Below are 115,343 nucleotides of genomic sequence, written 5' to 3'. Positions count from 1 at the left end.
GGCCTGGCCGACAAGGGCATCGCGGTCAAGGTGGTCACCGGCGACAACGAGCTCGTCGCCGCCCGGGTCTGCGCCGACGTGGGCCTCACCGTCGGCCACGTGGTCAGCGGCACCGAGATCGACACCCTCGACGACGCGGAGCTGCGCGCGCTGGCCGCCCGTACGACCGTCTTCGCCAAGGTCAACCCGGTCCAGAAGGCCCGGATCGTGCGGGCCCTGCAGGCCGACGGCCACACGGTCGGCTTCCTCGGGGACGGCATCAACGACGCGGCGGCCCTGCGCGACGCGGACGTCGGCATCTCCGTGGACACCGCCGTGGACATCGCCAAGGAATCGGCCGACATCATCCTGCTGGAGAAGGACTTGACCGTCCTGGAGCAGGGCGTGATCCAGGGCCGGACCACCTTCGGCAACACGATCAAGTACATCAAGATGACGGCCAGTTCCAACTTCGGCAACGTCTTCTCCGTACTGGTCGCGAGCGCCTTCATCCCGTTCCAGCCGATGCTGGCGATCATGCTGCTGGTCCAGAACCTGGTCTACGACATCGCCCAGCTGGCCACGCCCTGGGACCGGATGGACGAGGAGTACCTGCGCAAGCCCCGCAACTGGGACGCCAAGGGCATCGGCCGCTTCATGCTCTGCATCGGCCCGATCAGCTCGATCTTCGACATCGCGATGTTCGTCATCATGTGGAACGTCTTCGCGGCCAACAGCGAGGCGAGCCAGGCGCTGTTCCAGTCCGGCTGGTTCATCGAGGGCCTGCTCTCGCAGACCCTGATCGTCCACATGATCCGTACCCGCAAGATCCCCTTCATCCAGTCCCGCGCCTCCTGGCCGGTGATGGTGATGACCGTCCTCGCGGTGCTGACCGGGCTCTACCTGCCCTTCTCGCCGCTGGCCGAATCGCTGGGCTTCGTGGCCCTGCCGGCGAGCTACTTCCCGTGGCTGATCGGCGTACTGCTGGCGTACTGCACGCTCACGCAGCTGCTCAAGACCGTGTACATCAAGAAGTTCGGCACCTGGCTCTAGGAGCCGAGCACAGAAGAAGGGAGAGGGCCGATGATGCTCACCGAATGGGAGATGGCCGGGCACCTGGCCGCGGCGCTCGGATTCGGGGCGGCCATCGGCCTGGAACGGCAGTGGCGGGCCCGGATGGCGGGTCTGCGGACCAACGCCCTGGTGGCGGGCGGGGCTGCGCTCTTCGTGCTGCTCTCGCAGTACGGATTCATGAGCGAGGTCTCGGAGGTCCAGTACGACGGCTCGCGGGTCGCCGCCCAGATCGTCTCGGGGATCGGCTTCCTCGGCGCCGGCGTGATCATGCGCGACGGGCTCAGCGTCCGGGGCCTGAACACGGCCGCCACCCTGTGGTGTTCGGCGGCGGTGGGCTGCCTCGCCGGGACCGGGATGTTCGTCCTGGCGGCCTTCGGCACGGCGGGCGTGGTGGGGGCCAATCTCCTGCTGCGCCCGCTGGGCCGGCGCCTCGACCGCGACCCGAGCGGCGGGGCCGAGGTCGCCACCGACTTCCACTTCGAGGCGGTGTGCCTGGAGGCGGAGGAGGCCCACATCCGCCACCGGCTGGTCGACGCGCTCGGCCGGCCGGGCTACCAGCTGCGCTCGATCCGCAGCCAGGACGGCCCGGAGGCCGGCCTGGTGACGGTGTCCGCGCTGCTGACCGCAGAGGGCGAGGGGGGCCGGATGCTCGAGGAAGCAGTCAGCAACCTCTCTCTCGACCCCTCCGTCTCGGCGGTCAGCTGGTCGGTCGTGCCCGACCCGTCGGCCTCGGCCTGAGGCTACTTGAGCGTGGCCGAGGTCAGGCCGGCCTGGATCTGCCGCTGGAAGGACAGGTAGACCACCAGCATCGGGATCATCGCGATGGTCACACCGGCGAACAGCACCGGCAGGTCCGTCTCGTAGCCCATCTGGTACTGCAACTGGATCAGGCCCTGGGTGAGCATGTAGCGCTCGGGGTCCGATCCGGTCTGCGGCTGCATCAGCACGGACGGCAGGATGTACTGGTTCCACTGCCCCAGGACATTGAATATTCCGACGCTGATCAGGCCGGGCTTGGCCATCGGCATCATCACCTGGAAGAAGATCCGGGTGTGCGAGGCCCCGTCGATCACCGCTGCCTCGTGCACGGCCGTCGGCAGTGTCCGGAAGAAGGAGTGCATGAAGAAGACGGTGAACGGCATCGAGTACGCCACGTAGACCAGGATCAGACCTTGGTACGTGTTGAGCATGTCCAGCCGCTTCACCATGAAGAACAGCGGGACGAGCGCCAGGAAGACCGGGAACATGGCCCCGCTGACGAAGAAGTAGTAGATCGGACGGTTGCCCCGGAAGGGGTAACGGGCCAGGACGTACGCGGCCATCGAGCCGAGCAGCATCGTCAGCGGAACCGAGAACACCATCACGATCAGCGTGTTGGCGAAGTAGCTCCCGATCCCCTTGTTCCAGGCGCGGGGGAAGGCGTCGAAGTGCCAGTTGGCCGGCCAGCTCAGGGCCGATTCGCCGATCTGCACGTCGGTCTTGAACGAACCGAGCACCAGCCAGATGAGCGGCAGGATGATCAATATCCCCCACACGGCGAGGAAGCCGTGCGAGAAGACGTTGAGGACCATCCCGTCGGAACCGCTCTTCTTGCGGCCGCGGGGCTGCCCGGAGGCGGCGGAGCGCTTCTCGGCGGCCGCCTCGCCCGGTGCTTTGATCACAGTGGTCATCGTGGTCTCCCGCTAGAACTCGACGTGCTCGCGGCGAGTGGCCCGCAGCGTGATGGCGGAGAGGATCAGGGTGAGGATGAGCATGACGACCCCCATGGCGCAGGCGTAACCGGCCTTGCCGAAGTAGAGGAAGTTACGCATCAGCACCGTCGCCATGACCTCACTGTGGTGGTCCGGTCCGCCGCCGAACTGCCCCGAGGTCATGGTCGACACGAGGACGAACATGTCCATCGCGGCGATGCCCAGATAGACCGCGGAAGTCTGCACAGAATCCCACAGCAGGGGCAGCGTGACCTTGAAGAAGGTCTGGGCGCGCTTCGCGCCGTCGAGCAGCGCGGCCTCGTAGATGTCCTTGGGGACCGACTGCATGGCGGCCGAGAAGAGGACGAGGTAGAAGCCGACCCCGTGCCAGACGACTACGAGCAGCAGGCACCAGAGGACGAGATTGGGCTGGTTGAGCCACTCGATGGGGTGAGCCGGGTCGACCAGGCCCAGTTTGCTGAGGAATCCATTCAGCAGCCCTCCCTCGTCACTGCGGTACACGGCCCCGAAGAGCACCGCCAGGATCGCGAGGGAGAGGACCTGCGGGAAGAAGTAGATCACCTTGTAGAGGGCGGAACCCGCCACCCCCTGGACCCCGCCGGCTCCGCTGCGCCCACCGGCGTTCAGCATGAAGGCGAAGAACAGGGAGATCAGAATGGTGACCGTGGGGACGAACACCAGGAGCAGCAGGTTGTGCAGCAGTGCGCCGCGGAAGACCTCGTCCTTCAGCAGGGCCGAGTAGTTGTCCAGCCCGACGAAGTCGAAAGTCGGTGACTGACCCGTCCAGTTGGTGAAGGAATAGCCGAACGTCTGAATGTACGGCCAGATGACAAAGGTCAGGTACAACGCGAGGGGCAGGATGAGGAAGCCGGCGATGAAGCCGCCCCGCCCCTTGCTGTTTGCTACGTGGCTCATGGTGTCCGTCCCTGGTGGTTCCGGGTGACCGGTGGACGCGGGTGTCAGCTGCGCTTGTTGTTCTTGGCGTTCGGGTCCTTGGTGGCCTTGTCTACCGCAGCCTGGGCCCGCTTGATCCATTCCTTGGGCTGGATGCGCTTGGCCATCAGCTCATTGGACGCGTTCTCGATCTCCGTGCCCATCTCGCTGTACCAGTCCGCGTAGCGGTAGTTGAAGGTATTGTCCCCGGCCGCCTTGAGCGCGGCGACGGCCGACTGGGTACCCGGGCGCAGCTTGACCGACGGGTCCACGCCGTCCTTGAGGACCGTGAGGGAGTTGGCCTGCTGGGCGAAGAGGGTCGACCACTCGCGCGACAGCATCGAGCGGAGGAACTCCAGGCCGCCGGCCTTGTTCGCGGCCTTCTCCGGGACGATGAAGGGCTCGCCGGCGCCGGCGCGGATGGCCTCGAAGGGCAGCTTGCTCCCGGGCAGCACCGGCATCGGCAGGAACTGCATGTCGAAGTCTTCCGGGGTCTGCTTGAGCTGCTCGTTCTCCAGCCAGGAGCCCGAGGTGATGAAGGCGGCCTTGTACTGGTTCCACTGGGTCTGGGACTCGGTGTGCGTCAGGCCGTTGGTGCCCGGCATCAGCAGGTCCTTCTCGACGATGTCGTAGATCGCCTCGACGGCCTCCAGCGCCACCGGGTTGTCCGCGAAGGCGTTCGGCTCCAGGTTGTCGATCGCCTTCATGGCATCCAGGCCGCCCTTCTTGGCGATCAGGTCCATGATGGCGACGTTGATGTAGTACGGGTACTTGCCCTGGTGGGCCAGGCCGCCGATGCCGGCTTCCTTGGCCTTCTTGCAGATCTCCACGAACTCGGGCCAGGTCTTCGGCGGGGTCCAGCCCTTCTCCTTGAAGAGCTTGCCCGAGTACCACAGGCCCCAGACGGTGTAGACGTACTGCAGGGCGACGAACTTGCCGCCGATCATGCCGCCTTCGATGGCCGCGGGAATCAGGGTGTCGCGGACCTTCTTGCTCGGGTCGTCGAGCGAGGGCGCGTCGAGCACCGCGGTGAGGTCCGCGGCCTGGCCGCCCTTGACGAGCACGTCCAGCTTGATCTGCTGGGCGCCCGAGTCGTCGACGACGTCCGGCGGGTTGCCGCCGTTGAAGCGCGGCTGCAGCTTGGAGGTGATCTCCTGGGTGGAGAGGTGGGAGGAAGTGGTGCCCCACTTCTTGTCGAACGCCGCCTCCCAGGCCTTGGCGTAGTCGTCGCCGTAACCGCCCTTGAAGACGACCACGTCGAGCTTGCTGCCCTTGGCGACGCCGAACGGGTTCTCCTTGGTGACCGCGACCTTGGACTCGTTGCCCTTGGTGGTCGCGTCGTCGGAGCCCGAAGCGCAGGCGGACAGGAAGCTCATCGTCGGTACGGCGATCAGTCCGAGTGCCGCGGAGCGCTTGATCAGGTCCCGGCGGCCGAGGCCCTCACCGTTGCTGTTCTCGCCGTGGGCGGAGGTGGATCCCATGCTCAAGTCCTCGCCTTCGTCAGGAGTGTGAAGGAGGAAGGAAAGTACGGCTGTTGCCGCGCATGCGGACATAACCGCAGGTCCCCGCCATCCCCCCGTCCGGAGCCGCTCGTTTCGCGGCGACCCGGACGGGCACAGGTATAGTCCACTTCCGCTCCTGTGAGCAAGATCATGTACCGGTATGCGCCCCGGCTTTTCCGAGTTGAGACCTCACCGTCACCTGACCAGCACCGTCGGAGCCGCCCGCAAAAACGGAAGGGCCGTACCCCCTTAACGGAGGTACGGCCCTTTGGTGCCGGTATGTGCTCAGCCGCAGATGTGCTTAGCCGCGGATGAGGTTGCGGAGCACGTACTGCATGATGCCGCCGTTGCGGTAGTAGTCCGCCTCACCCGGGGTGTCGATGCGGACGACCGCGTCGAACTCCACACCCGTCCCGGTGGTGACCTTGACCGTGCGCGGGGTGGTGCCGTTGTTCAGCTCCTCGACACCGGTGAAGGAGAAGGTCTCTTCACCCGTGAGGCCCAGGGAGGCCGCCGTGACGCCCTCGGGGTACTGGAGCGGGAGAACACCCATGCCGATCAGGTTCGAGCGGTGGATGCGCTCGTAGGACTCCGCGATGACGGCCTTGACACCGAGCAGCGCGGTGCCCTTGGCCGCCCAGTCGCGGGACGAGCCCGAGCCGTACTCCTTGCCCGCCAGGATGACCAGCGGGATGCCGGCGGCCTGGTAGTTCTGCGAGGCGTCGTAGATGAAGGAGACCGGCGCGCCCTCGACGGTGAAGTCGCGGGTGAAGCCGCCCTCGGTGCCGGCCGCGATCTGGTTGCGGAGGCGAATGTTGGCGAAGGTACCGCGGATCATGACCTCGTGGTTGCCGCGGCGGGAACCGTACGAGTTGAAGTCGCGGCGCTCGACGCCGTGCTCCGTGAGGTACTTGCCGGCCGGGGTGTCGGCCTTGATCGCACCGGCCGGGGAGATGTGGTCGGTGGTGACCGAGTCGCCCAGCTTCGCCAGCACACGGGCGCCGGCGATGTCGGAGACCGGGGTGGTCTCCATCGTCATGCCCTCGAAGTAGGGGGGCTTGCGCACGTAGGTGGACTGCGGGTCCCACTCGAAGGTGTTGCCCGTCGGGATCTCCAGCGCCTGCCACTGGGCGTCGCCCGCGAAGACGTCCTGGTAGGACTTGCTGAACATGTCCTCGCCGATGGCGTTCGCCACGACGTCGTTGACCTCGGCCTCGGAGGGCCAGATGTCCACGAGGAAGACCGGCTTGCCCTCGAGGTCCGTGCCCAGGGCGTCCTTGGTGATGTCCACCTTCATGGAGCCCGCGATGGCGTACGCGACGACCAGCGGCGGGGAGGCCAGGTAGTTCATCTTGACGTCGGGGTTGATGCGGCCCTCGAAGTTGCGGTTGCCCGAGAGGACCGAGGTGACCGCGAGGTCGTGCTCGTTGATCGCCTTCGAGATCTCCTCGTCCAGCGGACCGGAGTTGCCGATGCAGGTGGTGCAGCCGTACCCGACGAGGTTGAAGCCCATCTTGTCCAGGTACGGGGTCAGACCGGCCTTGTCGAAGTAGTCGGTGACGACCTTCGAGCCCGGGGCCAGCGTGGTCTTGACCCACGGCTTGCGGGTCAGGCCCTTCTCGGTGGCCTTCTTCGCCACGAGCGCCGCGGCGACCATGACGTAGGGGTTCGAGGTGTTGGTGCACGAGGTGATCGCGGCGACGGTGACGGCGCCGTGGTCGATCTCGAAGGAGGTGCCGTCGGCCAGGGTGACCAGGGTCGGGCGGCTCGGCACACCGTTGGTGGAGGCCGGGGCGTCGGAGGCCGGGAAGGACTCCTTGCCCGCCTCGTCGTCGTCCTCGACGTAGTTGCGCACGTCCAGGGCGAACTGCTGCGAGGCGTTGGCGAGGACGATGCGGTCCTGCGGGCGCTTCGGGCCGGCGATGGAGGGGACGACCGTGGAGAGGTCGAGCTCCAGCTTCTCGGAGAAGTCCGGCTCGGCGGCCGGGTCCAGCCACAGGCCCTGGGCCTTGGCGTAGGCCTCGACGAGCGCGACCTGCTGGGCGTCGCGGCCGGTCAGGCGCAGGTACTTCAGCGTCTCGTCGTCGATCGGGAAGATCGCGGCGGTGGAGCCGAACTCCGGCGACATGTTGCCGATGGTGGCGCGGTTGGCCAGCGAGGTGGCGGCGACGCCCTGGCCGTAGAACTCGACGAACTTGCCGACGACGCCGTGCTTGCGGAGCATCTCGGTGATGGTCAGCACGAGGTCGGTGGCGGTGGTGCCGGCCGGCAGCTCGCCGGTCAGCTTGAAGCCGACGACGCGCGGGATCAGCATGGAGACCGGCTGGCCGAGCATCGCGGCCTCGGCCTCGATGCCGCCGACGCCCCAGCCCAGCACGCCCAGGCCGTTGACCATGGTGGTGTGCGAGTCGGTGCCGACGAGGGTGTCGGGGTACGCCTGGCCGTTACGGACCATGACCGTGCGGGCCAGGTGCTCGATGTTGACCTGGTGGACGATGCCGGTGCCCGGGGGGACGACCTTGAAGTCGTCGAAGGCGGTCTGGCCCCAGCGCAGGAACTGGTAGCGCTCCTTGTTGCGGCCGTACTCCAGCTCGACGTTCTGCGCGAAGGCTTCCTTCGTGCCGAACTTGTCGGCGATGACCGAGTGGTCGATGACCATCTCGGCGGGCGAGAGCGGGTTGATCTTCGCCGGGTCGCCGCCGAGGGCCTTCACGGCCTCGCGCATGGTGGCGAGGTCCACGACGCAGGGGACGCCGGTGAAGTCCTGCATGATCACGCGGGCCGGCGTGAACTGGATTTCCTCGCTGGGCTGGGCCTGCGAGTCCCAGTTTCCGAGCGACCGGATGTGGTCGGCGGTGATGTTCGCGCCGTCCTCGGTACGGAGCAGGTTCTCCAGCAGGACCTTCAGGCTGTAGGGAAGGCGGGCAGAGCCCTCTACCTTGTCCAGCTTGAAGATCTCGTACGACTCGTCGCCCACCTGCAGCGTGCTGCGGGCGTCGAAGCTGTTCGCCGACACGACAGTCTCCTTCATGCATGAATTCGCGCGTATTACCGCAATCCTGCCGCGCGGCACTCCGGCCGATCCGCTAAGGTGAGGCTAAGTTAGGTAACCCTTACCAGCGGGGCGGCTGCGGTACGTCCTGGGCAGATATCTCGATGTCGAGATAACTCTAGTACATGTGCGGGGGCTGGGACGAGGCACGCACCCGCAGCCCCGCCGGTACCGTCAGCTGGCCGGGCGATTCCACATGTCCGGATTCGACGAGCTTGACCAGCACTGACACGGCCGTGGCGGCGATCCGGTCCGGATCGAAGGTGACGGTGGTCACGGCGGGTTCGTTCTCGGCGTAGGCCGGATCCTCGCTCGCGCACACCAGCAGCAGGCCGTCCACCCCGGATCCGGCGCTCCCCGCCCGCCCCGGTATCGGGATGCCGTGGCGGGCGGCCGCGGCCAGCACCTGGCGGCCCCCCGGGTCGTATACGCAGTAGACGGCGTCGGGCCGGTCCGATCCCGCGAAGGCGGGGTCGAAGGCGTGCCCGGCCGCGTCGTTCGGGTCGAAGGGGACCACGAGCGGAGCCCGGCCGTGCGAGGCGCACCAGTGTTCATAGGCTGAGGTGACGGCCTCGGTGTAGAACTCCCGGCCGTACCCCGAGTGCAGGGCGATCCGCCGGGCGCCGGATCCCGCCAGGTGGTCCAGTACCTCGCGGGTGGTGGCGGCGTGGTCGTTGTCCACCCACACGTCCCCCGGCCGGGGATCGGGAGGCCGCCCGTCGAAGACCACCGGCAGGCCGCGCGCCCGCAGCGCGCGCAGCACCGGGTCGTCGGCCGGGGTGTCGAGCAGCAGCATCCCGTCCACCGCGAGCTGGTGCCACAGCGGCTCGGCGCCCCGGTCGGCGGGCAGGGTGGTCAGGGCGTAGCCGTGGGCGTGGGCGGCCGAGGTGGCGGCGGTGAGCAGCCGGGAGAAGTAGGCGATCCGCGCGAAGTCCCAGGCGAAGCCCGCGTACGTGGTCACCGCGACGCCGAGGCTGCGGTTGTGCGGGCCGCGCCGGGCGCCGTAGCCGAGGGCGCCGGCCACCTCGCGGACCCGGCGGCGGGTGGACTCGCCGAGCCGGCCGGTGCCGTTGAGCGCGTGCGAGACCGTCGCGGTGGACACCTCGGCGGCGCGCGCGATGTCGGCGAGGGTCGGACCGGGTACGGGGGCGGGCGCGGGCATCGGGGTGGGCACGGGGCCGGGGAAGAGGCCGGGGGCGGGGGTGGGCACGGCGCCATCGTACGGATTTCGTCGGTGGAACCGGGTTCTGGTTAAGCCCTTAATCAAACAGCGTCCTGGCCACACCAACGTTTGGAGTGGGCATGCAGTCTTCTTCCTCCCCCCTGTCCCGCCGGGGGCTCCTCGCCGCCGGGGCTGCCGCAGGGGCCGCCGGCGCCGCGGGCCTGCTGGGCGCGGCCCCCGCCTCCGCCGCCCCTTCCGCCGGGCGGGGTTCGGCCGCCCTGGTGGTCCACAACGCCTCGGTGTACACCGGGACCGGCGGCCGGGCGCCCGTACGGGCCGTCGCGGTCGGGCGGGACGGGAAGATCCTGGCCACCGGGACCGACGCGGCCCTGCGCCGGTACATCGGCCGGGACACCGAGGTGGTCGACGCCCGCGGCAACACCGTGATGAGCGGCATCCACGACGGGCACGTGCACCCGCTCGGCGCGGGCGAGCGCTCGCTCTCCCCCTCCCTGGAGAGCGCGGAAACCACCCTGGCCGACCTCCAAGCGATCTTGACCGGCTTCCTCGCCGACACGGGCGGCGCGGCCGCCGAGCCGGACCGCTGGCTGGTGGTGGAGGACTGGAACCCGGTCGGACTGCTGCCCTCGGGCACCCTTCCGCACCACGACATGCTGGACGCCCTGCCGACCCGGCGGCCGATCGCCCTGGTCGGCGGCGACGGGCACAACCTGTGGGCCAACCAGCGGGCCCTGGACATCGCCGGGATCACGGCGGCCACCCCCGACCCGGTCGGCGGCCAGGTGGTCAAGGGCGCCGACGGCAGGCCCACGGGTGTCCTCAAGGACGACGCGCAGGGCCTGGTGAAGCGCCACGTGCCGGAGCCCACCCGGGCCGAACTGGTCGCGGCCTGCGCCAAGGTGCTGGAGCTGGCGGCCGCGTCCGGGGTGACGACGATGATGGACGCCCTGGTCGGGCGGCACGAGCTGGAGCTGTACCAGGCCCTCTCGGCGGCGGGCAGGCTGCCGCAGCGGATCGTGCCGGCGATCCGGCTGGACGCGGAGCAGGCCAAGGACCCGGCCGCCTCGCTGGCCTACGCGCGGGGGCTGCGGCGGGAGTTCGAGGGGGTCGGGGGGCTCCGGTTCGGGATGATCAAGGTGTTCCTCGACGGGGTCATCGAGTACCCGGCGCAGACGGCCGCGCTGCTGGAGCCGTACCTCGACGGGAACGGCAGGCCGACCGGGAACCGGGGCGAGCTCTACACCTCGGCGGCCGACTACGGCCGGCTCAGCGCCGCCTTCAACCGGGCGGGCTGGCAGATGCACGCCCACGGGCTCGGGGACCGGGCGGTACGGACCGCCCTGGACGGGTACGCGTACGCCCGGCGGGTGACGGGCAGCAGGGACGCCCGCAACGCGGTGGCCCACCTGCAGATCGTGGACCCGGCGGACCTACGGCGCTTCGCGCAGCTGGGTGTCGCGGCGTGCATGCAGCTCCAGTGGGCGAGCGAGGACACCTGGACGATGGAGGCGCTGCTCCCCTACATCGGGCCCGAGCGGCACCGGTGGATGTACCCGGCGCGCAGCCTGGAGAAGGCGGGGGCGCGGCTGACGGGCGGCTCCGACTGGCCCGTGGACGCCCTTCAGGTGTGGAACCAGCTGCGGACGGCGATCGACCGGCAGGGCGCCTTCGGGTCGGGCGCGCTGCACCCGGAGCAGGAGGCGCTGAGCCGGGACACCACGTTGCGGATGCACACGTCGGGAACGGCGTGGCAACTGCGCCAGGAGGAGCTGACGGGCACGGTGGAGGCCGGGAAGGCGGCGGACCTGGTGGTGCTGGACCGGGACGTGACGCGCTGCCCGGTGGCCGACATCAGCGACACGGGGGTCCGGCTGACCCTGGTCGGGGGCCGCGTGGTGCACGACGCGGATTCGGCGTCGGGGCGGGCCGCTTCGGCACGGGTGGCGGGCGCCGCTTCGGGCCCGCGCCCGGCCGCGTACGCGTCGGTGCACGCCGGTGGCAGGCACCACGCCTGCGGGCACTGAGGGGTTGAGGGTCGGCGTTGAGGGGTTGAGGCGCCCGGGGCTCGGGATTCGGGGCTCGGGGCTCGGGGCTCGGGCGCCTCAACCCGCGAGGCCGTGGCGGGCGATCCAGGCCGTGACGGCCGCGGCGATCTCCTCGGGCCGGTCCTCCGGGCAGAGGTGGGCGGCGGCGCCGCAGTACTCGGTCTCCAGCGCCGAGACGTTCCGCGCGCACCACTCGACCTCCCCGGAGCCGATCATCAGGGTGGGCGAGCCGTCGAAGGTGAGGAGCAGCTTGGGGACTTCGGGGCTGGCGGACAGCCAGGCGTCGTACTCCTTTACCCGGCTGACGACGTCGGCGGGTTCACCGTCGAGCGGCATGGAGCGGGCCCACTGGAGCATGGGCCGACGGGTTTCGGGCGTCGGGTAGGGGGCGGCGTAGACGGCGTGGTCCGCCTCGGCGAGCGGGCCGGACAGGATCGTCCTGGAGATCCCGTCCTCGATGAAGAGGTTGTGGTCGAGGACCATCTCCTCTCCGGTGCCCGGCGTGCGCAGGGCCTCGAAGCGGGAGCGGGCGGCGGGCGGGAACTCCTCCCAGCTCATCGGCCGCAGGATCGTCTCCATGAAGGCGATGCCGCGGACCCCCTCCGGATGCCGGGCCGCCCGGTCGAAGGCGAGCGCCCCGCCCCAGTCCTGGCCGACGAGGGCGACCTCGTCCAGTCCCATGGCTTCGAACCAGGCGTCGAGGTAGCGGGCGTGGTCGGCGAAGCGGTAGTCGCCGCCCGGCTTGCCGGAGCGGCCCATGCCGATGAGGTCGGGGGCGAGGACGCGGACCCCGGTCCCGGCTCCGGCTCCGGCCGCGCCGCCGATCCGGGGCAGCACCCCGCGCCACAGGTGGGAGGAGGTGGGGTTGCCGTGCAGGAAGACGATGGCGGCGCCCTCGGCCCCCGCGCCCAGTTCCTCGTAGTGCATCGTCGAGTCGAGTACGTCGATCGTGGGCATGGAAGGCCCCTCTCATTTCGTTGGCGTGACAAACGTTAGTGCCACAAACGTTAGCGGCACGAATGAATTTAGATCGTTAGTGTCACCAACGCAAGAGGTAGGATCCCGGCATGACCACGGAAGAGGAGCAGGCCGCCGCCGCCGTCCCGGCACGGCTCCGGGAACTGCCCAGCCGACTGCTCGCACAGGCCTCGGCGCACGCCCAGCGGTTCGTCATCGAGGGACTGAACGGGGCGGATGCCCGCAAATGGCACTACGCGGCCCTGGTCGCCCTGGACGAGTTCGGACCCGCCAGCCAGGCCACCCTGAGCGGCCGCACCGGCATCCACCGCAGCGACCTGGTCGCCGTCATCAACGAACTCGCGGAACGCGAACTGGTCGAGCGGACCCCCGACCCCGCCGACCGGCGGCGCAACGTCATCACCCTCACACCGCTCGGCCGGCGCCGGCTGCGCAAGCTGGAACAGCTGCTCGCCGCGGCCCAGGAAGAGTTGCTGTCCCCTTTGTCCGCACCCGAGCGCGAGCAGCTCACCCGACTGCTCGGCCGGATCGTCGACCACCACGCGCACTCCGGCCCAGGCATGGGAGCTGACGCCGGGTAACACCCGCCTGGCACCCGCCTGACACCCGTCTGCCGCACCCAGCGCGAGCGTCATCTCATATCTGAGATACGGTGCAGCCATGGGAGACGACTACCTCGTACGCATCGGCAAGCTCATCCGTGACGCCCGGCAGCACCGGGGCTGGACACAGAGTCAACTCGCCGACGCGCTCGGAACCAGCCAGAGCGCCGTGAACCGGATCGAGCGCGGCAACCAGAACATCAGCCTCGAAATGATCGCGCGCATCGGGGAAGCCCTCGACAGCGAAATCGTCTCGCTCGGCTACGCCGGCCCGATGCACCTGCGCGTGGTCGGCGGCCGCCGCCTGTCCGGCGCGATCGACGTCAAGACGAGCAAGAACGCGTGCGTGGCCCTGCTGTGCGCCTCGCTGCTCAACAAGGGCCGTACGGTGCTGCGCCGCGTCGCCCGCATCGAGGAGGTCTACCGCCTCCTGGAGGTCCTGAACTCCATCGGCGTCCGCACCCGCTGGATCAACGACGGCGTCGACCTGGAACTCGTACCGCCGGCCCGCCTCGACATGGACGCCATGGACGCGGACGCGGCCCGCCGCACCCGCAGCATCATCATGTTCCTCGGTCCCCTCCTCCACCGGATGGACCACTTCAAGCTGCCGTACGCGGGCGGCTGCGACCTCGGCACCCGCACCATCGAGCCGCACATGATCGCCCTGCGCCGCTTCGGCCTGGACATCACCGCGACCGAGGGCATCTACCACGCCCAGGTCGAGGCCGGGATCTCCCCGGACCGCCCGATCGTGCTGACCGAGCGCGGGGACACCGTCACCGAGAACGCGCTGCTGGCCGCCGCCCGGCACGACGGCACCACGGTCATCCGCAACGCCTCGTCCAACTACATGGTCCAGGACCTGTGCTTCTTCCTGGAGGCCCTCGGCGTCCGGGTGGACGGTGTCGGCACCACGACCCTGACGGTCCACGGCGTCCCGAACATCGATGTGGACGTCGACTACTCCCCCTCCGAGGACCCGGTCGAGGCGATGAGCCTGCTGGCCGCGGCGGTCGTCACGGAATCCGAACTCACCATCCGCCGGGTCCCGATCGAGTTCATGGAGATCGAGCTCGCGGTCCTGGAGGAGATGGGCCTCGACCACGACCGCTCGGCGGAGTACACGGCGGACAACGGCCGCACCCGCCTGGTCGACCTCACGGTCCGCCCCTCAAAACTCGAAGCCCCGATCGACAAGATCCACCCGATGCCCTTCCCCGGGCTGAACATCGACAACGTCCCGTTCTTCGCGGCCATCGCGGCCGTGGCCCAGGGCCAGACCCTGATCCACGACTGGGTGTACGACAACCGCGCCATCTACCTCACGGACCTCAACCGCCTCGGCGGCCGCCTCCAGCTCCTGGACCCCCACCGCGTCCTGGTCGAGGGCCCGACCCGCTGGCGCGCGGCAGAAATGATGTGCCCCCCGGCCCTGCGCCCGGCGGTCGTCGTCCTCCTGGCGATGATGGCCGCCGAGGGCACCTCGGTCCTGCGCAACGTCTACGTCATCAACCGCGGCTACGAGGAACTGGCGGAACGCCTCAACTCGGTCGGCGCCCAGATCGAAATCTTCCGCGACATCTAGGGGTTCGCCGGGCACCCGGCTGGAGGGCCTTCCCCCGACGGGTCAGTCGGGGGGAGGCGGACGCAGAGGGACCCACCTCGTCATCGAGTCCCAGGCCTCCAGAGCATCTGTCAGGACTTCCACGCCGGCCGGGGAATCAGGTCCGACGGTGCTCGCCACGATGAGCAGCATTCCTCCGTGCTGCTGCACCAGTGCGATGAACTCCTCGATCGCAGGAGCGGCCCAGACCTGGCCGAGCGTTGCCACCGCGACCTCACCGGGACCGGTGAATGCCCCCGCAAGCCCGTCGGACGACCTGGGCGGCAATCCGGACCACAGCGGCTGGAGGTCGAGCGCTTCAGCGAAGGCCGAGCGGGGCCCGTAGGCGGACGTGGCCGTCCAGCGGTCCCCGCTCTGGACCAACTGCGCCACCTCGAGAGAGGGGTTGACCACCAGAGTGGGAACGAGCAGGTCGTTCCCATCCCCCGCGGGCACCCCGGCGGCGAAGGCCCTCCAGTTGACACCCGCTTCTTTGGCCACATTGATCAGGGCCGAATCGTTCCAGTGCGGATACCGGCACAGTCCGAAGTGGAAGAGCCGTGCGTCGGCCCAGCCGTAGTGCTCGTCCACGTGGAGTGCCGGAACACCGTCGCCCAGCGGGTATCCGCAGTCCTGGCAGTCTCCGGCCCAGAGCAACTGCATGAGGGAACGGGCTTCCTCCTGCCCGAGTCTGTCCAGGCAGTCCTGGCTGAAGGCCAGGTGCGGGAGTCCGGCCGAGCCGTCCTCGGCCTCCAGGACCACCCAGGCCGAGGGGTGGCCGTGCTCCCGTGCGCGGCTCCACCACTCCGCCCCCAACCGGACGTCGCCGAAGAAGTACGAAGTCACGCCGGCCATCAGGCAGCCGATGGGGTCGCCCAGATTCCCCTGCCTGACCGCCGCATCGTAGGCACGCGAGACATAGGCGTTCGCCGTCTCGTGGTCTTCTCTGCGCAGCAGGACGCCGGCGTACGAGAGCGCGGCGAGCGGGATCTCGCCGTCCGCGGCAACCCTCAGGGCCTCGACGGCTTCGTCCGACTGCCACTGCGACCTCAGCCAGTCCGAGTAGTGCAGTGCGCTCCCGGGATCGCCGGCCTCGGTACCGCGCTTCCAGAGCGCTATCGCCTCGTCCTGGTTGCCCAGCTTCTCGTGGACCAGGCCGAGGGCGCCGATCGACTCCCTCTCCCCGCCCTCGATGGCACGCTCGTACCACTCCCGTGCCGCTTCCAGATCCCCCCTCGCGAAGGACAGGGCACCCATGTTGTGAGCCCCGTTGGGGTCGCCCAGGCAGAAGACGCGTTCGAAGCAGCGGCCGGCACCGTCATAGTCCTTCTCCGCGGCCAGCAGCGCCCCCAGGTTGACCAGGCCGTCGGGATCGTCCGCCTCCGCGAGGGGGCGGAGCACCTCCTTGGCCACGTCCGGCCGGCCCGCCACCTTGGCGACGGTCGACACCAGCACACGGCGCGTGTCGTCCACGATGCGCAGGGCCTCGTCCCACACCTGTACCGGGAGCTCGCTCGGACGGGACCGGCGCGCGGCGTCGGACACGAGGTAGTCGAACGGCTTCCACGTTCCTCCCCGGCCCGGGACCAGGGGGCTGGTCACGCCCAGCACGATCCTGGACGCCCAGTCCCAGGCTTCCGCCATGCCTTCCGGCCGCAGGGCCGGGCCGCCCGCCTGGTCGAGGAAGTGCGCGTGGAGGCGTTCCAGGGACTCCGGCGCCAGCGCAGTGTCCACACCTGTCCGGGCGAGGGCGACGGCGGCTGCGACGAGAGCGGCACCCCGGGGGTTGCCTTTCACCCGGGAAGCGGCCTTCCACCGCTTGAGGACCTGCGGTCCCGCCGCGAGGTACTCCGCCACCCCGTGCGCCCTGTCGGCGTTCAGTGCCGCAACGATGCGCGGATCCTCGCGCGACGACGCGGCCCGCCGCTCGTCGTCGGTCCAGATCCGGTCCAGGGTGATGTGATGCGCCGCGCGGATCACTCTGCCCGGCGAGGACGGCAGGCGCGGCCCGGTGCCCCGCGAGAGCGAAGGGCCGTCCTCCTCATCCGTGTAGTGCTCGTGGAACTCGGTGCGCAGCGTGGCGAGCACTACCGTGCCGCGGCGGACGAGCCGGTCGAGCAAGGACGGCGTCAGCCCGTCGGAACGCAGGTAGTTGTGCAGGTCGTCGAGCCATACGACCTTCTCGTGATCGCTTCCGGAGGAAGAGTGCAGGAAGGACAGGTCGACGTCGGGGTCCGGCTTGCAGACCGACCGGTCCCGGAAATTGCGGACCATGCCTTCGAACAGGGCCCTCGACTTGCCCGCGGCCGAATCCCCTGTCAGCAGCAGCATGCCGCCCGTTTCCGCCAGCGCTTCGAGCCGGGCGTCCACCTGCGCATCGAAGCAGCGCGGCACGTACTGCACGACGTCCGGGTGGCCGGCGGCGTCCGGCGCGCGATGAACCCCGAAGGAGACCGGGTGGGCGTCGGCGACAGGGAGCCAGTCGCCTTCGCAGGAAGCGGAGGCCTCGTGCACCACCTGCGGCGCAGGCCTGCCGATCTCCACCACCTCGGGCCGCAGCCCAACAGCTGCCTCCACCGCCCGCTGGAAGCCGGCATCGGCCACCACGACGGAGATGGGAACGGCTTCCACCCGTGCGTGAGCCCACTGCCCCGGGTCTCCGCAGACCACGCCGATCAGATACTCGCCGGCGAAGAGCGCGGCGCCCGACATCCCCTGCCACGGCGATGTGCCGGGGGTGCCGGCCGCGGGCGGCGGGGCGTGGGAACTGTCCAGGACGTAGCGGCCGCGCAGGACGGACGAACCCGGCTTCAGGGTGCCCACGATCTGCTCGGTGTCCGGCCGGGATCCGTCCCGGAGCGAGATCCGCGGGTAGCCCACCGCTTCGCAGTTCTCCCAGGCGGCCAGGCCGGTTGTCCGGCCCCACAGGACGTCGGACATCCGGCACGTCGTGGCGTCCCCGACCAGGTCTTCGTCCGCTTCGAGCAGGGCCGCGTCGCACGACTCGTCGTAGCGGCGCCACACGAGGCGGCAGCTGCGGGTCCCCGTCCCTCCGGGGACGGCGACGCGAGCAGCCCCGCCCTCCGCTTCGAACAGGTGCGCCGAGGTGAGCACCAGGCGGGAGTCCAGTAGGAAGCCGCTGCCCTGCCGCGCTCCCTGGACGATGGCGATGCGTTCGATGGACCGGGCGCTCATCCGCCGCGCAGTCCGGAGGGGTGTTCGAAGTCACCCAGGTCGACTTCGGCCTGATGTCCGATCTCGATCGGCCCGCCGTTGACCGAGTCCTTCGGCTTCAGCTTCACGGACACCTTGTGGACGGCGTTCTGCGCCACCCCCACCTGGGCGTTGCCGGAGACCACCCAGGCCTTGAACCCCGCCTTGGCCGTCGCGTCGCGCCGCAGCTCGACCGAGAAGTCCAGAGTGATCTCGTCGACCTCGAACCTGATCCGCTGGCCGTCCGCGGCGTGCACCGAGGCCATCAGCTGATCCCGCAAGCCCTGTACGGCCTCCGTGAGTTCCACGTTCTCCAACGGATCGCGCACGTCTCCGACTCCCCCGCTCGGTCCACCGTCAACCGCTACCACTATCACACTGCCCCTGGCACGAAACAGCGATCCGGACAGTGCCTCCGGACACGGCTGGACGCTGTGCGGCCACGCAGCACCCGGCCGGCGCCCACCCGCCAGGTCTGCCGGGCGGTGCGCAGCATGTACGAGAAGGCCACCTCTCGATGCGGCACGGGGCTGCTCGTAGTGTTGGCGCATGAACATTTGCGTCTTCCTCTCGGCCGCCGACCTCGACGAGCGCTACACCGGGCCGGCCCGGGAGTTCGCCGAGCTCCTCGGGAAGGGCGGTCACACGCTGGTGTGGGGCGGCTCCGAGAGCGGCTTGATGAAGGTCGTCGCGGACGGCGTGCAGGCGGCGGGGGGACGGCTCGTGGGCGTATCGGTCGACTTCCTGGCGGCCAGCGCCCGCAAGGACGCCGACGAAATGGTGATCGCCCGTGACCTCGCCGAACGCAAGGCGCTGCTGCTGGCCAAGGCCGACGCGGTCGCGATCCTGGTCGGCGGGACCGGGACGCTGGACGAGGCCACCGAGATCCTGGAGCTCAAGAAGCACGGAAAGACCACGAAGCCGGTGGTGCTCCTCAACACGGCCGGGTTCTACGACGGACTGAAGACGCAGTTCCGGCGGATGGAGGAGGAGGGGTTCCTGCCCGTACCCCTGGCCGACCTGGTCTTCTTCGCCGAGGACGCCGAGACGGCGCTCGCCCATCTCGTGGAGAGTGTGGGCGCGTAGCCGTCGCCCGGTCCCGCGGCCGTCCGCTGGAAGATCCCGTAACTCCGGCGTGTTGTGCGGGACATGAGGATCAGTGAAGCCGCGAAGGCCAGTGGTGTCAGTGCCCGGACGCTGCGGTACTACGAGGAGGAGGGGCTGGTCGTCCCCGAACGGGGCGCCAACGGCTACCGGGACTACTGCCGCGCCGCCATCGACCGGGTCCGCGTCATCCGCTTCCTGGTGGAATCGGGGCTGCCCATGCGGTTGATCAAGGAAGTGCTGCCCTACATCACCCCGAAGACCAGCCCGCGCGGGATATGCCCGCAGTTCCTGGCGGAGGTGGAGGAGTACCGCGACCGGCTCGTGGAGCGGATCGCGGGTCTCGCCACCCAACAGGCTTCACTGGACGCCTTCCTGGGCGCCGCTCGGGCCGGTCGGTGATGCACCCGCTCCGCGAGACGGGGGTTGACCTTCCCGCAGGCGGGAACCTTTTACGGTCCTGCCCATGAACACGCTCTCGGCGAGTGCCTCGCCCACGCCCCTACCCACGCAGAGCGCCGCCCCGCGCCCGTAGGAGCGGACGGGGCGGACTACGGCGTTCCGTCCGGCCGCTTCTGCGAGGCGGTGGGTCAGCCCGGGTAGTTGGTGCGCCAGGGCTCGTAGTGCGGGTTGTCCTGGCACTCGTCCATGATCTCGACCTTCTTCACCGTGTCGACCCGGCAGACGGCCACGATGAACGAGCGGTCGATGCCGCCCGGGAAGGCGACTTCGACCTGGCGGGCGTACTTGTGGGTGTCGCCGATGGTCTGGTTGACGTCCACCCCGCCGGGGGCGTCGATGTAGTAATTCCAGCCGCTCTTCCAGGACTTGTACAGGTCGTGGTCATAGGTCGTGGAGACGTACGGGGAGGGCTGGTTGACCAGGACGTAACTCTCGATGTCGTACTGGCCGTTGCGGACGTCCCTGGGGAGGAAGCCCTCCTCGAAGACCACCTCCGGCGGGCGGCCGTCCGAGCGGTAGAGCTGCTTGCAGTTGATCCGCCAGGACGGGGACGGGGTGATCCGCTCGATCTCCACACTGGCGTCGGCGGCGGCGAAGAGGTGGTTCTGGACCCGGGGGCAGGAGTTCGCGGGCGCCGCCGCGTGGACGGAGGCGGAGGCGGAAACCGGCGGCAGCAAGGCTGCCGCGAGGACGGTCGCGAGGACGACGACACGGCGGCGCAGAGCGGAAAGGGGAGCGGAAGCGGGGGTGGAAGTGGGCGTGGGGGAAGTGGGCAAGGGTGCGGGAGTGATCATGGGCTCACCCTGGCGGCCTCGCGCCGCCCGCAGGGGGATCCTCACCCGAAGGTGAGCGTGTCGGCCGCCATGGCCCGACTCCCTTGAGTGCGGGTCGAGTTGGAGGCGGAACGATCCTTCGCCGGAGCGCGATCACCCGCGTGACTAAGCTGTGGCGGCTGCATGCCGTTGATCTGGGGGGTCATTCATGTTTCATCGTCGGGGCGTCGCCATAGCGGGCGCTGTGGGGGCCGTCGCACTGCTCGTCGCCGGATGCCAGGGCTCGGGCGCCTCGAAGGGTTCCGACAAGCCGGGTGCGGCCGCGCCCACTGCGAGCTCTGCCCCCGAGGCCGCCATGCCCGCGCTCGTCGGCAAGACCCACACAGAGGCCGAGATCCTCGTCAAGCAGGTGATCACCAAGGCGGCCGAGGTCCGCAGCGCGTACGCCGACGTCCCGCTGGCCTCCTACCACCCGCAGTGGGCGGTCTGCTTCCAGACTCCGGCGGCGGGCACTCCCGTGACGGCCACCACCTCCGTCGAGATCTCCCTCGCCGCGCCCGGAATCCCGTGCCCGGAGCAGGCGGGCGCCACCCTGCACCCGACGAAGGCCCCGAGCCGCCCGTCGACCCCGACCCCGGGTGTCCCGAAGCCGAAGTCCAGCCCGACTCCGGCTCCAGGCCCCAAGGACGTCACCTACAAGAACTGCGACGAGGCCAAGGCCGCCGGCGCCGCCCCCATCCGGCGCGGCCAGCCCGGCTACGGCAAGCACCTCGACCGGGACAACGACGGCATCGCCTGCGACAAGTAGGAAAGCCGGGGGCGGGCGGGCAACCGGGGGCGGCGGGCCGGAGAGCCGGCCGCGGGGTTGCGCGCGACGGCGGTATTCGGCCGGATGCCGCGGCACCCCTCCCCCGGGGCCGCGCCCGCCGGGACAATCGGCCCGTCGGCACAGTTCTGAGGGCGGAGCCATGGCAGCAACGGAAGCAGCACGGACAGGCGCGGAAACCGCCAAGGAGATCCCCCGGCTCGCGGGCGCACCACTGCTCGGGTCCCTCGCCGACCTCAGGGCGGATTCGCTCGGTACGTATCTGCGCGCGCACCACGAGCACGGCGACGTCGTCCGGATCACGGCCGGTCCGCCGGGACTGCGCGCCGAGCTGACCTGCGTGTTCTCGGCGGAGGGGGTCCAGCAGGTGCTGGCCTCGCAGGCGGCCAACTTCCGCAAGGACAACGCCGTCTACCAAGAGGTCCGGGACGCCCTCGGCAACGGCTTGCTGACCAGCCAGGACGAGGACTACCTGCGCCAACGGCGGCTGGTCCAGCCGCTGTTCACCAAGCGCCGGGTGGACGGGTACGCCGAGGCCGTCGCCTCGGAGACCGCGTCGACCCTCAGCTCCTGGGAGCGGTCCACGGACGGCATCGTCGACGTCTCGGACGAGATGATGGTGCTCGCGCTGCGCGCGGTGGCCCGGATCCTCTTCGGCGCCGACGTGGAAGCCACCGTCGACGTCGTGGACCGGTGCTTTCCGGTCATCACGGAGTACGTGCTGCGCCGCGGCTACTCCCCCGTGAACGTCCCCCGCACCTGGCCCACTCCGGGCAACAAGCGGGCGGCGGCCGCGCTGGAGGAGCTGTACGGGGTCTGCGACAAGATCGTCGCCGAGCGCCGGGGAGGTCCCGCCGCCGATGCCCGCGCCACCGGCGCCGAGGGCAAGGGCGAGGCCGAGGACCTGCTGTCGCTGCTCGCGGCCGCCACCAGCACGCAGGACGCCGAGTTCGACGCCACCGAACTGCGCGAACAGGTACTGATCTTCCTGCTCGCGGGACACGAGACGACCGCCACCTCGCTCTCCTTCTCCCTCCATCTGCTGGCCCGCCACCCCGAGTTGCAGGACCGGGCCCGTGCCGAGATCGCCGAGGTCCTGGGCGACCGTACGCCCGGGGCCGCCGACCTCGACCGCCTCCCGTACCTCACCCAGGTGCTCAAGGAGGCCATGCGGCTCTACCCGGCCGCCCCGGTCATCGGCCGCCGCTCGGTCGCGGCGGCCGAGGTGGACGGCCACACCATCCCGGCGGGCGCGGACGTGATCCTGGCTCCGTGGGTGACCCACCGCCACCCCCGGTACTGGCCGGACCCGGAGCGCTTCGACCCCGACCGGTTCACCCCGGAGGCGGAGGCGGAAAGGCCCCGCTACGCCTGGTTCCCCTTCGGCGGGGGCCCGCGCGCCTGCATCGGTCAGCACTTCTCGATGCTGGAGTCGGTGATCGCGCTGGCGATGATCCTGCGGGAGTACGAGTTCGAGGCCGTGGACACCGAGATCGCGGTCTCCGCCGGGATCACCCTGAACACCCTGGGCCCGGCGCGCTGCCGGATCCGGCGCGTGGGCGCCTGAGGCCGCCCGAGGAGGCTTGAGGCCGCCCGAGGCCGCCTGACCGCCGCCTGAGGACACCGCGCGGCCGTAACCGCCCCCGGGCCTGGACTCGTACCGGCACCTGCGGCCATCATGGCCCGATGGAAGAGGAGATTCCGGGGAGGTTGTCCCCGTATGTACGCCGGCCACCACGCCCCCTGCTCCCGGGCGCCCCGGCCGGGCCTCCCCTGTGGCGCCGGCTGCGCGGGTTCTTCCCCTTCCGGTTCCTGACCGCCCTGCCCGACGACCTCGCCGACGCCGCGGCCGCGCTCCTGGACCCCGTGGAGCGCGCCGCCCGGCTGGCCGGCCGGCTGCTGCACGGCCCGGCCCTGCGCGGCGGCTGGCGCAGTGAGGCCGGGTCGCTCGCCCTGGTGCTGTACGGGTTCCACTGGACGCGCTGGCAGTGCGACGGCCCCGGCCCCCGCGCGACCTTCGGCGGGGAGCCGGGCAAGCTGACCGTCCGCCCGCCCTGGGACCGCTCGGCCGCATCCCGCCCGGTCCACGTCACGGCCGCCGTCGCACGCCGCTCCCCGCGACCGCATCGCCGCACCCGCGTCGACCTGGCCTTCCCCGACGGTTCCCGGCTCTCCCTGAGCATGGACACCCCGAGGGACGCGGCCCGGCTGCGCGCGGCCCTGTCCCCCAACTTCCCCTCGTAGGTCAGGTCTTCGTCGGGGCCGTCGGGGCCGGGGCGTGGTTGCCCTGGAGGCGGGCGAGGTCCGAGGGTCTGACCTGGATGACGAAGAGCGCGATCAGCGCCGTGACCAGGGTGAACGCGGCTGCCGCCACGAAGGCGGCGCTGACGCCCGAGGTGAGGACCTGGTCGCTCCACGGCTTCGGGAACTGCTTGGTGCGTGCGAAGAAGGCCTTCTGATCCGGCGTGGAGTCGCGCAGGAAGGAACCCACCTGGTCCTTGGCCTCGTTGCGGCTGGCCGTGCCGAACACCGTGACCAGGATGGACAGTCCGAGCGAGCCGCCCACCTGCTGCATCGAGTTGAGCAGCCCGGAGGCCGCGCCCGACTCCCGGTCGGGGACGTTCGAGAGCGCCATCAGGGTGAGGGACACGAACTGCTGGCCCATGCCCGCGCTGAAGAGCAGCATCGGTCCCAGGATGCTGCCCAGGTACGTCGAGTGGATGTCGGTCTGCGTGAGCCAGGCCAGTCCGGCGGCCGCGCACAGGGATCCCGACACCATGAAGGGCTTGGGGCCGAGTTTCGGCAGCAACTGGGAGGTGATCCCCGCGAACACCGCGACCATCGCGCTGACCGGCAGGAAGGCGAGCCCGGCGCGCAGCGGGCTGAAGCCCAGCACGTTCTGCACGAACAGGGTCAGGAAGAAGAACATGCCGAAGATGGCGCAGGCGAAGAAGAGCATGATCGCGTAGGTCCCGGCCCGGTTGCGGTCCGCGAACATGTGGAGCGGGGTGATCGGCTGCGGCGAGCGCCGCTCGTTGACGACGAAGAGGCAGAGCAGGACCACGGCCGCCGCGAAGGAGACCAGCGTCAGCCCGTCCCGCCAGCCCTCCTGGGAGGCGCGGATGAACCCGTAGACCAGTGCGACCATGCCGATCGTGGAGAGCAGGGCGCCCGCGAGGTCGAAGTGTCCGGGATGGCGTTCGGACTCGCGGATCACCTTGGGGGTGGCCAGGGCGATCAGCAGGGCGATCGGGACGTTGACGAAGAGCACCCACCGCCAGTTGAGCCACTCCACGAGGAGGCCGCCCGCGAGCAGTCCGATCGCGCCGCCGCCCGCCGAGACGCCGGCGAACACGCCGAACGCCCGGTTGCGTTCGGGGCCTTCCTTGAAGGTGGTGGTGATCAGTGCGAGCGCGGTCGGTGAGGCGATGGCGCCGCCGACGCCCTGGAGGGCGCGGGCGCCCATCAACTGGCCGGCGTTCTGGGCGAGTCCGCCCAGCAGCGAGGCCAGGCCGAAGAGCAGCACGCCGAACATGAAGACGCGCCGCCGGCCGAGGATGTCGCCGGTGCGCCCGCCGAGGAGCAGCAGGCCGCCGAAGGTGAGGGTGTAGGCGTTGACCACCCAGGACAGGCTCTCCGTGGAGAAGCCGAGGGCCGTCTGGATGTGCGGCAGCGCGATGTTCACGATGGTGATGTCGAGAACGACCATGAGTTGGCAGGACGCGATCACGAGCAGGGCGAGCCCGTGTCCGCTTCCTCGGACCTTGCCGTTGGTCCCAGTGCTGGTGCTGCTCGGCGTAGCGTTCCGGTCCACCTTTTCGACGCTAAGCCCGTACCCCAAGGGTCACCACTCGAACGGCCTAGTCTATATGGCATGTGTTATGTGGTATTTCACATGACACACTGGCCCCATGGATCGCATGGATGACTTCCTCAGGCTCTCCGCGAGCACCGCCCGGTTCACCTACGGCGCCCCGCGCGCCTTCGCCTTCGGCGACGAAGGCCGGCTCCTCTGGTTCCTCCGCTCCACCGGACCCACCGACCCCCTCGACTCCCTCTGGGTCCTGGACACCGCCACCGGCGCCGAAACCCGCCTCGCCGACCCCCGCGAACTGTGCCCCGACCTGTCCCCCGGGGCCGTACCCCCGCCCCTGCCCGTCGCCGAGCGCCGCCTGCGCGAACGGACCCGGCTCGTGGCGGCCGGGATCGGCTCGTACGCGCTCTCCGGCGACGGCCTGCGCGCCGTGTTCCCGCTGTACGGGCGGCTGTACGAGGTCACGTGCCCGGCCGGAGCGGAACCCGGCGCGGAGCCCGGGCAGCCCGCCCAGCCTGCTCAGCCCAAGGAGGTCCCCGTCGCCGGACCCGCCTTCGATCCCCGCCCCGACGCCGACGGCTCCCGCATCGCCTACGTCGCCGACGACGCCCTGTACACCGCCCCCGGCGGCCGGATCAGCCCCGAGGACGGAGCCCGCTGGGGCGTGGCCGAGTTCGCCGCCGCCGAAGAGCTCGGGCGCTCCCGGGGGCACTGGTGGTCCCCCGACGGGCAGAGCCTGCTCGCCACCCGCGTCGACGAATCCGCCCTCCAGCGGCGCTGGTTCGCCGACCCGGCGCACCCGGAGCTGGCGGCCGAGGACTTCGCGTACCCCGAGGCGGGCGGCCCCAACGCGGACGTACAGCTGTGGGTCTTCGGGCCGGGCCGCGACCCCGTACGGCTCGACTGGGACGCGGCGGCCTCCCCGTACCTCTCCGACGCCGGCTGGGAATCGCCCGGGGAGGTCCTGCTGACCGTGCAGGACCGGCTCCAGCAGCACGTCCTGCTGCTCTCCGCCGACCCGGCCACCGGGCGGACCCGGGAGCTGTCGCGCACCACCGACCCCCGGTGGGTGGACCCCATGGTCCCCGGCACCCCGGCCCGGCTCCCCGACGGGCGGATGCTGACCAGCGCCGACACCCCCGACGGCGCCGCCCGCGGGCTCGCGGTGGACGGGGTCCTCCTGACCGGCGACGGGCTCCAGGTCCGCCGGGTGGCCGGGGCCCACGGGGACCGGCTGCTGATCGAGGGCGCCCGGCGCGACCCCTCCGAACAGCAGGTGTTCTTCCTCGATCCGGACTCCGGCGAGCTGAGCCCGCTCGCGGACGGCCCCGGAGTCCACTCTGTCCAGGGATCCGGCGGGGCACTGCTGCTCACCTCCGCCGACGCGGACGGGATCCGGCGGGTCCTGCGGAGCGCGGACGGGCGGGAGTTCACTCCGCAGGACTACTCGCAGCCGATGCCGTACCGGGTGGTCCCGGTGCTGGAGCGGGTCACCGAGCACCGGATCCCCACCGCGCTCGTGCTGCCGCGCGGGCACGTACCCGGCACCCGGCTGCCCGTCCTGCTCGACAGCTACGGCGGCCCCGGCGCACAGGACGTCTGCGCGGAGCCGCGGCGCTGGCAGCACCGGCAGTGGTGGGCCGACCAGGGCTTCGCCGTGGTGACCATCGACAACCGGGGCACGGCGTACGTCTCCCCGCGGTTCACGCACGCCATGTACCGGGGGTTCTCGGACGTCACCCTGGACGACCAGGTCGCAGCCCTGCTCTCGCTCGGGGAGCTCCACGCCGACCTCGACCTGGACCGGGTCGGGATCCGCGGGTGGTCGTACGGCGGATACCTGTCCGCGCTCGCGGTGCTGCGGCGGCCGGACGTCTTCCACGCGGCCGCCGCGGGGGCTGCGCCGACCGACTTCCGGCACTACGACACCGCGTACACCGAGCGGTACCTGGGCCTGCCGGCGCAGCACCCCGAGGTGTACGAGCGGGACTCGCTGCTCGCGGACGCGCCGGGGCTCTCGCGGCCGCTGCTGCTGGTGACGGGGCTGGCCGACGACAACGTGCATCCTTCGCACACGCTGCGGTTGTCGCAGGCGCTGACGGATGCGGGGCGGGTCCATCAGCTGCTGGCTCTGCCTGGGGTCACTCACATGACCCCGGGTGGGGTGCGGGAGAAGATCATGGTGCAGGAACTGGCGTTCTTCCGGCGGGAGCTGGGGCTCTGACGGGGTAAGGGGACAGGCCCCGGCCGCGGGTGTTTGCCGCTGCGCGGGGCCTGTCCCCTACCCACCCTTCCACCGTTCCCCGGGGCTCCGCCCCGGACCCCGCTCCTCAAACGCCGGAGGGGCTGGATTCACCGCCCGTCAGTCGCCCGGGAAGTGGCACGCCACCTCGCGTGACTCCGCGATCCGCAGGAGCGGGCGTTCCACCCGGCACACCGGCTGAGCCTTTGCGCATCTCGGGTGGAAGGTGCAGCCCGGGGGTGGGGAGGCCGGGCTCGGAGGGTCGCCCAGGAGGACGATGCGTTCGCGGCGGCGCTCCGCCGCCGGGTCGGGGAGCGGGACCGCGGAGAGCAGGGCCCGGGTGTAGGGGTGTTGGGGGTTGTCGTAGAGGGACTTCTTGTCGCCGATCTCCACGATCCGGCCGAGGTACATGACGGCGACCCGGTCGCTCACCCGCTTGACGATCGACAGGTCGTGCGCGATGAACACGTAGGCCAGGCCCAGTTCGGCGCGCAGCCGCTCCATCAGGTTGACGATCTGCGCCTGGACCGAGACGTCGAGCGCGGAGACCGGCTCGTCGGCGATGATCAGCCGGGGGCTGGTGGCGAGCGAGCGGGCGATGCCGATCCGTTGCGCCTGGCCGCCGGAGAACTCGTGCGGGTAGCGGTCGATGTGCTCGGGGATCAGCCCGACGAGGTCCATCAGTTCGGCGGCCCGGCGGCGTGCGTCGGACGCCGACCAGCCCTGGACCAGCAGCGGGTCGGAGATGATCCGGGCCACCGTCTGGCGGGGGTTGAGCGAGGAGTGCGGGTCCTGGAAGACCATCTGGAGGTGGCGGCGCAGGGGGCGCAGGGCCGGCTGGGAGAGCCGGCTGATGTCCTTGCCCTCGAACTCCACGCTCCCGGAGGTCGGTTCGAGGAGTCGGACGATCATGCGTCCGGTGGTGGACTTGCCGCAGCCCGACTCACCGACCAGGCCCAGGGTCTGACCGGCCGCCAGGTCGAAGGAGACTCCGTCCACGGCGCGCACGGGCGCCCCCCGGCGCCCGGTCGCGGTCCGCTTGCCGGGGAAGGCCATCGTGAGGTCGCGTACGGAGAGCAGCGGCCGGTCTGTGGTCGCACGGGCCGTCGCGTCGGTGGTCGTGTCGGCCGTCGTGTCTGAGGTCGCGGTCATCGGGTCATCTCCGCTGCGGTGCCGGCGTAGTGGCAGGCGACCGTGCGCGCCGGCCCGTCCCCGTAGGCGGCGAGCTCCGGCCGCAGGTCTTCGCAGCCCTCGCCCGCCTTCGGGCAGCGCGGGGCGAACGCGCACCCCGGGGCCGGGGCCAGCAGGGAGGGCGGTGAGCCGGGGATGGCCCGTAGCGGTGCGTCGTCCTGGTCGTCCAGCCGGGGCAGCGAGTCGAGCAGGCCCCTGGTGTACGGATGGGCGGGGTCGGCGAACAGCTCGTCCACCGGGGCCTGTTCGGCGGCGCGGCCGCCGTACATGACCAGGACCTCGTGGGCCACCCGGGCCACCACCCCCAGATCGTGGGTGATCATGACGACTCCGAGGCCGCGCTCCTGCTGGAGCCGGGCGATCAGCTCCAGGATCTGCGCCTGGACGGTGACGTCGAGGGCGGTGGTCGGCTCGTCGGCGATGAGCAGTTCGGGTTCGCAGGCCAGCGCCATCGCGATCATCGCGCGCTGGCGCATGCCGCCGGAGAACTGGTGCGGGTACTCCCCCGCCCGGCGGGCCGGTTCCGGGATGCCGACCTCGCCGAGCATGTCGACCGCGCGCCGTTTCGCGGCGGCCCGGCCGGCCCTGAAGTGGACCCGGAAGTGCTCGGCGATCTGCTCGCCGACCGTGTAGTAGGGGTGCAGGCTGGAGAGCGGGTCCTGGAAGATCATGGCCATCTTGCGGCCGCGCAGCTTGGAGAGTTCCTTCTCCGACTTGGTGGTCAGCTCCTGTCCGTCGAGGGCGACGGAGCCGCCGATCTCGGCCCCCCGGTGCAGTCCCATGACGGCGAGGGAGGTGACGGACTTGCCGGAGCCGGATTCGCCGACGATGCCCAGCGTCCGGCCCGCCTCGACGGTGAAGCCGAGGGAGTCGACGGCGCGTACGGAGCCTCGTGGTGTGGTGAAGGTGACGCGCAGGTCGCGCACCTGGAGCAGGGGCGCCTTGGGCGTCGGGGACGACCCGGACGCTTGGGACGGCAGGGACGTCTGGGGCGGCGGGGGCATCAGTACCTCACCCTCGGGTCGATGACGGCGTACAGGAGGTCGACGGCGAGGTTCGCGACGACGATGAAGAAGGCGGCGAGGAGGGTGACCCCGAGCACGACGGGCTGGTCCGAGCTGACGAGCGCCCCGTAGAACAGCCGCCCGATGCCGGGGAGTCCGAAGATGGACTCGGTGATGACGGCTCCGGCGAGCAGGCCGCCGAGGTCCATGCCGAAGATGGTCAGGATCGGGGTCATTCCGGACCGCAGCCCGTGTTTGACGACGACGGTGCGCTCGGGCATGCCCTTGGCGCGGGCGGTACGGATGTACGGCTCGGCCATCGCCTCGATCATCGAACCGCGGCTCTGGCGGGCGTACATGGCGGCGTAGAGCAGGGCGAGTGCGGTCCAGGGCAGGAGCAGGTTGCTCGCCCAGGCGAGCGGGTTCTCGGTGAAGGGCTGGTAGGCGGGGTAGGGCAGGAGTCCGGCGATGCGGATGACCCCGTAGATCAGCATCACGGAGGTGAAGTAGACGGGCAGGGAGGCGGCGGCGACCGCTCCGACCATGAGGACCTTGTCGGTGGCGGTGTCCTTGCGCAGTGCGGCGGTGACTCCGGCGCCGAGGCCGAGGACGAGCCAGAGGGCGGCCGCGCCCACGGCGAGGGAGGCGGAGACCGGGAGGCGGTCCATGAGCAGGTCCCAGACGGGCAGGGAGTTCTCGTAGGAGTAGCCCAGGCAGGGGAAGTCGCACTGCACGGCGTACTGGCCGGTGCCCAGGGTGCGCCCGGTGAAGATCCCGGTGAGGAAGTCGCCGAACTGGTCCCACAGGGGCCGGTCGAGGCCGAGGTACGCGCGTACGTCGGCCAGCCGCTCGGCGCTGCAGGTCTTTCCGCAGGCGGCCGCGGCCGGGTCGGAGGGGAGCACGTAGAAGATGAGGAAGGTGACGGCGGCGATGGCGAGCAGCACCCCTGCGAGGGCGAGCACGCGGCGCAGGAAGTAGAGGATCACGTCCGGGCGCCCCTCGGGTCGAGGATATCGCGCAGGGCGTCGCCGAGGAGGGTGAAGGCGAGCACGGCGAGGAAGAGGAAGAGGCTGGGGATGACGAAGTACATGGGGTCGGTCTCGTAGAAGGCCACCGACTCGGCGATCATCTGGCCCCAGGAGGGGGTGGGAGGGCGGACGCCCACGCCGAGGTAGCTGAGCGCGGCCTCGGTGCTGATCATGCCGGGGATGAGCAGGGTGGTGTAGGCGATGACCGGCCCGGAGACGCCCGGGAGGATGTCCCGGGTCAGGATCCGCCAGGAGCTCGCGCCGCCGACGCGGGCGGCGTCCACGTACTCGCGGTGTCTGAGGGAGAGGGCCTGGCCCCGCACCACGCGGGCGACGCCGGGCCAGCCGAAGAGGCCGATGACGGCGGTCATGAGGAGGATCCGGTTGACGTCCTTGGCCACGGACAGCATCGCGATCATGAAGATGAGGGACGGGAAGGACATCGTCAGGTCCATCAGGCGGGACAGGACGGCGTCGGTGCGGCCGCCGAAGTAGCCGGCGGCGATTCCGGCGGCGGTGCCCGTGATGACGACGATGGCGGTGGCGGCGAAGGCGATGAGGAGCGAGACCTGGGCGCCGTGGACCACGCGGGCGAACAGGTCGCGGCCGGTGACGGGTTCCACGCCGAGCCAGTGCTCGGGGCTGATCCCGCCGAAGGAGCCGAGCGGCTGGCCGCCCAGGTAGGGGTCGATGGCGGACTTGTCGAACTCCTCCGGGGACCAGCCGCCGAGCGCACCCAGCCAGGGGGCGGTGGCGGCCATCAGGACGAAGAGGAGGACGACGCAGAGGCTGACGCGGACGGCGGGGCGGCGGCGGAGTTCCCGCCGGGCGAGCTGCCAGGGGCTGCTGCCCGGAGGTACCTCCGCGACCGCCGCCGCGTCCTTGGACGGGGCGGCGATGGCGGCGGTCATGATCAGCCCTGGCTCTGGCTCTTGGCGGGGTCCTTGAGGCCGACGGTCGCGTAGTCGATCTGGCCGACCCACACGGGGTGGCCGAAGGCGCCGGCGATGTTGGTGCCGACCAGCAGCGGCTTGCGCTCCAGCAGGACGGGGACGGCCGGGGCCTTCTTCATGATCTCGGCGTCGAGGTCGATCCAGGCCTGGTTGGCCTGCTTGGCGTCGGCCATCGCGTTGATCTCGTCGATCCGCTTCATCGTGGCGTCGTCGCGGAACTGCGCGAGGTTGCCCTGGTTGCCCTTGGCCTTGATGGTGCGGCCGTCGAAGACGAAGGGCAGGAAGGTGGAGCCGGAGGGGTAGTCGGGGCACCAGCCGGCGAGTACGAGGTCGGGCGCGGTGGTGGTGTCGCCGATGACGTCGTAGTACGCGCCCGGGTCGACGGTGTCGATGACCACCTCGATCCCGGCCCGGCCCAGGCCCTGCTGGACGGCCTCGGCCTGGCCCTTGTCCCCGGTGGAGACGGAGAGGGAGACCTTCAGGGTCTCCTTGCCCGCGGCCTTGAGCAGTTCCTTGGCCTTGGCCGGGTCGCCGGACGGCGCGATCTTCAGGGTGTCGGCCTGCTTGCCGCCGGAGAGGGCCGGGGGCAGGTAGGCGGTGGCGACCTCGTTGAGGGCCGGACCGCCGTCCGCGGTGATCACGGCCTCCTTGTCGAGGGCGTACTGCACGGCCTCGCGGACCTTCGGGTCGTCGAAGGGGGCACGGGAGTTGTTCATCTGGAGCATCTCGGTACAGCCCTGCGACTCGGCCAGCAGCCGCTGCTTGACATCCGGCTTCGGCAGCACCTTGGGGGCGCTCTCGGGCCGCATGTCGGACCACTGGACGCTGGAGCCGTCGGCGCCCTCGGAGGCGATGATCCGGTCGTCGATCTGGCCGCCCTTGAGGCCCATGACCACGACGAACTTGTCCGGGTAGGCCTTGCGGACGCTGTCGGTCTTGGCGTCCCAGTGCTCGTTGCGGACCAGGACGAGCTTCTTGTCGCGGTCGTACGACTCGATCTTGTAGGGGCCCGAGGAGAACGGCCGGGCGTCGTACTGCGTGCCCTTCTCCTGCGCTTCGGGGACGGGCGCGAAGGTGGGGAGGGTGGCGGTGGCGGAGAACTCGGCGACGGGACGCTTCAGTTCGAAGACGATCGTGCGGTCGTCGGGGGTCTTGACGGAGTCGAGGTGCTTGCCCTGGAGCGGGCCCTTGTAGCCCTCGGTGCCGGCCAGGTACTGGGCCGCGTAGTCGGGGCCGCCGGTGAGGTCGGGGGCGAAGGAGCGCTCGACGTTGTACTTGATGTCCTGCGCCTTGATGGCCGAGCCGTCCTCGTACTTCAGGCCCTCCTTGAGGGTGAAGGTCCAGGTCCGGCCGCCGTTGGAGGGGGTGCCGAGGTCGGTGGCGAGGTCGGGTACGAGCTCGCTGCCGCCCTTCCCGGGCTCGGCCTTGAAGGTGACGAGGGTGCGGTAGAGGAGGCGGGTGCCGAAGTCCATCGTCGGCATCACCCAGTTGCGGGCGGGGTCGAGGTGGGCGAAGTCCTGGTTGGACAGGACGGTGAGCGTGCCGCCCTTGACGGGGGTCCCGCCGAGGATCTTCCCGTCGTTGCCGGCGGCGGGGTTGGAGGCGCCACCGCCTCCGGCGGAGCCCTTCTTGGGGTCGGAGCATCCCGAAGCACCGAGTGCGAGTACGGCCACCAGGGCGGTGGCGAGGGCGAGTTGGGTGCGCTTGGTCATGGGTCACTCCAGTGAAGGGCCGCGCTCTATAGTGTGACCGGTAACATAGTAATGTGAAATTGTACTGACAAGGGGTCGGAGCGGCCGTTATCCAGCCGTGTCCAAATGCGGGCGGGCCGAAGGGCGTTGGGGCCGCCTCCTATGCTCCCGCCATGGATCCGATACGGCCGCCTGCGCTGCCCGAGCTCGCACACCCGGCCGAGGTGCTGCAAGGGCCGGCCCGGAACCCAGCTCTCCCGGAGGAACTCGCGGTGCGACTGCTGCCCTACGGGATGGCCCCGCTCCCACTGGCCCGCCGGAAGGGAATCGCCCTGGGCCCGGCCCTGTGCGAGGCGTTCCTGGCGCACGGCGCAGCCGAGGCACTCGCGCACGCCGAGGCACTGCCGCCGGAGTTCGCCGCACGGCTGGCCGCCGACCCGGACCCGAAGGTACGAGCGGCGCGGGCGAAGGTGGAGGCCGCCCTCTACGGGCGGCAGGCCCAGTTCGCCGCCGATCCCGGGGCGGAGCGGACGGCCCTCTCGGGGCGCCCCGCCCGGAAGGCCAAGTCGCTGGCCGTGCTGGCCGTAGATCCCGACGCCCGGGTACGCGAGGCAGTCGCCCGGGGCGGGGCGGAACTGCCCGAGGACCTCCTGCGAAGGCTCCTCACCGATACCGAGACGGCGGTACGGACCTCCGCCTGTCGACACCGGCCGCCCCGCGACCTGCTTGCCAGGGACCCGAGCCCCGACGTCCGGGGAAAGGTCTTCGCCCGCGCCGACACCCCGCCGGAGCTCCGCACGGAGATCCACGCGTGGCTGACGGCAGGAGCCCGCCGGTCCGACGAGGACTGGGAGAACGCGGAGGAGGACGACCTCCTCTGCGAAATCGTCCTCATCTTCCTCGACATGGAGCTCTATCCCTGGATCGAAGACGACCCCGTCCCCCACGCCACGTCCCCGTCCCGGGGCATGCGGCGCGCGGCGGCCCGCAGCGATCGGCTGCCTGCCGCACTGCTGAGGCGGATGCTTGCGGACGAGGACCCGACGACCCGCATGATCGCTCTGTCGCGCACTCCCGATGTGGACCTCGCCACCGCCGAGGACATCGAGCGGCGCCACGGACGGTCGAAGTTCCGGGAGCGCCCCGCGGATTACTTCGCGTTCCCACCCGAGACGCTCCGGCGGTTCGCCGCCGACCCGGAGGCGCGCATGCGCGTCCTCGCCCTGCCCGACCCGGATCTGCCGGCCGCCTTGCGGGAATGCATGGCGGCAGATGAGGCCCACGCAGTCCGTCGCGCCGTCGCCAAGGACCCCCGGACGGCGCCGGACATCCTGCTGCGCCTGCTCGGCGACGGCTCGGAGGCCGTGGTGGCAGCCGCCGCCTCCTCGCCCCGACTGCAAGTGGAGGCGATGCGGGCGGTGCTCGACCGGGCCGCCGCCCGGGGGGCGGAGCCACCGGGCGCGGGCGCGCCGTAGCGCAGTCCCCGCCGGGTCAGCCCGTCGAGCCCAGGGCGCCTGAGCCCAGGCCGCCCGGGGTGCGGCCGACCGGTTCGTCGCGGCCCTGGGCCCAGAGGGAGCGGACGTGGCCCAGGTGGCGGGTCATGCAGGCTTCGGCCGCCTCCGAGTCGCCGGTGAGCATCAGGTCGAGCAGCTCGATGTGCTCCTCGGCCGAGGAGACCAGCTTGCCGGCCTCGTCCAGGCCGGTCAGCCCGTACAGGCGGGAGCGCTTGCGCAGGTCGCCGACCGTTTCGACCAGGCGGTCGTTGCCCGCGAGGGCCAGCAGGGACAGGTGGAAGCGGCGGTCGGCCTCCAGGTACCCGATGAGGTTGTGCTCGCGGGCGCTCGTCACGATCTCCTCGGCGATCGGGCGCAGGGCCTCGAGCTGCGCCGGGGTCGCGATCTTGGTGATCCGGCCGATGGTCGGGACCTCGATCATCGTGCGCAGTTCGGTGTACTGGTCGAGGTCGCGCTCGCTGACCTCGGTGATCCGAAATCCCTTGTTGCGGACCGGCTCGACCAGGCCTTCGCGAGCCAGGTCGAGCATGGCCTCGCGCACCGGGGTGGCGGAGACGCCGAGCTCGGCCGCGAGGCCGGGGGCGGAGTAGACGCTGCCGGGGCGCAGTTCGCCCGCTATCAGGGCCGCTCGGAGGGCGTGGCCGACCTGGTCGCGGAGCCGTTCCTGGGCCTTGATGAGACTGTGCTGCTTCAGGTCACCCATTGCATTTCCTCCGAGACCGCTCACACCATTGGCGTGCGGAGGAACAGCGTACAATGTCACGTTGCGCTTGCTCCTCACTGGACGCCGCCTCCCGCGGCCTCGAACAGCGCGACCGCCACAGCCAGATCTTCCCAGGCCATGCCCACGGTCTTGAAGAGCTGTGGACAACTTGCCGTCCCGCCGGCCGGCATCCGGCCCGCCACCAACTCGGCCAGGGTGCCCGTGATGTGGCCGGGTCCGATGGCCCCCTCCGCCTCCGGAACCAGCAGGTCCCCCGCCTCGCGCAGGGCCGCCGCACGCGATTCCACGTACACGGCCGCCCGCCTGACCAGGGCCGTGTCCACCTCCCGGGCTTCCGGCTCGTGCGAGCCGACCGCCACGACCGTGGCGCCCGGTGCGATCAGCCGCCCGTCGAAAAGGGGTTCGCGAGCCGTGGTGCAGCAGATCACCAGGTCGGCGTCGGCCACCTCGGCCGCCACCCCCGTCCGGGCCGGGACCCCGAGTCCACGGGCGTGCGCGGCCAGTTTCCCGGCGCCCTCGGCGCCGTTGGGTGATCCCGTCCGGGCCACGACCACCACCTCCGCCAACCGCCGCATCGCCAGCACCGCTTCGAGGTGCCCGTACGCCTGCGGCCCCGACCCGAAGAGCAGCAGCCGCAGCGGCCGGCCCTCCGGGACCAGGTGGCGCAGCGCGAGCGCCGAGACCGCCGGGGTGCGCAGGGTGGTCAGCGCGGCCCCGTCGAACAGGGCCAGCGGGCGCAGGGTGGGCCCGTCCAGGAGCAGGTAGGTGCCGGTGATCCGGGGCAGGCCGCGCGCCGGGTTCCCCGGCGCGACCCCCGCGATCTTGACTCCCGCGTAGGCCCCGGCCGCGGCAGGCATCACCAGCAGCTGCCCGCCGCCCGGCACTGCCATGGCCCCGCGCGGCGGGCAGCTCTCCGGGTCCAGACCGGCCCGCAGTACTCCGGCCAGCGCGTCCGCGGCGGCGGCCGGGCCCAGGAGCCCGGCCGTCTCGGCCGCCGAGAACTGCCGGATCGCACCGGTCGGCGTCACGGCAGGTCGCGTCACAGGAGGTCGCGTCACAGCAGGAACCCGGTGCCGAGGGCGTCGTACGGATCCACGGTGAAGGTGTGCTCGCCGGTGCGGTACGCGGCTCCGGTGACCTCCGTGACCAGCCCGGCCTCCACGGCCGAGGCGACGCGGCCGGTGAACACCGTGCCGGTCACCGACTCGTGCAGCAGGTCGTCCCCCGCCCCCAGCCGCCCGTCCTCGGCCAGCAGCGCGAGCCGCGCCGAGGTGCCGGAGCCGCAGGGCGACCGGTCGATCTGCCCGTCGGCGAAGACGGTGACGTTGCGCTGGTGCGGGCCGAAGGGGGTGTCGGGCAGTTCCTCGTAGAAGATCACCCCGTAGACCCCGGAGAGCAGCGGCCCGCCGGGGTGCCAGGTCCCCGGATGGGTGGCGAGCGCGGCCCGGATCTCCACTCCGGCGCGCACCAGCGAGGGCAGGCAGGCCCGGGTCACCTCCAGACCGAGGTCCCGCGCCGCGACGGAGGCGTAGCAGGCCCCGGCGTGCGCGATGTCCACCTCGGCCAGGCCCAGGGTGGTGGCGACGGGCACCTTGCGGGCGCTGGTGCGGGCCGGGACGTTGCGGAAGGTGACCCCGGTGGTGCGGCCCCCGGCGCGGTGCACGGTCGCGCCGACCCGCCCCGAGGGCACGTCGATCCGTACGGGCACGTCCCCGTCCGCGGGCGCGGGGACCCGGCCGGTGTCCACTGCCCAGGCGCCGAGCGCCATGGTGCCGTGGCCGCAGGCGGTGGAGTAGCCGTCCTTGTGCCAGAACAGCACCCCGAAGTGGGCCCCGTCGTCGTCGGGCGGCACCACGAACCCCCCGTACATCCCGGCGTGCCCGCGCGGCTCCTGCACCAGCAGCCGCCGTACGTCGTCCAGGGCGCCCCGCCGCGGCGCGGTGCCGGAGCCTCCCGGCCCGATGGCGGTGGCGCAGCGTGCGGCGACGGTGTCCCCGGGGGCGGGCGGCAGGCCGTCCGCGAGGGTGTCGACGATCCGGAACGGCTCCCCGGCGGTGTGGTAGTCGGCGGTGCGGACGACGGTGGGCGCGGGGGCCTGGGCCGACGCCGGGGCCGGGGCGGACTCGGGGGTGGCGGTCACAGCAGGAACCCTCCGGGGAAGGGGTCGGACGGGTCGAGGAAGTACTGGGCGGTGCCGGTGATCCAGGCCCGGCCGGTGACGGTGGGCACGACGGCCGGGATCCCGGCCACGGTGGTCTCGCCGACGAGGCGGCCCGTGAACTCGGTGCCGATGAAGGACTCGTTGACGAAGTCCGTGTCCAGGGGCAGCAGTCCCCGGGCATGCAGCTGCGCCATGCGCGCGCTGGTTCCCGTACCGCAGGGCGAGCGGTCGAACCAGCCGGGGTGGATGGCCATCGCGTGCCGGGAGCGGTGGGCGTCGGAGCCCGGGGCGGCGAGGTAGACGTGCTTGACCCCGCCGATCGCCGGGTTCTCGGGGTGGGTGGGCCGGTCGTCGGAGGCGTTGATCGCGTCCATGACGGCGAGGCCCGCGGCGATCAGGTCCTCCTTGCGCTCCCGGTCGAAGGGGAGGCCCAGGGAGTCGAGTTCGACGAAGGCGTAGAAGTTGCCGCCGTAGGCGAGGTCGTAGGTGACCGTGCCGTAGCCGGGGACCTCGGCCTTGAGGTCGAGGCCGACGCTGAAGGAGGGGACGTTGGTGAGGGTGACGGCGGTGGCGGCACCGTCCTCGACGAGCACGTCGACGCTCACCAGTCCGGCCGGGGTGTCGAGCCGGACGGTGGTGACCGGCTCGACGACCGGGACCATGCCGGTCTCGACGAGGACGGTGGCGACCCCGATGGTGCCGTGCCCGCACATGGGGAGCAGGCCCGACACCTCGATGAAGACCACGCCGTAGTCGGCGTCGGGGCGGGTGGGGGGCTGCAGGATGGCGCCGCTCATCGCGGAGTGGCCGCGCGGTTCGTACATGAGCAGGGTCCGGATGTGGTCCAGGTGCTCGATGAAGTGGAGCCGCTTGGCGGCCATGGTGGCGCCGGGGATCACCCCGACGCCCCCGGTGATCACCCGGGTGGGCATCCCCTCGGTGTGCGAGTCCACCGCGTGGTAGATGTGGCGCGTGCGCATCGTGCGCTCCCCCTGACTGCCTGGTCGGCGTGTGGGTCGGGGCCTCGTACGGGACCGGCCGACCGTGTGGGTCGGGGCCTCGTACGTGGCGGGTCGACGTGGCTGGTGCCGTGACCGGAAAGGTGAACCCTTCCGGTCACAGCACTAGTTGAGGCCCTCGGCGAGGGCCTTCTCGGTGGCGGCGCGGACCGCGGCCTCGATCTCGCCGGTCAGCGGGAAGCGCGGCGGGCGGGTGGCGCCGCCGGGCCGGCCGGCCAGGTCCATGGAGAGCTTGATGGCCTGGACGAACTCGGTCTTGGAGTCCCAGCGCAGCAGCGAGTGGAGGGACTTGTAGAGCGGGAGGGCGGTGGTGAGGTCCCCGGCGACGGCGGCCTTGTAGAGGGTGGCGCAGGACTGCGGGAGGGCGTTGGGGTAGCCGGCGATCCAGCCGACGGCCCCGGCCAGGGCCAGTTCGAGCAGGACATCGTCGGCGCCGATCAACAGGTCGAGACCCGGGGCCAGTTCGGCGATCTCGTAGGCGCGGCGGACGTCTCCGCTGAACTCCTTGACGGCGACGATGGAGCCGTCCGCGTGGAGCCGGGCGAGGAGGGCCGGGACCAGGTCCACCTTGGTGTCGATGGGGTTGTTGTACGCGACCACGGGCAGCCCGGCGCGGGCGACCTCCGCGTAGTGCGCGCGGACGGTGGCCTCGTCGGCGCGGAAGGCGTTGGGCGGCAGGAGCAGCACGGACCCGGCGCCGGCCTCGGCGGCCTGTTCGGCCCAGCGCAGGGACTCGGCGCTGCCGTAGGCGGCGACGCCGGGCATGACGCGGGCGCCGTCACCGGCGGCCTCGACGGCGGTACGGACGACGCGTGCGCGCTCTTCGTCGGTGAGGGTCTGGTACTCGCCGAGGGAGCCGTTGGGGACGACGCCGTCGCAGCCGTTGGCGATCAGCCAGGCCACGTGTTCGGCGTAGGCGTCGTAGTCCACGCTCAGGTCTTCCCGCAGGGGTAGCGCGGTGGCGACCATGATGCCGTGCCAGGGGCGGGTGCGGGTGTCCGTGGCGGTGGTGGGCGCGGGGGTGTGCGCGTGGGTCATGAGAGAGCTCCCTAGGGTGATGTGTGACATTTTACTAGTGGGCGCGAGGCGGCCACAAGAGTTGTGGCGCGCCTGATCAGCGTTCGGGGGTGGAAAGTTCGGTGGGGACCCCGGCGGCGGGCTCGCCGGGAAGTCCGGCGGCGGGCTCCTCGGGAAGGCTCGCGAGGTGGCGCAGCGGGACCGGGCAGGACAGCGGCCGGCGGTCGGGGGCCGGCTCCTCCCCCGCCAGTGCGGCCACGGCCGGACCGCACATCCGGCCCTGGCACCAGCCCATGCCGGCCCGGGTGAGCAGCTTGACCGTACGGGCGTCCCGTGCGCCCAGGTCTTCGACGGCCTCCCGGATCCGGGAGGCCGGGACCTCCTCGCAGCGGCACACGTCGGTGTCCTCGCGCAGCCAGCCGGTCCAGCCGGGGCCCGACCGGTGCGCACCGGCCATAGCGGCGGCGAAAGCCCGCAGCCGCGTACGGGTACGGACGAGGCGGGCCGGGACGGGCCGGCCCGCGATCGCGTGAGCGGCGATCTCGCCCTCGGCCAGGGCCAGTTGGGCACCGCCGATCCCACCGGTCTCCCCGGCGGACCAGACCCCGGGGACCGAGGTCCGCTGGCCGGGGTCCAGCTCCAGGGCGACCGTGCCGTCGGGGCTGTGGAGGGTGGCGCAGCCGAGGCCGGTGGCCAACTCCAGCTGCGGCACCAGCCCGTGGCCCACGGCGACGGCGTCGCAGGGGATGCGCCGCGCGGTTCCGGCGACCGGTCGCCAGTCGCGGTCGAGCCGGGCCACGGTGACGGCCTCGACCCGCCCGGTCCCGTGGGCTTCGGTGACGGCGTGCCGGGCGAGCAGCCGGACCCCGTGCCGGAGCAGGGCGCTGCCGTACGTGGCGCCTTCGACGAGCTTGGCGGGGTTGCGGAGCAGGGTGGGAACGTGGCGGGCGTACCCGGTGTAGGAGGCGGCCTCCACCACGACGGGCACCCGGGCTCCGGCGGCGGCGAGCGAGCCGGCCACGGCGAGCAGCAGGGGCCCGCTCCCGGCGACGACCACCCGCTTGCCCGGAAGCACCAGCCCGCTCTTGAGCATGGCCTGCGCCCCGCCGGCCCCGACCACCCCGGGCAGGGTCCAGCCGGGGAAGGGCAACTGGCGCTCGTAGGCCCCGGTGGCGAGCAGCACGGCGCCGGCACGGACGGTCGCGGCGGTGGTGGCGGTGGCTCCGGGGTCGGCGTCGGCGTGGGCGTCGGCGGTGAAGCCCGGGCCGACTACCGCGTGCAGGGTCCAGCTCCGCCCGGGCTCCTGCCCCTGGCCCGGGACCACGGTCCAGACGTGGTGGAGCGGGAGGTACGTGATCCTCCCGGCCTCCTCGTGTTCCCGCAGGGCGGCTTCGCGCGAGGCGAAGGCGGCCCACCCGTGGTGCAGGGCTTCGGGGCGGGCCGCGCCGAGTCCGGGCGCCGGGTGGCGGTAGAACTGCCCGCCGGGGCATTCCCCCGAGTCGAGGAGGACCACGCGCAGGCCGAGGCCCGCGGCCGTCACCGCGGCGGCGAGACCGGCGGGGCCGGCGCCGACTACGGCCAGGTCGGCGGGGGCGGGGGCGGCGGGGCCGTCAGACGGCGAGGTCGGCATGGCCGGTGCCCTCCTGGGTGGTGACGCGGTCGCCGGGGCGGGCGGGGACGAGGCACGCGCGCTGGTTCGGGCGGTCGTTGACGGTGACCAGGCAGTCGTAGCAACTGCCGATCCCGCAGAACGCGCCGCGGGGGGCGGCGTTCTCACGGGTGGTCCGCCAGGCGAGGATTCCGGCGGACCAGAGGACGGCGGCGATGCTCTGCCCGGCTTGCGCGGGCAGTTCACGGCCGTCGAAGCCGAGGGTCCAGGTGTCGGTGGGGGCGCCGCCGACCAGGTCGCGGGGCGACCGTCGCCGGGGGCTTGTCGCTTCGTTCATCGTCGTCTGGTCTCCTCTGCCGGGTTCAGTGAGCTGTGTGCGGGTGCGGGTGCGGGGTTCTGGGGCGGGTGGGTACGGGTTCGGGTGCGGTGGGCCGGGCTGTGGGGGTGCCGCTGCGCGGGGCCTGCCCCTCCCCACCCTTCCACCGTTCCCCGGGCTGCGCCTGGACCCCTGGGGCTCCGCCCCAGACCCCGCGCCTCAAACGCCGGCGGGGCTGGGATCCCAGGGCGGGGTTGGGGACCCGGGGTGACCCCGCGCCTCAAATGCCGGCGGGGCTGGGAGGGTGCTCCCCGAAGCGGGTCGGGTCGAACGGGGTCGGGTCGAGTGGTGGGGTCGCGCCCGTCAGGGCTGCGGTGATCAGGGTGCCCGTCGCCGGAGCCAGGCCGATTCCGGCGCCCTCGTGGCCGCACGCGTGGAACAGGCCCGGTACCCGCGGGTCCGCGCCGATCGCCGGGAGGTGGTCCGGCAGGTACGGCCGGAAGCCGTGGTAGACCCGCAGCACCCGGACGTCCGCCAGGACGGGGAAGAGCGCCGCCGCCTGCGCCGCCAGACGACGCAGCGCCTGCGTGGAGAGCGAGCGGTCGAAGCCCACTCGCTCCCGCGTGGCCCCGATGAGGACGGGACCGGCCGGGGTGCCCTCGACCACCGCCGAGGACTGGAGCGAGGCCGAGCCGCTCGCCACGTCCGCGATGTAGTCCGCGGCGTAGACCTTGTGCCGCACCACCCTCGGCAGCGGCTCCGTGACGAGGACGAACCCCTTGCGGGGCAGGACGGGGAGGGGTACTCCGGCCAGTGCGGCCACCGCGCCGCCCCAGGTGCCGGCCGCGTTGACCACCGCCGGGGCGAGGAGTTCGCGGCGGCTCGTGCGGACGCCGCGCAGTCCGCCGGAGCCGGCGGGTCCCGGGGTGCGGAGCAGGGCCGTCACCTCCTCCCCCAGGTACACCTCGGCCCCGGACGTCGCGAGCAGCCGGGCCGCTGCCTGGGCGGGCTGGACCTGGGCGTCCTGCGGGTAGTGGAAACCGCCCGCCAGGCCGGGTGCCAGGTGCGGCTCCAGGTCGCGCAGTTCGCCCGGGCCGACCTCGACCGCCTCGACCCCGGCGGCGCGCTGGCCGTCGGCGAAGCCCCGTAGCGCCTTCACCGTGGCCTCGTCGGACGCGACGACCAGGCCGCCCTTGGACTCGTACTCGATCTCCCGCGGGAGTTCGAGGGCGAGCTCTCGCCACAGGCCCGCCGACAGCAGTGCGAGGTCCAGCTCGGGGCCGGCCTCCTTGTCGGAGACGAGCAGGTTGCCCTCGCCCGCGCCGGTGGTGCCGCCCGCGACCGGGCCCCGGTCGACGACGGCCACGGACAGTCCGGCACGGGCCGCGTAGTACGCGCACGCGGCCCCGACGACGCCCGCGCCGATGATCACGACGTCGAGCGGGCGGCTCGGCCGACTGCCCGGCTGGTGGCTCGGCCGGCTGCTCGGGGAGGGGGAGTGTCTCTTGGGCACGACAGTAATATGTCACATTCTTTAGGAGGGGAACAGGCCGGTCCCGCCCCCGCCGGGCGGCGGGACCGGCCTGCGTCGGGGTCAGCTGCGCAGCGGGCCCTCGCAGCTGTAACTCGAGGTGCCCGCCACGTGGTTGGGCCAGACTTCCAGCGGGCCGAAGGAACAGTTCATGTCGGCCAGGTTGTTCGAGGCCGCGCCCGCCCGGTCGAGGATGAAGTAGTCGACCGTCTCGGACATGTCCTTGAAGTTCTGGTCGCCGCTGGCCCAGTTCGACAGGTTCGCGGTGATCTTGCCGGTACAGGTGAACCGGCGCTTGCCCGCGTCCCCGTTCTCCACGCAGTCCGGGTTGCTGTAAGTGGCCGTGTAGAAGGAGGACTTCACGTCCGCCAGCGCCGCGTCGCGCAGCTGCGCGTTCGGGGTGAAGGAGGTGTTCGGCACGTACAGCTGGTCCACCTTGGCGATCTGGGTGTCCAGGAAGCGGTTGTAGTCGCGCTGCAGGGACTGGTCCGCGCCCATCCGGCTGCGCCAGGCGTCGAAGCCCGCCGGGTCGTCGGCGCGCAGGCGGCCGTACATCTCCCGCAGGAGCGTGGGGTGTTCGGTCCACAGGAACTCGAAGAAGGTGCCCGCGTAGTTGTAGAAGCGGAAGCCGTCGTTGGCGTAGGTGGCGTGCAGCAGCTGGTCCACGGTCATGCGCGGGCCGCCGCCGGCCGTGTCGTTGATGATGCCCCTGACCAGGGACTTGCGTACGGCGATGCCGTTGTCGCGGGTCGCGCCGTCGAAGAACTCGGCGGTCCCCTCGTCCATGGCGGTGGTCCGGTCGCCCTGGTACCAGGCGCCCTGGCCGAAGAAACCGGGCACGGCGAAGCGGCCGTTGAGGTAGTGCGTGTACTCGTGGCGGAAGAGCTCCTCGAGGGTGAGGGAGGAGTCCTGCGGGACGCGGCGCTGGTAGGTGTAGAAGGTCGCGCCGTTCTCGATGTAGATGCCGCCGTTGTTGGTGCTGTAGCCCGTCAGGATCGGGTGGTAGTTCACGTAGTCCGCGCGGGAGGCGTACAGCACGATGTTCAGCGTGGTGTTGGGGTCGCCCGCGATCGGCTGGTCGGTGCCCAGGACCCGGTGGAACTGCGTCTTGACCTGCTTGCTCGCATAGTAGAGCTGGTCGACGGTGGCCCGGTCGAGGGCGGTGCGGACCTTGATGCCGCCGTTGTCGTAGGTGTAGGTGTTCGGGAAGAGCTGCTTCTCGATGTCCTCCTTGCACACCCCGTACTGCTTGCACTCCTGGTAGAAGTTGAGCCAGGAGACGATCTTCGCCCACTGCTCGCTGCCGTCGCCGAAGGCGGACTTGACCGGGCCGAGCAGCGCGCCGAGGTCGGCGACGACACCGCTCCTGAGGCTGTCGATCTGGCCGAAGCGGCCGTACTCGCCCAGCGCGTCGCGCGCCACCCAGGCGTTGCCGGTGCCCTTGAGGTGGGTGTAGGCGGCGAAGTTCTTGAAGGTCGCGCGGTACGAGGCGTCGGCGGCCACCGCCGCCTGGAACGCGGCGTCGTTGTTGCCCGGGTACACGCCGAGGTAGTTGACGGAGAGGGCGGCGAGCGCCGCGCCGGCCCAGTTGGCGTCCAGGTTCGTCGCGGTGTGCGAGGCGTCCATGGTGGCCAGGACCTGCTTGATCAGGCCGAGCTGGTACTGGCGCAGGCCCGGGGCGCTGGCCGCGTAGAGGGCCTCGCGCAAGGTCCGGGCGTTGGAGGCGGTGGTGTCGAAGGTGTGGGCGGCGGCGCCGAAGTCGGCGACGGCGCGGCGCATGGCGTCGACGGTCGGGGCGTCGGTGATGTCGATCTCGGCGCGCGAGTAGTCGTGGTAGGCCACGGCGTGCAGGTAGTTGAACATCTCCTCCAGGTGCGAGGAGTTCCGTCCGTCGTGTGCGGCGGACAGGGCGGATATCCGCCGGGAGACGGCCTGGACGTGGGCATCGGACATGACGGGGGCGAGGCGCGCGTCCCAGGTCCAGATGAGGCCGCGCAGGCAGACGTCGGCGGTGACGGCCTGGTCGGCGAGGAAGTCGGCGAACTGCTCGGGGGTGAGGTTCGTGATCCCGTCGAGGGTGCAGGGGACGCCCGAGGCGTCGCTCTGGGCGGCCGCGGCGAACTTGCCGCTCTTGGCGGCGGGCGCGGTGGCGGCGTTGGCCTTGGTGGCGGCGCCGGGGACCCGGCCGTCGGCGACGGCCTGGCCGCCGGGGGCCGGGGCGGGGGCCGGAACGCTCTCCTGCTGCTGGGCGAGGTGGTCGACCTCGTCGAACGGGTTCGCCCCGGGGGCGCCCGCGGTGAAGGTGCCGGGCGTCGATATTCCGGGCGTGGACGTGCCGGCCACCCGGGCGGGGGCGCCGGTCTCGGCGGCCTGGGTCACGGCCTGGCCGGCGGTGGCGAGGAGGGTGACCGCGACGGCGGCGGAGAGGAGGGACGTACGCACGACTCTGTGCTGGGACACCAAAGACTCCTGCTGGGAGGGGAGGTGGGGGAAATGGTGCGCGAACTGCCGATATGCGAACTGCGGTGCCTGAACTGCCCGGCGTCACACGGCGTTTGACGGGGATTAACGTGCCGCGGTGTGAGCTGTAACATAGTAATGTGAAATTGCACTGACAAGACCTGTGCGCCCACCAGTTCGCATCTTCTTGAGGGAGCCCCCGTGACCGACACCCCCTCCCGCCCCACCACCGGGCTCAACATCGGCAGCCACGACCTGCCGGTATCACCGGAGTTGTCCCGGTTCATGGCCTCGGACTGGGCGGCCTCACCGCTTCCCGCCGCCGACCGGACCCCCGGCCACGCCGTCACCCCGGCCCGCCGCGACCGGCTCTCCGCCCGGTTCCCCGGCGAGCGACTGATCATCCCGGCCGGGGAACTGAAGGTCCGCACCAACGACTGCGACCACCGCTTCCGCCCGCACAGCGCGTACGCCTGGCTGACCGGGCTCACCGGCGAGGACCAGGCCGGCCACGTCCTGGTCCTGGAGCCCGCCGGCCCGCACGCACACGAGGCCGTCCTCTACCTGCGCCCCCGCTCCCCGCGCGTGGACGGCAACGAGGAGTTCTACCGCGACCGCCGCTACGGCGAGTTCTGGGTCGGCCGCCGCCCCGACCTCGCCGAGGCCGAACGGCTCTCCGGGATCCGCTGCGCCCACCTGGACACCCTCGGCAGCCCGGCGGGCCGCAACGCGGCCACCGACTCCGCACTCGCCGCCGCCCTCTCCGAGCTGCGCCTGGTCAAGGACGCGTGGGAGGTGGCCCAGCTCCAGCTGGCCGTCGACCACACCACCGCCGGTTTCGAGGACGTCGTACGGGACCTCCCGCGCGCGCTGGCCCACCCGCGCGGGGAGCGCTGGATCGAGGGGGTCTTCAACCGCCGCGCCCGCGCCGAGGGCAACGGCACCGGCTACGAGACGATCGCCGCGTCGGGCGCGCACGCGTGCGTCCTGCACTGGATCCGCAACGACGGCCGGCTGAACGGGAACGAACTCCTGCTGCTGGACGCGGGCGTGGAGACCGACACCCTCTACACGGCGGACATCACCCGCACCCTCCCCCTCTCGGGACGGTTCTCGCCCGTCCAGCGACAGGTGTACGAGCTGGTCCTGGCCGCCCAGGACGCGGGCATGGCGGCGCTGCGGCCGGGCGCGAGCTTCCGCGACTTCCACCGGGCCGGAATGCGGGTGATCGCCGAGGGGCTCGCGGAGTGGGGCGTGCTCAAGCACGCCGAGGGCGATCTGCACCGCCGGTACACGCTGTGCAGCAGCGGGCACATGCTGGGGCTGGACGTGCACGACTGCGCGAAGGCGCGGGCGGACACCTACCTGGACGGGGTCCTTGAGGAGGGCCAGGTCCTCACCGTCGAGCCGGGTCTCTACCTCCAGCCCGACGACGAGACCCTCCCGCCGGAGCTGCGCGGCATCGGCGTCCGCATCGAGGACGACCTGGTGATCACGGCCGAGGGCGCCCGCCTGATGTCGGGCGCCCTGCCCCGCACGGTGGCGGGGATCGAGGAGTGGATGGGGAACCTGCTGGAGGGCTAGGCGCTCTCTTCCGGATCCTGCCGGGCGTTCATTGGCGGGCGTAGGAGCCGATGCCGACCAGGCAGTACACGTACTGGTTGAGGGTGGCTCCGTTGACGGTGTAGCGGTAGGAGAAGGCGTACTCGGTCTTCGGGTTGTCGTTGCAGCGGTTCAGGTCCGAGGTCAGCGGGATGCTCTCGATCACCCGGTAGTGGGCGTCGGAGGCCGAGCAGGAGACCTCTTCCACGTCCGTGACCTTCTGCGCGGTCGTCGAGTCCGGCAGCGAGCCGTTGAGGCAGGTGCCCCGGTCGAAGGGGGTCGGGGCCGCCTCGGAGGGCACGGGTGCGGGGGCGGGCACGGCGCCGCCGGCCGGGGTGCTCGGCACCGCGGTCGGGACCGGGACCGGGACCGGGACCGGGACCGGGTCGGGCGACCAGACGCTGAAGGAGGGTGCGGGCTCCGGCGCCGCCTCGGTGTCGTCGTCGTGGTTCAGGCCGCTCAGCACGGCCGCGCCCGCGATGATCGCGACGAGGACTCCGAGCGCCACCAGGCATCCGCGCGCGCCCGAAGCGCTCCCGGCACCGGGCTGCCCCGGGGCCGGGGGCTGGGCCGGGCCCTGCCCCTGGGGCCGGGCGTCGGAAAGCGCCGGCCCCGGAGGTGAGATCCAGGGCGAGGCCGGGTGCCGGGGCGAGGGGGGCGAGGGCGGCGGTGGCGGGGGTGGCGGGGGCGGTGGGGGCGACGGAACCCTCCCCGGGGCGGCCGCACCGGCGGCCGGGCCGACCCGGATCCGGGCCAGCACCTCGGAACCGCCGACGCGGACCCGGACGAGGTCCCCGTCCTTGCACGGCGGGATCCTGAGCCGGGCCGGGCCGGTCGGCAGGGTCACCGGAACGATCACACCGTGGGCGGCCTGCTGCGGAGTGATCGTTAAGGGGATCTCTTGGATCTCTTGGGACGACACCGACTGCTCCCCGAGGTGACGGTCGCACGGACGTGCGCTGCGTGCACAGCACACGGGATTCTGCCCGGCATCCGTACGAGGACGCAGCCGTTCCGCGAGATCACCCCCGGACCCTCACCCCCGGACCACCAGCGGGTCGCGCATCGCGGCCCGGTCAGCCGTTCCAGCCACCGTCGTGCCCGTGGCCGCCGTTGCCGTTCCAGCCGCCGTCGTTGTTCCAACTGTCGTTGTTCCAGCCGCCGTCGTGATCGTGGTTGTTCCAGTCACCGTCATGGCGGCCGTCGTTCCAGTGGTCATTGCTCCAATTGCTGTTGTCCCAGTTGTTGTTCCAGCTGTCGTTGTTCCAGTTGCTGTTGTCCCAGCACCAGCTGGGCCGGTCGCTTCCACGTGACGGGTCGCAGCAGTTGCGCCACCAGCCGTCACCACGCCAGTCGGAACACTGATACGTCTGCGGCAGACCCGAGGGGGAAGTAGAGGTAGCGGCAAAGGCGCTTCCCAGGGGCATCAGACCGAGTGTGATCCCGGCCGCTCCTGCCACGGCTGCCGCAACGAACCCACGGCGCATGTTCATGCACCTCCGCTATTGAAGGGGCGAATTGCCCCGAAACAAGGCATTTCCACCCTCCACCCTCCCCAGCCCACTGTCAAAGGCACCCGCTCCCACCAGCACAAACGACCTACGGCAGGACCGCGAGTCCGTCCATCTCGACCAGCGCGGCCTCGTCCCACAGCCTGACCACGCCCACGACCGCCATCGCCGGGTACTCGCGCCCCGCCAACCGGCGCCAGATCCGGCCGAGTTCGGCGGCCGAGGCCCGGTAGTCGGCCACGTCGACCGCGTAGACGGTGACCCGCGCCAGATCGGCCGGTGCGCCGCCCGCCGCCGCGAGCGCCGCGAGCAGGTTCGTCAGCGCCCGCTCGAACTGCTGCGGCAGGCTCTCCCCCACCACCTTGCCCGCGCCGTCGAGCGCCGTCTGTCCGGCCAGGAACACCAGCCGGCTCCCGGTGGCCACCACCGCGTGCGAGAACCCCGTCGCCGGGGACAGCTCCGGCGGGTTGATCCGCTCCGGGCTCATGCCCCGCCCTCCTTCGCCGCCCGGGAGTGGTCCCGGTAGAGCTCCTTCGCGATGATCGTGCGCTGCACCTCGCTCGCCCCCTCATAGATCCGCGGCGCCCGTACCTCCCGGTAGAGGTGCTCCAGCAGGTGCCCGCGCTGGAGGGCCGCGGCCCCGTGCAGCTGCACCGCGTGGTCGACCACGTACTGGGCCGTCTCCGTGGCCAGCAGCTTCGCCATCGCCGCCCGCCTCGGCACCTCGGGCGAGCCGCTGTCGTAGGCGCCCGCGGCCGCGTAGACCAGGAGCCGCGCGGCCTCGGTGCGGGTGGCCATCTCGGCCACCCGGTGCGCCACGGCCTGCAGGTCCCCCAGGACGCCACCGAAGGCGGTACGGGACGCCGTGTGCGCCACCGTCGCATCCAGGGCGGCCTTCGCCATCCCGACGGCGAAGGCGCCCACGCTGGGGCGGAAGAGGTTCAGGGTGTCCATGGCCACCCGGAAGCCGCGGCCGGGCTCCCCCAGCAGGTCGTCCGGGCCGACCGGGACCCCCTCGAAGGACAGCGCGCCGATCGGGTGCGGGGAGAGCATGTCGAGGGGCTCGCCCGAGAGCCCCGGCCGGTCGGCCGGGACCAGGAAGGCGCTGATCCCCTTGGCCCCCGGGCCTTCGCCGGTCCGGGCGAAGACCGTGTAGAAATCGGCCTCGGGCGCGTTGGAGATCCAGCGCTTGAGCCCGTGCAGCCGCCAGCCCGCCGCCCCGTCCCGTACCTCCCGTACGGCTTCGAGCTCCAGCGCCGCCGCGTCCGAGCCGGCCCCGGGCTCGCTCAGCGCGAAGGCCGCCACGGTCCGGCCGGCCCGTACCCCCGGCAGCCAGCGCTCCCGCTGCGCCGCGGTGCCCGAGCGCAGCACCGGGTGGGCGCCCAGCCCCTGGAGGGCGAGCGCCGTCTCGGCCTCGGTGCAGCCGTAGGCGAGGGATTCGCGCAGCAGGCACAGTTCCAGCGCGCCGGAGGTGAAGAGCCGCTCCAGCAGTCCCGCCTCGCCCAGTGCGGCCAGCAGCGGCCGGTTGACCCGGCCGGGCTCCCCCTTCTCGGCGAGCGGTCGCAGCGACCGGGCCGCGAGGTCGCGCAGCCGCGCGCACCACTCCTCCTGTGCCGCCCCGAGCGCGAAGCCGGCCGATCCGGTGGAGCCCGACCCGACCGACCCGGCGGACCCCGACTCGGCCGACCCGCTCGACCCCGCGACCCCCGACCCGGTGGCCCCCTCGGCCCCCACCCCGTCCGCCCCGTCCGCCCCTGCGGCCCCTTCCGACCCTGTGGACCCGGCCGATCCGGCGAATCCCGAGATTCCCGTCATCCGAATGCCTCAGCCCCTATCGCGTCCCATTGACTGCCGTCACCATCACGATACGCTCGTGCTGCGACCGTACGGCAGCCCCACAGCCCCACCTTCTCGGCAACTCAAGGTCCATCGGTTCCATTCACTGGGGGCCGGGTCCCCAACCGGGGCCCGGACCGTCACAAGGGGGCGAACCCGCCTTGGAGCTCAAGCCTTCCGCTCACCGTGACACCTTCGCCCGCGACCATCTGCCACCCGCGCACGCCTGGCCGCGGCTCCTCTTCGAACTCCCCGGGCTGGCCTATCCCGACCGGCTCAACTGCGGGGTGGAGCTGCTCGACGCCACCATCGCCCGGCTGGGCCCGGACCGCCCCGCCTTCCGCGGCGCGGACGGCACGGTGTGGACGTACGGGGAGCTGAGCGCCCGCGTCGACCGGCTCGCGCACGTCCTGCGCGCCGACCTCGGCGTGGTCCCCGGCAACCGGGTGCTCCTGCGCGGCCCCACCGGCCCCTGGCTCGCCGCCTGCTGGCTGGCGGTGATGAAGGCCGGTGCGGTGGCCGTCACCGTCCTGGCCCAGCAGCGGGCGCAGGAGCTGGCCACGGTGTGCGCGATGGCCCGGGTGAGCCACGCCCTGTGCCATGCGGAGGTGGTCGACGACCTGGTCAAGGCCCAGGTGCCGGGCCTGCGCATCACCGCGTACGGCGGCGATTCCCCCGACGACCTGCTGCACCTCGCACAGGGCCATCCGGAGCCCTTCCCGGCGGTGGAGACCTCCGCCGACGACGTGGCGCTGATCGCCTTCACCTCGGGGACCACCGGGCGCCCCAAGGGCTGCATGCACTTCCACCGCGACCTCCTCGCGGTGGCCGACACCTTCTCCCGGGAGGTGCTGCGCCCCCGCCCGGACGACGTCTTCGCGGGCAGCCCGCCGCTCGGTTTCACCTTCGGCCTCGGCGGGCTGGTCGTCTTCCCGCTGCGGGCCGGCGCCTCGGCGCTGCTGATGGCGGACGCCGCCCCGCGCCGGCTGCTGCCCGCGCTGGCCGAGCACCGGGTGTCGGTGCTGTTCACCGCGCCCACCGCGTACCGGTCGATGCTGGACACGCTGGGCCCGTACGACACGGGCGCCTACGACCTCTCCGCGCTGCGCCGCTGCGTCTCGGCGGGCGAGAACCTGCCGGCCGCCACCTGGCAGGCCTGGTACGAGCGCACGGGTCTGCGGATCATCAACGGGATCGGGGCCACGGAGCTGCTGCACATCTTCATCTCGGCGGCCGACGAGGACATCCGGCCCGGTACGACCGGCCGCGTGGTGCCGGGCTGGCAGGCCCGGGTGGTGGACGAGGCGGGGCGCCCGGTCGCGGACGAGGAACCGGGGCTGCTGGCCGTACGGGGGCCGGTGGGCTGCCGCTATCTCGCGGACCCGCGGCAGGGCGAGTACGTGCGCGACGGCTGGAACGTCACGGGCGACACCTATATCCGCGACGCGGAGGGCTACTTCCGCTACGTCGCCCGGGCCGACGACATGATCGTCTCGGCGGGGTACAACATCGCGGGCCCGGAGGTCGAGGAGGCCCTGCTGCGCCACCCCGACGTGCTGGAGGTGGCGGTGGTCGGCCGTCCCGACGAGCGGCGCGGTCAGGTCGTGGTGGCGTACACGGTCCTGCGGGAGGGCGTGGTCCTCACCGAGGAGGCCCTGCGCACCTTCATGCGGGCCGAGCTCGCCCCGCACAAGTGCCCGCGCGCCTTCGTCTTCCTGCCCGCGCTGCCCCGCACGGCGACGGGCAAGCTGCAGAGGTTCCGGCTGCGCGATCGAGATCTCGATCTACAGTGATCTCGTGGTCGAGCAGCACACCCCGCGATCTCTGATCGTCACGTTCTACGGCGCCTACGGGCGGGCCTTCCCGGGCCCGGTCCCGGTATCCGCGCTGGTCCGCCTGCTGGGCGCGGCCGGAGTGGACGCCCCGTCCGTCCGCTCGTCGGTGTCCCGGCTGAAGCGGCGCGGCTTCCTGCTGCCCGCGCGGGCCGAGGACGGCGCCGCGGGCTACGAGCTCTCCGAGGAGGCGCGCCAGCTCCTGGAGGACGGTGACGGGCGGATCTACGGGGCTCCGCGCCGGTCCCGGGAGTGGCTGCTGGCCGTGTTCTCCGTCCCGGAGCAGGAGCGCGCCAAGCGCCACCTGCTGCGCTCCCGGCTGGCCCGGCTCGGCTTCGGCGCGGTGGCACCGGGCGTCTGGATCGCCCCGGCCCATCTGCACGGGGAGACCCGGCGCACCCTGGACCGGCTGCACCTGACGCCGTACGTGGAGCTGTTCCGCGGCGCCCACCTGGGCTTCGCCCCGACCGCGGAGGCCGTGGCCCGCTGGTGGGACCTGGCCGCGCTGGCCAAACAGCACGAGGAGTTCCTGGACCTGCACGAGCCCGCCCTGCGCGCCCTCCAGCAGGGCCCGGCCCCCACCGCGGAGGCCGCCTACCGCGGCTACCTGCTCGCCCTGGACACCTGGCGCCGCCTGCCGTACGCCGACCCGGGCCTGCCCCGCGACCTCCTCCCGGCGGACTGGCCGGGCGACCGCGCGGCGGCGGTCTTCACCGAACTCCACACCCGGCTGCGGGACATCGGCGCGAGGTTCGTGGAGCCGTAGGCGGCCCCCGGGCGCCGGAAAACCGGCTGCGGGTGCGTCCCGGTCCACGCCACGATGGGGCATGACATGGACCTTCAGCTCTGATCTGGCGGCCTATCTGGCCGCCGCGCGCCCGGCCATCGCCGCCGAGCCCGTCGTCAACACCATCCTCCTGACCGCGCTCGACGCTCTGGAGCGGCGGGGCCTCGACGCCTACGGCTCCGCCGCCCCCTCCTTCGGCTGGTGGACGGGACGGGCCCCCGGCCAGGAGGGTGTCGTCACCGGCGCCCTGATGTGGACCCCGCCGTACCCCCTGCTGATCGGCGCGCTGCCCGCGGAGGCGGTCCGGGAGCTGGGGACCGCGCTCGCCGCCGAGCCGCTGCTGGCGGGGGTCGACGTGCTGAGCGCCCGCCGCGAGGACGGGCAGGTGCTGGCCGCCGCCTGGGGCAGGCCCACCGAGATCGCCGAGGAGAACCGCCTCTACCGGCTCGCCGGGCTCATCGCCCCCGATCCCGCACCGGCCGGGCGGTCCCGGCGCGCCACCGAGGCCGACCTGCCGCTGCTGCTGGACTGGGTCACCGCCTTCAAGCAGGAGTCCGGGGAGGGCGGAGCCGCCTCCGAGGGCGCCCTGCGCGACCGGCTCTCGTACGGGGGCATGCTGCTCTGGGAGGAGGCCGGGACCCCGGTCTCGCTGGCCGGGTTCTTCCGCCCGATCGGCGCGGTGAGCCGGATCGCCCCGGTCTACACACCTCCCGGGCTCCGCGGCCGCGGCTACGCGGCCGGGGTCACGTACGCGGCGAGCGAAGCGGCGTACGCGGCCGGCGCCTCGGAGGTGCTGCTCTTCGCCGACCTGACGAACCCCACCAGCAACGGCGTCTACCAGCGCCTGGGCTACACCCCGGTCGAGGACCGCATCGAGGTGGCCCTCGTCTGAGCCGCCGGGACCCCCTACCCCCGTCCCGTCGGCGGTGGGCGGCTGCCCGCCAGGTAGGGGGAGGGCCAGGGCGCGGCCGGGCCGGTGTAGGACTGCTCGGCGGCCGCGTGCAGGGTCCAGTGGGGGTCGTAGAGGTGGGGGCGGCCCAGCGCGCAGAGGTCGGCGCGCCCGGCCAGGAGCAGGGAGTTGACGTCGTCCCAGGAGGAGATCGCACCGACGGCGATGACCGGGACGCCCAGGGCGTTGCGGATCCGGTCTGCGTACGGGGTCTGGTACGAGCGCCCGTACTCCGGGGTCTCCTCCGCGACCACCTGGCCCGTGGAGACGTCGATGGCGTCGGCCCCGTGGGCGGCGAAGGCCTCGGCGATGGCCACGGCCTCGTCCGGCGAGGTTCCGCCGGGTGCCCAGTCGGTGGCCGAGAGCCGGACCGTCATCGGCCGGTCCGCGGGCCAGACGGCGCGGACCGCGTCGAAGACCTCCAGCGGGAAGCGGAGCCGGTTCTCCAGCCGGCCGCCGTAGGCGTCGGTGCGGTGGTTGGTGAGCGGGGAGAGGAAGCCGGAGAGCAGGTAGCCGTGGGCGCAGTGCAGTTCCAGCAGGTCGAAGCCGCTGTCCGCGGCCCGGACCGCGGCGGCCGCGAAGTCGGAGCGGACGGCGGCGAGCTCGCCGGTGGTCAGGGCGCGCGGGACGGCCGAGACCCCGGGCCGGTACGGCAGCGCGGAGGCGGCCACCAGCGGCCAGTTGCCCTCGGTCAGCGGGGAGTCCATGCCCTCCCACATCAGCCGGGTCGACCCCTTGCGGCCGGAGTGCCCGAGCTGGACCCCGAGCGCGGTTCCGGGCGCCGAGGTGTGCACGAAGTCGGCGATCCGCGCCCAGGCGGCCGCCTGCTCCCGCGTGTACAGGCCGGTGCAGCCGGGCGTGATCCGGCCCTCGGCGCTGACGCAGACCATCTCCGTCATCACCAGGGCGGCCCCGCCGAGCGCCCGCGCGCCGAGGTGCACCAGGTGGAAGTCTCCCGGCACGCCGGCTTCGGCGGCTGCCGAAGCACCCCCAGTCGCCGAGTACATGTCCATCGGGGACACCACGACCCGGTTGCGCAGGGTCAGTCCTCGCAGCGTGAACGGCGTGAACATCGGCGGAGTTCCCGGGTCCGTGTCGGGGCAGCCGAACTCCCTTTCCACCGCACGGGCGAACCGTGCGTCGCGCAGGGCCAGGTTTCCGTGGGTGACCCGGCGGCTGCGCGTGAGGAGGTTGAAGGCGAACTGCCGGGCGGGCTGGCCGACGTATCCGGAGACCTCCTCGAACCACCGCATGCTGGCGGCCGCCGCCCGCTGGGTGGAGGCCACCGCCGGCCGCCGGGCGGCCTCGTACGCGGCCAGGGCGTCGGGGATGGAGCCGTCACCTCGGGCGCCCACCGCGCGGGCCAGGGCGAGCGCGTCCTCCACCGCCAGTTTGGTGCCGGAGCCGATCGAGAAGTGCGCCGTGTGCGCCGCGTCACCGAGCAGGACGACGTTGCCGTGCGACCAGTGCTCGTTGACGACGGTACGGAACCGCGTCCACGCGGAGCGGTTCCCGCGCAGCGGCCGTCCGCCCAGCGCCTCGCTGAAGATCTTGGCGCAGCGCGCCGCCGACTCCTCCTCGTCGCACAGGTCGAAACCGGCCGCCTGCCAGACCTCCTCGCGCATCTCCACGATCACGGTGGAGGAGTCCCCCGAGTACGGGTAGGCGTGCAGCTGCATCACCCCGTGCTCGGTCTCCGCGATCTCGAAGCGGAAGGACTCGAAGGCGAAGTCGGCGGCCAGCCAGACGTACCGGCAGCGCCCGCCCGTCACCGTCGGCCCGAAGTGCCCGGCCCCGCTCTCCCGGATCGCGCTGTTCACCCCGTCCGCGGCGACCACCAGGTCGTACGAGGCGGAGAGGGTGCCCGGGTCGGGCGCCGGGGCGCGGAAGCGGAGCCGGACCCCGAGGCCCGCGCACCGCTCGTGCAGGATCTCCAGCAGCCGGCGGCGCCCCAGCGCGGCGAAGCCGTGGCCGCCGGAGGTCAGCAGCCGGCCCCGGTGCACGATGTCCACGTCGTCCCAGCGCACGAACTCCGCGCACAGGGCCGCGTAGACGACCGCGTCGGCCTCTTCGATGCCGCCGAGGGTCTCGTCGGAGAGCACCACCCCGAAGCCGAAGGTGTCGTCGGGGGCGCCGCGCTCCCAGACCTCCACCGCGTGGCCCTGGCGGGCCAGCAGCGCGGCGGCGTACAGCCCGCCCGGTCCGCCGCCCACGACGGCGATCCGCAGCCGGTCGTGGGTCGGGCCGCCGGTCAGGCCTGCGGTCGCGTCTGCGGTCTCGTCCCCGGTCGTGTCTGCGGTCGCGTCTGCGGTCTCGTCTGCGGCGGACACGGGATCACCTGCCCTTCCACTGGGGCGGCCGCTTCCCGGTGAAGGCCGCGTGGAACTCCCGGTAGTCCTCGCCGTTCATCAGCAGCGCCTGCGTGTTCGCGTCCAGCTCCACCGACGCGGCGAGCGGCATGTCCAGTTCCGCGGTGAGCAGGGCCTTGGTCTGCGCGTAGGCGAGGGCGGGACCCGCGGCGAGGTGCGCGGCGAGCTCGGCGGCCCGTACGGAGGCCTTGCCCTCCTCGGTGACCTCGCTCAGCAGCCCGATCCGCTCGGCCTCGGGGGCCCTGACCTGCTCCCCCAGCATCAGCAGCCGGGTGGCGTGTCCGAGGCCGACGACCCGGGGCAGCAGGTAGGCGGCGCCCATGTCCCCGCCGGAGAGGCCGACCCGGGTGAAGAGGAAGGCGAAGCGGGCGGTGGGGTCGGCGATCCGGAAGTCCGCGGCGAGCGCGATGACGGCTCCGGCCCCGGCGGCGATCCCGTGCACGGCGGCGATCACCGGGAAGGGGCATTCACGCAGGGCGCGCACCACCTGGCCGGTCATCCGGTTGAAGTCGAGGAGCTGGGCGGTGTCCATGGCGAGGGTGGCACCGATGATCTCGTCCACGTCGCCGCCGGAGCAGAAGCCGCGCCCTTCGCCGCCGAGCACGAGGGCGCGTACGGAACGCTCCCGGGACAGTTCGGCGAGCAGATCGCGCAGGTCGGCGTAGGCGCCGAAGGTGAGCGCGTTCAGCTTTTCGGGGCGGTCGAGGGTGACGGTGGCGACGCCGTCCTGCCGGTCCACCCGCAGGTGGCGCCATCGTTCGGTCGCTGGTGCGGAACCAAGGAAGGGGCTCACCTTCCCGAAGGTATCACCGGACCGTGACCGCCGTCACAGAAACGCGACACCTGCATCCGACAGCTCTGCATCCACAGGCCCAGGGCCCCACCTCACGGAAACGGGCCACACGCGCCGAAGGTCCCGAACACCTGGTGGCCCTGGTCCCTTGCGCTCACGTCGGGGTGCCCTACGAGGAGACATTTCCACTTCGTATCGTTGAAAGCAGGATTTCCCACCGCATCACCCGCTACGAACCCCCCGAACGCTCCCCGACCCCACGGAACGGACGGTCCTGCCTTGCCCGACGCCTCCGACATCCCCCACCCCCGCGACGCACACGCCTGGCGGATCGCCCTGCCGCACTCGGCCGCGGCCGTGCCGATCGCCCGTGCCCTGGTCCGTACCGCCCTCGCCGACATCGAGGCGCCCGCCGACAGCGACACCGCCGAGCTGCTCACCGCCGAGCTGGTCGCCAACGCCGTCGAGCACACCCCCGGCACCGCCCCGATCGAGCTCGTCGTGGAGCTGCTGGCGAACGGCTGCCAGGTCGAGGTCCACGACGGCGATCCGCACGCCCCCGCCGATCTCACCGCGGCCCGCCCGGACGACGCCCACCCCGACCCCTGGCAGGAGCACGGCCGCGGCCTGCTGCTGATCCGGACCCTGAGCTCGGCCTGCGGCCACCGCCGCACCCCGCACGGCAAGGCGGTCTGGTTCACGCTGCCGGCCCGGCCCCCCGTCTAGAGCGACGGGCAGCCCGAGCTGGCGCCCGAGCGACAGCCCGACCGGCTCCGCCACCGGCGCATGACTATGCGCCGGGCTTCGCGAGCATCGCGACGAGGACGGCCTTGATCGTGTGCAGCCGGTTCTCGGCCTCGTCGAAGACCACCGAGTGCGCGGACTCGAACACCTCGTCCGTCACCTCCAGCGACTCGAGCCCGTGCCGCTCGTGGATCTCCCGGGCCACCTTGGTGCCGAGGTCGTGGAAGGCCGGCAGGCAGTGCATGAACTTCACGTCCGGGTTCCCGGTGGCGCGCAGCACGTCCATGGTGACGGCGTACGGGGCCAGGGCCTCGATCCGCTCGTCCCAGACCTCCTTGGGCTCACCCATGGAGACCCAGATGTCGGTCAGGACGAAGTCCGCCTGGCGCACCCCCTCGGCCACGTCCTCGGTGAGCGTGATCCGGGCGCCGCTGGCGGCGGCGAGCTCGCGGGCCGCGGCCACCACCGATTCGGCCGGCCAGTAGTGCCTCGGCCCGACGATCCGTACGTCCATGCCCAGCAGCGCGCCCGTGACCAGGTAGGAGTTGCCCATGTTGAAGCGGGCGTCGCCGAGGTAGGCGAAGGCGATCCGCTCCAGAGGCTTGGCGCAGTGCTCGGTCATCGTGAGCACGTCGGCCAGCATCTGGGTGGGGTGCCAGTCGTCGGTGAGGCCGTTGAAGACGGGCACGCCGGCGTGGGCCGCGAGCTCCTCGACGGTGTCCTGCGCCTCGCCCCGGTACTCGATGCCGTCGAACATCCGGCCCAGGACCCGTGCGGTGTCCCTGACCGATTCCTTGTGGCCCATCTGGGAACCGGAGGGGTCGAGGTACGTGGTGTGGGCACCCTGGTCGGCCGCGGCGACCTCGAAGGCGCAGCGCGTGCGCGTCGAGGTCTTCTCGAAGATCAGGGCGATGTTCTTGCCCTGGAGGCGACGCTGCTCGGTCCCGGCCTTCTTGGCCGCCTTGAGTTCGGCGGCGAGCTCGACCAGGCCGCGGAACTCGGCGGCGGTGAAATCGAGCTCCTTGAGGAAACTTCGGCCGACGAGGTCGGTGGCCATGGGGACTCCAGAGTCACGGTGACAGGGGAACTCTGGAAGTCTATACGAGCCTCTGCATTGATATACATGCAGATCAGTGTGGTGTCCGCCTCGGGCTCGGGCCCCGGTTGCTGCTGGACGGCCCCTAGACGGCGTCCCGCTCCACCGGGCAGCTCATGCAGCGCGGTCCGCCCCGCCCCCGCCCCAGCTCGCTGCCCGGGATCTCGATCACCTCGATGCCCTCCTTGCGCAGGTAGGTGTTGGTCGTGACGTTGCGCTCGTACGCGACGACCACGCCCGGCTCCACCGCCAGCACGTTGCAGCCGTCGTCCCACTGCTCGCGCTCCGCCGCGTGCACGTCCTGGGTGGCCGTGAGCACCCGGATCGAGTCCAGCCCGAGGGCGGCGGCGATGGCCCGGTGCATGTGCTCCGGCGGATGGTCGGTCACCTTCAGCTCGCTCGCGCCGTCGCCCGGCTCGATCGTGTAGGAGCGCAGCATGCCCAGGCCCGCGTACTGGGTGAACGTATCTCCGTCCACCATCGTCATCACGGTGTCCAGGTGCATGAACGCCCGCCGCTTCGGCATGTCGAGCGCCACGATCGAGGTGGCCGAGCCGGCGGCGAACAGCCCGCGCGCCAGCATCTCCACCGCCTGCGGGGTGGTCCGCTCGCTCATCCCGATCAGCACGGCCCCGTTGCCGATGACCAGGACGTCACCGCCCTCGATGGTGGAGGGGTAGTCGGCCTGACCCTGCGACCAGTAGTGGAAGGCGCCGGAGGTGGTGAAGAGCGGGTGGTGCTTGTAGATCGCCTCGAAGTGCACGGTCTCGCGCTGCCGGGCCGGCCAGCGCATCGCGTTGATGGAGACCCCGTCGTAGATCCAGGCGGAGGTGTCCCGGGTGAACAGGTGGTTGGGCAGCGGCCCCAGCAGGAAGCCGTCGAGTTCCAGGGCGTGGAAGCGGACCGACACCGGCTCCGCGTGCCGCTCCAGGAACTCCCGCTTGGTCATCCCGCCGACCAGCGCCTCGGCCAGGTCCGCCGAGGGCAGCGAGTCGAAGACCGAGCGCAGGTGGTCGGTGGCGAGCGGCCCGTACTCCTTCTCGTCGAAGACCCGGTCCAGTACGAGGTGTCTGGCCTCGGCAATGTCCAGGGCCTCGGTGAGCAGGTCGCCGAAGAGGTGGACCGCCACGCCCCGGTCGCGCAGTACGTCGGCGAAGCCGTCGTGCTCCTGGCGGGCCCGGCGCACCCAGAGCACGTCGTCGAAGAGCAAGGCGTCCTTGTTGCTCGGTGTGAGCCTTTTCAGCTCCAGGTCGGGCCGGTGGAGGATGACGCGGCGAAGCCGCCCGGTCTCGGAATCGACATGGAATCCCATGCCGTACACGTTCGCAGACCGGGCGGCTTTTTGACGCGGCGTCGGACCGGCCGCTTGGGACCGGCCGGTTCGGACCGACGCTTCGGGCCGACGCTTCGGGCCGGCCGTTTCGGGTCGGCCGGTTCAGCGCAGGCCGGTTCAGCGCAGGCCGAGGAGGGCCTCCGGGGTTCCCGTCAGCTCGGGGGCGGCCAGGCCCAGCTTGGGAGCGGTCAGGTTCGGCAGCCCGTAGTTGGACCCGTCCGGCATGCTCAGCGGGGCGCCGAGGATCAGGCCGGGGCTGCGGGTGTGCACGGTGGTCGCGGGCGCACCCAACGAACCCTCGCCATCCGTCTCGGGCCGGCCGGCCAGGTTCGGCACCGGGGAGGTGACGAGGGTGTCCCCGAGGTCGGTGGCGATCGGCACGACCGGGAGCAGCGGGGTCGGGAGCAGGTCCCCCGTGTGGTGGACGGGCGCCTGCGGGGCGCCGACGACCGGCACCGGCACCCCGGTGGCGATGTGCGGGACGTCCACGCCGAGCGTGGTGCGCACCGCGTCCAGGGGGACACTCACGGGCACCGCGTCGGCCATGGCCGGGGTGGCCGCGCCGGCCGCTGCCATACAGGTCATGAGTGCCGCAATGCTTCCGCGCGCGGTCATCTTCATAGGTGACGTTCCGTCCTTCCAGAGGTCGCGGACATTCCGCTGCCCTGGATGAACGATCCCGCCGGTGGTTTTCCCGGAGTTCTCGGTGAAAGTTCCCCCATACGACCTAATGACCGGCCGTACGGGGGCTCTTCCTTGACGCCGTCAGAGCCGCGGGTCCACCGGCTCCGACTCCAGCGCGAGGACGGCGAAGACCGCCTCGTGGACCCGCCACAGCGGCTCCTCGGCCGCCAGCCGGTCCAGGGACTCCAGCCCGAGCGCGTACTCGCGCAGGGCGAGCGAGCGCTTGTGCCCGAGGTGGCGCTGGCGCAGCCGCTCCAGGTGGTCCGGACGCGTGTACTCGGGACCGTAGATGATCCGCAGGTACTCGCGGCCGCGCACCTTCACCCCCGGCTGCACGAGGCGGCCCTTGCCGTCCTTGGCGTACGCCTGGAGCGGCTTGACGACCATGCCCTCGCCGCCGGCGGCCGTCAGCTCCAGCCACCAGTCGGTGCCCGCCCGTACGGAGGCCTCGTCGGCCGGGTCCACCAGGATCCGGCCGGTGCGGCGCAGCAGGCCCGTGCCGGAGGCCTCGTCGGCGGCGACGAGGCGGTCCAGCCAGAACAGCTGCTCGTCGTGGGGGACGGCCGCCAGCGAGCGCCCGGCCGCCGCCAGCAGCTGGAACGGGGCGAACCGTACGCCGTCCAGCCCGTCGGTGGTCCAGCAGTAACGCCGGTAGGCGTCGGTGAACTTCGCCGCGTCGGCGGCCCGCCCGCGCTGGCGCTCCAGGAGCTCCCCGGTGTCGATGCCCCGCCCGGCGGCGGCCGCCAGGGCGGCCAGCGCCTCGGAGAAGACGGCGCCGGAGGCCGCGCCCACGGCGGCGTACTGGCTGCGCAGCAGTCCGCCGGACTTCAGCGACCAGGGCAGCAGTTCGCCGTCGACGAGCAGCCAGTCGGTGTCCAGTTCCTCCCAGAGACCGGCGTCGGTGACGGCCGCCCGGAGCCGGGCGAGGACCTCCTCGGTGACCTCCGGATCCTTGAAGAAGGGCCGTCCGGTGCGGGTGTAGACGGAACCGGTGGGGCCGTCGACCCCGAACCGTGCGCGGGCCGCGTCGGCGTCCTTGCAGATCAGCACGGTGGCCCGGGAGCCCATGTGCTTCTCCTCGCAGACGACCTGCGCGATGCCGTCCTTGCGGTACTGCGCGAAGGCCTCGGCCGGGTGCTCCAGGTAGCCCTCTTCCACGGAGGTGGCGGTGGGCGCCATGGTCGGCGGGAGGTACGGGACCAGGCGCGGGTCCACGGCGAAGCGGCTCATCACCTCCAGGGCGGCGGCCGCGTTCTCCTCGCGCACGTTGACGTTGCCCAGGTGCCGGGTCTCGACGATCCGGCGGCCGTGGACGTCGGCCAGGTCGAGCGGGCGTCCGTCGTGGCCTCCCGGCGCCTCGGCGGCGAGCGGCTTGACCGGCTCGTACCAGACCTTCTCGGCCGGTACGTCGACCAGTTCGCGCTCGGGCCAGCGCAGGGCGGTCATCCTGCCGCCGAAGACGGCACCGGTGTCGAGGCAGATGGTGTTGTTGATCCAGCTGGTGTCCGGGACCGGGGTGTGGCCGTAGACGACCACGGCCTTGCCCCGGTAGTCCTCGGCCCACGGGTAGCGCACGGGCAGGCCGAACTCGTCGGTCTCGCCGGTGGTCTCCCCGTAGAGGGCGTGCGAGCGCACCCGGCCGGAGGTGCGGCCGTGGTACTTCTCGGGCAGACCGGCGTGGCAGACCACCAGCTTGCCGCCGTCGAGCACGTAGTGGCTGACGAGGCCCTGGATGAAGGTGCGGACCTCCCGCACGAACTCCTCCGGCTCGTGGCTCAGCTGCTCGATGGTCTCGGCGAGCCCGTGGGTCTGCTGGACCTTGGAGCCCTTGAGGTAACGGCCGAGCTTGTTCTCGTGGTTCCCGGGCACGCACAGGGCGTTGCCGGCCCCGACCATGCCCATCACGCGGCGCAGCACGCCGGGGCTGTCCGGGCCCCGGTCGACGAGGTCGCCGACGAAGACGGCGGTGCGGCCCTCGGGGTGGGCGCGGTGGTCGCCGTCCCGGTAGCCGAGCTTGTCGAGGAGGGTCTCCAGCTCGGAGGCGCAGCCGTGGATGTCGCCGATGATGTCGAAGGGACCGGTGAGGTGGGTGAGGTCGTTGAAGCGCTTCTCGAGCACCACCGCGGCCGAGTCGGCCTCCTCGGGCGTGCGCAGCACGTGCACCTTGCGGAAGCCCTCGCGCTCCAGCCCGCGCAGGGAGCGCCGCAGGTCGCGGCGGTGGCGCTGGATGACGGCCCGGGGCAGCTTCGCCCGCTCGGGGCGGGCCGCGTTGCGCTCGGCGCAGACCTCCTCGGGCATGTCGAGGACGATCGCGATGGGCAGGACGTCGTACTCGCGGGCGAGCTGGACCAGCTGCCGGCGGGATTCGGCCTGGACGCTGGTGGCGTCGATCACGGTGAGCCGGCCCGCGGCGAGGCGCTTGCCGGCGATGTAGTGCAGGACCTCGAAGGCGTCCTTGCTGGCGCTCTGGTCGTTCTCGTCGTCGGCGACGAGCCCCCGGCAGTAGTCGGAGGAGATGACCTCGGTGGCCTTGAAGTGCTTGCGGGCGAAGGTGGACTTGCCCGATCCGGTGGCCCCGATCAGCACGACGAGGGACAGGTCGGTGACGGGAAGTACGCGCCCCCGGTCGGTGCGGGTGCCGGTCTCGGTCTCGGTCCCGGTCTCGGTGGTCATGCTGCCTCGCCCTCCTTCGGGGTGTCGGTGGTGGCGGTGTCGGTGGCCGCCGTGGCTGTGGCGGCCGTGGCGGCGATGTCGGCGTCGGTGAGCTGGGTGAAGACGGCCATCTGGGTCGGCGGCCCGACCTCCGGGTCCTCGTCCCCCACGGGCACGTACGCGACGGCGTAGCCGTGCCGGGAGGCGACCTGGCCCGCCCAGGAGCGGAACTCCTCGCGGGTCCACTCGAAGCGGTGGTCGCCGTGCCGGACGTGCCCGGCGGGCAGGGACTCCCAGCGGACGTTGTACTCGACGTTCGGGGTGGTCACCAGGACCGTGCGCGGGCGGGCCGCGCCGAAGACCGCGTACTCCAGGGCGGGAAGCCGTTCCAGGTCCAGGTGCTCGATGACCTCGCTGAGCACGGCCGCGTCGTAGCCGGCGAGCCGCTTGTCCGTGTACGCGAGCGAGCCCTGCATCAGGCGGACGCGGGAGCTCTGCCGCTCCCCCATCCGCTCCAGCCGCAGCCGCTTCGCGGCGAGGTTCAGCGCCCGGATGGACACGTCCACTCCGACGATCTCGGTGTACGCCGGGTCCTTGAGCAGGGCCTGCACCAGCTGGCCCTGTCCGCAGCCCAGGTCGAGGACGCGGGCCGTGCCGGCGGTCCGGAGCGCGGCCAGGATCGCGTCGCGGCGCTTCACCGCGAGCGGCACGGGCCGCTCCTCCGTGTCCCGGGACTCGTCGACCGCATTGTCGAGCTCCTCGACCTCGCTGCCGTCGGCCTCGGCGAGGCGGACCAGCTCCAGGCGCTCCAGGGCGTCCTGGGTCAGCCGCTTGTGGCGGGCGAGGTAGCGGGAGGTGATCAGCCCGCTCTCCGGGTGCTCGGCGAGCCAGCCCTCTCCGGCGCGCATCAGCTTGTCCACCTCGTCGGCGGCGATCCAGTAGTGCTTGGCGTCGTCCAGCACGGGCAGCAGGACATACAGCCCGCGCAGGGCGTCGGCCAGGCGCAGCTCGCCCTCCAGGACGAGGCGCACGTACCGGGAGTCGCCCCACTCCGGGAACGTCTCGTCGAGCGGTACGGGCGTCACCTCCACGGAGTCCCAGCCCAGCGGGGCGAACAGTCGGCGCACCAGGTCCGGCCCGCCGCGTGCGGGCAGCGCCGGGATCTCCACGCGCAGCGGGCGGACCTCGTCGGGCAGCTCGGGGCGGTGGACGCACTCGCCCTTGAGCGCGGTGCGGAACACCCCGCTGAGCGCCACGGCCAGCAGGGACGAGGCGGCGTAGGGCCGGTCGTTGACGTACTGCGCGAGCGCCGCGTCGGGTGTGCCGCCCCGGCCCTTGCCCTGGCCGCGCCGCACGAGCGCGACGGGGTCCACCTCGAGGAGCAGGCCCGCCGTGCACCGCTCGGCCGTGGCTTCGGGGTAGAAGACGTGGGCGGTGCCGTGGGAGGTGGAGAACGCCTGCACCTTCCCGGGATGCTTGTGCAGCAGGAAGCCCAGGTCGGTGGCGGGTCGTTCGGGGGAACCGGTGGTGGAGATCGTCAGGAACACGTGATCGATTGTTCCTGGTCAGGACGGGCGGCCGCGCCCCATTTTCCACCGGCCCGTTTCCCCCCGGGCCCGGGTGCGCCTACCGTCGAAGCATGAGCGGCATCGTCGTCGTCTACGAGCTCGACCAGCGGGTCGCAGGGTCCGTCCTGCGGGTGCACGCCGCACCCACCGCCCCGGGAGCCGGCCCCGAGCGCGGCCCCCGGACCATGTGCGGCAAGGACACCTTCGCGATGGAGACGGCCGGCTGGAACCCCTCCGAGCACCCGGGCACCTGGTGCCCGCCGGACCACGCGGACCTGGCCTGCCCGGCCTGCGAGGCCGTGATGGGCGAGGACTAGGGAAAGCCGGCCGGACCGGCCAGCTCCGCGATGCGGGCCGGTCCGACCCGGCAGCAGCCGCCGATGAGGCGGGCTCCGGCACGGCGCCAGGCCTCCACGGGCCACGGCACCGGCGCGGGCGGGGAGCGCCAGGTCCCGGTGGCGGGCTCCCACACCGAGCCGTCGTTGGGGTAGGCCAGCAGCGGCTTGCTGGTGACGGACGCCGCCGCTTCGAGGGCCGGCAGCACATCGGCGGGGTCGCAGCAGTTGACCCCGACCGCGATGACCTGCGGGGATCCGGCGGCCAGCGCGAAGGCTCCGGCCAGCGGCCCGCCGGCCCGGGTCCGGCCACCGGCCACGGTGTAGCTGAGCCAGGCACGGGCTCCCGTCTCCGCGAGGACGCCGAGCAGGGCCTCGGCCTCCGTCTCGTCCGGGATGGTCTCCAGGGCCAGTACGTCGGGCCCGGCGGCGAGCAGCGCCTCGATCCTGGGGCGGTGGAAGGCCGCCAGCTCCCGCACGCTCAGCCCGTACCGGCCCCGGTACTCGGAGCCGTCCGCCAGCACCGCCCCGTAGGGGCCCACGGACGCGGCGACCCACACCTCGTGGTCCGCCTCCGCCCGGGCCGCGGCGTCGGCGAGGCGCACACTGCGCCGCAGCAGGGCGTTCGTGCGCGCCCGGCCGTAGCCGTGCCGGGCGAAGGGCTCGTAGCCCACCTGGTAGCTCGCGGTGATCAGCACCTCGGCGCCGGCCCGCGCGTACGCGGCGTGCGCGGCCGTCACCTGGTCCGGCCGCTCGGCGAGCACCCGGCCCGTCCAGAGCCCGCCGGACAGGTCGCAGCCCTGGTCGGCGAGCTGATTGCTCAGCCCGCCGTCCAGGAGCAGGGCCGCGTCGCCGGCGCCGCGGCCGGTCAGGGCCTCGGCCAGCGGTCCGGACGCCCGGGGCACGGTTCTCCCGCCTCCGTCAGCCGAGCTGGGACAGGACCCGGGCCGAGATCAGCTCCAGGTGGTCCAGGTCGTCGAGGTCGAGCAGCTGGAGGTACAGACGGGAGGAGCCGACGGCCTCGTACTCGCCGATCCGCTGCACCACCTCGGCCGGGGAGCCCGCCAGGCCGTTGGCCTTGAGCTCGTCCACGTCCCGGCCGATGGCGGCGGCCCGCCGGGCCACCTCGGCGTCGTCCTTGCCCACGCACACGACGAGGGCGTTGGAGTAGACGAGGTCGTCGGGCCCCCGTCCGGCTTCCTCGGCCGCCGCGCGGACCCGGCCGAACTGCCGCTCGCTGTCCGGGATCGAGGCGAAGGGCATGTTGAACTCGTCCGCGTACTGCGCGGCGAGGCGCGGCGTGCGCTTCGCGCCGTGGCCGCCGATCAGGACGGGGATCTTTGCCTGGGCGGGCTTGGGCAGCGCCGGGGAGTTCTCCACCTGGTAGTGGGTGCCCGCGTAGTCGAAGGAGGCGCCGATCTCGGTGGCCCACAGGCCGGTGACGATCGCCAGCTGCTCTTCCAGCCGGGCCAGGCGCTCCGCCGGGAAGGGGATGCCGTACGCCTTGTGCTCCTCCTCGAACCAGCCGGCGCCCAGACCCAGTTCGACGCGGCCGCCGGACATCTGGTCGACCTGGGCGACCTGGATGGCGAGCACGCCGGGCAGCCGGAAGGTGCCGGCCGTCATCAGCGTGCCCAGCCTGATCCGCTTGGTCTCGCGGGCCAGGCCGGCGAGGGTGATCCAGGCGTCCGTGGGGCCGGGCAGGCCGTCGGCCGATCCCATGCGCAGGTAGTGGTCGGAGCGGAAGAACGCTGCGAAGCGGAGTTCTTCCGTGGCCTTGGCGACGCGAAGCAGAGTCTCGTAACTCGCGCCCTGCTGGGGTTCAGTGAAGATCCTGAGTTCCATGACTCCATATTGCCCGTCCACCCCACAGACCCCGTCCCATGTGAGTGTGGAAGGGCCCGGCCCGTCGCGACGGCCCCTACTCCTCCGCGTCGTTCTCTGTCGGCCGCGTGGCCCAGACGAGGTCAATGCGGCCGTCCACGCGCTCCCTGTCGGTGCCAGCCTTCGACGCATTCGGGGCGATGGTGACGGCATCCACGAAAAGCCCCAGGAACGCACGCCGCTCGTCGACCTCCCACCGACCCCAGATGCCGCCCTCCGCGAGGGGGCCGCTGTCGGTGTCAATGAACCACTCGTCGAGCGGGAGGCGGGTGCTGACCGTTGCCGACGCCGTCAGCTCCGCGATACGGGCCGTGCAGGCCTGTTCGTGGGCCTGGTACTTCTGGATGGTGTCCTTGAATGCCTTCTTGCCGGCAGCGCCTTCGTAGAGGCCTTCAGCAGAGTCGTTGTACAGCGCTTCCATGCTGGCCTGCACATGGAGAAGTTGTGCTTCCTGCTCCCCCAGCTCGTCCGCAGCCTGCGGGTCGGATCCCTGTACCGCGAAACGCTCCGCTGCAGTCGAAAGCCACTCGACGTCGTCCGGGTCGGAGGGATCCAGGGCGCCGAGCCGGTCCCACACCCTCGAGGCCACGACGTCGTCAGCGTGACTCATGACGACCCGGAGGACGTGCTTCGGCTCGTCGCCAACCGTGCGGCGAAGGTTGCACACATAGGTCCCCTGCGCACGGGACACAGTCATTCCTGCATCGCAACGCCCGCAGTGGAGCATCCCCCACGACCCCAGGAGCGTCCGCTCGCCGGTCCGGTCTCGCTGCACGGTCCGTTTGCGCCCGTCCAAGGAGCGCTGGATGTCGTACCAGCGCTTGGGGGAGATGAACCCCGTATGCGGCGCCACAGGCTGCCCCTTGGCGTCGCGGAGAATGGCGCGCCGCTTGGTCTTGGGGTCCACAGGGCCGATGGCATAACCGGCCAGCCGCGGATCACGCAGGATCCGACCTACGACAGTGGGCGACCACTCGGCGTTGGCCCCGTCGGACGGCCCGCTCTTGCGGCTGCGTTGCGCGGCAGCGACGCGTGCCTGAGCGGTCTCCTCGTCCAGGCTGCCGTACGGCGTCCTGGCCCGCTCCTCCGTCAGCTCCGCAGCGATGGCGCTGGGGTTCTTCCCGTCTTCTGCCAAGTCGATGATGCGGGTCACCGTGTCGGCGGGAGTGCACTCGGGGCCAAGCTTCCTTTCCGTCTGCGGTCCCGGGCTCAGCACACGAATGGTCAGCCCGTCGACGTTGACCTGATCGGCAACGAATCCAAAGGGCACGGGGCCGCTGGAGTGCGAGCCCTTCGCATTGAGCTGAGCGAAGGCATCCTTGATGAACTTGCTCTTGTTCTTGCTCTCCTGGTGTGCGAGGCCGGCGATCAGAGCGAAGAAGGCGACACCGAACGGGTTGTCGTCGGAAGTGTTGATGAAGGGTTCTTGGGTGCTGACAAGTGCGACCCCGCACTTCGCCAACTCCTGTTGGATCTTGAGTGCTTCAGTCGCGCCCTGGCGGGTGAGCCGGGAGAGCATGTAGATCACGAGGACATCGAACTCACCCTTTCGGGCGTCCTCCAGCATCCGCTCAAAATCCGGACGGTAGACGTCAGGGTCGTAACCAGAGAGGCCGACGTCTTCGTAGTGCCCTGTGTGCGTCCACTCGGCCTGGCTGTTGACGAAGGCGATGCCGGTGTCCTTCTGCATCTTGGGAGATGCAGCGCTGTCACTCTCGCTCTTGTGGCTCTGTCGGCCGTACGTCCTGGCCCTGATCATGTCGGGGCTGCTGCCCCCCAGGGCGATTAGCTCCATGGGTAGATACGCTACTGGTTCCCAGAATGCGTCGAAGCCCAATGCGGAGATCCATGCTTCCTACCCTGCCCTTCCCGCCCCGGCCGGGTGAATCTGAGCCGGGCGGGCGGCCCGCCGCCGCCCCCGCCAGTGACCAGCCCGGACGGGGATCGTTTGCTCGGACGGAGCCGGACCGCCCGGCCCGCGCGCCGGCGGCCTTCGCCGGTGCGTCCACCGCCCCCTTCCGCCTCGGAAGGGCCAGGGCCGAGGAGGCCGCCATGTCCCAGGAGTCGGAGCCGGATCCCCACCGACAGGCCGGACAGACCGAGCAGACCGGGCAGGCAGCACACGACCACGCACGTCAGGAGCCCGCGGTACCCGCCCAGGGCGGCGCGCCGAAGGGGCTGCTGCAGCAGATGGAAGAGCTGATGGCGGCGCTGAACGCCGACCTCTCGCAGCTCGACGCCGACCTCCAGTCCTCCACGGACCGCGCGCCGCAGAGCGAGCAGCGTCCGTCCTCCTGGTCGTACTGACCGCACGGGTCCCGCCGCACGCGGCGGGACCCCACCTCGGCGCCAGGACTCAGCACACGGGCCCGGTACCAGGACCCAGCACCCGGGCCCGGCGCCCGGGCTCAGGCCACCCCGGACGCGGAGCCGCGCTCGCGCACGGTCATCCGGCGCAGGATCGCCCGTACCCGGTCGCTCGATTCGTCGGCCGCGTCTATCGACTCTATGCACTGCCAGTACAGACCTTCGTCGTCCGTACCGCAGGCCACCCCGACGAGCGCTATGCCCACTTCGCCCAGGAGCGCCTGGAGCCCGAGCAGCGCCTGTCGCGCATCCGTCACTTCCGTCAACTGCGCCGCCCGCGGCGGAAGATCGGGCGCATAGCCCTCTCCGCGCAATGCCGCCCGGTCGAGCACCCCGCAGCCTCTGCCCCCCGCTTCGCCCAGCCCCCGTGCCTCCGATCTCAGCTCCGGCGGCCCGGTGACCGCCAGCCAGCTCCCTATCCCCTGCGCGAGCGCCTGTGCCTGCCAGGCCTCGCCCACGATGTCCCACGCAGCCCCGCTCTGTGCCAGCGCGTGCCGGCCGGCTGCGATGAGCCGTACCGCATCCATATGCCGTCCCCCGTCCGCACGACATCCGCCGTTCTCACCACTACCCAGAGTGAGGGCAACGGGCGCGTAAAGCCAGGGGTATTCGGAAATTGTGGACACAAACATGGTTGTGAATAACGCCATCACTCCGAAGAGTGACGGTCAGCCGTCGGAGCACCCTCGACCGGGAAGCGCAGCTCGTTCCGCTCGATCTTCGCGGCGAGCGCATCCAGCACATCAACCCCGAGAACCTCACAGAACTGCAGGAGATAGGCAAGCACATCGGCCACCTCGTCGGCCACCCTGTGCGCGCTTTCCGGCGTTTCCATGACCTTTGCCGACTGTTCCGGCGTCAGCCACTGGAAGATCTCGACCAGTTCGGACGCCTCCACGCTCAGCGCCACCGCCAGGTTCTTGGGGGTGTGGTACGGCTCCCACCCGCGCGCCGCCGCGAACTCGGCGAGCCGCCGCTGGAGTCGCCCCAGCCGCTCGCCGTCCCCTTCACCGTCCTGCTTCCTGCTCTGCTCCTCGTTCATGGCCCAAGGTCTACCACCGAGACGCCCTCCATCTCCCGGGCGGCCTCCGCGCAGGCCTCGCCGGCCGAGGCCGCCAGGCGGACCTGGCCGCGCCCGCAGGCCAGTACGGCCAGCCGCAGCAGTTCGGCGCTCTGGCGGCGGTCCAGGTCCCGGTCGAACCCGTCGGCGAGGACCGTCATGGTCTGGCGCGCGGACAGCATCTCGGCGGGCTGGTCCATGTCCAGCACTCCCGGCCCGGTCAGCAGGACCAGCGCGAGGGCGAGGAAGCGCAGTTCGCCCGCGCCGAGCCGGGCCAGTTCGGTCGCGGGCCGGTCGGGGCCCCGGTCGAGCAGGCCGGTGACCGGGCCGCCCTCGGGGGCCCGCACCTCCAGCCCGGCCACCCACCCCGCGCACCCGCCGCGGGCGGCTTCGGTCAGCAGTCCGTAGCGGGTGCCGCACTCCAGGCGGGTCCGGCGCAGCACGTCGGCCAGGTTGCCGCAGTCCCCCCGCAGCCGGCCCTCCCCCGGCCCGGCCGGTTCCCGCATCCGCTCCGGGCGGGGGTCGCAGGGGAACACCGAGCGCAGCGCGACCACCACTTGCTCGGCGGCGGCGAGCACCCGCCGCTGCCCGTCCGTGGCTCCGGCCACGCGCAGCGGGAGCAGGGCGGTGCCGAGCCGGTCGTCGGGCAGCGGGGCCCTGGTGACCCCGGTGGCCCCACCGGTCAGCCAGGCCGCCTGGACGGACCGTCGTCCGGGGTCGCGCAGGGCGGTGCTGAGCAGGATCTGCCCGTCCACCGAGAGCCGTTCGCCGACGATCCGCAGCGCGGGCTCCGCTTGTACGGCGAGGTCGAGCCGGACCGGGCCGGCGGGTCCGTCGACGGTGCAGCCGATCCTGAACCCCCGGCGCTGCTCGGTGTCGGGCACCGCCAGATCCGGGATCCGGGCGCGCGGTTCGGGGAACACCTCGTCCAGCGTGGCCCCGGCGCCGAGCGCGGCCAGCGCCGCGTAGGCCTCCAGGGCCTGTGATTTGCCGCTGCCGCTGGGCCCGGTGAAGAGGGTGACGGGCCCCAGCGCGAACCGGGCCCCGCGGTGCACCCCGTAGGCGGACAGCCGTAATTCGGTGACCGCGGGCCTCAGGTGCGGCCCGCCGGAGGCACCGGAGACACCGGAGGCGCGGGAGGCCCTGGAGGCGGCAGGCGCGCCGGGAGCGTCGAAGGCTTCGGGGGCGACGGGGGCGGGAGCGGCGGAGGCAGCGGCCGGAGGCGGGGTCATGCGCGGGACGGTACGGCCCGCCGGGCCCCCCATGGGTCCGGTGAACCGTTCCGCCCGCGGGACCTTCCTACGATCGGGGGACGGCCGCGGCCGCGATCCCCTCCACCTCGGTCCCGACGGGCGCCAGCAGGAAGACGTTCCGGTCGACCCGGTGCATCCCGCTGCCCAGCCCGAAGACCACGCCGCTGCTGAAGTCCAGGATCCGCTTGGCCACTTCGCTGTCCGCGCCCGTGAGGTCCAGGAGCACCGGGATCTGCGCGATCAGGTACTCCGCCACCTCCCGCGCGTCCGCGAAGACCTGGACCCGGATCACCACGAAGCGCCGCTGCTCCGCCGCGGATGCTCCGGGCGCCGTGGGGATCGTGCGGTGGTCCACCCGGGAGGGCCATTCGTTGCGACTGCGCAGGGGTACGACCTGCGCGAGCCCCTCCCACTGTTCGTCGGTGACGTCGTACCTGCTCACCAGGCCGCCTCGGCCTTGCGCTTCATGTGCATCCCCCCATCCTCTCTCGTTTCACCCGTTCAGCCCAACACCGACACGAGGCACCCGGCCCGCCTTCGTGGACTACCCCGCACCCTCCGAATAAGTTAGGTTAGGCATGCCTAAGTAAGACGCCCAGGCAAGCAGCGCACCGCCACTCGGGACGACGGAGAGATCCTCATGCACCTGCCCATGCCCACCGACGCCGAGCGAGTCCGGTCCATCCTGACTGCCGCCCACTCCATGACCGTCGTCACCGACGGGCAGCGCACCGAGATCCGCCACCTGGACGGCACCGACCCCCTCGGGCGGCTGCACCTGCACCCCGCCGAACCGGGCGGCCACGCCGAGCACCGGCCCGCGATCCGCATGGAGTTCACCGACATCGCGCCCACCCCCGTACGGGACCGCGTGCGGGCCCGCGTCACGCTGCTCGGGCACCTCCTGACCCCGTACGCGGACGAGAGCGCCGACTCCACCTGCGTGGAATTCGGCCGCGCCGTCCTCGAGACCTACGACGGCGTCCGCTCGTACGTGGGCCTCGAAGAGCTGGACGCGGCCTGCCCCGACCCGCTCGCCCCCTACGAAGCCGGCATGCTCACCCACCTCGTCGACGACCACGCCGAACTCGTCACCCTCCTCCTGCGCCTGGTCCGGCCCCAGGACGGGCCCCCGGCCCCGTCCGCCGTCCTGCGCGCGCTGCCCGTCGCGATGGACCGCTACGGCATCACCCTGCGGCTGGAGGAGCGGTGCGGCCACCGCGACGTGCGGCTCCCCTTCCCCTCCCCGCTCGACGACGTGGAGCAGTCCGGGGCGCAGATCCAGGCCCTGTTCAGCGCGGCCCGCCGCCGCTCCCACCGCAACACGCTGCCCGCCTGAGCCTCTCCACCGCCGCCGAGCACGGCGGGCCGCACCCGCCACGGCACGGGGCTCAGGAGGTGATCGGCAGGGCGGCACTCCGGTCGCCCACCGGTCCGAGCTGCGGGCCGACCGCCCGCAGCGCACCCGGGGTGCGCCCCTGCCCCCAGCCGATCTCCCGCCGGTAGCTGCCGAGCAGCCCGCGGCCGACGAGCCCGGCCTCGTCCCGTACGGCCGGGTCCTCGGGCAGCGGGCGGGTCAGCGGGGACACGAACAGGGCGTCCACCGGGCAGTTGGCCTCGCACAGGAAGCAGGTCTGGCAGTCCTGCTGCCGGGCCAGCACGGGGATCCCCTCTGGTCCCCTTTCGAAGACGTCGGTCGGGCACACCTCCACGCACTTGTCGCAGGCGATGCACCGCTCGGCCGAGACCAGTTCGATCACGCCGCCACCCCCTTGCGGCCGGCCGCCGCCGGGACCGTACGCGTCCACACCCGGTCGAGTCCCCCGGTCACGATCCGGTGGTGCTGCGCCGGGTCCTCCTGCGGATGGTCGAGCCGGCGGGCCATGCCGCGGCTCTCGGTGCGGGCCAGCGCGGAGGCGTACATCCAGCGGGCGTGCGCCGTCATGGCCGCGGCCTGCCGGGCCTTGACCAGACCGGCGCCCTCGCCGCGCAGGGAGCCGCGCAGCTGCGCCCAGGCCCCGTCGAGCGTGGCGAGGGACGCGGCGAGGACATCGCCGTGCCGCAGGTAGTTCTTGTCGTACGGCAGCACTTCGTCCTGGACGAGCCGTACGAGTTCTCCGGTGTCCCGGTGTCCGTGGACGGACCCGGTGCCCCCCGTCGGGCGGAGCCCCGCCCCGCCCGCCCCGGTGACCGGGCGGCAGGCGGCCCGCCCCGAGGCGAGGGAGCGGGAGAACCGGGCCGCCCCGGCCCCCGCCCAACTGCCGGAGGACATCGCCCAGGCGGCGTTGTGACTGCCGCCTCCGGTGAATCCCCCACAGATCTCCTCGCGGGTGGCCGCGTCCCCGGCGGCGTACAGCCCGGGGACCGCGGTGGCGCAGTCGTCCCCGGTGATCCGGATCCCGCCGGTGCCGCGCACGGTCCCCTCGGCCAGCAGCGTGATGGCGAAGCGGTCGGTGAACGGGTTGATGCCGAGCCGGTCGAAGGTGAGGAAGAAGTTCGGCTGCGCGCGCCGCATCGCGGCCCGGGCACCGGCGTCGGCCCGGTCCAGGCGGGCGTGCACCTTGCCTCCGTCGAGGAGCGCGCGGGCGATGACGGAGCGGCCGCCGAGGCTGGCGGCCCCCTCCAGGAGGCTGCCGTCCTCGCGGTAGAAGGTGGCGAAGGTGTAGAAGGCCGTCTTGGTCACGGACGTGCCCTCGGGGGCGATCCCGTAGGAGTTCGAGAACTCCATCCCGGACAGTTCGGCCCCGGCCTCGGCGGCCAGGAGCGCCCCGTCCCCGGTGTTGGTGTTGGTGCCGAGCGCGCCGCTGAGGAAGGCGCAGCCGCCGGTGGCGATCACCACGGCCCCGGCCAGCACCCGGTAGTGCTCGCGGGCCTGGCGCCGGTAGCCGGCGGCTCCCGCGACGGCTCCGTCCGCGTCGGTGAGCAGCTCGGTGACCGGGCTGTGGTCGAGGATCCGGACCCCGGCGCGGCGGATCCGGATGCGCATGCGGCGCATGTACTCCGGACCCTGGAGGCCGTTGCGCAGGGGCTGCCCGTCGGGACCGGCCGGGAAGGGGTAGCGGACCTCGGTGGCCAGCTCGTTCATCCGGTCGTACGTCTCGTCGAGGACCCGGGACATCCAGCGCCGGTCGGCCAGGTACCCGCCGAGCCCCTCGCGGCTGGCCATGGCGGCCTCACGGGCGGCGGGCTCGGGCGGGACGTACCAGACGCCGGTGCCGCCGGCGGCGGTCGCTCCGCTGGTGCCGCAGTAGCCCTTGTCGGCGAGGACCACCGAGGCCCCGGCCCGGGCCGCCTTGAGGGCGGCCCAGGTGGCGGCGGGTCCGCCGCCGACGACGAGCACGTCGGCGAGGTGGTCGGTGGGGCGGTCGGCGGCGCGCTCGCTCACGCCCCGGCTCCGACCGCCGCTGCCGCCGTAGCCGCGGCCGTCGCGTAGCGGTTGGCGGGGCGGGCCAGCCCGTAGTTCTCGCGCAGGGTTCCGCCGGTGTACTCGGTGCGGAAGAGGCCGCGCCGCTGGAGGATCGGCACGACGTGGTCGACGAAGTCGGTGAGGCCGGTGGGCAGGACGGGCGCCATGATGTTGAACCCGTCGGCGGCTCCCTGCGTGAACCACTCCTCGAGCTGGTCGGCGATCTGCTCGGGCGTCCCGGCGAAGACCCGGTGGCCGCGGCCGGCGCCGAGCCGGGCGATCAGCTCGCGCAGGGTCAGGCCGTCGCGGCGGGCGAGTTCGGCGACGAGCGTGAACCGGCTCTTGTTGCCGTTGACGTCCCGCTCCTCGGGCAGTTCGGGCAGCCCGCCGTCGAGGGGCAGCCCGGTGAGGTCCACGTTCAGCATGTTGGAGAGCTGCGCGAGACCGTACTCCGGCACCTGGAGGTCGGTGAGCTGCTGCTCCAGGGCCTTCGCCTCGGCCTCGGTGGAGCCGATGACGGGGGCTATGCCGGGCAGGACGAGCAGCTGGTCCTCGGTGCGGCCGTACTTGGCCAGCCGGGACTTGAGGTCCTTGTAGAAGGTCTGGCCGTCGGCGAGGGTCTGCTGGGCGGTGAAGACGGCCTCGGCGTACTGGGCGGCGAACTCCTTGCCGTCCTCCGAGGACCCGGCCTGGACGAGGAGCGGGTGGCCCTGCGGGGAGCGCGGGACGTTGAGCGGGCCGGCGACGCCGAAGTGCTCTCCGCGGTGCGCGGCGGGGTGGAGCTTGTCGGTGTCGGCGTAGATGCCGGCTTCCTTGTCCAGGACGATCGCGTCGTCCTCCCAGCTGTCCCAGAGCTTGGTGGCCACGTCGAGGAACTCGCGGGCCCGCTCGTAGCGGACGCTGTGCTCCAGGTGCTCGTCCCGGTTGAAGTTGCGGGCCTCGTCGACGCTGCCTGAGGTGACGATGTTCCAGCCGGCGCGGCCGCCGCTGATGTGGTCGAGGGAGGCGAACTTCCTGGCGGTGTTGAAGGGTTCGTTGAAGGTGGTGGAGACGGTGGCGATGAGCCCGATGTGCTCGGTGACGGCGGCGATCGCGGAGAGCAGCGTGAGCGGCTCGAACCCGCCGACGGCGTTGTAGCGGGCCTTGCCCCAGAGGGCGACCCCGTCGGCGAAGAAGATCGAGTCGAGCCGCCCGCGTTCGGCGGTGCGGGCCAGGTCCTGGAAGTAGCGCAGGTCGGTGACGCGCTCGGGGGTGCTGTCCGGGTGGCGCCAGGCGGCGTCGTGGTGTCCGGCGTTCATGAGGAAGGCGTTGAGGTGGAGGGTCCGGGGTGCAGTCATTTTCTTCGTCCTCGGTGAAGTCGTCAGTCGTCAGTCGTAAGGGTTCGGCGGGCGGATCGGGCCGCCGGTCAAGGCGGGCCGCCGGTCAGGACGGAACCCGCCAGAGGCTCAGGCGGCGTTCCACCGCGACGAGGAGCTGGTTGAAGGCCAAGCCGATCGCGGAGATCGTGACGATGCCGGCGTACATCTGCGGGATCGCGAAGTTGAACTGCGAGGCGTTGATCAGGTAGCCGAGCCCGGCCTTGGCGCCGATCATCTCGGCGGCCACCAGGACCAGGATGGACACCGCTCCGGCCAGCCGGATCCCGGTGAAGATGGCGGGCACCGACGCGGGCAGGATCACCTTCTGGAACAGCCTGGGCGTGGACAGGTCCATCGACCGCGCCAGTCTCACGAGCGTCGGATCGGCGTTGCCGACGGCGCTGATGGTGTTGAGCAGGATCGGCCAGACGCAGGCGTACACGACGATCGAGATCTTCGAGGTCTCCCCGATGCCCAGCAGCAGTACGAACACCGGCAGCAGCGCCAGCGCCGCCGTGTTGCGGAAGACCTCCAGCAGCGGTCCGAGCAGCAGGGCCACCGGCCGGTACCAGCCGATCAGCAGCCCGAGCGGGACCGCGACCGCCACCGCGATGCCGAAGCCGCCGAACGAGCGGACCAGGCTGGCCTGGGTGTGCTCGGCGAGCTGTCCGTCGCCGAGCAGCTCCCACCAGGCCTTGGCGACCTCGCTGACCGGCGGCAGGAACGTGGCGTCGACCAGTCCCAGCCTGGGCGCCGTCTCCCACACCGCGAGCAGGACGAGGATCGCCGCCGAGCGCAGTGCCACGGCTCGCAGCGCGTGCAGGAGGCGCAGGGCCGGGGCGGGGATCGAAGTCGTCGCCGACGCCGGAGACCGGGTCGGGCCCTTGGTCTCCGAGGGCGCAGGGCTTCGTACGGCTGTGTCCGTATTCTCTGTTGCCGCGTCATTTTCTGTTGCCGCGTCCGCCGGTGCTTGCGCGGTCGTCTCCACCACGGTGCTGCTCATACGGTGGCCTCCTCCTTCTCCAGTTGCTGGGCGCGGGCCACCTCGTCGTGGAGCAGGGTCCAGATCTCGTGGCGGTAGCGGGCGAACTCCGGGCTGGACCGCAGGTCTTCGCCGGTCGCCCCGGCGGACCGGTCGCCGAAGGACACCGGGACGACCTCCTTGACCCGTCCGGGGCGGGAGGTGATGACGGCCACCCGCTGCCCGAGGTAGACGGCTTCCTCGATGCCGTGCGTGATGAACACGACGGTCTTGCCGGTGCTCTGCCAGATGCGGCGCAGCTCGTCCTGGAGGGACTCGCGGGTCTGAGCGTCGAGCGCGGCGAAGGGTTCGTCCATCAGCAGGACGTCCGGGTCGTACGCGAGGGAGCGCGCGATGGCGACCCGCTGGCGCATGCCTCCGGACAGCTCGTGCGGGTGCCGGTCCTCGAAGCCGGTGAGTCCGACGAGGTCCAGGAACTCACGGGCCCGTGCGGTGCGTTGGCGGCGCGGGACGCCGGTGGCCTCCAGGCCGAATTCGATGTTGCCGAGCGCGGTGCGCCAGGGCAGCAGCGCGTACTGCTGGAAGACGATGCCCCGGTCCAGCCCCGGCCCGGTGACCGGCTTGCCGTCGAGCAGGATCCGGCCGGTCGTGGGGCGGGTCAGGCCGCCGAGCAGGTCGAGGAGGGTGGACTTGCCGCAGCCGCTGGGGCCGACGACGACCACGAACTCCCCCGCCTCGATCTCCAGGTCGATGCCGTCGAGGGCGGTGAACTCCCCCTTGTCCCTGCGGCCCTTCTTGTCCTTCGTCGGGAAGGTCTTCGTCACGGAGTCGAACACGATCTTCGCCATGGCCGCGCCCCCTCAGCCCTTGCCCTGGTCGTTGAACTCGTTGGTGTAGAGGTCGCCCGGCTTGAGCAGGCCCTTCTTGATCTCGCCGCGCTCGCCCAGCCAGTCGATCCACAGCTGGAATTCTTTGTCCGCGATCCGGCCGCCGGTCTCGGCCACCCCGAACGAGCGCCAGTACTGCAGGGTCGTGGTGTCCTCGTTGCGGCCGCGCTTCTTGACGATCTCGGTCATCCGGGCGATGACCTCCTCGCGCGGGGTGGTGCGGGACCATTCGATGGCCTTGCCGACACCGGTGGTGAAGGTCCGTACTGTGTCCGGGTTCTCCTTGATGAACCGCTGGGTCATCACGTACGAGCCGGCGCTGAAGGAGCCGAGCAGTTCGAAGTCCTTGAACAGCGGGCGGATGCCGCCGGCCGTGAGCGCTTTGTCCCGCAGGACCCCGCTGAGCACGCCGACCTCGATCTGTCTTTGCCGCAGCGCCTGTTCGGTGTTGACGGGCGGTACGACGAGGGACTCGACCTTGGCGGCCTCGGCCTTGGGGACCCCGTTGCGCTCCAGGTAGATGTCCAGCAGGGCCTGGGCGTGGGCGCCCAGGGTGTTCATGCCGACCTTCTTGCCGATGAGGTCGCGGGCGGAGCGGATCGGGCTGTCCTCCAGGACGTAGTACCCGAGGTACGTGTCCTTGTCGGAGCCGTAGTAGGAGGTGACGGCCTTGATCTGGGCCTTGCTCGCGGCGAGTTTGACGATCGCTCCGTTGAAGGCGCCGCCGAAGTGGGTCTGTCCGGTGGCGGCGGACTGGATGTCCTGCGGTCCGCTGATGGTGTTGCCGACCCAGTCCAGGGTGAGGTCTCCGAGGTAGCCGAGATCGGCGGCGAGTTCGGGGAGCGTGACCGAGCCGACGGCGCCCTGGTACTTCAAGGACGTGACCTGGCTGCCGCGGGCGCCGGTGGCGGTGGCCGTCCCGCAGCTCACCGCAGCCGCCGAAATGCCGAGCAGGGTGAGGAACTGGCGTCGGGAAGTGCGGGTCGTGGTGAAAGCTGCGGGCATGACGATTCCTTGTCGATCCGGTCCGGCGGGTCTGGCGGGTGGTTCCGTACGAGGTTCAGTGCGCGGTGGTGAGGGCGGCGGACTCGGCCGCGCGCAGGGCGTCGGCGAACTCGTCGACGGCCTGGAAGAGGTCCAGCTCCGCCTCGGGCCGCAGCCGGTCGGGGCCTGCCCCGCGCTCGACGGAGGAGTCGAGGACGAAGCGGCCGGCGGTGACGTGCCGGGCACCGAGGGCGGTGAGGACCGGGCGCAGCGCGTAGTCGATGGTCAGGACGTGGGCGAGGCTGCCGCCCGTGGCCAGCGGCAGGACGGTCTTCCCGGCCAGCCCGTCCTGCGGGAGCAGGTCGAGGAAGGCCTTGAGCAGCCCGGTGTACGAGGCCTTGTAGACGGGGGTCGCGATGACTATCCCGTCGGCTTCGGCGACGGCTTCGAGGGCCCGGCGGATCTCCGGCTCGCCGCGGCGGGCGGAGAGCAGGTCGGCGGCGGGGAGCTCGCGGACGGCGAGGTGGGCGGTGTCGAAGCCGGCGTGGTTCAGGCGGCGCAGCACGTGGTCGGCGACGACGGCGGTGCGGGAGTTGGTGGAGGGGCTGCCGGTGAGGGCGAGCAGCTTGGGCACGGAACGCTCCTTGGGTGGCGGGGACTGCGGGGGGGGCCGGACGGGTCGGTCAGGCGACGGTGACGTCGACGAGGGCCTCGGCGTCGGCGTCGGCGTCGGCGTCGGCTTCGGCTTCGGCGTCGCGGGATGCTCCCGACGCGATGCCGAAGGACGGTGCGGGGACGGCCTCCGGGCTGATCAGCCGGGACGGGACCCCGTCCGGGCCGACCGGGACGTCGCCGTCGACCGTCACGCGGCGCAGGGTGCGCTCGTGGTCGTCGGAGTCGTCGACCCCGTAGTGCTGGGTGGCGCGGTTGTCCCAGATCGCGACGTCACCGGTCTGCCACTGCCAGCGGACGGTGTTCTCGGGGAGCTCGATGTGGGCCTGGAAGAGCTCCTGGAGGAGGCGCGAGTCGCGGCCGGTGAGTCCGTTGATCCGCTGGACGAAGTTGCCGAGCAGCAGGGTGCGTTCGCCGGTCTCGGGGTGGACGCGGACCACCGGGTGCTCGGTGAGGAACTTGGTGGAGGTGAAGACCTCGCGGTACTGGGCGAGCGCCTCGGGGAGCGCTTCGGGCTTCAGTGCCGCGTAGTCGTACTCGTTGGAGTGCAGGGCGCGCAGGCTGTCGGCCAGGACGCGCAGCGGCTCCGGGAGGTGGGCGTACGCGGTGGCCGTGTTGGCCCACAGGGTGTCGCCCCCGTACGGGGGGATGGTGACGGCGCGCAGGATGGAGAAGGCGGGGTAGGCGGGGACGAAGGTGACGTCCGTGTGCCACTGGTTGGCGCGCGCTCCGTGGTGGGAGTCGATGCCGAGGGCGTAACGCCCGTCCGCGGAGGGGACGGTGGGGTGCGCGACGGGTGCGCCGAGCAGCTGGGCGAAGGCCTCGTGCCCGGCCTCGTCGAGGTGGTCCTGGCCCCGGAAGAAGACGACCTTGTGGGTGAGGAGCGCGGCCCGGATCCCGGCGACGGTGCCGGCTCCGAGCTCGCCGCCGAGGCGGACCCCGCCGATCTCGGCGCCGATCCGGCCGCCGATCCTGGTCACGGTGAGGTCGGTGCGGGTGGCAGTGGTCATGATGGCTCCTTGGGTGTTTCCGCGGCGGAAGGGCGGGAGACGGCGGGGCGGGCAGGCCGTGGGCTGGCGCCCAACCGGACAGGGCAAGGCTGTGGCGGAGGCGGTGGCCGGTGACGGTCGGGCTACTGACGGCGGGGCGAAGGACGGCGCGCACCGGCGAGCGGTGGACGCCGGGCCAGCAGTCACGAGCGGCGGACCAGGGGCGACGCAGGACCGACGGCGGTCGGCGCACGGCCGGCGGCAGCGGGCGGCGGCGGGCACCGGCGGTCCCTGGACGGGACGGCCTGGAGCCCGGAGGCCGTCAGCAGCCGTGATCGGCGGGAAGGGCGCTTCGGATCAGAAGAGGCGCGGGGCCGGACAGCGGCCCTGACACTCGCCCGGCGCGGTACAGAGGCCGGTGGTGTGGAGCCGCGGGGCGAGGAACTCGATCGCGGTCATGTCCCGGAGACTGCCAGCGCCCCCACTGCCGGTCAACCCCGGCCCAAGGCCCGATCCGGCGGCCCCGGACCACCCGGCGAACCATCTCCGACCTGCCCTTTCACCCTTTCCCGGCGCCCGCGACGCGGCCGAAAACCGTGGCCTGATTTCATGCGGCCGCAACGCACCCGCCACGCCCGGACGGCGGACCGGGCCATGGAACCGACCGACGCGAGTGGCGGGAAATCAGTCAGTCAGAGGATCAACCGCAGCCGTTGAGTCACGTGCAACCGTTGGATCGGTCTGGTTTCCCCGGGTGTTGCGCGGGATGAGGGCGCGTCTCGTGTCCTTGCCAGGGCTGGGCTCGTTGGGTATGCGAGTCCGATGATCGGACAGTAGATCGCGGACGGGGGGTGTGGGTGTGCGTCGGAAGATCGCACTGGGTGAGGGGGAGACCGAGCGGGTGGCGTGCGCGTCCGCGACCGCGTTCCGGGGCCTGGACACCGTCAGTGGTGCGGTGCTGAATGCTGCCGCGCTGGGTGAGCGGGTGGGCTGGCTGACGGCGTTGGTGGAGTCGATGACTGCCGGCATGATCGGCGGGCACTGGAGCCGGACGGAGCTGGCCCTGCTCGCTTCGGGTATAGGGCCGTCGGGTGAGCGGTTGCCGTCGAACGCGTGGATGGCGATGCGGACTCTGGGCTGGACGGCTGTCGTGCCGGAAGGCGTGTATGTGCCCGACCGGGTCCGCAGGGTTGCTGAAGAGCAGGCCGGGCGGGTACTGCGCTCGGCCGAATGGCGAGCGGCGCTTCTGGATGCGGTCCTGGCCACCTGGCCGGTCGGTGTTGACCCGTTGAAGCGCTCCGAGGAGGAGTGGGCGGCGCTGCGAGCCAGCTGTCCACAGGGGGCTGCGGTACCCGCATCCGTCTTCCGTTCCCGCACCCGACAGGTGGTGCGGTTCGCCGCCACGCACCGGCGTCCACCCGCTGGCTTGTGTGAGCTCGAGGATTCGCCGGGTGGGGGCCTTCAGGTGGTGCTGGCCGCCGCCGACAAGCAACTCGCCACCCTGGCCCGCTGTGAGGACGACCCCACCCGCTACGCGGTGCTGACCGTACGGCTTCCGGCACGCCCCGACCCTCGTACCCGTGCCGACTGGCGTCCCGTGCGGATCCGCTTCCGCCTCCCGCCCACCATCGACGCCACGGCAGCCCTGCACGCCCCGACCCTGCGCCTGCGCGCCGGACGACTACGCCTCGATGTCGCCCACACCACTCCTGTACCCACGACCCGCCGCTCCGGGCACAGCCGAGCAGTGGCTTTCGACTACGGACTCAACACCCTCCTCACCGGCGGAACCCTCACCCTGACCGGCGACACCCAGCCAACCGTCCTCACCGACGGCCAGCCGGTCTTCCTCCGTGCGAACGGGGTCCTGGCCAAGGCCGACCGGCTCCGCATCCACGCCGAACACCTGTGGACCAAGGCCGCGCACCTGCAACGCCTCATCGACGGCCGGCACGCCCCGGGCCGGAGTCCGGATTCCCTGACTGTCGCCGAACTCGCGGTACTGCGCGCCGAGCATGCCCGGGTCAGCAGACGTCGTGAACGGCTGAACGGGCAGATCGCCATGGCGGCCGCGCGGTTCATGGTGGATCACGCGTCATCGTCCCCGCCCGCGGCACGTCCAAGTACTGCCCCCGCTGCCTGACCGCCTTCCGCCACCATGCCGCGCCCGACAGCACCCGGCCGGGCTGGAAATGGGCCACCTGCCCCAACCCCCATTGCGGATACAGCGCGGACCGTGACGTCGCCGCCTGGCAGCGCATCGGCGCCCGTGGGCTGCGACACCAGCACCTGACCGTCCTGGACCGAGCGAGCGGCACCTACGTGATCCGCCGCGTGGTTCAGGAGCTGGACCAGCCCGTCCAGCACACCGAGCCCACCCACCCGGACCCGTCCGAGCCCGGACCGCGCCTTGTCGTCGCGGACCGGACGAAGACCGGCCCTACGAGAAACAGCCCTGTGCCCAGGCAGCGACGCAGGGTCCCCGCCCCACCCGGAACACCACCAGCCCTGTCATCGGCGGCAGGCCCGGGTGGAAAGCGTCCGGAGGGGCGGCCGCCCCAGCCACCCACCCACCGCACCCAGCGGCGAGGCGGGCGGCAGGCACCGCACACGATGAGCACCCCCGAACGGCACACGCCACAGGGGGCCAGACTCGGCGCAGGCTTCCACCTGCACACCCACGCCACCCCGCCCAAACAGCGGCCACGGCGAAACCCGAGACTCTTTCCCACCGGGGCAGAACACCCAGCCCCGCCTAGGAAAACCTAAGCTCATCCGAGACACTGGCCCGATGGCTCTAGTCGACCTCAGCTCCCCCGACGGGGAGTTCAACGCGAACCCCTACCCCACCTACGCCGGGCTCCGCGCGGCCGGTCCCGTCCACCAGGTCACGGGCGCGAACGGGCTGCCGCTCTGGCTCGTCGTGGGCTACGAAGAGGCCCGCCAGGCCCTGGGGCACCCGCTGCTGGCCAAGAACCCCAGCGCCTACGCCGAGTTCGACAAGGCTCTGCTCGGGGCGACCAGCACCAACATGCTCGAATCGGACCCGCCCCACCACACCCGGCTGCGCAAGCTGGTCTCCCGGGAGTTCACCCCGCGCCGCGTCGAGGCCCTGCGCCCCCGCGTCCAGCAGGTCACCGACGAGCTCCTCGACGCGATGGAGGCGACTCCCTCCCGGTCCGCCGACCTGATCCAGGCGCTGGCGCTCCCGGTCCCGATGACCGTCATCTGCGAGCTCCTCGGGGTCCCCGACCTCGACCGGGAGCAGTTCCACGACTGGTCCTCCCAGATCGTGTCCGCTCCCATCGGCACCGCCGAGCAGCTCGGTCCGGTGCTCGCGGCGATGACCACCTATCTGGTGGGCCTGCTGGCCGACAAGGCCGAGAAGCCGGGCGAGGACCTGCTCAGCGCGCTGATCCGGACCCGGGACGAGGACGGCGACTCCCTCTCCCCCGACGAGCTCGTCGGCATGGCCTACCTGCTGCTGATCGCGGGGCACGAGACCACTGTCAATCTGATCTCCAACGGGGTACGGGCCCTGCTCGCGCACCCCGAGCAGCTCGCGGACCTGCGCTCCGACTACGACGGCCTGCTCGACGGGGCCGTCGAGGAGATGCTCCGCTACGACGGGCCTGTGGAGAACTCGACCGCCCGCTTCGCCACCGAGGACCTGGTCCTGGGCGGCGTGACCATCGCGGCGGGCTCCCCCGTCCTGGTCTCGCTGGCCTCGGGCGACCGTGACGGGGAGCGGTTCCCGGATCCGGACACCTTCGACATCCGCCGCGCCGCCCAGGGCCACCTGGCCTTCGGGCACGGGATCCACTTCTGCCTCGGCGCGCCGCTGGCCCGGATGGAGGCCCGGATCGCCGTCCGCTCCCTGCTGGAGCGGTTCCCCGACCTGGCCGCGGACCCGGACGCGGGGCCGCCGGAGTGGATCCCGGGCACGCTGGTGCGCGGTGTCACCGAGCTCCCGGTGCGCTGGTAGCCCCGGGGCGTACCGGGCAGATGCCCCGGCAGTACTGAGCAGACGCCCCGGCGGGGGCCCGCGTCCACCCACCGTTCGCACCCCGGGCCCCCGCCCCGGGCCGCTCTTTCGAGATGCCTCGCGTCTCACTTGAGAGGGAGAGATCACATCCGGTGGTTATAGGCGGTCTCAGTGAACGGCCCCTAACATTCGAGCCATGACGGTCCTGCCTGATGACGGGCTCTCCTTGGCCGCCGAATTCCCTGACGCGACGCATGAGCAGTGGCAGCGCCTGGTAGAGGGCGTGCTGCGCAAGTCGGGCAAGGAAGTTTCCGGCGAGGCAGCGGAAGACGCGTTGTCCACGAAGCTCGAGGACGGGCTCACCACCCGCCCGCTGTACACCGCGCCCGAAGCCGCGCCCGACACCGGTTTTCCGGGGTTCGCGCCCTTCGTACGGGGAGGCAGCGCCGCGGGGAATGCCGCCTCGGGCTGGGACGTGCGCCAGCGGATCGCCGGCACCGACCCCGTACGGGTGAACGACGCGGCCCTGGCCGACCTCGAGAACGGCACCACCTCGCTGTGGCTGGCCGTCGGCGACGCGGGCCTGCCCGCCGCCGGGCTCGCCCGCGCGCTGGAGGGGGTCTACCTCGACCTCGCCCCCGTCTCCCTCGACCCCGGGGCCCAATACGCCGAGGCGGCTCGGGCCTTGCTCGCGCTGTACACCGAGCGGGGGGTGGAGCCCGAGGCCGCCCACGCGTCCCTGGGCGCCGACCCGCTGGGCCACGAGGCCCGTACGGGTGAGGCCCTGGACCTCGCGGAAGCCGCCGCACTGGCCGCGGAGACGGCCGCCGCCTGGCCCCACGTACGCACCCTGACCGTCGACGCCCTGCCCTATCACGAGGCGGGCGGCAGCGCCGCCGAGGAGCTGGGGCTCTCGCTGGCCACCGGGGTCGCCTACCTGCGCGCCCTCACCGGGGCGGGTCTGGGCACGGAAGCCGCCCTCGGGCAGCTGGAGTTCCGCTACGCCGCCACCGCCGACCAGTTCCTCACCATCGCCAAGCTGCGCGCCGCGCGCCGCCTGTGGTCCCGCATCGCCGAGGCCTGCGGGGCCCCGCAGGCCGGAGCCCAGCGCCAGCACGCCGTGACCTCGCCCGTGATGATGACCCGCCGCGACCCGTGGGTGAACATGCTGCGCACCACCGTCGCCTGCATGGCGGCGGGCGTGGGCGGCGCGGACTCGGTCACCGTGCTCCCCTTCGACCAGGAGCTGGGCCTGCCCGACGCGTTCGCACGCCGCGTGTCCCGCAACACCTCCACCATCCTGATGGAGGAGTCCCACCTGGCCCGCGTGATCGACCCGGCCGGCGGCTCGTACTACGTCGAGCAGCTCACGGACGAACTCGCGCACGCCGCCTGGGAGTTCTTCCAGACCGTCGAGAAGTCCGGCGGCCAGGCCGCCGCCCTGCGCTCCGGGCTCGTGGCCGAACGCCTCGCCGCCACCTGGGCGGAGCGGTCGAAGAAGCTGGCCAAGCGCCGCGAACCCATCACCGGGGTCAGCGAGTTCCCGCTGCTCTCCGAGAAGCCGGTGGTACGGGAACCGGCTCCGGCCCCGCTCACCGGCGGACTCCCCCGCGTCCGCCGCGACGAGGCGTACGAGGCCCTGCGCGCCCGCAGCGACGCGCACCTGGCGGCCACGGGCAAGCGGCCCACGGTCTTCCTGGCCGCGCTCGGCCCGGCGGCCGCCCACACCGGGCGCGCCACCTTCGCCTCCAACCTCTTCCAGGCGGGCGGCGTCACCCCGGTCCACGACCCGGTGTCGGTGACCCCGGAGACGGCGGCGGCGGCCTACGCCGCGAGCGGCGCGGACGGCATGGCCGTGCTGTGCTCCAGCGACGCGCTGTACGAGGAGCAGGCCGAGGCGGTGGCCGCGGCGCTGCGCTCGGCGGGCGCGACGACCGTGTTCCTCGCGGGCAGGCCCGGCACCGCCTCGGCGGCCGTGGACGAGTACGTCTTCGCCGGCTGCGACGCGGTCGCCGTGCTGTCTTCCGTACTCGACCGGATGGGAGTGTCGTCTTGAGCAGCACAGGGATCCCCGATTTCTCCGAACTCCCGCTGACCGGCGGGGCCCCCGCGGCCGGTTCCGAGGACCAGTGGCGCACGGCCCTGAAGGAGTCCACCGGCTCCGGCGCCGCCGAGCTGCTGTGGGAGACGCCCGAGGGCATCGGCGTACAGCCGCTGTACACGGGCCGGGACCTGGAGGGCCTGGACTTCCTCCACACGTACCCGGGCGTGGCCCCGTACCTGCGCGGCCCGTACCCGACGATGTACGTCAACCAGCCCTGGACGATCCGGCAGTACGCGGGCTTCTCCACGGCCGAGGAGTCCAACGCCTTCTACCGCCGCAACCTCGCCTCCGGCCAGAAGGGCCTGTCGATCGCCTTCGACCTGCCCACGCACCGCGGCTACGACAGCGACCACCCGCGGGTGACCGGCGACGTCGGCATGGCGGGCGTGGCCATCGACTCGATCTACGACATGCGCCAGCTCTTCGACGGCATTCCGCTGGACAAGATGACGGTGTCGATGACGATGAACGGTGCGGTGCTGCCGGTCCTCGCCCTCTACATCGTGGCGGCGGAGGAGCAGGGCGTCTCCCCCGACAAGCTCGCCGGGACCATCCAGAACGACATCCTCAAAGAGTTCATGGTCCGCAACACCTACATCTATCCGCCGAAGCCCTCGATGCGGATCATCTCGGACATCTTCGCCTTCACCTCGCAGAACATGCCGCGGTACAACTCCATCTCGATCTCCGGGTACCACATCCAGGAGGCCGGGGCCACGGCCGACCTGGAGCTCGCGTACACCCTCGCCGACGGCGTGGAGTACCTGCGGGCCGGACAGGCCGTCGGGCTGAACGTGGACGCCTTCGCCCCGCGCCTGTCGTTCTTCTGGGCGATCGGCATGAACTTCTTCATGGAGGTGGCGAAGCTGCGTGCGGCCCGCCTCCTGTGGGCGCGCCTGGTCAAGCAGTTCGACCCGAAGAACGCCAAGTCCCTTTCCCTGCGCACCCATTCGCAGACCTCGGGCTGGTCGCTCACGGCCCAGGACGTCTTCAACAACGTGACGCGCACCTGCATCGAGGCGATGGCGGCCACCCAGGGCCACACCCAGTCCCTGCACACCAACGCCCTCGACGAGGCCCTGGCCCTGCCGACGGACTTCTCGGCGCGCATCGCCCGCAACACCCAGCTGCTCCTCCAGCAGGAGTCGGGCACCTGCCGGACCATCGACCCGTGGGGCGGCAGCGCCTACGTGGAGAAGCTGACCTACGACCTCGCGCGCCGGGCCTGGCAGCACATCCAGGAGGTCGAGGCGGCCGGCGGCATGGCGCAGGCCATCGACGCGGGCATCCCGAAGCTCCGCGTGGAGGAGGCCGCCGCCCGCACGCAGGCCCGTATCGACTCGGGCCGCCAGCCGGTGATCGGCGTCAACAAGTACCGGGTGGCGACCGACGAGCAGATCGACGTCCTGCGGGTCGACAACTCCTCGGTGCGCACCCAGCAGATCGAGAAGCTGCGCCGGCTGCGCGAGGAGCGCGACGAGGCGGTCACCCAGGACACCCTGCGGGCGCTGACGAACGCGGCTTCGCGCGGCGAGGGCAACCTCCTCGCGCTGGCCGTGGACGCGGCGCGCGCGAAGGCGACGGTCGGTGAGATCTCGGACGCACTGGAGAAGGTGTACGGGCGCCACGCGAGCCAGATCCGTACGATCTCGGGTGTGTACCGAACCGAGGCAGGCGAGTCCCCGTCCGTGGAGCGCACCCGCGCGCTCGTCGACCGCTTCGAGGAAGCGGAAGGACGGCGCCCGCGCATCCTCGTCGCCAAGATGGGCCAGGACGGGCACGACCGCGGCCAGAAGGTGATCGCGACCGCCTTCGCCGACCTGGGCTTCGACGTGGACGTCGGCCCGCTGTTCCAGACCCCGGAGGAAGTGGCCCGCCAGGCCGTCGAGGCGGACGTCCACGTGGTGGGCGTCTCCTCGCTGGCGGCCGGCCACCTGACCCTCGTACCGGCACTGCGCGAGCAGCTGGCGGTGGAGGGCCGCGAGGACATCATGATCGTGGTGGGCGGGGTCATCCCGCCGGCGGACGTCCCCACTCTGCTGGAGATGGGCGCGGCGGCGGTCTTCCTGCCCGGCACGGTCATCCCGGACGCGGCGCACGACCTGGTGACGCGGCTGGCCGCGGATCTGGGCCACGAGCTGTAGCCGCCGTGGCCAGGATCGACATCGAGACCTACGTCAAGGGTGTCCTCGACGGGAAGCGTGCGTTCATCGCCCGCGCGATCACCCTCGTCGAGTCCACCCTGCCCGCCCACCGGCCCCTGGCCCAGCAGCTGTTGACGGAGCTCCTGCCGCACTCGGGGCGGGCGCGCCGGATCGGCATCAGCGGGGTCCCGGGGGTGGGCAAGTCCACCTTCATCGACGCCTTCGGCACGATGCTGACGGGGCTGGGCCACCGGGTGGCGGTCCTGGCCGTGGACCCCTCGTCCACCCGTACGGGCGGCTCCATCCTGGGCGACAAGACCCGGATGGAGCGCCTGTCGGTGGATCCGGCGGCCTTCGTCCGCCCCTCCCCCTCGGCCGGGACCCTGGGCGGCGTGGCCAAGGCCACCCGGGAATCGATGATCGTGATGGAGGCGGCGGGCTACGACGTGGTCCTCGTCGAAACGGTCGGCGTCGGCCAGTCGGAGACCACGGTCGCCGGCATGGTCGACTCCTTCCTCCTGCTCTCCCTGGCCCGTACGGGCGACCAGCTCCAGGGCATCAAGAAGGGCGTCCTGGAGCTCGCCGACGTGCTCGCCGTCAACAAGGCGGACGGCCCGCACGAACGCGACGCGAAGTCGGCGGCCCGCGAGCTGTCGAGCGCGCTGCGCCTGATGCACCCGGCCGACGCGGCCTGGACCCCACCGGTCCTGACGTGCAGCGCACGGGAGTCGACGGGCCTGGACGAGGTGTGGAACCGCCTGGAACAGCACCGCCGGCTCCTGGAGTCGGGCGGCCGCCTCACGGCGAAGCGCGCGGCCCAGCAGGTGGAGTGGACCTGGTCGATGGTCCGCGACGAACTCCTGGAGCGCCTGCGCTCCAGCCCGGCGGTACGGGACCTGGCCCCCACCCTGGAATCAGCCGTCCGCGCGGGCACCCTGACCCCCACCCTCGCCGCGGACCACCTCCTGGCAGCCTTCTCGGACGAACCGAACGCCTGAGCCTGCCCGCACCAAATCCAGCCCCGCCGGGCACATTCCAGCCTCGCCGGCGTTTGAGGCGCGGGGTCCGGGGCGGAGCCCCGGGGAACGGTGGAAGGGCGGGTAGGGGACGGCCCCGCGCAGCGGCCCACCCCCAGCCCCGACCTCAGCCCCAACCTCAGGCGGAGACGAGCACCGGCCCACCCGCGGCCAACGCCTGCCGCAGCACCCGCACCCGCGCCTCCGGAGCATCGGCGGCCAGCAGAGCGGCAAGCACAGCGATCCGCGCCTGAGGCGCCCGCAGCGTCCCCGTAGGAACCGCCCCGGCCGCCACCAGATCCACCGCACCACCGTGCGTGTAGATCTCGGTCACCGGCCCGGCGGCGACCCGCGTGGTCAGAGCCACCAGTACGCCCGCCGCGATCGCCGCCTTGACCGCTTCCACGATCTCCGGCGTCGCGTTGCCGGCCCCGGTGCCGACCAGCACGATGCCCTGCGCCCCCGCCGCCACCGCGGCGTTGAGCAGCACCGGGTCGCCGTTCGTGTGGTGCATGACCATGTCGACCCGCGGCGGAACCTCGGGCATGCCGGGCAGTGCCAGCGGCTCGGGGCGGACCGGGGTGCGGAGCACGGTGACCTTGCCGAAGCCGACCTTGCCCATCAGTTCCTTGGAGGGGTCGGCGAACGCGTCCAGCGCCACCGCCTGCGCCTTCACGGTTCCCCGGGCCGCGTGGACCCGCCCGGCGAACGTGATCAGGACGCCGAGGCCGCGCGTGGTCGCGGCGGTCAGCAGGGCGTCGTAGAGATTGCCGGGGCCGTCCCCGTCCGCCGCGCCCATGGGGCGCTGGGATCCGGTGAAGACGACGGAGCGCGCGTCGTGGTGGTGCAGGTCGACGAGGAACGCCGACTCCTCCAGGGTGTCGGTGCCGTGGGTGACCACGATGCCCTCCACCCCGGGGTCGGCGAGCACCTCGTGCACGGTGCGCAGCAGGGTGAGCTGGTGGGCGGTGGTCAGCCGGGGGCTGTTGACGCTGAACAGGTCGACGACTTCGACGCTCACGCCTTCGGGCAGCGGCGCGGTCGCCATGACCTCGGCCCCGTCGGCGTCGGCCGCGAAACCGGAGCCCTGCCAGCGGCTGGCTATCGTCCCGCCGGTACTGATGACGACGATGCGTCCCACGTCGGCCGCCCTTCCCTCGAGCACAGCTCGTACATATTTTCGGCAAAACGCAATAGTAGGCCGATCTACGCGCAACGCGATTGCTACTTTGACCCCTCCCGTAACACTGGCTAGGTGATAATTGCGCAATGGATGCCATCGACCGAGATATCTTGCGCGAGCTCCAGGCCGACGGCCGGCTCAGCAACCAGGAGCTGGCCCAGCGCGTGGGCCTGACCCCCTCCCCCTGCATGCGCCGGGTCCGCCAGCTCGAACAGGACGGGGTCATCCAGGGCTACCGCGCGATGATCGCCCCCGAGGCGGTGGGCCGCGGCTTCGAGGTGCTGGTCTCCGTCGAGGTCCGCCGCGACCGCGAGGCCGTGGAGGCCTTCGAAGCGGCCCTCCAGGACATCCCCGACGTGATCGAGGCCTACCGCCTCTTCGGCAGCCCCGGCTGCCTCCTGCGCATCGCGGTCGCGGACCTGCGCGCGTACGAGCGCCTGTGGATCGAGAAGCTGACCGCGCTCTCGGGCGTCACCGAGGTCAACTCACAGATCGTCATGAAGCGGATCAAGCCCCACACCGGCCTCCCGGTGGACGGCTGAACCGGACCCCGATGTGACGTGGCGCCGCAGGACTTTGCGCTCAGTGGTGCTCGAGCACGCGCTCCGACCGGGGAGCAGCGGCCGTCCGGCGCCGGTGGTACGCGATCGCTGTGACCGCCAGGAGCGGGGCCCAGGCCAGCAGCGGGGCGTAGCAGGCGACGAGGAGGGCGTCCTGGGTCGCGGAGGTCGTGAGGCTGCCCGAAGTCAGGCTGTGCGTCTGGACGATGCCGATCACGATGCTCAGGAGGAAGAGCAGGGCCGCACCCACCAGTGCCGGTATCACCGCCGCGAGCGGGCGCACCGGGCGGCCGCCGATCAGCGGGATCCACCGCGGCACGACCTCGCCCCACGGCTGCACCAGACCGAGCGTCAGCAGGGCGAGCCCCTCGGAGACCGCTGTGAGGGTCAGGACGTACAGCACGCCCCAGCCGGTACGCACGGGATCCGAGGCCACCGGGAGCCCGGCGACCAGGGCGATCCGCCACAACCCTGAAGGCAGGGTGACCAGCGGTACGGCGTAGGCGGTGAGGGCGGCCCAGCGCGGCACATCGGGTACTGCGTTCCTTCTCAGCATGTGATCCATTTTCATCACGGGGCCGTCGCCGGACCTCAACCCACGGGGCCATCCGTCTCCCCCGTACGGGGGAGACGGATGCGTCGCCGTTGTCACGGCCCTCGGCGCTGAGGCCTTCCCCCAACAGAAGAGCCCGGCAGCCGTCGTGGTCTTCCAGTCCGCCCGCTCATCGTTTCGGTTCCGGCGACTCGGCCCAGGCCCGGGATTCGAACGGCGCGGAGATGAGGGCCGGCATGATCCGTATGTGGAACGGCTTGACCAGCGCGAAGTAGGCGCGCCCGACCCGGTCGGAGAATTGGACCTGTGTGGTGAAGCTGCCGCACTGCCGCACCGGGTCCACCTCGAACAACGACCGGAACACGAAGTGCTTGTCGGTATTGCCGCAGCCCACCACATCCGGCGACACGGATGCGATGACAGGCTCCACGACCGCCACCTGCTCCCATGCAACATGGTTCGTCCTGACATGAACGCGGTTCCACGGATGCTGCGATCGAACCGGCTGGCGCTGCCGTCCTCGGCCACTTCGAGCCGGTCGATCATCAGAATCGGCGGCCGGTGCACCGCGTCGGCGAATGGATCGTCACCCGGGGCGCCGACGGGGTCTTGGGGTCGCCGCAGGCTCCTCCGCGTGCGCCCGCGTTCATTCCTCTTCGAGGCCCAGCAGCTCCAGGAAGGCCGCGGCCGCCGGGGTGAGGCCCTCCCGGCCCCAGATCACGTACTCGGCGCGGGACGGCGCGTCCGTGACCTCGATGGTGACCATCCCGGCCAGGCCCGCCACGTAGCCGGGCGGGAGCAGGGCCACGCCCAGGCCCGCACCGACCAGACGGGCCAGGTAGTCCGCGTTGGTCACCTCGAAGGCGACCTCGCGGGTGAGGCCCGCGGCGGCGAAGGCCAGATCGGACTGGGCCCGGCCGGCCGTCTTCGCCGGGAGGTCCACGAACACCTCCGAGGACAGCCGGCGCAGGTCCACCGAGGTCTCTCCGGCGAGCGGGTGGTCCGGGGAGACCACCGCGACCAGCCGCTCGCGGCCCAGCTCCCGGGCATTGACTCCCTTGGGGCGCGCCGTGACCGGGACGCCGAGGAAGGCCACCTCGATCTCGCCCCGCCCGACCTGCTCGACGAGCTCGTCGCTCGCTCCCACGCCGAGGCTGATCCGGGCCTTCGGATGGCGCTGGTTGAACTCCCTGAGGACGGCGGGGACGTCCACGGCCGCGACGGTGGGGATCAGCCCCACCGCGAGGCGTCCGCGCACCTCCCCGACGGCCGCCGCGACCTCGGCGGCGGCCCGCTCCGCCGCGTCCAGGCACTGGCGGGCGGCGGGCAGGAAGGCCGCGCCCGCCGCGGTCAACCGGACCCGGCGGCTGGTGCGTTCGAAGAGCCTGGCACCCAGTTCCTTCTCGAGGCGCGCGATCTGGTGGCTGAGCGCGGACTGGACCACCAGGCAGCGCTGGGCAGCCCTGGTGAAGCTGTTCGTCTCGGCCACGGCGATCACGTACCGCATCTGCTGGAGCTCCACGGATCCATCGTGATACGAGATGCATCGCGTGACAAGCATGTGTTGGACTCATGGATGCCCCCGGCCCGACACTGGTCACGACCGCACGCCGCAGGAACGCCCTCGGGCCGACCGCGCCGACCGCGCCGGGCGGGCCCTCGACCGGGGCCCCTCCGGCACGACCAGCAGCCACTCCCGCGCGGCCCCTCCCCACCACCACCCGCACCTGGGCGCACCTCGCCGAGGCACGTCTGCGCGCGCCCTCTCGCCCGCGAGATTCGAGGCAGGATGAAGAACAGACAGAACGCACTCACTGCGGCCCTGACCGGCCTGTCTCCGGCGGTCTGGGGCAGCACCTACCTGGTCACCACCGAACTGCTGCCCCCGGACCGGCCGCTCCTGGCGACCACCGTACGGGCCCTGCCCGGCGGCCTGTTCCTGCTGGCCCTCGGCCGGAAGCTTCCCGTCGGCATCTGGTGGTGGCGCGCGCTGGTGCTGGGCGTTTTGAACATCGGCGCCTTCAACTTCCTGCTCTTCGTCGCGGCCTACCGGCTGCCGGGCGGCATCGCCGGCGTGATCCTGTCGGCCCAGCCCATGGCGGTCGTCGTCCTCGCCGCCCTCCTCGTGGGCGAGAGGATCAGACCCGTGCACGCCCTGGCCTGCGCGATGGGCACCGGGGGCGTGGTGCTGCTCGTCTTCAAGGGCACGGCGTCGCTCGACACCGTCGGAGTCCTCGCCGCGGTGGGCGGGGCCCTGTGCATGGCCTCGGGCATCACGCTGACCAAGCGGTGGGGCCGGCCGGAGGGCGTCAGCCTGCTCACGTCCACCGGGTGGCAGCTCACGGCGGGCGGTCTGGTCCTGCTGCCGTTCTGGCTGTCGCTGGAGGACCTTCCCGACGCTCTCACCGGCTCCAACGCCATCGGGTTCGCCTACCTCATCACCCTCGGCTCTGTCCTGAGCTACATCGTCTGGTTCCGGGGCATCGAACGCCTGCCGGCCGTGGCGGTCTCCTTCCTCGCGCTGGGCAGCCCGGTCGTGGCGACCCTGCTGGGCTACCTCGTCAAGGACCAGACGCTGTCCGCCCTCCAGATCGTGGGCATGGCGGTCATCCTCCTGGCGGTCGTGCTCGGCCAGCCGAAGCCGCCCGGACCGAAGTCCCCTGCCCGATGTTGGTCGCTCCGCACCCGTCCTCTACAGTCACCTCGGGGTCTACATACATGTAGACGTGTGGGATCCACCCCACCGAACCAACCTCAGGGACGGACCAATTGAGCACCATCGGCATCGGACAGGCGGCGATCCTCGGCGTCGTCGAAGGAGTCACCGAATTCCTGCCGGTCTCCTCCACCGGCCACCTGAAGATCACCGAAGGCCTGATGGGCATCCCGGTGGACGACAAGGCCGTCGTCGCCTTCACCGCCGTCATCCAGGTCGGAGCCATCGCCGCGGTCCTGGTGTACTTCTTCAAGGACATCGTGCGGATCGTGAGCGCGTGGGGGCGCGGTCTGGTCGACCGCGAGGAGCGGTACCACCACGACTACAAGTTCGCCTGGTGGGTCATCTACGCCACCATCCCCATCGTGGTCGTCGGGCTCGCCGCCAAACCGCTCATCGAGAGCACCCTGGCCTCCCTGTGGGTGGTGGCCGGCTCCCTCATCGTCGGCAGCGGCCTCATGTGGGCCGCCGACCAGATCGGCCGCCACAAGCGCGGCGAGGACGACACCACCTTCAAGGACGCGATGCTGGTGGGCTGTTCCCAGATCCTCGCCCTCCTCTTCCCCGGCTTCTCGCGCTCCGGCGCCACGATGGCGACCGGCCTCCTCCTCGACCTCGAACGGGTCGCCGCCACCCGCCTCTCCTTCTTCCTCGGCATCCCGGCCCTGACCGGCGCGGGCCTGTACGAGCTCAAGGACGCGGTGGGCGCCGGAGTGGACGCCCTCCCCCTGGCCGTCGGCACGCTGGTCTCCTTCGCGGTCGCCTACGCCTCGATCGCCTGGCTCCTCAAGTTCGTCGCGAAGCACTCCTTCAACGCCTTCGTCATCTACCGCATCGTGGTGGGCCTCCTGCTCTTCGGCCTCCTCGGAGCCGGAGTCCTCACCGCCTGACGGCGGGCCCGGGCCAGGCCGTCTCTTCCGGATCTTGTCGGTCAGGTCCGCGTCGCCCTAGTCCTCGCGCCGTACGAGGCGGAAGGCGCGGGGGCCAGGCGGTGCCTGGCCTGGGCGTCGCGGCCGGTAGCCGGACGGTACGAAGTTCTTCGGCTTCCGGGGCCGCGCCCGCCGCGCCGCCTCCACCAGGGCGGCCAGGGCCGGGTGGGTCTGTGACAGCCGGCGGAAGCCCCGGGCGGGGAAGCCCGCCACCGCCACGGCCTGCGGCCACGTCGCTCCCCGGCTGAGTGCCAGTACCGCGACCCGGACCATCGCGGGTGTGGGCGTGGCGGCGGGGCCGGCGGCGAGCCCGTGGGCCTCGGCCAGGGCCTCGGCTGATCGCAGGGCGGCCGCGAAGGCCGGGTCCTTCGCCAGCCAGTTCCGCAGCACCCGCTCCGGCACGTCGGCCCATACCGCGGCGGCGTCCAGGGCGAGGCCCTGCGCCGTGGCCTGGAGGACCTCGGCCATCCGCGCCAGCGTCTCGTCGCGCTCGCGCGGCAGTCCGCCCAGCGCATCCTTCAGCGCCGGCTCGACCTCGTCCCGGGCGCCGAGCAGCTCCACCACCCGGTCGGCCCGGGCAGGGCTGTCCCCCGCGTCCGAAGTCTCGTTCCTCTGCTGCTCGTACACGGCAGCTCCCCCCCCTGCCCGGTGCGTGCGGGGGCCTGGAAGACGGCCGTGACCGGTGCCAGTAAAGGCTCCGGACGATCGCTCGGGGCACGGTCGGGTCCTGGTGGAAGCCGAAGCGAGGCCGAAGGAGGGGCCGGCCGGACGTCAGTCGGCCGGGTGCTCGCCCTGGGCGACTTCGACCCCCCGGTGCAGCCGGAGGGGGACGATCAGCAGCGCGATCACTGCCCGCTTCCCTCCAGCAGCCGCCTGAGCTCCGCCTCGTCGTCGGAGCTGAGCCCTTCGACGAACCGGGCCAGCACCACACTGCGGTCGCCGTCCTGGTCGAGCTCGCGGTGCATCCGGCGTGCGGTGAGACCGTGCGCGTCCTCCACCGGGAAGTACAGGAAGCCCCGCCCGCCCGGACTGCGGTCGATGGCGCCCTTCTCGTGCAGCCGGGCGAGCAGTGTCGCCACCGTGGTCCGTGCCAGCGATTGCGGTATCGCCTCCCTGACCTGCGCCGCCGACTGCGGTTCCCCCGCGGCCCACAGCGCCGCCAGGACGCTGGCCTCCAGCTCGCCCGCCGGACGGCGTTCGCTCGCGCTGTCGGTCATGAAACCTCCCTCTCGCACAGGTCGTCTACAGTGAGGTAGACGGACTACTGTCCTGTAGACACCGGGTGGGCGGACCGCACCCCCGAGGCGGTCCGGCACCCTCTTGCCCGCAGCGGTGAGCCCCGACCAGCGGCGAGCCCCACCCCCCGCCACCATTATCGATGGGACCGTACGGATGTTCCTCACCCAGCTCGCCGCAGCGCCGCCGGTGCACCTCGCCGTGAACCTGCTCGACGCCCAGTCCCTGCTCGCCGCGTTCGGAACGTTCGGCATCGCGGTCATCCTGTTCGCCGAGACCGGCCTGCTCCTCGGGTTCTTCCTGCCGGGGGACTCGCTGCTGTTCACCGCCGGCCTGCTGTGCGCGGGCTCGGCCGCGTCCCCCGGACACCTGTCACTGCCCTGGGTGCTGCTCGCCGCCGCGACCGGCGCCCTGGCCGGTGCGCAGACGGGCTACCTCCTGGGCCGCAAGGCCGGGCCGGCGTTCCTGACCCGGACGAAGTCCCGCAAGATCAGCGAGGGCGCCGAGCGGGCGGCGGAGATCCTGGAGCGCTACGGGTACGCGAAGGCGATCGTCCTGGCACGGTTCCTGCCCATCGTGCGGACGGTACTGAACCCCCTCGCCGGGATCCTGACCGTTCCGGCCCGCACCTTCGCCCTCTGGCAGGTCCTGGGCGGCCTCCTGTGGACCGTCGGCCTGGTCCTGGCCGGCTACGCGCTCGGAGCGTCCGTACCGAACGTGGACCGCTACCTCCTGCCGATCATCGCCGTCATCGTCGCCCTGTCCCTCATTCCCGTCGGCCTGGAGCTGCTGCGCTCCCGCCGTACGGGCCGGGCCGGCACCAGCGCCTGAATCCGGCCGCTCTCCGCGGGCCGCACCACTCCCGCGGGCCCGCGCGGGGCCGCGGGGGGCCGCGGGGGGCCGCGGGGGGCCGCGCCACACCTCGTAGGCCGAAGGAAGCCGCGCCGGCCGGGGCGAACCCGTCCGACGCGGCCACGGCGCTCCGGGTCGCCGGTCGAGCTCACCCCCGTGAAGCTCAACCCGACCCGACAGATCCCGCCACCACCACACCCTCGACACTTCAGTGGCGACGAAGCATTGGTAACGTACACCAGAGTGACTGCCCGGCGTCAACCAAAGTGTTGCCGGGGCCAGCCCGACGGGCTTCGAGAAACACTGTGGTGGGCAAAGACTCGGCATCACGCCAAGGAGGTTGTGTACGTGGAGGATGACCAGGCGCCCACCTTCGCCCAACTCCTGGACCACCTCTTCCGCGAGGTGCACCCCCCTTCCCGCGGGCCGTACACGTACGCGGAGGTCGCCGAGGGCATCCTCAAGGCCGCGACCGGAGAAGGGCGCGGGGTGACGGCGAGCGCCATCCAGCAACTGCGCACGGGCGCCAAGCGGAACCCGACGCGACACACCATCAAGGCCCTGGCCGACTTCTTCGGCGTCCCCGCGGGCTACTTCGTCGACAGCGCGGCGGCCGAACGCACCAAGGCGGAGATCGGCCTCCTCGCCGCCATGCGCGACCAGGACGTCCGCAAGGTGGCCCTGCGCGCCAACGGCCTGAGCGTCGACAGCCTGAAGATGCTGTCCACCGTCATCGAACAGGCCCGCAAGCTCGAAGGGCTCACCACCGACGGCCCCGCGCAGGACCTCGACCTGGACGACTGACCCGCCCACCGGTCGGCGGTCGCACAGCCCCCTCCCCGACACCGCACCCCCTGCTCCGGCTCATCGGCAGGGGGCGCCGCGCGTTCCCCGGCACCGGCCCGGCGTCCCCGCCGCAGGACCAGCCGCACGACCGGCCGCACGACCAGTCGTACGCCCCTGCCGCAACAACACCCCGCCCTCGGATCGGAGTCGCGAACATGTCAGCATTGGGGCGCGCGTAGCAGGCTTCCGGGGAGAGGTCCGCCCCGGCCGACCACCCCCGCCCGGCGTCACAGAGTGAGGACATGGACCTTGAGCAGCTTCGCGCCACGTGTGAGGCGCGCGTCGAGGCACTTCAACTCCCGCACCGCTTCAGCACCCGCGACCTCCGCGACGCCGTGGCCGAACAGCGCGGACGCCCCATCATCCTGCGCCCCCTGAGCACCCTGGGCGCGATGGACGCACCGTGCGGAATCCGCCTGGAGACCCCGGACGCCGACCTGTTGTTCTACGAGGAGGCCACCTCCCCCCTCCACCAGAACCACATCCTGGCCCACGAGATCAGCCACATCATCTGCGACCACCCCGGCAGCCTGGAGCTCGACCAGGACACCCTGCGCGCGATCGGGTTCAACCCCACCCTCGTCCAGCGCATGTCGGGCCGCACCAGCTACACCAGCGAGGACGAACGCGAGGCCGAGGTGATGGCCAGCGTGATCCGACAACTCATGTACCGGGGACGCGAAGGCCCGTCGAGCCGGCCCGCCAGCGGCGCCGAGAGCTGGGACGCGTTGTTCGCCAAGCCACACAGGAAGAAGCGCCACCGGAAATGATCAACATCCTCTTCACGGGCATGGCCGTCGTGCTGCTGTGCTTCGCCGCCTACTGGGTGCGCGGACGCGGCGGACACCGTCCCACGGGCAGTTGGGCGATGGCGGCGCTCCTGACCTCGTTCGCCCTGGCCTTCGCCTCGTACGCCCCCGCCGTGGAGCACGCGGTCGAATCGGTGGTCCCCCACGTCGCCCGGCTCCTCAGCAACGCCTTCACCCTGACGGCGGCCACCTCGGTCCTCGCCTTCCTCTTCCAGCTCAACCTGGACCGCGAACGGGCCCACCGGCAGATCCGGCTGCGCGTCATCGCCCTCGCGATCTCCGTCACCGGCATGACCGCCTTCTTCGCCGCCGAACAAGTCACCGGCCGGAGCCCGGTGTTGTACGCGTGCTACGTGCTCATCTACATCTCCTACCTCGGCTACACGGCCAAGGACTTCCTCCTCCAGACCTGGGCCCAGTCCAAGCGCTCGACCCGCCGCAGTCAGTGCTGGGGCCTGCGCACGACCTCGATCGGCTGCGGTTTCGCCCTCGTCTACTCCGCGTACAAGCTCTTCGCCCTGGTCTCCATCGGCCTCGGCCTCGGGCTCGTGCCCGACAACGCCCGGTGCTCGAGCCCGCTGACCCCCTTCCGCTGCACCTTCAGCGTGACCGCACCGGCCGTCGCCGTCCTCCTCATCACCGTCGGACTCACCCTCCCCGCCCTGCTGTGGCCGCTCAGCCAGCTGCGCCGCCGCCGCTGGGAACGGAACTCCTTCACCGCCCTGGAACCCCTGTGGCGCGAGGTCACCTCCGCGGTCCCCGAGGTCGTGCTCGACCCGGACAGCACCGGGGCCGACACCCACGACCTCGACTTCCACCTGCACCGCCGGGTCATCGAGATCAACGACTGCGTGCTGGCCCTGCGCCGGTACCGCCAGACTTCGGTACGGGACGCCGCGGCCGCCGAAGTGGCCCGCCGGGGCACGGCCGACACCCCCGAGGGCGAAGCCGAAGTCGAAGCGGCCGTCATCGCCGCGGCCGTCCACACGAAGCGCGCCGGACTCCCCGTCGACGGCGACGAGGCCCCGCCCGCCGCCGGCACCCGCTCCCGCAAGGGCGACCTCCCGGCGGAGACGGCCTGGCTGCTGCTGGTCGCGGCGGCCTACGCGCACCAGCCGACCCCCGAGCACGCGGGCGCGGCCTCATGACCGCCCCGCGCCAGGACCCCCTGCGCGACCCCCGCTTCTTCGCCGACCCCTACCCCACCTACGACCGGCTGCGCGAAGGCTGCCCGGTCCAGCGCGTCCCCACCGGCTCCGGCGGACACCACGCGTACCTGGTCACCGGCCACGCCGAGGCCCGCGAGGCGTTCACCGACCCCCGCCTGTCCAAGGACACGGCCCGCTTCTTCGCCGGCCGCCCCTCGAACCGCGACCTGCACCCGGCGATCTCCCGCAACATGCTGGCGAGCGACCCACCCGCGCACACCCGCCAACGACGGGTAGCAACAAGGCTGTTCACAACCACCCGCGTCCACACCCTCCGCCCGTTCATCACCCAAATCGTCGACGACCTCACGTCCACGTGGCGACCGGGCACGGAGATCGACCTGGTGGCGGAGCTGGCGGTCCCCCTGCCGGTCACCGTCGTCTGCGAACTCCTGGGCGTACCCGAACCCGACCGCGCCACCCTGGCCGCCCGCTCCCACGACCTCTTCGACGCGACCGACACGACCCGCGTCGACGCCGCGTCACACCACATCGGCGACTACCTCACCGACCTGATCGACAGGGCCCGCACGACCCCCACCAACGGCCCGCTCCACACCCTCCTCCAGAACTGCGACGAAGAAGGCCTCACCCGCGACGAGACCATCTCCCTGGCCGCCCTCCTCCTGGTCGCCGGGCACGAGACCACCACCCACTTCATCGGCAACGCCGTCCTGGCCCTGCTCCGCCACCCCGAGGCCTTCGACCGCCTGCGCCGCGACCCGTCCCTCATCCCCGGCGCCCTGGACGAACTGCTCCGCTTCGACTCCCCGGTGAGCGTGGCCACCTTCCGCTACAGCACGCAGGACCTGAGCATCGGCGGCACCGACATCCCGGCGGGCCACCCGGTCCTGATCTCCCCCGGCGCCGCCAACCGCGACCCGGCAGCCTTCCCCGACCCGAACGCCCTGAACCTCGACCGCGAAGCCACGGCCCACCTCTCCTTCGGCCACGGTATCCACCGCTGCCCGGGCGCCCCCCTGGCCCGCGCCGAAGCCGAAATCGCCCTGCGCACCCTACTGACCCGCTACCCGAACACCCGCCTGGCCACCCCCGAAACCCCCCCGACCTGGCGCCAAACCCGCCTCACCCGAGGCCTGTCGGCCCTCCCGCTCACCCTGGCCTGACCCACCCGGCCACAGCGCCCGCCGGACCGGCGGGTGGACCGGGAGCACGCCTGCCGCCGCACCCAGCGGCGGCAGAACGGCAGACGCAGGTCAACCGCCCAGAATCTCCTCCAGCAGCGCCATCCTGATGTGGACGGCATTCGCCGCCTCCCGCCAGTACCCGTTGTGCGCAGTGGCGTCCACGTCCAGCGACAGTTCGTCCAGGCGCGGCAGCGAGTGCAGTACGAGGAGTTCGGGGCGAGCTTCTGCTTCGAGCATCGCGCGGTCAACCCTGTAGGCGGCGGGAGTCGACGGCTTGTCGGCCTCCGCGAGGTGTCGCCCCACACCGTAGTCGGGCTGCACCACGGGCTCCATGTACACGGCATCGGCCCGCGGCAGTCCCTCCGCGATCGAGGAGATCCTTTCGACCGTGCACCCGGAGGCCCTCACCTCTTCGATGAGCGCGGGGTCCGGGCTCATGTCGTCCGGGTGCGCGAGCAGCACGGTGCATCCGTAGTGCCGCAAGCCGAGCAACACCGATCGCATCGTGCGCATCCGGAGATCACCGCTCAGGATCCAGGTCGTTCCGTCGAGCCGGCCGCAGTGCTCACGGACCGTGTACAGGTCCGTGAGCGCCTGGGTGGGGTGCTCGCCCCAGCCGTCGCCCGCATTGATGACCGGTACGTTCGCGTGCGCGGCGAACGACTCGGCTGCTCCCGTCTGCGGGTGCCGCAGCACGATGACGTCGCCGTAGTTCGAGAGCATCGTGGCGATGTCGCCCAGGGACTCCTGGAAATGGTCTCCCGCTCTGGTCGAAGCCGGATCGGCGAAACCTGCGACCCGACCGCCCAGGCGCAGCATCGCGGACTCGTGGGAGAGCCGGGTGCGCGTGCTGTTCTGGTAGAAGGCGCTCACCAGGATGCGTCCGTCGAGGGAGCGGAGCGATTCCTCGCGCGAGCGCCTGGCCACCATGGCGACGCGGTCGAAGAAGACTTCGAGTTCCACCCTCCCGAACTGGCGCATGGAGAGGAGGTCTGCCCGCTTGAGAGTGTCAATCATCTTTCTTTCCGCCCACCCTGGTTTGACTGTGATGAGTGATCCTGCGGACCACGGCGTCCGCGAAGTCGTCGGCGGCCTCGGGTCGGTGACAGAAGAACAAGCACGGACTCGTCAGGTCCAGCTCGATCAGTTGGAGCCGTCCGTCGTCCGCTCGGATCAGGTCGACCCTGGCGTACAACTCGTCACGGCAGTCCGCCGCGTCGATCACGGCCTGCGCCACCTCTCTGAGTTCCGGAGTGAGCGGATGCGGCTCGTGCGTACCCCCGTAGCCCTCGTGCACCCGTATGTCGCCCTCGGGTGGACGCTTGACGAGCGCGTGGCTGAGCCGGCCGTCGATGCAGACGACGGAGAGCTCGCCCTCGGTGCGGATGCTGCGGAGGAACGGCTGCAGACACCACTCACCCGTGCCCGGGGCCTCACCGAAGTGGGTCGTCCGGACGGACGACAGCAAGGCCACGCCGCGTCCCCCCAGCGCCGTGACGGGCTTCACCACGCCTTCGGACCAGCCGCGCCGCTCCGCAACGGCACGGGCCTCGGCCGGGTCCCGGACCACGACGGTGGGTACGACCGGAGCACCGGCCTCCGCCAGCTTCGCCAAGTAGCCCTTGTGATGGTTGCCGTGGACGGCTGCGACCGAGTTCGCGATCGTTGTTGCTGCGGACACCTGCTCGTACCACTTCAAGAACTCCGGCGAACGGTCCGGATAGTCCCAGGGCGATACGACGACCACCAGGGCGAACGAACTCCAGTCGGCCGTGGGGTCGTCCCAGGGCAGGATCGCCGGCTCGATGCCGCGGGCCCTGAGTGCCGCGAGCAGGATCCTGTCGTCTTCGCAAAGGTCCGGATCGCGTGTCGAGGTGACACAGGCCACCGCTTCGAAGGTGCTGTCCGTCATGGGCGGACTCCGTGCCCCAGGAGGCTGGACATGGCACTGAGACCGTCGTCGAGCTGGTCGGCCGGGACGCCGAAACCCAGCCGGACGTGGCCCCGCGAACCGAAGCAGCTGCCCGGGACCAGCAGGACGCCGTGGTCCCGCATGAGCCGGTCACAGAAGACCTCGTCGTCGACTCCGTGCAGCCGGGGAAAGGCCACGGCGCCTCCGTGCGGACGCACCCAGCCGACATGGTCCTCGTGATCGTCCACCCAGGCGGCGACCCGCTCCACGTTCTCGCGCACGAGGCGCATCCTCGGCTCCAGCAGGGCGTCCGCGCCCCGCACCGCGTGCAGGGCGACCGTCTCGACCAGGGGCGACAGCGCCAGGGTCGTGTAGTCGCGCAGGACCACGAGTTCCTCGATGAGCTCCTCGGGGGCGAAGCACCAGCCGACCCGCAGGCCGGGCAGCCCCAGCCCCTTCGACAGCGTCCCGAAGGAGATCGCACGTGCGTAGGACATCGCGGGATTGGGGGGTGTCCCGTGGTCGTACGTCATGTCCGCGAACACCGAGTCCCAGATCAGGTACGTGCCGTGCATCCGGGCGATGTCAACGATGCGGCTCTGTTCTTGCGGACTGACGCTCATACCCGTCGGGTTGTGCGGGAAGTTGGCGATGACGGCTCGGGTCCGGGGCGTCACCAGCGTGGCGAGCTCGTCCAGATCCGGTGCGAAGCCGTCCTCCCAACGCAACTTCCAGGGAACGATCTTGCAGCCGATCGCTTCCGCGATGCCCACCAGCGTGTGGTAGGCGGGCTCGACGACGACCACTTCGTCACCGGGGCGCAGGATGGTCGTGAGCACCATGTACTGCACTTCGCCCGAGCCTGAGGTCACCATGACCCGGCCGAGGTCCCCGTCGCCCCATCGCTCGGCGATCGCGGCGCGCAGTTCCGGGGCGCCGCAGGACCTGCTGTCCCGGAACACCACGTCGGCGAGGTCCTCGGGCTCAAGTGCCGTCAACCGGAAGAGATCGGTCATGGCGTACGGCTCGACCCCACTGGAGCTGATGTCGATCCGGGCGTCGAAGTAGTAGTCGCGCAGCCAGTCCTCGAGTGGGGCTCGGCGGAGCTTCACGGGGTGATCCCTTCGGTTGGCACTGTTGCTCGGGACACCGGCTCGTCGACGAGCACGGCGAAGCGGCCGCCGGTCCGGGTCGATGGCGGAGGGTGGGGGACCGGGGTGTCGGGCCCCATCGCCGCCATGGCGCGCAGCAGGCTGCATACCCGGTCGGCGAACCGGGCCACGGCGGGTGCCTCGCAGCCGGTGTCCGGGTGGATGAGGTGGATGCGGAGCCGTTCGGGAGAGACGATGAACTCCACGCTGAGCCCGAACTTGACCGCGGTCGGCGAGGGTGCGGGAGTCGGTTCCATGGCGATTCCCGGCAGTTGCCGGGACTGCTCTTCCTCGGAGGAGGTCACGATCACGTCGAACAGCGGGCCATGCCGGTCCGCGCGCATCCTCGCCGCGGCGCGCACCACGTCCAAATGGGGGGCGTCGGAGTCCTCCACCACATCGAGGAAGCCGTCCCAGACCCGCTCCACGGCGTCCCGCAAGGTGCCGTACCGGTCGATGGGCAGCCGGAGGACGACGGGGTCGACGAACATGCCGACCACGGAGTCCAGACCGGGAAGGTGCCGCTTGGCGATGTTCGCGCCTACGACCACTTCGTCGGTGGCACACCACTCCGACAGGGCGATCGCGCAGGCGGCCAGGCCCAACCCGTACAGGGTGATGCCCTCGGCCGAAGCGCGTGCCGTGAGGTTGATGAAGTCCTGCCCCTCGACGGTCGTGTGCACCTCGCCTGCGGGTGCCCCGTACACATCGGGAGTCTGCGGCTTCCCCCACGGCGTCGTCGCAGGCCCGGCCACCGCGATGCGGGCCCGGCGCGCGATCGCGGACGGGGCGCCCGGGTCACGGTGTACCGAAGACTCCCAGCGGGCGAATTCGGCGTACGTGGCGGGCGGTGCGGGCAGCTCGTGCGGGTGCGGTCCCAGCAGTGCTGCGAGGTCGTCCCTGATCAGCTGGATGGACCAGGCGTCGACGGCGATGTGATGACAGGTCCACAGCACGTGCGAGGCGCCGGTGGGCTCGGTGGCAAGCACGATCCGGGCCGATGAGGCGCCGAGATCGAACGGTTCGGCGTGGGTCGCCGCGATCAGTGCGTCGACGGCCCCTTCGGCCGCCGCCCCGTCGGGCAGGGTGACGGTCCTGAGGGGGACCTGGTCGGCAGGGAGGGTAAACCGGTTCGGGATCCCCGTGGCGTCCGTACGGTAGGCGCCGCGCAGCACCTCGTGACGTGCGAGGACCGCGCGTACGGCGTGCTCGACGGCATGGGCGTCCCGTCCCACGCAGCGCCAGCCGAAGCTGATGTTGTAGTGCGTGGCGGAAGGATCGAGTTGCCAGAGGAACCAGAGGCGTTCCTGGATGGTGGACAGCGGTGCTGCCTGACTAGACACGGTGTTCCGTCAGCTCCTTGCTCGGGCCGCCGGTGCCGGCGGCCTGCTCCGTCTCGATGAAGCGAGCGAGCTCGCCGGCGGAGCGTGCGCGCAGCAGCCGGGTCAGCGGCACGGCCACCCCGAACCGGGCCCGAAGCCCGGCAATGACCCGCATGGCGGCCAGGGAGCTTCCGCCCTGCGCGATGAACCCCTGGTCGGGGTCGAGGCCGGTGCGGCCGAGCACGTCCTGCCAGGCTCGGACCACGTCGGCACAGACGGGATCCAGCAGCGGGCCGTCCGGGAGCGGTGCGCTCACGCTCATGGTGGCGCGGTCGGCGTCCGTCTCGGCCAGCAGGACGCGGTCGACCTTTCCGTTGACCGTGACCGGGAAGGTTTCGCAGGCGAAGAACTCCGCAGGGACGGCATGGGGCGGCAGGGCGCCTCGGCAGTGGTCGGCCAACTGACCGTTCTCCTGCGCGGTCAGCGCACGCGGATTGGGGGCTCCGACCCGCCTGACGTATCCCAGGAGGCGAGAGACCTCCGCGCCGGCCGCCTTGACGACGACGGCCCGCTCGACCCAGGGCAGCCGTTCCAGGACCGCTTCGACCTCGCCCAGTTCGAGCCGGAAGCCGTGGATCTTGATCTGTGCGTCCTCCCGCCCGAGGAACTCCAGCACTCCGCCGGGGAGGAGCCGTCCACGGTCACCCGTGCAGTAGACGCGCGTGCCGGGTTCATCGGGCCCGGTCCTGATCTCCACGAAGCGGTCCCTGGTGAGCTGGGGCGCGCCCAGGTACCCGCGCGCCAGGGCGCCGCTCACCGCGATCTCCCCCGTTTCGCCGAACTCGAGGGGCCGCAGGTCGTCGCCGAGGATGTGGACTGAGCTGTGGGCGAGAGACGTGCCCACCGGTACCGGGCGGTCCGGATCGCTGACGGCCTCGCCGCTCACGACGTGCATGGTGTTCGTCACGACCGTCTCGGTGGTTCCGTACACGTGGATGAGTGGGACTCCCCAGTGCAGCCACCGGCCGACGAGGCCGCGGTCGAGCCTGTCGCTGCCGACAAGTACGCGGCGCAGGGCCGCCGGGGGCCGGCGGCCCTCTTCGTGCAGCTGGCGCACCCATTCGTGCCAGTACGTCGTCGTCAGTTCGACGGACGTCACACCGCGCTGCTCCATGAGGCTCGTCAGCTCGTGGGGGGCCAGCGGGCCGTTCTCGTGGGCGAACGCGATCGTGGCGCCGGCGATCAGGGCGGGAAAGATCTCTTCGATGACGACGTCGAAGCCGAGAGCGGCTATCTGCAGCACCACGTCGTCGGCCCGCAGGGGCAGCCGGTCGGCGAAGGCCCGGGCGAAGGCCGCGAGTTCCGCGCGTCCGACGGCCACACCCTTGGGCCGCCCGGTCGACCCCGAGGTGTAGAAGACATAGGCGAGCGCGGCCCCGTCCGGCTCCGGAAGGGACACCTCTGCGGCGTCCGGTTCCGTGTCTCCGTCGCCATTGCGGAGAATGCGGGGGCCGTCCGGGACCGAAGCCTCGTTCCCGGGATCACAGATCACCACCTCCACGGCGGCTTCGGCGAGAACCGCGGCCAGGCGCTCCGCGGGCTGCCTGCGGTCCAGAGGCAGGAAGGCGGCGCCGGCCCTCAGGGCGGCCAGGGCCGCGATGGTGAAATCGAGCCCCGAGTCGAACAGTAGGCCCACGATCTGCCCGGGTGTCACACCGGCCTTGAGTATCCGTCGTCCCAGGGCCTCGCTGGCACCGTACAGCTCGCCGTACGTCATGCGGCGGGACGGGCCCCCGTCGAGCGCGACGGCGGACCGCTGCGCTGCCACCTGAGCAGCGAATCCGGCGAGCACGTCCTGAGCGCCAACCACTGCGGCGTCACTCGTGTCCATGGCCTGCCTTCCTTCCTCTCTTCCTGTCGCGACCCGATCAGTGAGCGACGTGGCTCAGTAGGCCGCTGCGCACCGCACGCGAGGTGCGCAGGTCCCGAGTGACGCATACGCGCTTGAGCCAGCGGTCGGTGCCGTCGTAGCGGGCGGTGAAAGGCTTCCTGCCGTGCACGACGACGTGGTTGTCGATGAAGCAGTAGTCCCCCGGCTCCAGCGTGACGTCACGCAGGCGACCGTCCATCACCTCGGTGATGGCCTCCAGCGCGCGGGCGGCCTGGTCGTCCCCTTCGACTGGCGCCCAGAAGGACCGGTCCGCACGGATGTAGGGCCGCTCGGGGTCACCGAAGAGGACGGCGAGCGGCTCGGGACGGTGCAGCATCGCCTCGATGCGCGCGAAGTCCTCATCGGCCTGGACGGTGTTGCTGGCCGGCAGGTGCGACTCGTCGGGCTGGATGGTGAAACGCTCCTCGAACAGGACCTTTACGTCGTCGGGGTCCAGGTCGAGGTCGACGGTGTCCGCCACTGTGGTGGCAGCGCCGTCGGGGTTGCGCAGGCAGCCGAGCACCACGAAGTCGGGGCGGTGCTCGTGGAAGGCGTCCTCCGTGTGCCACTCGAGGACGGACTTGCTGGCCGAGCCCAGCTGCTTGTGCTCGTTGCCCCGGATGGGCAGGACGTCGTGGATGATGCGGCCGTTCTGCTGGGTCGCCCAGCCGAAGACCTCTCCGATGACGGCCGAGTACAGGACCAGCCGGGTGTCGAACACCTCGGTCCGCCGCGGGTCTCCCCCGTGGTCCCAGTGAGCGGGAGTCGGTCCGATCCCGGCGCCGTCGACCTCGTGGCCGCCGATGATGCACGTACCGAGTTCCTCGCGGCGGAAGCGGTTGAGGAAGTGGTGGATGCTGGAAGGCAGTTCGGCGGCGATCGCCGCCGCGTCGACCAGGAAGTCGAGGTCGTCCGCCGTTCCGTAACGGTCGAGCGTGCGTCGCGCGAGTGCGTTGACTTCGTCGAGTTCCTGCGGGTCGAGTACGAGCTTGGGCACGCGATCTCCAAATGGCGCGAGGGAAGGACATGAAGGAGGAAGGAATGAACGGGGCGCGGACCGCACGCGAGGGGCGAGAGGGCCCTCAGAGCGTCGCGTCGTCCGGCGCCGGGGCGGGCTGCTGCTCGGCCCGGCCCAGGGGAAGGAGCAGGAGGGCGGGGATCTGGAACAACGGCATCAGTCCGAAGACGACCAGACTGGTGCGGACGCCGAAGTACTGCCCGACCACACCGCCGGCCAGTGCACCCAGGGGCGCCGCACCCCACGCAAGGGTCCGGTACGCCGCCGTGACCCGGCCCAGCAGCCGGTCCGGCACCTGCTGTTGCCGGTAGGTCACAGTGATGACATTCCAGACGACGACGGCTGCGCCGTACAGGGCCAGGCCCGCGGCAGCAGCCACGGCTCCCGGGACGCACACGGGAAGCAGCATCCCCGTCGCGATGAAGACGATGGCGATCGGCAGCAGAAACCGTGCGGCGATCACACGGTGGAGCAGGGGGACGGCCAGCGCGGCGGCCAGGCTGCCGGCTGCCGACACGGCGAGGATCAGGCCGAACTCCCGGGTGGCCAAGCCCATGGGCCCGGGGGTGACGGCGTAGAGCGCGAACTGGGCAAACCACCCTGCGAACGCCGTCGCACCGAGCGCGGTCGCCCAGGTCAGCGTGCGCAGGGCCCGGTGGTCCCAGAGGAACCTGAAGCCTTCACGGATGGCCGGGAGGACCTTCGCGCCCGACGGGGCGTCCTGGCGCGGAATGCGCAGCCCGCGTACGAGGAACAGCGCCGCCGCATAGACCAGGGCAGTGCTCAGGGTGAGGGGAGTCAATGCCAGCGCCGCGAGGATTCCCGCGAGCGCAGGACCGGCGAACTGGGCGCTCACCGTCTCGACCGCGGAAAGTCGGGCGTTGGCACGGTTCAGGCGGTCCCCCGGCATGACCGAGGGCATGACCGTCTGCGCGGCCGTGTCGTACGCGACCTCGCAGATGCCGAGCACCAGAGCCGTGACGATGACCGCGGACAGTCCCACGGCGCCGGATGCGAGCATCGCTGCGACGCAGACCAGCACCGCGCAGCGCACCGCGCTCGCCAGAACGAGCACCCTGCGCCGGTCCCAGTAGTCGACCAGAACCCCTGCGAACGGGGCGAAGAACGCCCACGGAGCACTGCGGCAGAAGGCGACGAGCCCCACCGCGATCGGTGCCCGGGTGGCGTTCAAGGCCAGCAGGGGCAGCATCACGGTGGCGAGCCCGTCCGCGAGGAAGGAGACGCCGAACGGCCCGATGATCCTCCACAGGCCCGGGTCCGTAGCCCCCTGCTGCTGCCCGGTCTCCTCCTCGGCTACCCACGGCCTCGTCGGGCGTGTCACCCGCCCCAGCCCGTGTGGTCCTCGGGCCCGGAAACCAACGGGTCCGCCACGGCGGTGGAGTAGCCCCACCCTGTGTGAGCCAGCGTGGTGCGGGAAGTCTCGGTCTCCATGGTTACGGTGCGCAACGACGGCACGATGGCAGAAGTACCCGTGATTGCCAGCGCGATAGCGCCGGCAATGAGGAGGAGAAGGCCCTGGGTGGGGCGAGACCTACGGTCGGTGGGCATGGAGTGGTCCCCCTTGCAAGGGCCCGGGTGGGCCCGTCGTTCGTTTCGGCGATGTGAAAAGACTGATCGAAAACACGTGCGCTGGCCACGTATGCTGGTGATCAGCAAGCTGCACGTCAGAAAATGTGGGGGGACATGTCGGGTCAGAACAATAAAGAAAAGATATTTCTTGCTCCGACATGGAGCGACGCCCACTCCGCCGCATACCGTTCCATCCTCAATAGGGGCGGCTATGATTCGGAATGTGTGGTTCGGGATACCGGGCTGAGTTCGCACGAGGCGGAAGCTCTGGTGGACGACCTCCTCGCCCTGCGACTCCTGCGCAACGGCACTGTGGGTGACGACGACGTGGTGGTCGCCGCAGACCCCAAACTCGCGACCGCACGGCTGCTTGGGCCCGCTGAAGCAGCGCTCCGGCGCCAGGAACGGGAGATCGAGACCTTCCGGGCCGAACTCGACGAACTGTCAAGCGTGTTCACTGACAGTCGCCGCGAAGAGACCGGTGGCGGCCAAGTGGAGTGGGTCGACGACCTGGACACCGTGCTGTCCCACATCTCCGCCGCCGCGCGGGAGTGCACGCTCGAAGTCCTCACCGCCCAGCCGGGTGGTGCCCAGCCGGCCCACGTGCTGACGGAAGCGCTGCCGCGGGATCTCGAACTGCTGCGCCGCGGTGTTCAGGTGCGCAACCTGTACCAGCACACGACGCGGTTCGACCCCCCCACCCAGTTGTACGTGGAGCAGGTGTCCCGCCTCGGCGCCGAGGTGCGGACGATGCCCGAGTTCTTCGAGCGCATGATCATTTTCGACCGCAAGATCTGCTTCCTCGCCGCGCCGGACGATCCGACGTCGGCCCTCATCGTCCGACAGCCGGCCATGGTGGCCTTCCTGCTCGGACTCTTCGACCGGTTCTGGAACGGGGCGCAGCCGTACAGCGGTACGGCCGACGGCTACCTGAATGCGCACACCCACACCCAGGAGATCCACGTCAGGATCGTCGAGATCCTCGCCGACGGGCTGAAGGACGAGGTCGCCGCCCGGCGTCTGGGCATGTCCGTAAGGACACTGCGCAAACACATCGCCATGATCATGCAGGAGACGGGGGCCACGAGCCGCTTTCAGCTCGGCTGGGCCATGGGGCTCCAGCACAGGCCTGCCGACGCGCCCGCGGCCACGGCGGACGACCCCTCCCAGCCCTGACGGTGAAGGCTCCCCGCACGCCTGGCCTCAGCCGAGGCGGAAGTCCGGATCGCCGGTGATGTCCGTGACATCCATCTGCGCCCGCTGGAGCTGTCCGGAGTAGTCCCAGTTGAGCGCCTGCCAGCGGGTGAACTGGTCGAGGACCCACATGCCGGACTGCCGCGAACCGTTGCCCGACCGGCCGTTGCCACCGAACGGCAGATGCGCCTCGGCACCGGACGTGGAGTTGTTCACGCTGACCATTCCGGCCCGCACACCGCGCCGGAAGCGGAACGCGGTCGCAGCGTCCTTGGTGTAGATCGCGGCCGAGAGTCCGTAGCCGGTCGCATTGGCGAGCTCCACTGCCTCGTCCAGGCGGTCGTAGCTCATGACGCCGACCAGCGGGCCGAACGTCTCCTCCTGGAAGATCCGGTCGTCCGGCCGAACCCCGTCGACGATCGTCGGGTGGTAGTACAGGCCGGATTCCGGGTCGCCGACGAAACCATCGCGCGGCCGGGCCGCGGTGATACGGCCCAGGTCCGTGGACCCGCTGGGGGTGTGGTGCGGCTCAATCCAGCCCAGGTACTGCTCAAAACGGTCCGCGAACCGCCGGTCGATCAGAGGGCCGTAGAGCACGTCGCGCCGTGGATCGCCGATCGCGGACGAGGCGACGGCGGCGGTGAAGCGGCTCAGGAACTCGTCGTGCAGGGACGAGTGGACCAGCACCGTTCCAAGAGACGTGCAGCGCTGGCCGGCCGTGCCGAACCCGGAGAAGAGCGCACCTGTCACGGCGAGCTCCACGTCCGCGTCCTCGGCGACCACGAGCGGGTTCTTGCCGCCGAGCTCCAGGCAGGGGTTCTGCAGGTACCGACCTGCCAGCGCTCCGATCCTGCTGCCGACCTCGGTCGATCCGGTGAACCCGATCTTGTTCAGGTCTCCCGCCTCGAGTGCCTGTTCCAGACCGTTCCAGGTCTGCTCGCCGTCGGCGAAGACCAGGTTCAGTACGCCGTCCGGCACTCCCGCGTGGATGAGCAGGTCGAAGAGCGCCGCCGAGGTGGCGGCCGCGTACTCCGCGGGCTTCCAGACCACGGTGTTGCCGCAGAGCAGGGCGGGGATGATGTACCAGGCCGGTACGGCGACCGGGAAGTTGCCCGCGGTGATCACCGCGACCACTCCCAGGGGCTCGCGGAACGTGAACAGCTGCTTGTCCGGCATCTCGCTCGGGACCGTCTGCCCGTACAGGCGGCGCCCCTCACCGACGAAGAAGTCGCAAGTGTCGACGATCTCCTGCACTTCGCCGAGCGCCTCGGCGTACGGCTTGCCCGTCTCCCTGGTCACGAGAGCGGCGAGCCGGTCCGCGTTGGCCTCCACCAGGCGCCCCATGGCCGCGACCACTTTGCCGCGTACCGGAGCGGGCACGTCGGCCCAGCGCTCCTGCGCGGTACGGGCGGCCTTGCAGGCGCCGGCGAAGTACGGCGCGTCGGCAAGGTCCAGCTGCGCCACAGTCTCGTTGAGCCGGGACGGGTTCACTGACCGGTATGTGCGCACCCCGGTCCCTGCCGGTCCGGCGCTCGCGCGCTGCCCGGCCACCACCGACGTCAGGACCTCGTTCCGCGTGTCCGCCATCATTTCGATCCTTCCAGGGGGTTCATCGTGTCCAGCACCCGGTCCAGGGCACTCAGCGCAAGGTCGAGTTCGGCTTCGGTGACCGCGAGCGACGGACGTATCCGCACTCCGAGCGGACCTGCGGCCAGCATCAGGACCCGCTCGTCGTCCCGCAGTCGTCGCAGCAGTTCGTCGCGTTCATCGGTGCTCGGCATATCGAACGCGCAGAGCAGTCCCAGGCCCCGAGCCGCCGACACCCATCGGGGGTGGCGGTCGGCCAGCTTGCGCAGGCCGGTGAGGAAGTGTTCACCGAGAACGGTGGCCCGCGGGATCAGCCGTTCGTCCTCGATGACCTCGAGCAGTCGTCGCGAGCGGACCATGTCGACGAGGTTTCCGCCCCACGTGGAGCTGATCCGGCTGCTGACCTCGAAGACGTTGTCGGCCACCTCGGTCACACGACGGCCGGCCATGATGCCACCGACCTGGGCCTTCTTGGAGAAGGCCACCACGTCCGGGGCCAGGCCGAGTTGCTGGTGAGCCCACGCGCTGCCGGTCACACCGACACCGGTCTGCACCTCGTCGAGAACGAACAGCGCGTCGTGGTCGTGGCACATGCGCTGCATTGCCTGGAGGAACCCGGGCCGCATGTGGTTGTCACCGCCCTCGCCCTGGACGGGCTCGGCGATGAAGCACGCGATGTCGTGCGGGTGCGCACGGAACGCGGCCTCGGCCTGGGCGAGGGCATGTGCCTCCGCCGCGTCCAGCCGCGCCTCTTCCTGCGCATCGAGCGGGAAGCGGATCGCCGGCACGTCGATCCGCGGCCAGTCGAACTTCGGGAAGCGGTCCGTCTTGTCCGGGTCGGTGTTGGTGAGCGACATCGTGTAGCCGCTGCGGCCGTGGAAGGCACGGGTCAGGTGCAGCGCCTTCGTGCCCAAGGAAGCGGAGCGTCCGCGGGCCTCGTTGTGCCGACTCTTCCAGTCGAAGGCGCACTTCAGTGCGTTCTCCACGGCCAGCGCACCGCCCTCGACGAAGAACAGGTACGGCAACTCGGGGTCACCGAGGACACGGGCGAAGGTCTCGACGAACTCCGCGAGGTGGGTGGTGTACAGGTCGCAGTTGG

General features: G+C 71.6%; 100 protein-coding genes (2 of these 100 cut by a window edge). 35 read left to right on the top strand and 65 right to left on the bottom strand.

Annotation, left to right across the window (positions count from 1 at the left end):
- Nucleotides 1-1,032: the end of a magnesium-translocating P-type ATPase gene (gene mgtA / locus OG490_RS28675; protein ID WP_330299153.1), read on the top strand. 1,689 nt of this gene lie to the left of the window's left edge; the window shows 1,032 of its 2,721 coding nt (coding positions 1,690-2,721); its start codon lies off the left edge, out of view; it ends in the stop codon at nt 1,030-1,032.
- Nucleotides 1,033-1,062: 30 nt separating this feature from the next.
- Nucleotides 1,063-1,791 (top strand): MgtC/SapB family protein, encoded by a 729-nt coding sequence (locus OG490_RS28670; protein ID WP_330299152.1) that lies wholly within the window; start codon nt 1,063-1,065, stop codon nt 1,789-1,791.
- Between the two features lie 2 nt (nt 1,792-1,793).
- Here OG490_RS28670 and OG490_RS28665 read toward each other — a convergent pair whose 3' ends face one another.
- The 5 genes from OG490_RS28665 to OG490_RS28645 form a co-directional block, all read right to left on the bottom strand.
- Complete coding sequence (locus OG490_RS28665) at nt 1,794-2,723, bottom strand: carbohydrate ABC transporter permease (protein WP_330299151.1); 930 nt, start codon at nt 2,721-2,723, stop codon at nt 1,794-1,796.
- Nucleotides 2,724-2,735: 12 nt separating this feature from the next.
- A complete protein-coding gene (locus tag OG490_RS28660; protein WP_330299150.1) occupies nt 2,736-3,680 on the bottom strand; it encodes a carbohydrate ABC transporter permease in 945 nt (314 codons plus the stop codon).
- Between the two features lie 44 nt (nt 3,681-3,724).
- Nucleotides 3,725-5,179: an N-acetylglucosamine/diacetylchitobiose ABC transporter substrate-binding protein gene (gene ngcE, locus OG490_RS28655; protein WP_330299149.1), complete on the bottom strand. Its 1,455-nt coding sequence runs from the start codon at nt 5,177-5,179 to the stop codon at nt 3,725-3,727.
- Between the two features lie 322 nt (nt 5,180-5,501).
- On the bottom strand, nt 5,502-8,231 hold the full coding sequence (acnA, locus tag OG490_RS28650; RefSeq protein ID WP_330299148.1) for an aconitate hydratase AcnA: 2,730 nt from the start codon (nt 8,229-8,231) through the stop codon (nt 5,502-5,504).
- Nucleotides 8,232-8,370: 139 nt separating this feature from the next.
- Nucleotides 8,371-9,462, bottom strand: a complete 1,092-nt coding sequence (locus OG490_RS28645) for a LacI family DNA-binding transcriptional regulator (protein ID WP_330299147.1) — start codon at nt 9,460-9,462, stop codon at nt 8,371-8,373.
- A gap of 92 nt (nt 9,463-9,554) precedes the next feature.
- On the opposite strand from OG490_RS28645, the gene OG490_RS28640 reads away from it, so the two are divergent.
- Nucleotides 9,555-11,459: an amidohydrolase gene (locus OG490_RS28640; RefSeq protein ID WP_330299146.1), complete on the top strand. Its 1,905-nt coding sequence runs from the start codon at nt 9,555-9,557 to the stop codon at nt 11,457-11,459.
- A 78-nt stretch (nt 11,460-11,537) separates the two neighbouring features.
- Here the strand turns inward: OG490_RS28640 and OG490_RS28635 are convergent, their stop codons facing one another.
- Nucleotides 11,538-12,437 carry a haloalkane dehalogenase gene (locus tag OG490_RS28635; protein ID WP_330299145.1) on the bottom strand — a complete coding sequence of 300 codons (900 nt, stop codon included), beginning with the start codon at nt 12,435-12,437 and terminating at the stop codon, nt 11,538-11,540.
- A 110-nt stretch (nt 12,438-12,547) separates the two neighbouring features.
- Here OG490_RS28635 and OG490_RS28630 point away from each other — a divergent pair, with 110 nt between their 5' ends.
- Together OG490_RS28630 and OG490_RS28625 are read left to right on the top strand one after the other, a co-directional pair.
- Nucleotides 12,548-13,039 carry a MarR family winged helix-turn-helix transcriptional regulator gene (locus tag OG490_RS28630; RefSeq protein ID WP_330299144.1) on the top strand — a complete coding sequence of 164 codons (492 nt, stop codon included), beginning with the start codon at nt 12,548-12,550 and terminating at the stop codon, nt 13,037-13,039.
- A gap of 79 nt (nt 13,040-13,118) precedes the next feature.
- On the top strand, nt 13,119-14,648 hold the full coding sequence (locus OG490_RS28625; protein WP_330299143.1) for a helix-turn-helix domain-containing protein: 1,530 nt from the start codon (nt 13,119-13,121) through the stop codon (nt 14,646-14,648).
- Between the two features lie 42 nt (nt 14,649-14,690).
- Here the strand turns inward: OG490_RS28625 and OG490_RS28620 are convergent, their stop codons facing one another.
- Nucleotides 14,691-17,861, bottom strand: a complete 3,171-nt coding sequence (locus OG490_RS28620) for a tetratricopeptide repeat-containing serine protease family protein (protein ID WP_330299142.1) — start codon at nt 17,859-17,861, stop codon at nt 14,691-14,693.
- The gene (locus OG490_RS28615) at nt 17,858-18,208 is read right to left on the bottom strand and encodes a trypco2 family protein (protein WP_330299141.1); all 351 of its coding nucleotides are present in this window, start codon (nt 18,206-18,208) and stop codon (nt 17,858-17,860) included. Before OG490_RS28615 ends, OG490_RS28620 begins: the two co-directional genes overlap by 4 nt.
- Nucleotides 18,209-18,428: 220 nt before the next feature.
- On the opposite strand from OG490_RS28615, the gene OG490_RS28610 reads away from it, so the two are divergent.
- Both OG490_RS28610 and OG490_RS28605 read left to right on the top strand, forming a co-directional pair.
- Entirely contained in the window at nt 18,429-18,965 is a 537-nt protein-coding gene (locus OG490_RS28610) for a TIGR00730 family Rossman fold protein (protein ID WP_330299140.1), read from the top strand.
- Nucleotides 18,966-19,028: 63 nt separating this feature from the next.
- Nucleotides 19,029-19,385: a MerR family transcriptional regulator gene (locus tag OG490_RS28605; RefSeq protein ID WP_330299139.1), complete on the top strand. Its 357-nt coding sequence runs from the start codon at nt 19,029-19,031 to the stop codon at nt 19,383-19,385.
- 188 nt (nt 19,386-19,573) lie between these two features.
- Here the strand turns inward: OG490_RS28605 and OG490_RS28600 are convergent, their stop codons facing one another.
- Nucleotides 19,574-20,239, bottom strand: coding sequence for an ADP-ribosyltransferase (locus OG490_RS28600; RefSeq protein WP_330299138.1), 666 nt, complete (start codon nt 20,237-20,239; stop codon nt 19,574-19,576).
- A gap of 187 nt (nt 20,240-20,426) precedes the next feature.
- Between OG490_RS28600 and OG490_RS28595 the strand changes: the two genes are divergently transcribed.
- From OG490_RS28595 to OG490_RS28585, 3 genes are all read left to right on the top strand, one after another.
- Nucleotides 20,427-21,026 (top strand): excalibur calcium-binding domain-containing protein, encoded by a 600-nt coding sequence (locus tag OG490_RS28595; protein WP_330299137.1) that lies wholly within the window; start codon nt 20,427-20,429, stop codon nt 21,024-21,026.
- Between the two features lie 160 nt (nt 21,027-21,186).
- Nucleotides 21,187-22,611 carry a cytochrome P450 gene (locus OG490_RS28590; protein WP_330299136.1) on the top strand — a complete coding sequence of 475 codons (1,425 nt, stop codon included), beginning with the start codon at nt 21,187-21,189 and terminating at the stop codon, nt 22,609-22,611.
- A 119-nt stretch (nt 22,612-22,730) separates the two neighbouring features.
- The gene (locus OG490_RS28585) at nt 22,731-23,288 is read left to right on the top strand and encodes a hypothetical protein (RefSeq protein ID WP_330299135.1); all 558 of its coding nucleotides are present in this window, start codon (nt 22,731-22,733) and stop codon (nt 23,286-23,288) included.
- A 1-nt stretch (nt 23,289) separates the two neighbouring features.
- Here OG490_RS28585 and OG490_RS28580 read toward each other — a convergent pair whose 3' ends face one another.
- Nucleotides 23,290-24,858: an MFS transporter gene (locus tag OG490_RS28580; protein WP_330299134.1), complete on the bottom strand. Its 1,569-nt coding sequence runs from the start codon at nt 24,856-24,858 to the stop codon at nt 23,290-23,292.
- A 97-nt stretch (nt 24,859-24,955) separates the two neighbouring features.
- Here OG490_RS28580 and OG490_RS28575 point away from each other — a divergent pair, with 97 nt between their 5' ends.
- On the top strand, nt 24,956-27,082 hold the full coding sequence (locus OG490_RS28575) for a S9 family peptidase (RefSeq protein ID WP_330299133.1): 2,127 nt from the start codon (nt 24,956-24,958) through the stop codon (nt 27,080-27,082).
- 138 nt (nt 27,083-27,220) lie between these two features.
- Here OG490_RS28575 and OG490_RS28570 read toward each other — a convergent pair whose 3' ends face one another.
- From OG490_RS28570 to OG490_RS28550, 5 genes are all read right to left on the bottom strand, one after another.
- Entirely contained in the window at nt 27,221-28,156 is a 936-nt protein-coding gene (locus OG490_RS28570; protein WP_330301107.1) for an ABC transporter ATP-binding protein, read from the bottom strand.
- 92 nt (nt 28,157-28,248) lie between these two features.
- On the bottom strand, nt 28,249-29,295 hold the full coding sequence (locus OG490_RS28565; protein WP_330299132.1) for an ABC transporter ATP-binding protein: 1,047 nt from the start codon (nt 29,293-29,295) through the stop codon (nt 28,249-28,251).
- Nucleotides 29,295-30,281: an ABC transporter permease gene (locus tag OG490_RS28560; protein WP_330299131.1), complete on the bottom strand. Its 987-nt coding sequence runs from the start codon at nt 30,279-30,281 to the stop codon at nt 29,295-29,297. Before OG490_RS28560 ends, OG490_RS28565 begins: the two co-directional genes overlap by 1 nt.
- On the bottom strand, nt 30,278-31,234 hold the full coding sequence (locus OG490_RS28555; RefSeq protein WP_330299130.1) for an ABC transporter permease: 957 nt from the start codon (nt 31,232-31,234) through the stop codon (nt 30,278-30,280). Before OG490_RS28555 ends, OG490_RS28560 begins: the two co-directional genes overlap by 4 nt.
- A 2-nt stretch (nt 31,235-31,236) precedes the next feature.
- Nucleotides 31,237-32,988, bottom strand: a complete 1,752-nt coding sequence (locus OG490_RS28550) for an ABC transporter substrate-binding protein (RefSeq protein ID WP_330299129.1) — start codon at nt 32,986-32,988, stop codon at nt 31,237-31,239.
- A gap of 152 nt (nt 32,989-33,140) precedes the next feature.
- On the opposite strand from OG490_RS28550, the gene OG490_RS28545 reads away from it, so the two are divergent.
- Nucleotides 33,141-34,442 (top strand): hypothetical protein, encoded by a 1,302-nt coding sequence (locus tag OG490_RS28545; RefSeq protein WP_330299128.1) that lies wholly within the window; start codon nt 33,141-33,143, stop codon nt 34,440-34,442.
- A gap of 16 nt (nt 34,443-34,458) precedes the next feature.
- Here OG490_RS28545 and OG490_RS28540 read toward each other — a convergent pair whose 3' ends face one another.
- The 9 genes from OG490_RS28540 to OG490_RS28500 form a co-directional block, all read right to left on the bottom strand.
- Complete coding sequence (locus OG490_RS28540) at nt 34,459-35,184, bottom strand: GntR family transcriptional regulator (RefSeq protein WP_330299127.1); 726 nt, start codon at nt 35,182-35,184, stop codon at nt 34,459-34,461.
- Nucleotides 35,185-35,258: 74 nt separating this feature from the next.
- Complete coding sequence (locus OG490_RS28535; protein ID WP_330299126.1) at nt 35,259-36,233, bottom strand: ornithine cyclodeaminase family protein; 975 nt, start codon at nt 36,231-36,233, stop codon at nt 35,259-35,261.
- A 26-nt stretch (nt 36,234-36,259) separates the two neighbouring features.
- Nucleotides 36,260-37,345: a proline racemase family protein gene (locus OG490_RS28530; RefSeq protein ID WP_443065888.1), complete on the bottom strand. Its 1,086-nt coding sequence runs from the start codon at nt 37,343-37,345 to the stop codon at nt 36,260-36,262.
- Nucleotides 37,342-38,346: a proline racemase family protein gene (locus OG490_RS28525; protein WP_330299125.1), complete on the bottom strand. Its 1,005-nt coding sequence runs from the start codon at nt 38,344-38,346 to the stop codon at nt 37,342-37,344. Before OG490_RS28525 ends, OG490_RS28530 begins: the two co-directional genes overlap by 4 nt.
- 144 nt (nt 38,347-38,490) lie before the next feature.
- Nucleotides 38,491-39,423 (bottom strand): dihydrodipicolinate synthase family protein, encoded by a 933-nt coding sequence (locus OG490_RS28520; protein ID WP_330299124.1) that lies wholly within the window; start codon nt 39,421-39,423, stop codon nt 38,491-38,493.
- Nucleotides 39,424-39,499: 76 nt separating this feature from the next.
- On the bottom strand, nt 39,500-41,032 hold the full coding sequence (locus OG490_RS28515; protein ID WP_330299123.1) for an FAD/NAD(P)-dependent oxidoreductase: 1,533 nt from the start codon (nt 41,030-41,032) through the stop codon (nt 39,500-39,502).
- Nucleotides 41,013-41,348 carry a (2Fe-2S)-binding protein gene (locus OG490_RS28510; protein ID WP_330299122.1) on the bottom strand — a complete coding sequence of 112 codons (336 nt, stop codon included), beginning with the start codon at nt 41,346-41,348 and terminating at the stop codon, nt 41,013-41,015. Before OG490_RS28510 ends, OG490_RS28515 begins: the two co-directional genes overlap by 20 nt.
- A gap of 259 nt (nt 41,349-41,607) precedes the next feature.
- On the bottom strand, nt 41,608-42,759 hold the full coding sequence (locus OG490_RS28505) for an NAD(P)/FAD-dependent oxidoreductase (protein ID WP_330301105.1): 1,152 nt from the start codon (nt 42,757-42,759) through the stop codon (nt 41,608-41,610).
- Nucleotides 42,760-42,921: 162 nt separating this feature from the next.
- Nucleotides 42,922-45,318 (bottom strand): collagenase, encoded by a 2,397-nt coding sequence (locus tag OG490_RS28500; protein WP_330299121.1) that lies wholly within the window; start codon nt 45,316-45,318, stop codon nt 42,922-42,924.
- A gap of 201 nt (nt 45,319-45,519) precedes the next feature.
- On the opposite strand from OG490_RS28500, the gene OG490_RS28495 reads away from it, so the two are divergent.
- Complete coding sequence (locus OG490_RS28495; RefSeq protein ID WP_330299120.1) at nt 45,520-46,902, top strand: aminopeptidase P family protein; 1,383 nt, start codon at nt 45,520-45,522, stop codon at nt 46,900-46,902.
- Nucleotides 46,903-46,930: 28 nt separating this feature from the next.
- Here OG490_RS28495 and OG490_RS28490 read toward each other — a convergent pair whose 3' ends face one another.
- The 4 genes from OG490_RS28490 to OG490_RS28475 form a co-directional block, all read right to left on the bottom strand.
- A complete protein-coding gene (locus OG490_RS28490) occupies nt 46,931-47,842 on the bottom strand; it encodes an LppU/SCO3897 family protein (RefSeq protein WP_330299119.1) in 912 nt (303 codons plus the stop codon).
- A gap of 154 nt (nt 47,843-47,996) precedes the next feature.
- Nucleotides 47,997-48,413, bottom strand: a complete 417-nt coding sequence (locus OG490_RS28485; RefSeq protein ID WP_330299118.1) for a hypothetical protein — start codon at nt 48,411-48,413, stop codon at nt 47,997-47,999.
- Nucleotides 48,414-48,519: 106 nt separating this feature from the next.
- The gene (locus OG490_RS28480) at nt 48,520-48,918 is read right to left on the bottom strand and encodes a RidA family protein (protein ID WP_330299117.1); all 399 of its coding nucleotides are present in this window, start codon (nt 48,916-48,918) and stop codon (nt 48,520-48,522) included.
- Nucleotides 48,915-50,246, bottom strand: a complete 1,332-nt coding sequence (locus OG490_RS28475; RefSeq protein WP_330299116.1) for an acyl-CoA dehydrogenase family protein — start codon at nt 50,244-50,246, stop codon at nt 48,915-48,917. Before OG490_RS28475 ends, OG490_RS28480 begins: the two co-directional genes overlap by 4 nt.
- A gap of 182 nt (nt 50,247-50,428) precedes the next feature.
- On the opposite strand from OG490_RS28475, the gene OG490_RS28470 reads away from it, so the two are divergent.
- The 3 genes from OG490_RS28470 to OG490_RS28460 all read left to right on the top strand — a co-directional run bounded on the left by OG490_RS28470 (nt 50,429) and on the right by OG490_RS28460 (nt 53,778).
- Nucleotides 50,429-52,060, top strand: coding sequence for an AMP-binding protein (locus OG490_RS28470; protein WP_330299115.1), 1,632 nt, complete (start codon nt 50,429-50,431; stop codon nt 52,058-52,060).
- Nucleotides 52,061-52,064: 4 nt separating this feature from the next.
- Nucleotides 52,065-52,865, top strand: coding sequence for a PaaX family transcriptional regulator (locus tag OG490_RS28465; RefSeq protein ID WP_330299114.1), 801 nt, complete (start codon nt 52,065-52,067; stop codon nt 52,863-52,865).
- A 61-nt stretch (nt 52,866-52,926) separates the two neighbouring features.
- The gene (locus OG490_RS28460; protein WP_330299113.1) at nt 52,927-53,778 is read left to right on the top strand and encodes a GNAT family N-acetyltransferase; all 852 of its coding nucleotides are present in this window, start codon (nt 52,927-52,929) and stop codon (nt 53,776-53,778) included.
- A gap of 14 nt (nt 53,779-53,792) precedes the next feature.
- Here the strand turns inward: OG490_RS28460 and OG490_RS28455 are convergent, their stop codons facing one another.
- Together OG490_RS28455 and OG490_RS28450 are read right to left on the bottom strand one after the other, a co-directional pair.
- Nucleotides 53,793-56,063, bottom strand: coding sequence for a bifunctional salicylyl-CoA 5-hydroxylase/oxidoreductase (locus OG490_RS28455; protein ID WP_330301104.1), 2,271 nt, complete (start codon nt 56,061-56,063; stop codon nt 53,793-53,795).
- Between the two features lie 106 nt (nt 56,064-56,169).
- Nucleotides 56,170-56,997 carry an enoyl-CoA hydratase family protein gene (locus OG490_RS28450; protein WP_330299112.1) on the bottom strand — a complete coding sequence of 276 codons (828 nt, stop codon included), beginning with the start codon at nt 56,995-56,997 and terminating at the stop codon, nt 56,170-56,172.
- Between the two features lie 279 nt (nt 56,998-57,276).
- On the opposite strand from OG490_RS28450, the gene OG490_RS28445 reads away from it, so the two are divergent.
- Nucleotides 57,277-57,723, top strand: coding sequence for an ATP-binding protein (locus tag OG490_RS28445; protein ID WP_330299111.1), 447 nt, complete (start codon nt 57,277-57,279; stop codon nt 57,721-57,723).
- A gap of 64 nt (nt 57,724-57,787) precedes the next feature.
- Here the strand turns inward: OG490_RS28445 and argF are convergent, their stop codons facing one another.
- From argF to OG490_RS28420, 5 genes are all read right to left on the bottom strand, one after another.
- Entirely contained in the window at nt 57,788-58,798 is a 1,011-nt protein-coding gene (gene argF / locus OG490_RS28440; protein ID WP_330299110.1) for an ornithine carbamoyltransferase, read from the bottom strand.
- Nucleotides 58,799-58,922: 124 nt separating this feature from the next.
- The gene (locus OG490_RS28435) at nt 58,923-60,149 is read right to left on the bottom strand and encodes an arginine deiminase (protein ID WP_330299109.1); all 1,227 of its coding nucleotides are present in this window, start codon (nt 60,147-60,149) and stop codon (nt 58,923-58,925) included.
- Nucleotides 60,150-60,287: 138 nt separating this feature from the next.
- Nucleotides 60,288-60,755, bottom strand: coding sequence for a hypothetical protein (locus OG490_RS28430; RefSeq protein WP_330299108.1), 468 nt, complete (start codon nt 60,753-60,755; stop codon nt 60,288-60,290).
- 180 nt (nt 60,756-60,935) lie between these two features.
- The gene (locus tag OG490_RS28425; protein WP_330299107.1) at nt 60,936-63,527 is read right to left on the bottom strand and encodes a polynucleotide kinase-phosphatase; all 2,592 of its coding nucleotides are present in this window, start codon (nt 63,525-63,527) and stop codon (nt 60,936-60,938) included.
- Nucleotides 63,524-65,053: a 3' terminal RNA ribose 2'-O-methyltransferase Hen1 gene (locus OG490_RS28420; protein ID WP_330299106.1), complete on the bottom strand. Its 1,530-nt coding sequence runs from the start codon at nt 65,051-65,053 to the stop codon at nt 63,524-63,526. Before OG490_RS28420 ends, OG490_RS28425 begins: the two co-directional genes overlap by 4 nt.
- 92 nt (nt 65,054-65,145) lie before the next feature.
- Between OG490_RS28420 and OG490_RS28415 the strand changes: the two genes are divergently transcribed.
- Nucleotides 65,146-65,391 carry a hypothetical protein gene (locus OG490_RS28415; protein ID WP_330299105.1) on the top strand — a complete coding sequence of 82 codons (246 nt, stop codon included), beginning with the start codon at nt 65,146-65,148 and terminating at the stop codon, nt 65,389-65,391.
- On the opposite strand, the gene mmuM is transcribed toward OG490_RS28415, so the two are convergent.
- The 3 genes from mmuM to OG490_RS28400 form a co-directional block, all read right to left on the bottom strand.
- Nucleotides 65,388-66,314, bottom strand: a complete 927-nt coding sequence (gene mmuM / locus OG490_RS28410; protein WP_443065887.1) for a homocysteine S-methyltransferase — start codon at nt 66,312-66,314, stop codon at nt 65,388-65,390. The genes OG490_RS28415 and mmuM overlap by 4 nt on opposite strands.
- A gap of 16 nt (nt 66,315-66,330) precedes the next feature.
- Nucleotides 66,331-67,254: an LLM class F420-dependent oxidoreductase gene (locus OG490_RS28405; RefSeq protein WP_330299104.1), complete on the bottom strand. Its 924-nt coding sequence runs from the start codon at nt 67,252-67,254 to the stop codon at nt 66,331-66,333.
- 76 nt (nt 67,255-67,330) lie between these two features.
- Nucleotides 67,331-69,052 carry a recombinase family protein gene (locus OG490_RS28400; RefSeq protein WP_330301102.1) on the bottom strand — a complete coding sequence of 574 codons (1,722 nt, stop codon included), beginning with the start codon at nt 69,050-69,052 and terminating at the stop codon, nt 67,331-67,333.
- A gap of 293 nt (nt 69,053-69,345) precedes the next feature.
- Here OG490_RS28400 and OG490_RS28395 point away from each other — a divergent pair, with 293 nt between their 5' ends.
- Nucleotides 69,346-69,600, top strand: a complete 255-nt coding sequence (locus tag OG490_RS28395) for a hypothetical protein (protein WP_330301202.1) — start codon at nt 69,346-69,348, stop codon at nt 69,598-69,600.
- Between the two features lie 101 nt (nt 69,601-69,701).
- Here the strand turns inward: OG490_RS28395 and OG490_RS28390 are convergent, their stop codons facing one another.
- The 4 genes from OG490_RS28390 to OG490_RS28375 form a co-directional block, all read right to left on the bottom strand.
- Nucleotides 69,702-70,187, bottom strand: a complete 486-nt coding sequence (locus OG490_RS28390; RefSeq protein ID WP_330299103.1) for a DUF6099 family protein — start codon at nt 70,185-70,187, stop codon at nt 69,702-69,704.
- 122 nt (nt 70,188-70,309) lie between these two features.
- The gene (locus OG490_RS28385; RefSeq protein WP_330299102.1) at nt 70,310-70,702 is read right to left on the bottom strand and encodes a nucleotide pyrophosphohydrolase; all 393 of its coding nucleotides are present in this window, start codon (nt 70,700-70,702) and stop codon (nt 70,310-70,312) included.
- A complete protein-coding gene (locus OG490_RS28380; RefSeq protein ID WP_330299101.1) occupies nt 70,699-71,952 on the bottom strand; it encodes an ATP-binding protein in 1,254 nt (417 codons plus the stop codon). Before OG490_RS28380 ends, OG490_RS28385 begins: the two co-directional genes overlap by 4 nt.
- Nucleotides 71,953-72,019: 67 nt before the next feature.
- Nucleotides 72,020-72,415, bottom strand: a complete 396-nt coding sequence (locus OG490_RS28375) for a cell division protein SepF (protein ID WP_053691438.1) — start codon at nt 72,413-72,415, stop codon at nt 72,020-72,022.
- 198 nt (nt 72,416-72,613) lie between these two features.
- On the opposite strand from OG490_RS28375, the gene OG490_RS28370 reads away from it, so the two are divergent.
- A complete protein-coding gene (locus OG490_RS28370; RefSeq protein WP_330299100.1) occupies nt 72,614-73,312 on the top strand; it encodes a DUF2470 domain-containing protein in 699 nt (232 codons plus the stop codon).
- Nucleotides 73,313-73,364: 52 nt separating this feature from the next.
- Here OG490_RS28370 and OG490_RS28365 read toward each other — a convergent pair whose 3' ends face one another.
- The 8 genes from OG490_RS28365 to OG490_RS28330 form a co-directional block, all read right to left on the bottom strand.
- Entirely contained in the window at nt 73,365-73,733 is a 369-nt protein-coding gene (locus OG490_RS28365; RefSeq protein WP_330299099.1) for a ferredoxin family protein, read from the bottom strand.
- A complete protein-coding gene (locus tag OG490_RS28360; RefSeq protein WP_330299098.1) occupies nt 73,730-75,358 on the bottom strand; it encodes an FAD-binding protein in 1,629 nt (542 codons plus the stop codon). The genes OG490_RS28365 and OG490_RS28360 overlap by 4 nt, the downstream gene beginning before the upstream one ends.
- Nucleotides 75,355-76,716, bottom strand: a complete 1,362-nt coding sequence (locus tag OG490_RS28355; protein ID WP_330299097.1) for an LLM class flavin-dependent oxidoreductase — start codon at nt 76,714-76,716, stop codon at nt 75,355-75,357. The genes OG490_RS28360 and OG490_RS28355 overlap by 4 nt, the downstream gene beginning before the upstream one ends.
- Nucleotides 76,717-76,801: 85 nt before the next feature.
- Entirely contained in the window at nt 76,802-77,740 is a 939-nt protein-coding gene (locus OG490_RS28350) for an ABC transporter permease (RefSeq protein ID WP_330299096.1), read from the bottom strand.
- A complete protein-coding gene (locus OG490_RS28345; protein ID WP_330299095.1) occupies nt 77,737-78,567 on the bottom strand; it encodes an ABC transporter ATP-binding protein in 831 nt (276 codons plus the stop codon). Before OG490_RS28345 ends, OG490_RS28350 begins: the two co-directional genes overlap by 4 nt.
- 12 nt (nt 78,568-78,579) lie before the next feature.
- On the bottom strand, nt 78,580-79,611 hold the full coding sequence (locus OG490_RS28340) for an ABC transporter substrate-binding protein (RefSeq protein WP_330299094.1): 1,032 nt from the start codon (nt 79,609-79,611) through the stop codon (nt 78,580-78,582).
- Between the two features lie 55 nt (nt 79,612-79,666).
- Entirely contained in the window at nt 79,667-80,224 is a 558-nt protein-coding gene (gene ssuE, locus OG490_RS28335; protein ID WP_330299093.1) for an NADPH-dependent FMN reductase, read from the bottom strand.
- A 49-nt stretch (nt 80,225-80,273) separates the two neighbouring features.
- On the bottom strand, nt 80,274-81,272 hold the full coding sequence (locus OG490_RS28330) for a TauD/TfdA dioxygenase family protein (protein WP_330299092.1): 999 nt from the start codon (nt 81,270-81,272) through the stop codon (nt 80,274-80,276).
- Nucleotides 81,273-82,110: 838 nt separating this feature from the next.
- On the opposite strand from OG490_RS28330, the gene OG490_RS28325 reads away from it, so the two are divergent.
- The 6 genes from OG490_RS28325 (at nt 82,111) to meaB (ending at nt 90,482) form a co-directional block, all read left to right on the top strand.
- The gene (locus OG490_RS28325) at nt 82,111-83,394 is read left to right on the top strand and encodes a transposase (RefSeq protein ID WP_330299091.1); all 1,284 of its coding nucleotides are present in this window, start codon (nt 82,111-82,113) and stop codon (nt 83,392-83,394) included.
- On the top strand, nt 83,349-84,020 hold the full coding sequence (locus OG490_RS28320) for a hypothetical protein (protein ID WP_330301101.1): 672 nt from the start codon (nt 83,349-83,351) through the stop codon (nt 84,018-84,020). Before OG490_RS28325 ends, OG490_RS28320 begins: the two co-directional genes overlap by 46 nt.
- Nucleotides 84,021-84,042: 22 nt before the next feature.
- Nucleotides 84,043-85,236 carry a cytochrome P450 family protein gene (locus OG490_RS28315; protein WP_330299090.1) on the top strand — a complete coding sequence of 398 codons (1,194 nt, stop codon included), beginning with the start codon at nt 84,043-84,045 and terminating at the stop codon, nt 85,234-85,236.
- A 196-nt stretch (nt 85,237-85,432) separates the two neighbouring features.
- Entirely contained in the window at nt 85,433-87,292 is a 1,860-nt protein-coding gene (locus tag OG490_RS28310) for a methylmalonyl-CoA mutase family protein (protein WP_330299089.1), read from the top strand.
- The gene (gene scpA / locus OG490_RS28305) at nt 87,289-89,484 is read left to right on the top strand and encodes a methylmalonyl-CoA mutase (protein WP_330299088.1); all 2,196 of its coding nucleotides are present in this window, start codon (nt 87,289-87,291) and stop codon (nt 89,482-89,484) included. The genes OG490_RS28310 and scpA overlap by 4 nt, the downstream gene beginning before the upstream one ends.
- A 5-nt stretch (nt 89,485-89,489) precedes the next feature.
- Nucleotides 89,490-90,482 carry a methylmalonyl Co-A mutase-associated GTPase MeaB gene (gene meaB / locus OG490_RS28300; protein ID WP_330299087.1) on the top strand — a complete coding sequence of 331 codons (993 nt, stop codon included), beginning with the start codon at nt 89,490-89,492 and terminating at the stop codon, nt 90,480-90,482.
- A 157-nt stretch (nt 90,483-90,639) separates the two neighbouring features.
- Here the strand turns inward: meaB and OG490_RS28295 are convergent, their stop codons facing one another.
- The gene (locus OG490_RS28295) at nt 90,640-91,641 is read right to left on the bottom strand and encodes an asparaginase (RefSeq protein WP_330299086.1); all 1,002 of its coding nucleotides are present in this window, start codon (nt 91,639-91,641) and stop codon (nt 90,640-90,642) included.
- A gap of 128 nt (nt 91,642-91,769) precedes the next feature.
- Between OG490_RS28295 and OG490_RS28290 the strand changes: the two genes are divergently transcribed.
- On the top strand, nt 91,770-92,225 hold the full coding sequence (locus OG490_RS28290; protein WP_330299085.1) for an Lrp/AsnC family transcriptional regulator: 456 nt from the start codon (nt 91,770-91,772) through the stop codon (nt 92,223-92,225).
- 40 nt (nt 92,226-92,265) lie between these two features.
- On the opposite strand, the gene OG490_RS28285 is transcribed toward OG490_RS28290, so the two are convergent.
- From OG490_RS28285 to OG490_RS28275, 3 genes are all read right to left on the bottom strand, one after another.
- On the bottom strand, nt 92,266-92,799 hold the full coding sequence (locus OG490_RS28285) for a hypothetical protein (RefSeq protein ID WP_330299084.1): 534 nt from the start codon (nt 92,797-92,799) through the stop codon (nt 92,266-92,268).
- A 166-nt stretch (nt 92,800-92,965) separates the two neighbouring features.
- Entirely contained in the window at nt 92,966-93,226 is a 261-nt protein-coding gene (locus OG490_RS28280; protein WP_330299083.1) for a DUF2867 domain-containing protein, read from the bottom strand.
- 216 nt (nt 93,227-93,442) lie between these two features.
- Nucleotides 93,443-94,357: a LysR family transcriptional regulator gene (locus tag OG490_RS28275; RefSeq protein ID WP_330299082.1), complete on the bottom strand. Its 915-nt coding sequence runs from the start codon at nt 94,355-94,357 to the stop codon at nt 93,443-93,445.
- Nucleotides 94,358-94,585: 228 nt separating this feature from the next.
- On the opposite strand from OG490_RS28275, the gene OG490_RS28270 reads away from it, so the two are divergent.
- Together OG490_RS28270 and OG490_RS28265 are read left to right on the top strand one after the other, a co-directional pair.
- Nucleotides 94,586-95,569, top strand: coding sequence for an EamA family transporter (locus OG490_RS28270; protein ID WP_330299081.1), 984 nt, complete (start codon nt 94,586-94,588; stop codon nt 95,567-95,569).
- Complete coding sequence (locus tag OG490_RS28265; RefSeq protein WP_330299080.1) at nt 95,566-96,402, top strand: undecaprenyl-diphosphate phosphatase; 837 nt, start codon at nt 95,566-95,568, stop codon at nt 96,400-96,402. Before OG490_RS28270 ends, OG490_RS28265 begins: the two co-directional genes overlap by 4 nt.
- Before the next feature lie 57 nt (nt 96,403-96,459).
- Here OG490_RS28265 and OG490_RS28260 read toward each other — a convergent pair whose 3' ends face one another.
- Nucleotides 96,460-97,068: a hypothetical protein gene (locus tag OG490_RS28260; RefSeq protein ID WP_330299079.1), complete on the bottom strand. Its 609-nt coding sequence runs from the start codon at nt 97,066-97,068 to the stop codon at nt 96,460-96,462.
- Nucleotides 97,069-97,286: 218 nt separating this feature from the next.
- A complete protein-coding gene (locus tag OG490_RS28255) occupies nt 97,287-97,658 on the bottom strand; it encodes a BlaI/MecI/CopY family transcriptional regulator (RefSeq protein WP_330299078.1) in 372 nt (123 codons plus the stop codon).
- Between the two features lie 175 nt (nt 97,659-97,833).
- Here OG490_RS28255 and OG490_RS28250 point away from each other — a divergent pair, with 175 nt between their 5' ends.
- From OG490_RS28250 to OG490_RS28230, 5 genes are all read left to right on the top strand, one after another.
- Entirely contained in the window at nt 97,834-98,508 is a 675-nt protein-coding gene (locus OG490_RS28250) for a DedA family protein (RefSeq protein WP_330299077.1), read from the top strand.
- Between the two features lie 369 nt (nt 98,509-98,877).
- On the top strand, nt 98,878-99,333 hold the full coding sequence (locus tag OG490_RS28245) for a helix-turn-helix domain-containing protein (RefSeq protein ID WP_330299076.1): 456 nt from the start codon (nt 98,878-98,880) through the stop codon (nt 99,331-99,333).
- A 284-nt stretch (nt 99,334-99,617) separates the two neighbouring features.
- Nucleotides 99,618-100,145, top strand: coding sequence for a regulator component (locus tag OG490_RS28240; RefSeq protein ID WP_330299075.1), 528 nt, complete (start codon nt 99,618-99,620; stop codon nt 100,143-100,145).
- Entirely contained in the window at nt 100,142-101,332 is a 1,191-nt protein-coding gene (locus tag OG490_RS28235) for an MAB_1171c family putative transporter (protein WP_330299074.1), read from the top strand. Before OG490_RS28240 ends, OG490_RS28235 begins: the two co-directional genes overlap by 4 nt.
- Nucleotides 101,329-102,519, top strand: a complete 1,191-nt coding sequence (locus OG490_RS28230; RefSeq protein ID WP_330299073.1) for a cytochrome P450 family protein — start codon at nt 101,329-101,331, stop codon at nt 102,517-102,519. The genes OG490_RS28235 and OG490_RS28230 overlap by 4 nt, the downstream gene beginning before the upstream one ends.
- A gap of 90 nt (nt 102,520-102,609) precedes the next feature.
- Here OG490_RS28230 and OG490_RS28225 read toward each other — a convergent pair whose 3' ends face one another.
- The 7 genes from OG490_RS28225 to OG490_RS28195 all read right to left on the bottom strand — a co-directional run bounded on the left by OG490_RS28225 (nt 102,610) and on the right by OG490_RS28195 (nt 111,215).
- Nucleotides 102,610-103,557, bottom strand: a complete 948-nt coding sequence (locus OG490_RS28225) for an aspartate/ornithine carbamoyltransferase family protein (protein WP_330299072.1) — start codon at nt 103,555-103,557, stop codon at nt 102,610-102,612.
- Complete coding sequence (locus OG490_RS28220) at nt 103,550-104,452, bottom strand: ATP-grasp domain-containing protein (RefSeq protein ID WP_330299071.1); 903 nt, start codon at nt 104,450-104,452, stop codon at nt 103,550-103,552. Before OG490_RS28220 ends, OG490_RS28225 begins: the two co-directional genes overlap by 8 nt.
- A complete protein-coding gene (gene vioD, locus OG490_RS28215) occupies nt 104,449-105,564 on the bottom strand; it encodes a capreomycidine synthase (protein ID WP_330299070.1) in 1,116 nt (371 codons plus the stop codon). Before vioD ends, OG490_RS28220 begins: the two co-directional genes overlap by 4 nt.
- Nucleotides 105,561-106,946 (bottom strand): condensation domain-containing protein, encoded by a 1,386-nt coding sequence (locus OG490_RS28210; RefSeq protein WP_330299069.1) that lies wholly within the window; start codon nt 106,944-106,946, stop codon nt 105,561-105,563. Before OG490_RS28210 ends, vioD begins: the two co-directional genes overlap by 4 nt.
- Nucleotides 106,939-108,816 carry a non-ribosomal peptide synthetase gene (locus OG490_RS28205; RefSeq protein WP_330299068.1) on the bottom strand — a complete coding sequence of 626 codons (1,878 nt, stop codon included), beginning with the start codon at nt 108,814-108,816 and terminating at the stop codon, nt 106,939-106,941. Before OG490_RS28205 ends, OG490_RS28210 begins: the two co-directional genes overlap by 8 nt.
- 37 nt (nt 108,817-108,853) lie before the next feature.
- Nucleotides 108,854-109,852, bottom strand: coding sequence for a guanitoxin biosynthesis L-enduracididine beta-hydroxylase GntD (gene gntD / locus OG490_RS28200; protein ID WP_330299067.1), 999 nt, complete (start codon nt 109,850-109,852; stop codon nt 108,854-108,856).
- A gap of 85 nt (nt 109,853-109,937) precedes the next feature.
- A complete protein-coding gene (locus tag OG490_RS28195; protein WP_330299066.1) occupies nt 109,938-111,215 on the bottom strand; it encodes an MFS transporter in 1,278 nt (425 codons plus the stop codon).
- Nucleotides 111,216-111,577: 362 nt separating this feature from the next.
- On the opposite strand from OG490_RS28195, the gene OG490_RS28190 reads away from it, so the two are divergent.
- Nucleotides 111,578-112,639 carry a LuxR family transcriptional regulator gene (locus OG490_RS28190; RefSeq protein WP_330299065.1) on the top strand — a complete coding sequence of 354 codons (1,062 nt, stop codon included), beginning with the start codon at nt 111,578-111,580 and terminating at the stop codon, nt 112,637-112,639.
- Nucleotides 112,640-112,666: 27 nt separating this feature from the next.
- Here the strand turns inward: OG490_RS28190 and OG490_RS28185 are convergent, their stop codons facing one another.
- Complete coding sequence (locus OG490_RS28185; RefSeq protein WP_330299064.1) at nt 112,667-114,244, bottom strand: aldehyde dehydrogenase family protein; 1,578 nt, start codon at nt 114,242-114,244, stop codon at nt 112,667-112,669.
- On the bottom strand, nt 114,244-115,343 hold the 3' portion of the coding sequence (gene lat, locus OG490_RS28180) for an L-lysine 6-transaminase (RefSeq protein WP_330299063.1). It continues 286 nt past the right edge of the window; only the last 1,100 of its 1,386 coding nucleotides appear in the window; the start codon falls outside the window, past its right edge — the gene reads right to left on this strand; it ends in the stop codon at nt 114,244-114,246. Before lat ends, OG490_RS28185 begins: the two co-directional genes overlap by 1 nt.

It is taken from the genome of Streptomyces sp. NBC_00503 (genome assembly GCF_036346895.1).
Taxonomy (GTDB): domain Bacteria; phylum Actinomycetota; class Actinomycetes; order Streptomycetales; family Streptomycetaceae; genus Streptomyces.
The sequence above is the reverse complement of the archived record's forward strand: the minus strand, read 5'-3'. Positions and strand labels throughout refer to the sequence as shown.

Coding starts and splice junctions, on each gene's coding strand:
- OG490_RS28520 (WP_330299124.1), bottom strand. CDS start 39,423: ATGACCCACGCGCACACCCCCGCGCCCACCACCGCCACGGACACCCGC.
- OG490_RS28250 (WP_330299077.1), top strand. CDS start 97,834: ATGTTCCTCACCCAGCTCGCCGCAGCGCCGCCGGTGCACCTCGCCGTG.
- OG490_RS28570 (WP_330301107.1), bottom strand. CDS start 28,156: ATGGCCTTCCCCGGCAAGCGGACCGCGACCGGGCGCCGGGGGGCGCCC.
- OG490_RS28515 (WP_330299123.1), bottom strand. CDS start 41,032: ATGCCGACCTCGCCGTCTGACGGCCCCGCCGCCCCCGCCCCCGCCGAC.
- OG490_RS28270 (WP_330299081.1), top strand. CDS start 94,586: ATGAAGAACAGACAGAACGCACTCACTGCGGCCCTGACCGGCCTGTCT.
- OG490_RS28485 (WP_330299118.1), bottom strand. CDS start 48,413: ATGAACATGCGCCGTGGGTTCGTTGCGGCAGCCGTGGCAGGAGCGGCC.
- OG490_RS28525 (WP_330299125.1), bottom strand. CDS start 38,346: ATGCGCACGCGCCACATCTACCACGCGGTGGACTCGCACACCGAGGGG.
- OG490_RS28540 (WP_330299127.1), bottom strand. CDS start 35,184: ATGGGTGACCTGAAGCAGCACAGTCTCATCAAGGCCCAGGAACGGCTC.
- OG490_RS28285 (WP_330299084.1), bottom strand. CDS start 92,799: ATGCTGAGAAGGAACGCAGTACCCGATGTGCCGCGCTGGGCCGCCCTC.
- argF (WP_330299110.1), bottom strand. CDS start 58,798: ATGGCCACCGACCTCGTCGGCCGAAGTTTCCTCAAGGAGCTCGATTTC.
- OG490_RS28240 (WP_330299075.1), top strand. CDS start 99,618: ATGGACCTTGAGCAGCTTCGCGCCACGTGTGAGGCGCGCGTCGAGGCA.
- acnA (WP_330299148.1), bottom strand. CDS start 8,231: ATGAAGGAGACTGTCGTGTCGGCGAACAGCTTCGACGCCCGCAGCACG.
- OG490_RS28390 (WP_330299103.1), bottom strand. CDS start 70,187: ATGGATGCGGTACGGCTCATCGCAGCCGGCCGGCACGCGCTGGCACAG.
- OG490_RS28275 (WP_330299082.1), bottom strand. CDS start 94,357: ATGCTTGTCACGCGATGCATCTCGTATCACGATGGATCCGTGGAGCTC.
- OG490_RS28435 (WP_330299109.1), bottom strand. CDS start 60,149: ATGGGATTCCATGTCGATTCCGAGACCGGGCGGCTTCGCCGCGTCATC.
- OG490_RS28585 (WP_330299135.1), top strand. CDS start 22,731: ATGGAAGAGGAGATTCCGGGGAGGTTGTCCCCGTATGTACGCCGGCCA.
- OG490_RS28315 (WP_330299090.1), top strand. CDS start 84,043: ATGGCTCTAGTCGACCTCAGCTCCCCCGACGGGGAGTTCAACGCGAAC.
- OG490_RS28350 (WP_330299096.1), bottom strand. CDS start 77,740: ATGAGCAGCACCGTGGTGGAGACGACCGCGCAAGCACCGGCGGACGCG.
- OG490_RS28555 (WP_330299130.1), bottom strand. CDS start 31,234: ATGACCGCCGCCATCGCCGCCCCGTCCAAGGACGCGGCGGCGGTCGCG.
- OG490_RS28395 (WP_330301202.1), top strand. CDS start 69,346: ATGTCCCAGGAGTCGGAGCCGGATCCCCACCGACAGGCCGGACAGACC.
- OG490_RS28545 (WP_330299128.1), top strand. CDS start 33,141: ATGGATCCGATACGGCCGCCTGCGCTGCCCGAGCTCGCACACCCGGCC.
- OG490_RS28550 (WP_330299129.1), bottom strand. CDS start 32,988: ATGACCAAGCGCACCCAACTCGCCCTCGCCACCGCCCTGGTGGCCGTA.
- OG490_RS28590 (WP_330299136.1), top strand. CDS start 21,187: ATGGCAGCAACGGAAGCAGCACGGACAGGCGCGGAAACCGCCAAGGAG.
- OG490_RS28220 (WP_330299071.1), bottom strand. CDS start 104,452: ATGACGGACAGCACCTTCGAAGCGGTGGCCTGTGTCACCTCGACACGC.
- OG490_RS28430 (WP_330299108.1), bottom strand. CDS start 60,755: ATGACCTGTATGGCAGCGGCCGGCGCGGCCACCCCGGCCATGGCCGAC.
- OG490_RS28235 (WP_330299074.1), top strand. CDS start 100,142: ATGATCAACATCCTCTTCACGGGCATGGCCGTCGTGCTGCTGTGCTTC.
- OG490_RS28475 (WP_330299116.1), bottom strand. CDS start 50,246: ATGACGGGAATCTCGGGATTCGCCGGATCGGCCGGGTCCACAGGGTCG.
- OG490_RS28600 (WP_330299138.1), bottom strand. CDS start 20,239: ATGATCACTCCCGCACCCTTGCCCACTTCCCCCACGCCCACTTCCACC.
- OG490_RS28665 (WP_330299151.1), bottom strand. CDS start 2,723: ATGACCACTGTGATCAAAGCACCGGGCGAGGCGGCCGCCGAGAAGCGC.
- OG490_RS28415 (WP_330299105.1), top strand. CDS start 65,146: ATGAGCGGCATCGTCGTCGTCTACGAGCTCGACCAGCGGGTCGCAGGG.
- OG490_RS28510 (WP_330299122.1), bottom strand. CDS start 41,348: ATGAACGAAGCGACAAGCCCCCGGCGACGGTCGCCCCGCGACCTGGTC.
- OG490_RS28575 (WP_330299133.1), top strand. CDS start 24,956: ATGGATCGCATGGATGACTTCCTCAGGCTCTCCGCGAGCACCGCCCGG.
- OG490_RS28595 (WP_330299137.1), top strand. CDS start 20,427: ATGTTTCATCGTCGGGGCGTCGCCATAGCGGGCGCTGTGGGGGCCGTC.
- OG490_RS28405 (WP_330299104.1), bottom strand. CDS start 67,254: ATGGAACTCAGGATCTTCACTGAACCCCAGCAGGGCGCGAGTTACGAG.
- OG490_RS28380 (WP_330299101.1), bottom strand. CDS start 71,952: ATGACCCCGCCTCCGGCCGCTGCCTCCGCCGCTCCCGCCCCCGTCGCC.
- OG490_RS28640 (WP_330299146.1), top strand. CDS start 9,555: ATGCAGTCTTCTTCCTCCCCCCTGTCCCGCCGGGGGCTCCTCGCCGCC.
- OG490_RS28310 (WP_330299089.1), top strand. CDS start 85,433: ATGACGGTCCTGCCTGATGACGGGCTCTCCTTGGCCGCCGAATTCCCT.
- OG490_RS28185 (WP_330299064.1), bottom strand. CDS start 114,244: ATGGCGGACACGCGGAACGAGGTCCTGACGTCGGTGGTGGCCGGGCAG.
- OG490_RS28630 (WP_330299144.1), top strand. CDS start 12,548: ATGACCACGGAAGAGGAGCAGGCCGCCGCCGCCGTCCCGGCACGGCTC.
- OG490_RS28400 (WP_330301102.1), bottom strand. CDS start 69,052: ATGATCAGGGCCAGGACGTACGGCCGACAGAGCCACAAGAGCGAGAGT.
- OG490_RS28385 (WP_330299102.1), bottom strand. CDS start 70,702: ATGAACGAGGAGCAGAGCAGGAAGCAGGACGGTGAAGGGGACGGCGAG.
- OG490_RS28610 (WP_330299140.1), top strand. CDS start 18,429: ATGAACATTTGCGTCTTCCTCTCGGCCGCCGACCTCGACGAGCGCTAC.
- OG490_RS28620 (WP_330299142.1), bottom strand. CDS start 17,861: ATGAGCGCCCGGTCCATCGAACGCATCGCCATCGTCCAGGGAGCGCGG.
- OG490_RS28625 (WP_330299143.1), top strand. CDS start 13,119: ATGGGAGACGACTACCTCGTACGCATCGGCAAGCTCATCCGTGACGCC.
- OG490_RS28480 (WP_330299117.1), bottom strand. CDS start 48,918: ATGAGCCCGGAGCGGATCAACCCGCCGGAGCTGTCCCCGGCGACGGGG.
- OG490_RS28345 (WP_330299095.1), bottom strand. CDS start 78,567: ATGGCGAAGATCGTGTTCGACTCCGTGACGAAGACCTTCCCGACGAAG.
- OG490_RS28370 (WP_330299100.1), top strand. CDS start 72,614: ATGCACCTGCCCATGCCCACCGACGCCGAGCGAGTCCGGTCCATCCTG.
- OG490_RS28425 (WP_330299107.1), bottom strand. CDS start 63,527: ATGACCACCGAGACCGGGACCGAGACCGAGACCGGCACCCGCACCGAC.
- OG490_RS28205 (WP_330299068.1), bottom strand. CDS start 108,816: ATGGACACGAGTGACGCCGCAGTGGTTGGCGCTCAGGACGTGCTCGCC.
- OG490_RS28355 (WP_330299097.1), bottom strand. CDS start 76,716: ATGACTGCACCCCGGACCCTCCACCTCAACGCCTTCCTCATGAACGCC.
- OG490_RS28230 (WP_330299073.1), top strand. CDS start 101,329: ATGACCGCCCCGCGCCAGGACCCCCTGCGCGACCCCCGCTTCTTCGCC.
- OG490_RS28225 (WP_330299072.1), bottom strand. CDS start 103,557: ATGATTGACACTCTCAAGCGGGCAGACCTCCTCTCCATGCGCCAGTTC.
- OG490_RS28340 (WP_330299094.1), bottom strand. CDS start 79,611: ATGCCCGCAGCTTTCACCACGACCCGCACTTCCCGACGCCAGTTCCTC.
- ngcE (WP_330299149.1), bottom strand. CDS start 5,179: ATGGGATCCACCTCCGCCCACGGCGAGAACAGCAACGGTGAGGGCCTC.
- OG490_RS28635 (WP_330299145.1), bottom strand. CDS start 12,437: ATGCCCACGATCGACGTACTCGACTCGACGATGCACTACGAGGAACTG.
- OG490_RS28670 (WP_330299152.1), top strand. CDS start 1,063: ATGATGCTCACCGAATGGGAGATGGCCGGGCACCTGGCCGCGGCGCTC.
- OG490_RS28330 (WP_330299092.1), bottom strand. CDS start 81,272: ATGACCACTGCCACCCGCACCGACCTCACCGTGACCAGGATCGGCGGC.
- OG490_RS28255 (WP_330299078.1), bottom strand. CDS start 97,658: ATGACCGACAGCGCGAGCGAACGCCGTCCGGCGGGCGAGCTGGAGGCC.
- OG490_RS28460 (WP_330299113.1), top strand. CDS start 52,927: ATGACATGGACCTTCAGCTCTGATCTGGCGGCCTATCTGGCCGCCGCG.
- OG490_RS28660 (WP_330299150.1), bottom strand. CDS start 3,680: ATGAGCCACGTAGCAAACAGCAAGGGGCGGGGCGGCTTCATCGCCGGC.
- OG490_RS28190 (WP_330299065.1), top strand. CDS start 111,578: ATGTCGGGTCAGAACAATAAAGAAAAGATATTTCTTGCTCCGACATGG.
- OG490_RS28290 (WP_330299085.1), top strand. CDS start 91,770: ATGGATGCCATCGACCGAGATATCTTGCGCGAGCTCCAGGCCGACGGC.
- OG490_RS28605 (WP_330299139.1), top strand. CDS start 19,029: ATGAGGATCAGTGAAGCCGCGAAGGCCAGTGGTGTCAGTGCCCGGACG.
- OG490_RS28565 (WP_330299132.1), bottom strand. CDS start 29,295: ATGCCCCCGCCGCCCCAGACGTCCCTGCCGTCCCAAGCGTCCGGGTCG.